Origin of the sequence: Phreatobacter sp. (assembly GCF_016793595.1) — a bacterium.
In the GTDB taxonomy this organism is placed as follows: Bacteria; Pseudomonadota; Alphaproteobacteria; order Rhizobiales; family Phreatobacteraceae; genus Phreatobacter.
The window spans coordinates 276,098-387,369 of sequence record NZ_JAEULY010000004.1; the positions used below are offsets into that span (position 1 = coordinate 276,098).

General features: G+C 68.0%; 111 protein-coding genes, 1 tRNA gene and 1 other RNA gene (2 of these 113 running past the window's edge). 62 read left to right on the forward strand and 51 right to left on the reverse strand.

Features of this window, described 5'->3' with window-relative positions; all coding sequences use genetic code 11:
• From JNK84_RS05385 to JNK84_RS05400, 4 genes are all read right to left on the reverse strand, one after another.
• Positions 1–48 carry the 5' portion of a DUF6163 family protein gene (locus JNK84_RS05385; RefSeq protein ID WP_293421334.1) on the reverse strand. It extends 423 nt beyond the left edge of the window, so the window shows 48 of its 471 coding nt (coding positions 1–48); its start codon is at positions 46–48; its stop codon lies off the left edge, out of view.
• The gene (locus JNK84_RS05390) at positions 45–1,118 is read right to left on the reverse strand and encodes an enoyl-CoA hydratase/isomerase family protein (RefSeq protein ID WP_293421336.1); all 1,074 of its coding nucleotides are present in this window, start codon (positions 1,116–1,118) and stop codon (positions 45–47) included. The genes JNK84_RS05385 and JNK84_RS05390 overlap by 4 nt, the downstream gene beginning before the upstream one ends.
• Before the next feature lie 12 nt (positions 1,119–1,130).
• Positions 1,131–2,270 carry an acyl-CoA dehydrogenase family protein gene (locus JNK84_RS05395; RefSeq protein WP_293421338.1) on the reverse strand — a complete coding sequence of 380 codons (1,140 nt, stop codon included), beginning with the start codon at positions 2,268–2,270 and terminating at the stop codon, positions 1,131–1,133.
• A gap of 110 nt (positions 2,271–2,380) precedes the next feature.
• The gene (locus tag JNK84_RS05400; protein WP_293421340.1) at positions 2,381–2,671 is read right to left on the reverse strand and encodes a hypothetical protein; all 291 of its coding nucleotides are present in this window, start codon (positions 2,669–2,671) and stop codon (positions 2,381–2,383) included.
• 197 nt (positions 2,672–2,868) lie between these two features.
• Here JNK84_RS05400 and hemB point away from each other — a divergent pair, with 197 nt between their 5' ends.
• Genes hemB through JNK84_RS05415 form a run of 3 tightly spaced genes read left to right on the forward strand, consistent with a single transcriptional unit; the run spans position 2,869 to position 6,496 of the window.
• Complete coding sequence (gene hemB / locus JNK84_RS05405; RefSeq protein WP_293421342.1) at positions 2,869–3,918, forward strand: porphobilinogen synthase; 1,050 nt, start codon at positions 2,869–2,871, stop codon at positions 3,916–3,918.
• Positions 3,915–5,273 (forward strand): branched-chain amino acid ABC transporter permease, encoded by a 1,359-nt coding sequence (locus tag JNK84_RS05410; protein WP_293421344.1) that lies wholly within the window; start codon positions 3,915–3,917, stop codon positions 5,271–5,273. The genes hemB and JNK84_RS05410 overlap by 4 nt, the downstream gene beginning before the upstream one ends.
• 8 nt (positions 5,274–5,281) lie before the next feature.
• A complete protein-coding gene (locus JNK84_RS05415) occupies positions 5,282–6,496 on the forward strand; it encodes a threonine ammonia-lyase (RefSeq protein WP_293423482.1) in 1,215 nt (404 codons plus the stop codon).
• Here the strand turns inward: JNK84_RS05415 and JNK84_RS05420 are convergent, their stop codons facing one another.
• Positions 6,497–6,733: a hypothetical protein gene (locus JNK84_RS05420; RefSeq protein WP_293421346.1), complete on the reverse strand. Its 237-nt coding sequence runs from the start codon at positions 6,731–6,733 to the stop codon at positions 6,497–6,499.
• Between the two features lie 201 nt (positions 6,734–6,934).
• Between JNK84_RS05420 and JNK84_RS05425 the strand changes: the two genes are divergently transcribed.
• Entirely contained in the window at positions 6,935–7,684 is a 750-nt protein-coding gene (locus tag JNK84_RS05425; protein WP_293421348.1) for an arginyltransferase, read from the forward strand.
• Between the two features lie 9 nt (positions 7,685–7,693).
• Here JNK84_RS05425 and JNK84_RS05430 read toward each other — a convergent pair whose 3' ends face one another.
• The 3 genes from JNK84_RS05430 to JNK84_RS05440 all read right to left on the reverse strand — a co-directional run bounded on the left by JNK84_RS05430 (position 7,694) and on the right by JNK84_RS05440 (position 11,600).
• Positions 7,694–8,707: an amino acid ABC transporter substrate-binding protein gene (locus JNK84_RS05430; RefSeq protein WP_293423484.1), complete on the reverse strand. Its 1,014-nt coding sequence runs from the start codon at positions 8,705–8,707 to the stop codon at positions 7,694–7,696.
• A 68-nt stretch (positions 8,708–8,775) separates the two neighbouring features.
• On the reverse strand, positions 8,776–11,028 hold the full coding sequence (parC, locus tag JNK84_RS05435; protein WP_293421350.1) for a DNA topoisomerase IV subunit A: 2,253 nt from the start codon (positions 11,026–11,028) through the stop codon (positions 8,776–8,778).
• 143 nt (positions 11,029–11,171) lie between these two features.
• Positions 11,172–11,600, reverse strand: a complete 429-nt coding sequence (locus JNK84_RS05440) for a VOC family protein (protein WP_293421352.1) — start codon at positions 11,598–11,600, stop codon at positions 11,172–11,174.
• Positions 11,601–11,735: 135 nt separating this feature from the next.
• Between JNK84_RS05440 and JNK84_RS05445 the strand changes: the two genes are divergently transcribed.
• The 5 genes from JNK84_RS05445 (at position 11,736) to cimA (ending at position 16,487) form a co-directional block, all read left to right on the forward strand.
• Positions 11,736–12,245 (forward strand): CreA family protein, encoded by a 510-nt coding sequence (locus JNK84_RS05445; RefSeq protein WP_293421354.1) that lies wholly within the window; start codon positions 11,736–11,738, stop codon positions 12,243–12,245.
• Positions 12,246–12,352: 107 nt separating this feature from the next.
• The gene (locus JNK84_RS05450) at positions 12,353–12,805 is read left to right on the forward strand and encodes a hypothetical protein (protein ID WP_293421356.1); all 453 of its coding nucleotides are present in this window, start codon (positions 12,353–12,355) and stop codon (positions 12,803–12,805) included.
• Between the two features lie 177 nt (positions 12,806–12,982).
• A complete protein-coding gene (gene cysS / locus JNK84_RS05455) occupies positions 12,983–14,410 on the forward strand; it encodes a cysteine--tRNA ligase (RefSeq protein WP_293421358.1) in 1,428 nt (475 codons plus the stop codon).
• Entirely contained in the window at positions 14,407–14,877 is a 471-nt protein-coding gene (locus JNK84_RS05460) for a GFA family protein (RefSeq protein ID WP_293421360.1), read from the forward strand. Before cysS ends, JNK84_RS05460 begins: the two co-directional genes overlap by 4 nt.
• Positions 14,874–16,487, forward strand: coding sequence for a citramalate synthase (gene cimA / locus JNK84_RS05465; RefSeq protein WP_293421362.1), 1,614 nt, complete (start codon positions 14,874–14,876; stop codon positions 16,485–16,487). The genes JNK84_RS05460 and cimA overlap by 4 nt, the downstream gene beginning before the upstream one ends.
• 6 nt (positions 16,488–16,493) lie before the next feature.
• Here cimA and JNK84_RS05470 read toward each other — a convergent pair whose 3' ends face one another.
• From JNK84_RS05470 to JNK84_RS05480, 3 genes are read right to left on the reverse strand one after another with little or no spacing between them, the layout of a single operon-like run.
• Complete coding sequence (locus tag JNK84_RS05470) at positions 16,494–16,781, reverse strand: type II toxin-antitoxin system RelE/ParE family toxin (RefSeq protein ID WP_293421364.1); 288 nt, start codon at positions 16,779–16,781, stop codon at positions 16,494–16,496.
• Positions 16,781–17,029, reverse strand: coding sequence for a type II toxin-antitoxin system ParD family antitoxin (locus tag JNK84_RS05475; protein WP_293421366.1), 249 nt, complete (start codon positions 17,027–17,029; stop codon positions 16,781–16,783). The genes JNK84_RS05470 and JNK84_RS05475 overlap by 1 nt, the downstream gene beginning before the upstream one ends.
• A 39-nt stretch (positions 17,030–17,068) precedes the next feature.
• Positions 17,069–17,680 (reverse strand): TIGR00730 family Rossman fold protein, encoded by a 612-nt coding sequence (locus JNK84_RS05480; protein WP_293423486.1) that lies wholly within the window; start codon positions 17,678–17,680, stop codon positions 17,069–17,071.
• 188 nt (positions 17,681–17,868) lie between these two features.
• Here JNK84_RS05480 and JNK84_RS05485 point away from each other — a divergent pair, with 188 nt between their 5' ends.
• Together JNK84_RS05485 and JNK84_RS05490 are read left to right on the forward strand one after the other, a co-directional pair.
• Positions 17,869–19,830 carry an ABCB family ABC transporter ATP-binding protein/permease gene (locus JNK84_RS05485; RefSeq protein ID WP_293421368.1) on the forward strand — a complete coding sequence of 654 codons (1,962 nt, stop codon included), beginning with the start codon at positions 17,869–17,871 and terminating at the stop codon, positions 19,828–19,830.
• Between the two features lie 35 nt (positions 19,831–19,865).
• Entirely contained in the window at positions 19,866–20,600 is a 735-nt protein-coding gene (locus JNK84_RS05490; RefSeq protein WP_293421370.1) for a hypothetical protein, read from the forward strand.
• 103 nt (positions 20,601–20,703) lie between these two features.
• On the opposite strand, the gene JNK84_RS05495 is transcribed toward JNK84_RS05490, so the two are convergent.
• The 4 genes from JNK84_RS05495 to JNK84_RS05510 all read right to left on the reverse strand — a co-directional run bounded on the left by JNK84_RS05495 (position 20,704) and on the right by JNK84_RS05510 (position 24,366).
• Positions 20,704–20,925, reverse strand: a complete 222-nt coding sequence (locus tag JNK84_RS05495; protein WP_293421372.1) for a DUF2783 domain-containing protein — start codon at positions 20,923–20,925, stop codon at positions 20,704–20,706.
• An 87-nt stretch (positions 20,926–21,012) separates the two neighbouring features.
• Positions 21,013–22,599 carry an FAD-dependent oxidoreductase gene (locus tag JNK84_RS05500; RefSeq protein ID WP_293421373.1) on the reverse strand — a complete coding sequence of 529 codons (1,587 nt, stop codon included), beginning with the start codon at positions 22,597–22,599 and terminating at the stop codon, positions 21,013–21,015.
• A gap of 81 nt (positions 22,600–22,680) precedes the next feature.
• Entirely contained in the window at positions 22,681–22,995 is a 315-nt protein-coding gene (locus JNK84_RS05505) for a hypothetical protein (protein WP_293421375.1), read from the reverse strand.
• A 33-nt stretch (positions 22,996–23,028) separates the two neighbouring features.
• On the reverse strand, positions 23,029–24,366 hold the full coding sequence (locus tag JNK84_RS05510; protein ID WP_293421377.1) for a DUF2865 domain-containing protein: 1,338 nt from the start codon (positions 24,364–24,366) through the stop codon (positions 23,029–23,031).
• A 250-nt stretch (positions 24,367–24,616) separates the two neighbouring features.
• Here JNK84_RS05510 and JNK84_RS05515 point away from each other — a divergent pair, with 250 nt between their 5' ends.
• The 6 genes from JNK84_RS05515 to JNK84_RS05540 all read left to right on the forward strand — a co-directional run bounded on the left by JNK84_RS05515 (position 24,617) and on the right by JNK84_RS05540 (position 30,093).
• Entirely contained in the window at positions 24,617–25,567 is a 951-nt protein-coding gene (locus tag JNK84_RS05515) for a 4-hydroxy-tetrahydrodipicolinate synthase family protein (RefSeq protein ID WP_293421379.1), read from the forward strand.
• An 11-nt stretch (positions 25,568–25,578) separates the two neighbouring features.
• Positions 25,579–26,547 (forward strand): Bug family tripartite tricarboxylate transporter substrate binding protein, encoded by a 969-nt coding sequence (locus tag JNK84_RS05520; RefSeq protein WP_293421381.1) that lies wholly within the window; start codon positions 25,579–25,581, stop codon positions 26,545–26,547.
• Between the two features lie 90 nt (positions 26,548–26,637).
• Positions 26,638–27,537 (forward strand): MurR/RpiR family transcriptional regulator, encoded by a 900-nt coding sequence (locus JNK84_RS05525; RefSeq protein ID WP_293423488.1) that lies wholly within the window; start codon positions 26,638–26,640, stop codon positions 27,535–27,537.
• The gene (locus tag JNK84_RS05530) at positions 27,534–28,865 is read left to right on the forward strand and encodes an aspartate aminotransferase family protein (RefSeq protein ID WP_293421383.1); all 1,332 of its coding nucleotides are present in this window, start codon (positions 27,534–27,536) and stop codon (positions 28,863–28,865) included. The genes JNK84_RS05525 and JNK84_RS05530 overlap by 4 nt, the downstream gene beginning before the upstream one ends.
• 22 nt (positions 28,866–28,887) lie before the next feature.
• A complete protein-coding gene (locus JNK84_RS05535) occupies positions 28,888–29,913 on the forward strand; it encodes an amino acid ABC transporter substrate-binding protein (protein WP_293421385.1) in 1,026 nt (341 codons plus the stop codon).
• Between the two features lie 105 nt (positions 29,914–30,018).
• Positions 30,019–30,093, forward strand: a tRNA-Val gene (locus JNK84_RS05540).
• 121 nt (positions 30,094–30,214) lie between these two features.
• Here the strand turns inward: JNK84_RS05540 and JNK84_RS05545 are convergent.
• Positions 30,215–30,694 carry a hypothetical protein gene (locus JNK84_RS05545; protein ID WP_293421387.1) on the reverse strand — a complete coding sequence of 160 codons (480 nt, stop codon included), beginning with the start codon at positions 30,692–30,694 and terminating at the stop codon, positions 30,215–30,217.
• 244 nt (positions 30,695–30,938) lie between these two features.
• Here JNK84_RS05545 and JNK84_RS05550 point away from each other — a divergent pair, with 244 nt between their 5' ends.
• Positions 30,939–32,468 carry a helicase HerA domain-containing protein gene (locus JNK84_RS05550; RefSeq protein WP_293421389.1) on the forward strand — a complete coding sequence of 510 codons (1,530 nt, stop codon included), beginning with the start codon at positions 30,939–30,941 and terminating at the stop codon, positions 32,466–32,468.
• A 246-nt stretch (positions 32,469–32,714) separates the two neighbouring features.
• Here JNK84_RS05550 and JNK84_RS05555 read toward each other — a convergent pair whose 3' ends face one another.
• The 3 genes from JNK84_RS05555 to JNK84_RS05565 all read right to left on the reverse strand — a co-directional run bounded on the left by JNK84_RS05555 (position 32,715) and on the right by JNK84_RS05565 (position 35,660).
• A complete protein-coding gene (locus tag JNK84_RS05555) occupies positions 32,715–32,918 on the reverse strand; it encodes a ribbon-helix-helix domain-containing protein (RefSeq protein WP_293421391.1) in 204 nt (67 codons plus the stop codon).
• Positions 32,919–33,103: 185 nt separating this feature from the next.
• On the reverse strand, positions 33,104–34,864 hold the full coding sequence (locus tag JNK84_RS05560) for a methyl-accepting chemotaxis protein (protein ID WP_293421393.1): 1,761 nt from the start codon (positions 34,862–34,864) through the stop codon (positions 33,104–33,106).
• 112 nt (positions 34,865–34,976) lie between these two features.
• Positions 34,977–35,660, reverse strand: a complete 684-nt coding sequence (locus JNK84_RS05565) for an HAD-IA family hydrolase (RefSeq protein ID WP_293421395.1) — start codon at positions 35,658–35,660, stop codon at positions 34,977–34,979.
• Positions 35,661–35,821: 161 nt separating this feature from the next.
• On the opposite strand from JNK84_RS05565, the gene JNK84_RS05570 reads away from it, so the two are divergent.
• A complete protein-coding gene (locus JNK84_RS05570; protein ID WP_293421397.1) occupies positions 35,822–37,294 on the forward strand; it encodes an NAD-dependent succinate-semialdehyde dehydrogenase in 1,473 nt (490 codons plus the stop codon).
• A gap of 65 nt (positions 37,295–37,359) precedes the next feature.
• Here the strand turns inward: JNK84_RS05570 and JNK84_RS05575 are convergent, their stop codons facing one another.
• Together JNK84_RS05575 and JNK84_RS05580 are read right to left on the reverse strand one after the other, a co-directional pair.
• Entirely contained in the window at positions 37,360–38,898 is a 1,539-nt protein-coding gene (locus tag JNK84_RS05575) for an ArnT family glycosyltransferase (RefSeq protein WP_293421399.1), read from the reverse strand.
• 18 nt (positions 38,899–38,916) lie between these two features.
• Positions 38,917–39,549, reverse strand: coding sequence for a LysE family translocator (locus tag JNK84_RS05580; protein WP_293421401.1), 633 nt, complete (start codon positions 39,547–39,549; stop codon positions 38,917–38,919).
• 153 nt (positions 39,550–39,702) lie between these two features.
• Here JNK84_RS05580 and JNK84_RS05585 point away from each other — a divergent pair, with 153 nt between their 5' ends.
• Entirely contained in the window at positions 39,703–40,053 is a 351-nt protein-coding gene (locus JNK84_RS05585) for an antibiotic biosynthesis monooxygenase family protein (protein WP_293421403.1), read from the forward strand.
• Between the two features lie 6 nt (positions 40,054–40,059).
• Here the strand turns inward: JNK84_RS05585 and JNK84_RS05590 are convergent, their stop codons facing one another.
• From JNK84_RS05590 to JNK84_RS05600, 3 genes are all read right to left on the reverse strand, one after another.
• A complete protein-coding gene (locus JNK84_RS05590; RefSeq protein WP_293421405.1) occupies positions 40,060–41,052 on the reverse strand; it encodes a Bug family tripartite tricarboxylate transporter substrate binding protein in 993 nt (330 codons plus the stop codon).
• Between the two features lie 127 nt (positions 41,053–41,179).
• Positions 41,180–42,172 (reverse strand): hypothetical protein, encoded by a 993-nt coding sequence (locus JNK84_RS05595; RefSeq protein ID WP_293421407.1) that lies wholly within the window; start codon positions 42,170–42,172, stop codon positions 41,180–41,182.
• Positions 42,093–42,497, reverse strand: coding sequence for a DUF971 domain-containing protein (locus JNK84_RS05600; RefSeq protein WP_293421409.1), 405 nt, complete (start codon positions 42,495–42,497; stop codon positions 42,093–42,095). Before JNK84_RS05600 ends, JNK84_RS05595 begins: the two co-directional genes overlap by 80 nt.
• Positions 42,498–42,661: 164 nt before the next feature.
• Here JNK84_RS05600 and moaA point away from each other — a divergent pair, with 164 nt between their 5' ends.
• The 5 genes from moaA to JNK84_RS05625 all read left to right on the forward strand — a co-directional run bounded on the left by moaA (position 42,662) and on the right by JNK84_RS05625 (position 48,228).
• The gene (gene moaA, locus JNK84_RS05605) at positions 42,662–43,687 is read left to right on the forward strand and encodes a GTP 3',8-cyclase MoaA (protein WP_293421411.1); all 1,026 of its coding nucleotides are present in this window, start codon (positions 42,662–42,664) and stop codon (positions 43,685–43,687) included.
• 275 nt (positions 43,688–43,962) lie between these two features.
• A complete protein-coding gene (locus JNK84_RS05610) occupies positions 43,963–44,646 on the forward strand; it encodes a hypothetical protein (protein ID WP_293421413.1) in 684 nt (227 codons plus the stop codon).
• A 112-nt stretch (positions 44,647–44,758) separates the two neighbouring features.
• Entirely contained in the window at positions 44,759–45,892 is a 1,134-nt protein-coding gene (solA, locus tag JNK84_RS05615) for an N-methyl-L-tryptophan oxidase (protein WP_293421415.1), read from the forward strand.
• Between the two features lie 18 nt (positions 45,893–45,910).
• Complete coding sequence (locus tag JNK84_RS05620; protein WP_293421417.1) at positions 45,911–46,846, forward strand: DMT family transporter; 936 nt, start codon at positions 45,911–45,913, stop codon at positions 46,844–46,846.
• Positions 46,847–47,013: 167 nt separating this feature from the next.
• Positions 47,014–48,228 (forward strand): patatin-like phospholipase family protein, encoded by a 1,215-nt coding sequence (locus JNK84_RS05625; protein WP_293421419.1) that lies wholly within the window; start codon positions 47,014–47,016, stop codon positions 48,226–48,228.
• 12 nt (positions 48,229–48,240) lie between these two features.
• Here the strand turns inward: JNK84_RS05625 and JNK84_RS05630 are convergent, their stop codons facing one another.
• The 3 genes from JNK84_RS05630 to JNK84_RS05640 form a co-directional block, all read right to left on the reverse strand.
• Positions 48,241–49,083: a dienelactone hydrolase family protein gene (locus JNK84_RS05630; RefSeq protein ID WP_293421421.1), complete on the reverse strand. Its 843-nt coding sequence runs from the start codon at positions 49,081–49,083 to the stop codon at positions 48,241–48,243.
• Between the two features lie 79 nt (positions 49,084–49,162).
• The gene (locus JNK84_RS05635) at positions 49,163–50,254 is read right to left on the reverse strand and encodes a TRAP transporter substrate-binding protein (protein ID WP_293421423.1); all 1,092 of its coding nucleotides are present in this window, start codon (positions 50,252–50,254) and stop codon (positions 49,163–49,165) included.
• Between the two features lie 229 nt (positions 50,255–50,483).
• Positions 50,484–51,572 carry a TRAP transporter substrate-binding protein gene (locus JNK84_RS05640; protein ID WP_293421424.1) on the reverse strand — a complete coding sequence of 363 codons (1,089 nt, stop codon included), beginning with the start codon at positions 51,570–51,572 and terminating at the stop codon, positions 50,484–50,486.
• A gap of 251 nt (positions 51,573–51,823) precedes the next feature.
• Between JNK84_RS05640 and JNK84_RS05645 the strand changes: the two genes are divergently transcribed.
• On the forward strand, positions 51,824–52,696 hold the full coding sequence (locus tag JNK84_RS05645; RefSeq protein WP_293421426.1) for an NAD(P)-dependent oxidoreductase: 873 nt from the start codon (positions 51,824–51,826) through the stop codon (positions 52,694–52,696).
• A gap of 127 nt (positions 52,697–52,823) precedes the next feature.
• Here the strand turns inward: JNK84_RS05645 and JNK84_RS05650 are convergent, their stop codons facing one another.
• The 4 genes from JNK84_RS05650 to JNK84_RS05665 all read right to left on the reverse strand — a co-directional run bounded on the left by JNK84_RS05650 (position 52,824) and on the right by JNK84_RS05665 (position 56,872).
• Positions 52,824–54,836 (reverse strand): caspase family protein, encoded by a 2,013-nt coding sequence (locus tag JNK84_RS05650; protein WP_293421428.1) that lies wholly within the window; start codon positions 54,834–54,836, stop codon positions 52,824–52,826.
• A gap of 119 nt (positions 54,837–54,955) precedes the next feature.
• Positions 54,956–55,582 carry a uracil-DNA glycosylase family protein gene (locus tag JNK84_RS05655; protein ID WP_293421430.1) on the reverse strand — a complete coding sequence of 209 codons (627 nt, stop codon included), beginning with the start codon at positions 55,580–55,582 and terminating at the stop codon, positions 54,956–54,958.
• Positions 55,583–55,613: 31 nt separating this feature from the next.
• Positions 55,614–56,225 carry a glutathione S-transferase family protein gene (locus tag JNK84_RS05660; RefSeq protein ID WP_293421432.1) on the reverse strand — a complete coding sequence of 204 codons (612 nt, stop codon included), beginning with the start codon at positions 56,223–56,225 and terminating at the stop codon, positions 55,614–55,616.
• 125 nt (positions 56,226–56,350) lie between these two features.
• Positions 56,351–56,872, reverse strand: a complete 522-nt coding sequence (locus JNK84_RS05665) for a DUF6622 family protein (RefSeq protein ID WP_293421434.1) — start codon at positions 56,870–56,872, stop codon at positions 56,351–56,353.
• A gap of 111 nt (positions 56,873–56,983) precedes the next feature.
• On the opposite strand from JNK84_RS05665, the gene JNK84_RS05670 reads away from it, so the two are divergent.
• Entirely contained in the window at positions 56,984–57,790 is an 807-nt protein-coding gene (locus tag JNK84_RS05670) for a LytTR family DNA-binding domain-containing protein (RefSeq protein ID WP_293421436.1), read from the forward strand.
• Positions 57,791–57,822: 32 nt separating this feature from the next.
• Here JNK84_RS05670 and JNK84_RS05675 read toward each other — a convergent pair whose 3' ends face one another.
• Positions 57,823–59,436, reverse strand: coding sequence for a sensor histidine kinase (locus JNK84_RS05675; RefSeq protein ID WP_293421438.1), 1,614 nt, complete (start codon positions 59,434–59,436; stop codon positions 57,823–57,825).
• A 143-nt stretch (positions 59,437–59,579) separates the two neighbouring features.
• Here JNK84_RS05675 and JNK84_RS05680 point away from each other — a divergent pair, with 143 nt between their 5' ends.
• Both JNK84_RS05680 and JNK84_RS05685 read left to right on the forward strand, forming a co-directional pair.
• Complete coding sequence (locus tag JNK84_RS05680) at positions 59,580–60,113, forward strand: thermonuclease family protein (protein ID WP_293421440.1); 534 nt, start codon at positions 59,580–59,582, stop codon at positions 60,111–60,113.
• A gap of 114 nt (positions 60,114–60,227) precedes the next feature.
• Entirely contained in the window at positions 60,228–62,420 is a 2,193-nt protein-coding gene (locus tag JNK84_RS05685) for an ATP-binding protein (protein WP_293421442.1), read from the forward strand.
• A gap of 74 nt (positions 62,421–62,494) precedes the next feature.
• On the opposite strand, the gene JNK84_RS05690 is transcribed toward JNK84_RS05685, so the two are convergent.
• Both JNK84_RS05690 and JNK84_RS05695 read right to left on the reverse strand, forming a co-directional pair.
• Positions 62,495–63,727: an HlyD family secretion protein gene (locus JNK84_RS05690; protein WP_293421444.1), complete on the reverse strand. Its 1,233-nt coding sequence runs from the start codon at positions 63,725–63,727 to the stop codon at positions 62,495–62,497.
• 3 nt (positions 63,728–63,730) lie between these two features.
• Entirely contained in the window at positions 63,731–64,243 is a 513-nt protein-coding gene (locus JNK84_RS05695) for a hypothetical protein (RefSeq protein WP_293421446.1), read from the reverse strand.
• A 230-nt stretch (positions 64,244–64,473) separates the two neighbouring features.
• Between JNK84_RS05695 and JNK84_RS05700 the strand changes: the two genes are divergently transcribed.
• Together JNK84_RS05700 and JNK84_RS05705 are read left to right on the forward strand one after the other, a co-directional pair.
• Positions 64,474–65,991, forward strand: coding sequence for a malonate--CoA ligase (locus JNK84_RS05700; RefSeq protein WP_293421448.1), 1,518 nt, complete (start codon positions 64,474–64,476; stop codon positions 65,989–65,991).
• Positions 65,992–66,198: 207 nt separating this feature from the next.
• Entirely contained in the window at positions 66,199–67,008 is an 810-nt protein-coding gene (locus JNK84_RS05705; protein ID WP_293421450.1) for an isocitrate lyase/PEP mutase family protein, read from the forward strand.
• A 126-nt stretch (positions 67,009–67,134) separates the two neighbouring features.
• Here the strand turns inward: JNK84_RS05705 and JNK84_RS05710 are convergent, their stop codons facing one another.
• Positions 67,135–68,484, reverse strand: a complete 1,350-nt coding sequence (locus JNK84_RS05710) for a 3-carboxy-cis,cis-muconate cycloisomerase (RefSeq protein ID WP_293421452.1) — start codon at positions 68,482–68,484, stop codon at positions 67,135–67,137.
• A gap of 118 nt (positions 68,485–68,602) precedes the next feature.
• Here JNK84_RS05710 and JNK84_RS05715 point away from each other — a divergent pair, with 118 nt between their 5' ends.
• The 6 genes from JNK84_RS05715 to JNK84_RS05740 all read left to right on the forward strand — a co-directional run bounded on the left by JNK84_RS05715 (position 68,603) and on the right by JNK84_RS05740 (position 72,372).
• Positions 68,603–68,830, forward strand: coding sequence for a hypothetical protein (locus JNK84_RS05715; RefSeq protein WP_293421454.1), 228 nt, complete (start codon positions 68,603–68,605; stop codon positions 68,828–68,830).
• 49 nt (positions 68,831–68,879) lie between these two features.
• An RNA gene (gene rnpB / locus JNK84_RS05720) (RNase P RNA component class A) lies at positions 68,880–69,264 on the forward strand.
• Positions 69,265–69,448: 184 nt separating this feature from the next.
• On the forward strand, positions 69,449–69,868 hold the full coding sequence (locus JNK84_RS05725; protein ID WP_293421456.1) for a thioredoxin family protein: 420 nt from the start codon (positions 69,449–69,451) through the stop codon (positions 69,866–69,868).
• A gap of 29 nt (positions 69,869–69,897) precedes the next feature.
• Positions 69,898–70,617: a cytochrome c biogenesis CcdA family protein gene (locus tag JNK84_RS05730; protein ID WP_293421458.1), complete on the forward strand. Its 720-nt coding sequence runs from the start codon at positions 69,898–69,900 to the stop codon at positions 70,615–70,617.
• A 125-nt stretch (positions 70,618–70,742) separates the two neighbouring features.
• Positions 70,743–71,300, forward strand: coding sequence for a LemA family protein (locus JNK84_RS05735; protein WP_293421460.1), 558 nt, complete (start codon positions 70,743–70,745; stop codon positions 71,298–71,300).
• Positions 71,301–71,316: 16 nt separating this feature from the next.
• Positions 71,317–72,372: a M48 family metallopeptidase gene (locus tag JNK84_RS05740; protein WP_293421462.1), complete on the forward strand. Its 1,056-nt coding sequence runs from the start codon at positions 71,317–71,319 to the stop codon at positions 72,370–72,372.
• On the opposite strand, the gene JNK84_RS05745 is transcribed toward JNK84_RS05740, so the two are convergent.
• Complete coding sequence (locus tag JNK84_RS05745; RefSeq protein WP_293421464.1) at positions 72,373–72,612, reverse strand: hypothetical protein; 240 nt, start codon at positions 72,610–72,612, stop codon at positions 72,373–72,375.
• Between the two features lie 381 nt (positions 72,613–72,993).
• On the opposite strand from JNK84_RS05745, the gene JNK84_RS05750 reads away from it, so the two are divergent.
• The 5 genes from JNK84_RS05750 to JNK84_RS05770 all read left to right on the forward strand — a co-directional run bounded on the left by JNK84_RS05750 (position 72,994) and on the right by JNK84_RS05770 (position 78,029).
• The gene (locus JNK84_RS05750; RefSeq protein ID WP_293421466.1) at positions 72,994–74,142 is read left to right on the forward strand and encodes an Acg family FMN-binding oxidoreductase; all 1,149 of its coding nucleotides are present in this window, start codon (positions 72,994–72,996) and stop codon (positions 74,140–74,142) included.
• Positions 74,139–74,609, forward strand: a complete 471-nt coding sequence (locus tag JNK84_RS05755; protein WP_293421468.1) for a MarR family winged helix-turn-helix transcriptional regulator — start codon at positions 74,139–74,141, stop codon at positions 74,607–74,609. Before JNK84_RS05750 ends, JNK84_RS05755 begins: the two co-directional genes overlap by 4 nt.
• 81 nt (positions 74,610–74,690) lie before the next feature.
• Positions 74,691–75,602, forward strand: coding sequence for a DMT family transporter (locus JNK84_RS05760; protein WP_293421470.1), 912 nt, complete (start codon positions 74,691–74,693; stop codon positions 75,600–75,602).
• Between the two features lie 59 nt (positions 75,603–75,661).
• On the forward strand, positions 75,662–76,828 hold the full coding sequence (locus JNK84_RS05765; RefSeq protein ID WP_293421472.1) for a lytic transglycosylase domain-containing protein: 1,167 nt from the start codon (positions 75,662–75,664) through the stop codon (positions 76,826–76,828).
• A gap of 70 nt (positions 76,829–76,898) precedes the next feature.
• Complete coding sequence (locus JNK84_RS05770; protein ID WP_293421474.1) at positions 76,899–78,029, forward strand: M20/M25/M40 family metallo-hydrolase; 1,131 nt, start codon at positions 76,899–76,901, stop codon at positions 78,027–78,029.
• 6 nt (positions 78,030–78,035) lie between these two features.
• Here the strand turns inward: JNK84_RS05770 and JNK84_RS05775 are convergent, their stop codons facing one another.
• The gene (locus tag JNK84_RS05775) at positions 78,036–78,473 is read right to left on the reverse strand and encodes a hypothetical protein (protein ID WP_293421476.1); all 438 of its coding nucleotides are present in this window, start codon (positions 78,471–78,473) and stop codon (positions 78,036–78,038) included.
• A 116-nt stretch (positions 78,474–78,589) separates the two neighbouring features.
• Between JNK84_RS05775 and JNK84_RS05780 the strand changes: the two genes are divergently transcribed.
• Both JNK84_RS05780 and JNK84_RS05785 read left to right on the forward strand, forming a co-directional pair.
• Positions 78,590–79,012 carry a carboxymuconolactone decarboxylase family protein gene (locus JNK84_RS05780; protein ID WP_293421478.1) on the forward strand — a complete coding sequence of 141 codons (423 nt, stop codon included), beginning with the start codon at positions 78,590–78,592 and terminating at the stop codon, positions 79,010–79,012.
• A gap of 134 nt (positions 79,013–79,146) precedes the next feature.
• Entirely contained in the window at positions 79,147–80,736 is a 1,590-nt protein-coding gene (locus JNK84_RS05785; RefSeq protein WP_293421480.1) for a Do family serine endopeptidase, read from the forward strand.
• A gap of 109 nt (positions 80,737–80,845) precedes the next feature.
• Here JNK84_RS05785 and serB read toward each other — a convergent pair whose 3' ends face one another.
• Complete coding sequence (gene serB, locus JNK84_RS05790) at positions 80,846–81,748, reverse strand: phosphoserine phosphatase SerB (protein ID WP_293421482.1); 903 nt, start codon at positions 81,746–81,748, stop codon at positions 80,846–80,848.
• On the opposite strand from serB, the gene miaA reads away from it, so the two are divergent.
• Positions 81,713–82,681, forward strand: coding sequence for a tRNA (adenosine(37)-N6)-dimethylallyltransferase MiaA (gene miaA / locus JNK84_RS05795; protein ID WP_441343204.1), 969 nt, complete (start codon positions 81,713–81,715; stop codon positions 82,679–82,681). The genes serB and miaA overlap by 36 nt on opposite strands.
• Here the strand turns inward: miaA and JNK84_RS05800 are convergent.
• The 5 genes from JNK84_RS05800 to JNK84_RS05820 form a co-directional block, all read right to left on the reverse strand.
• The gene (locus JNK84_RS05800; protein WP_293421486.1) at positions 82,672–84,219 is read right to left on the reverse strand and encodes a sensor domain-containing diguanylate cyclase; all 1,548 of its coding nucleotides are present in this window, start codon (positions 84,217–84,219) and stop codon (positions 82,672–82,674) included. The genes miaA and JNK84_RS05800 overlap by 10 nt on opposite strands.
• A gap of 99 nt (positions 84,220–84,318) precedes the next feature.
• Positions 84,319–84,846, reverse strand: coding sequence for a hypothetical protein (locus JNK84_RS05805; RefSeq protein ID WP_293421488.1), 528 nt, complete (start codon positions 84,844–84,846; stop codon positions 84,319–84,321).
• Between the two features lies 1 nt (position 84,847).
• On the reverse strand, positions 84,848–85,645 hold the full coding sequence (locus JNK84_RS05810) for an inositol monophosphatase family protein (RefSeq protein WP_293421489.1): 798 nt from the start codon (positions 85,643–85,645) through the stop codon (positions 84,848–84,850).
• 82 nt (positions 85,646–85,727) lie between these two features.
• Positions 85,728–86,693 (reverse strand): tetratricopeptide repeat protein, encoded by a 966-nt coding sequence (locus JNK84_RS05815; RefSeq protein WP_293421491.1) that lies wholly within the window; start codon positions 86,691–86,693, stop codon positions 85,728–85,730.
• Positions 86,690–87,358, reverse strand: a complete 669-nt coding sequence (locus tag JNK84_RS05820; protein WP_293421493.1) for a thiamine phosphate synthase — start codon at positions 87,356–87,358, stop codon at positions 86,690–86,692. The genes JNK84_RS05815 and JNK84_RS05820 overlap by 4 nt, the downstream gene beginning before the upstream one ends.
• A gap of 189 nt (positions 87,359–87,547) precedes the next feature.
• Between JNK84_RS05820 and JNK84_RS05825 the strand changes: the two genes are divergently transcribed.
• Positions 87,548–89,461 carry a hypothetical protein gene (locus tag JNK84_RS05825; protein WP_293421495.1) on the forward strand — a complete coding sequence of 638 codons (1,914 nt, stop codon included), beginning with the start codon at positions 87,548–87,550 and terminating at the stop codon, positions 89,459–89,461.
• A 79-nt stretch (positions 89,462–89,540) separates the two neighbouring features.
• Here JNK84_RS05825 and fba read toward each other — a convergent pair whose 3' ends face one another.
• From fba to JNK84_RS05860, 7 genes are all read right to left on the reverse strand, one after another.
• Entirely contained in the window at positions 89,541–90,608 is a 1,068-nt protein-coding gene (gene fba / locus JNK84_RS05830; RefSeq protein ID WP_293421497.1) for a class II fructose-bisphosphate aldolase, read from the reverse strand.
• Between the two features lie 92 nt (positions 90,609–90,700).
• A complete protein-coding gene (locus JNK84_RS05835) occupies positions 90,701–91,285 on the reverse strand; it encodes a hypothetical protein (RefSeq protein WP_293421499.1) in 585 nt (194 codons plus the stop codon).
• Positions 91,286–91,331: 46 nt separating this feature from the next.
• Entirely contained in the window at positions 91,332–92,522 is a 1,191-nt protein-coding gene (locus JNK84_RS05840; RefSeq protein WP_293421501.1) for a phosphoglycerate kinase, read from the reverse strand.
• A gap of 59 nt (positions 92,523–92,581) precedes the next feature.
• Positions 92,582–93,592, reverse strand: coding sequence for a type I glyceraldehyde-3-phosphate dehydrogenase (gap, locus tag JNK84_RS05845; RefSeq protein ID WP_293421503.1), 1,011 nt, complete (start codon positions 93,590–93,592; stop codon positions 92,582–92,584).
• Positions 93,593–93,731: 139 nt separating this feature from the next.
• The gene (tkt, locus tag JNK84_RS05850; RefSeq protein ID WP_441343205.1) at positions 93,732–95,729 is read right to left on the reverse strand and encodes a transketolase; all 1,998 of its coding nucleotides are present in this window, start codon (positions 95,727–95,729) and stop codon (positions 93,732–93,734) included.
• A gap of 171 nt (positions 95,730–95,900) precedes the next feature.
• Positions 95,901–96,902, reverse strand: coding sequence for a tripartite tricarboxylate transporter substrate binding protein (locus JNK84_RS05855; RefSeq protein ID WP_441343206.1), 1,002 nt, complete (start codon positions 96,900–96,902; stop codon positions 95,901–95,903).
• A gap of 46 nt (positions 96,903–96,948) precedes the next feature.
• Positions 96,949–97,827 carry a fumarylacetoacetate hydrolase family protein gene (locus tag JNK84_RS05860; protein ID WP_293421505.1) on the reverse strand — a complete coding sequence of 293 codons (879 nt, stop codon included), beginning with the start codon at positions 97,825–97,827 and terminating at the stop codon, positions 96,949–96,951.
• 213 nt (positions 97,828–98,040) lie between these two features.
• Between JNK84_RS05860 and JNK84_RS05865 the strand changes: the two genes are divergently transcribed.
• The 4 genes from JNK84_RS05865 (at position 98,041) to rpsA (ending at position 101,173) form a co-directional block, all read left to right on the forward strand.
• Positions 98,041–98,331: a DUF4164 family protein gene (locus tag JNK84_RS05865; protein ID WP_293421507.1), complete on the forward strand. Its 291-nt coding sequence runs from the start codon at positions 98,041–98,043 to the stop codon at positions 98,329–98,331.
• 5 nt (positions 98,332–98,336) lie between these two features.
• Entirely contained in the window at positions 98,337–98,711 is a 375-nt protein-coding gene (locus JNK84_RS05870) for a cell division protein ZapA (protein WP_293421509.1), read from the forward strand.
• Positions 98,712–98,787: 76 nt separating this feature from the next.
• On the forward strand, positions 98,788–99,105 hold the full coding sequence (locus JNK84_RS05875) for a hypothetical protein (RefSeq protein ID WP_293421511.1): 318 nt from the start codon (positions 98,788–98,790) through the stop codon (positions 99,103–99,105).
• Positions 99,106–99,313: 208 nt separating this feature from the next.
• Entirely contained in the window at positions 99,314–101,173 is a 1,860-nt protein-coding gene (gene rpsA, locus JNK84_RS05880; protein ID WP_293423494.1) for a 30S ribosomal protein S1, read from the forward strand.
• Between the two features lie 200 nt (positions 101,174–101,373).
• On the opposite strand, the gene JNK84_RS05885 is transcribed toward rpsA, so the two are convergent.
• Entirely contained in the window at positions 101,374–101,859 is a 486-nt protein-coding gene (locus JNK84_RS05885; RefSeq protein ID WP_293421513.1) for a transglycosylase SLT domain-containing protein, read from the reverse strand.
• 341 nt (positions 101,860–102,200) lie between these two features.
• Here JNK84_RS05885 and JNK84_RS05890 point away from each other — a divergent pair, with 341 nt between their 5' ends.
• The 12 genes from JNK84_RS05890 to trpA all read left to right on the forward strand — a co-directional run.
• Positions 102,201–102,839, forward strand: coding sequence for an MBL fold metallo-hydrolase (locus JNK84_RS05890; protein WP_293421515.1), 639 nt, complete (start codon positions 102,201–102,203; stop codon positions 102,837–102,839).
• Between the two features lie 211 nt (positions 102,840–103,050).
• On the forward strand, positions 103,051–104,136 hold the full coding sequence (locus tag JNK84_RS05895; protein WP_293421517.1) for a lysylphosphatidylglycerol synthase transmembrane domain-containing protein: 1,086 nt from the start codon (positions 103,051–103,053) through the stop codon (positions 104,134–104,136).
• Positions 104,137–104,258: 122 nt separating this feature from the next.
• The gene (locus JNK84_RS05900; protein ID WP_293421519.1) at positions 104,259–104,834 is read left to right on the forward strand and encodes an NADPH-dependent FMN reductase; all 576 of its coding nucleotides are present in this window, start codon (positions 104,259–104,261) and stop codon (positions 104,832–104,834) included.
• On the forward strand, positions 104,834–105,550 hold the full coding sequence (gene pyrF, locus JNK84_RS05905; protein ID WP_293421521.1) for an orotidine-5'-phosphate decarboxylase: 717 nt from the start codon (positions 104,834–104,836) through the stop codon (positions 105,548–105,550). Before JNK84_RS05900 ends, pyrF begins: the two co-directional genes overlap by 1 nt.
• An 80-nt stretch (positions 105,551–105,630) precedes the next feature.
• Complete coding sequence (locus JNK84_RS05910; protein WP_293421523.1) at positions 105,631–105,969, forward strand: hypothetical protein; 339 nt, start codon at positions 105,631–105,633, stop codon at positions 105,967–105,969.
• 122 nt (positions 105,970–106,091) lie between these two features.
• A complete protein-coding gene (gene sppA / locus JNK84_RS05915) occupies positions 106,092–107,063 on the forward strand; it encodes a signal peptide peptidase SppA (RefSeq protein WP_293421525.1) in 972 nt (323 codons plus the stop codon).
• Positions 107,064–107,112: 49 nt separating this feature from the next.
• Positions 107,113–107,397 carry an integration host factor subunit beta gene (ihfB, locus tag JNK84_RS05920; RefSeq protein ID WP_293421527.1) on the forward strand — a complete coding sequence of 95 codons (285 nt, stop codon included), beginning with the start codon at positions 107,113–107,115 and terminating at the stop codon, positions 107,395–107,397.
• A 2-nt stretch (positions 107,398–107,399) separates the two neighbouring features.
• Positions 107,400–107,762, forward strand: a complete 363-nt coding sequence (locus JNK84_RS05925; protein WP_293423496.1) for a LapA family protein — start codon at positions 107,400–107,402, stop codon at positions 107,760–107,762.
• A 7-nt stretch (positions 107,763–107,769) separates the two neighbouring features.
• Positions 107,770–108,729, forward strand: coding sequence for an ornithine cyclodeaminase family protein (locus tag JNK84_RS05930; protein WP_293421529.1), 960 nt, complete (start codon positions 107,770–107,772; stop codon positions 108,727–108,729).
• Between the two features lie 9 nt (positions 108,730–108,738).
• On the forward strand, positions 108,739–109,401 hold the full coding sequence (locus JNK84_RS05935) for a phosphoribosylanthranilate isomerase (RefSeq protein WP_293421531.1): 663 nt from the start codon (positions 108,739–108,741) through the stop codon (positions 109,399–109,401).
• Positions 109,401–110,618, forward strand: a complete 1,218-nt coding sequence (trpB, locus tag JNK84_RS05940) for a tryptophan synthase subunit beta (protein ID WP_293421533.1) — start codon at positions 109,401–109,403, stop codon at positions 110,616–110,618. Before JNK84_RS05935 ends, trpB begins: the two co-directional genes overlap by 1 nt.
• Positions 110,615–111,272, forward strand: the 5' portion of a protein-coding gene (gene trpA / locus JNK84_RS05945; protein ID WP_293421535.1) for a tryptophan synthase subunit alpha. It continues 179 nt past the right edge of the window; only the first 658 of its 837 coding nucleotides appear in the window; the start codon lies at positions 110,615–110,617; its stop codon lies off the right edge, out of view. Before trpB ends, trpA begins: the two co-directional genes overlap by 4 nt.

Below are 111,272 nucleotides of genomic sequence, written 5' to 3' on the forward strand. Positions count from 1 at the left end.
CTCGGCAAGGATGGCGTCGCCCGTGACCCGCTGACGAGTGGTGCTCATGCGCGCACGGGCGCGGGCGCGACCAGTTCCCCGTCCGGCAAGGGCGCGAAATGGGCCGCGACGGCGTCCGGCGTCACCGCGGCGAGGGTTGCCGGGCTCCAGCGCGGGGCATTGTCCTTGTCGATGATCACGGCACGGACGCCCTCGTAGAAATCGTGGCCACGGCAGATGCGCGAGACGATGCGGAACTCGGTGCGCATGGCGTCCTCGAAATCGAGGCTCCTGCCCGCGCGCACCTGCGCGAGCGCGATCTTCAGCGATGTCGGCGATTTCGTGCGGATGGTCTTCGCGGCATCCGCGCACCAGGGATCGGCGCTGGCGTCGAGGGCCGCGAGGATGTCCTCGACCGAGCCGAAGCGGAAGCAGGCATCGACCTTCGCCCGGTGGCCGGTGACGGTCGCCGGCACCATCGACACGTCGGCGAAGGCTTCCAGCGTGTGGTCGACGCTCTCGCGTCCGGTCAGGGCCTCCAGCACCTCGGCGAAGCGCCCCGAAGCCATGGCATGGGTCGCAAGACCGGTGGAGAGGGCGTCGCCCTGTTTCATCCGGTCGCCGGTCAGGGCGAAATAGGCGCCGATCTCGCCGGGAATGCGCGGCAGGAAATAGGTGCCACCGACATCGGGGAAGAAGCCGATGCCGACCTCCGGCATGGCGAAGGTGAAGCGCTCGCCGGCCACCACGTGGCTGCCGTTGATCGAGACGCCGACGCCGCCGCCCATGACGATGCCGTCGACCAGCGCGACATAGGGCTTCGGGTAGCGCTTGATCAGGACGTTGAGTTCGTATTCCTCGCGCCAGAACCGCAGCGCCTCGTCCTGGCAGCCGGCCTTGCCGAGATCATGCAGCACACGGATATCGCCGCCGGCGCAGAAGGCCTTGCCGCCGGCGCCGGTCACGACCACGCGGGTCACGCCGGAATCGGTCGCCCAGGCGTCGAGCGCGGCGCGCATGCCGCGCACCATGGTCAGCGTCAGGGCGTTCAGCGCCTGCGGCCGGTTGAGGATGATCAGCCCGGCCGAGCCGCGCCGTTCGATCAGGACTTCGCTATCCGGGATGGTCTGGTCGCTCATGTCGGCCTGATATCACGCGCCGAGCACGTCGCGCGAGACGATCACGCGCATGATTTCGTTGGTGCCCTCGAGAATCTGGTGGACGCGCACGTCGCGCAGCACGCGCTCGATGGGGTGGTCGTTGAGATAGCCATAGCCGCCGTGAAGCTGGAGGCAGCCATTGACCACCTCGAAGCCGACATCGGTGGCGAAGCGCTTGGCCATGGCGGCGAGCGTGGTCGCCTTCGGCTCCCTGGCGCCGACGGCAACCGCGGCGCGGCGCACCATGAGGCGCGCGGCCTCCAGTTCGGTCGCATAGTCGGCGATGCGGAAGCGCAGCGCCTGGAAATCCTTCAGCGGCGAGCCGAACTGCCTGCGGTCCTTCATGTAGTCGATGGTGCGGTCGAGGCAGAACTGCGCGCCGCCGAGCGAGCAGGCCGCGATGTTGAGCCGGCCGCCGTCGAGACCGGCCATGGCGATCCTGAAGCCCTGGCCCTCCTCGCCGACGAGGTTCTCGGCGGGCACGCGGACATTGTCGAAATCGACCACCGAGGTCGGCTGGCTCTTCCAGCCGAGCTTCTTCTCCTGCGCGCCGAAGGAGAGGCCCGGCGTATCCTTCTCGACCACGAAACAGGAGACGCCCCTGGCGCCCTCCCCGCCCGTGCGGGCCATGACGACGTAGATGTCGGAGCGGCCGCCGCCGGAAATGAAAGCCTTGGCGCCGTTGATCACGTAGGAATTGCCGTCCTTCACCGCGCGGGTGCGCAGCGAGGCGGCGTCCGACCCCGCGCCGGCCTCGGTGAGGCAGTAGCTGGCGAAGGTCTTCATGGCGCAGAGGTCAGGCACGTAGCGCCTGCGCAGATCGTCGTGCCCGTAGGCGTCGATCATCCAGGCGGCCATGTTGTGGATGGAGATATAGGCCGTGGTCGAGACGCAGCCCTGCGCCAGTTCCTCGAAGATCACCGCCGCATCGAGGCGGGTGAGGCCCGAGCCGCCGACGTCGTCGCGCACATAGATGCCGCCGAAGCCAAGCGCGGCGGCGGCGCGCAGCGTCTCCTCGGGAAAGACAGAGCCCGCATCCCAGTCGCGCGCATGGGGCGCCATCTCCGCCGCGGCAAAGTCGCGAGCGACCTGACGGAAGGCGTCCTGTTCCTCGGTGAGCGCGAAATCCATCTGGGAAAAGCCTTGGGGGAACGGTGGGGAATCCCGGTCCCCCAAGGCTTAGGTGGCCAGCGCCGGGGCGGTCAATTCCGCCGGGCGGCGGAGGCCGAACGTGGCAAGTCCTATCGGCTCGCCATCATGTTCCGGACGATGCCGAGAATGGCAAGCAGCACGCCGCCGCCCGCGCCGCCGGAGACGAGGCTGGTGAGGATGCCGCCGACCGACAGGCCGCCACCGGCCATGAGTTGCGGGAGGATCGAGGCGACGATCTGACCGCCGATGCCGCCGCCGAGCAGGCCGGCAATGGAATTGATCAGCGTGCCCTGATCGAGGCTGGGCGAAGCCTTGCCGGCAGCATTACCGCCGATCGCGCCGCCGAGCAGCTGGATCAGGATCGGAAGGAGGGTCTCCATGGTCATGCTCCCGTTGGCCGCCGGCTGTTCGCCGCCCGCTTTCGGCCATGCGGGGCATAAGACACAAAATCATACAATCGAGCATCCCTCGCCGAATACGTATCGCCCACAAGCGCGGCCGGGACTGTTCCGAACGGCGCCAGAGTGATAGGGCATGGGGTCGACAAGCGGCGATACGCGCCGCCGGGACGACGACCATGACCATCCGAGCGCTGCGCGAAACGTCATCCTCCGCCAAGAATGCGGCGACGCCGAAGCTCGACCTCGCAACGCGCCTGCGCCGCAACCGCAAGGCCGACTGGTCGCGCCGGCTGGTGCGCGAGAACGTCCTGACCACCAACGACCTGATCTGGCCGCTCTTCCTGATCGACGGCGCCGAGCCGCGCCGGCCGGTCGCGACCATGCCGGGTGTCGACCGCCTTTCGGTCGAAGAGGCCGTGCGCGAGGCCGAAAGGGCCGCGCGCCTCGGCATTCCCGCGCTCGCGCCCTTCCCCTATGTCGATCCGGCGCTGCGCGATCCCGTCGGCTCGGAGGCGGAGAACCACCGCAATCTGATGTGCCGCGCGGTGAGCGCCATCAAGAAGGCGGTGCCCGAGATCGGCGTGATCACCGATGCCGCACTCGATCCCTATACGTCGCACGGCCATGACGGCGTGCTGACCGAGGACGGCCGCATCCTCAACGACGAGACGGTGGCGATCCTCTGCCGGCAGGCGCTGGCGCTGGCGGAAGCCGGCGCGGACTGCATCGCGCCCTCCGACATGATGGACGGCAGGATCGGCGCGATCCGCACGGCGCTCGACGGCGCAGGCTTCGGCGACGTGCAGATCATGAGCTATGCCGCGAAATACGCCTCGGCCTTCTACGGCCCGTTCCGCGACGCCATCGGCACCAAGCAGACGCTGATCGGCGACAAGCGCACCTATCAGATGGACCCGGCCAATTCCGACGAGGCGCTGCGCGAGGTCGAGATCGACATCGCCGAGGGCGCCGACATGGTGATGGTGAAGCCGGGCCTGCCCTATCTCGACATCTGCCAGCGCGTGAAGGACACGTTCGGCGTGCCCACCTTCGCCTATCAGGTGTCCGGTGAATACGCGATGATCGAGATGGCCGCCCGTGCCGGCGCCATCGACGGCGAGCGGGCGATGATCGAGAGCCTGACCGCCTTCAAGCGCGCCGGCTGCGACGGCATCCTCACCTATTTCGCGCCGCGCGTCGCCGGGATGCTCGCCGCCGCGGCATGAAGACGGTCGCGGCGTTGCGCCGTATCCGTCCCGCCCTCCTTCTGTGTCTAGCGCTGCTCGGCCTCGCCGGCTGCGCCAGCTTCGTCGACCCCGACCATCTGCGCCTGTGTCGCGCGCTGCTGCCGGCTCTCCATGCCGAGCACGCGGCCATCCGCGAAACGCGCCATGCGCTCGTCGCGGGCCGGGCGAATGCCCTGCGGATCGACTATCTGGCGGACGAGCCGGGCCGTCCGCGCGGCACCCATTACGCGATCTGCGGGTTTGCCGGCGGCGGCGCGGATGCCGGGCGGCTCGACCTCGCGACGCTGGAGACCGATCGCGGCCCGGTCTCCGACCTGAAGCTCCAGATCATCCGCCGCTGGTGGCTCGGCGACGCCGCCGTGCTCGCCGAGGCATTGCGCAGCGTCAGCGCCGGCCGACCCGCGCGGGACGTGCCCTTCGCGCTCGCCTATGCGCTCCAGCAGGCGACCAACGCGCTGGTGCCCGCGACGCTCTATGGCCTGCTCGCCGCAGCCTATGCGCTGATCTATGGACTGGTCGGCCGCATCAACCTCGCGTTCGGCGAGATCGCGGTCGCGGGCGCCTATGCGACGCTGGGCCTTGCCGCGGGGCTTGCCACGACGCTCGGACCCCTGCCGGCGCTGGCCACGGGCCTTGGAGCCGGAATGATCGCGGCCGCCGCGCTGAACCGGATGATCGCGGGGGCGATTGGCGCTCCGACAGGGCGCGGCGCGATGGCCGGACAGTCGGCGCTGATCGCGACCGTCGGCCTCGCGGTGGCGCTGTCCGAAGCGCTGCGGCTGATCCACGGCTCCGCCCCGCGCTGGTCGCCGCCGCTCGCCTCCACCCCCATTCCGCTCGCGCGTTCCGGCGACTTCGTCGCGACGGTGACACTCAACCAGATCGGCACCGCCATGGTGCTCGCCCTCGCGGCGGGAACGCTGCTCGCGGCCATGCGCCTCAGCGGGTTCGGCCGACGCTGGCGGGCCTTCGCCGACGATCCCGGCGCGGCGCGGCTGTTCGGCGTCGATCCCGGCCGGATGATCGCGACCACCGCCGCGCTGTCCGGCGCGCTGGCGGGCCTCGCGGGCGCGGCCCATGCCGTCCATTTCGGCTCGACCCATTTCGCCCTTGGCACCGTCTTCGCGCTGAAGGCGCTGATCGGGGCGCTGGCGGGCGGTATCGGCTCGGTCGGCGGCGCGCTCGCCGGCGGACTCGCGCTGGGTTTTGTGGAAACGCTCTGGTCGGGCTATGGCCCGATCGGATGGCGGGATACCGTTGTCTTCGCCGTGCTCGTGGTGCTGATCGTCATGCGCCCCGCCGGCCTGTTCGCAAGAGAAGGAAGAAGCACGTGAACGTGACCATGGCGGCCATCGAGGCCGCGCGTAAGACCATTGCCGGACAGGTTATGCGGACGCCGATGCTGCCGGCCCCGCCGCTCTCCGCCATCACCGGGGCCGAGGTCTTCGTCAAATACGAGAACATGCAGGTCACCAACTCGTTCAAGGAGCGTGGCGCGCTGGTGAAGCTGGTCTCGCTCAGCGAGCCCGAGAAGGCGCGCGGCGTCATCGCCATGTCGGCCGGCAACCACGCGCAGGCCGTCGCGCTCCACGCGAGCCGGCTCGGCGTGCCCGCGACCATCGTGATGCCGGAGACGACACCCTTCGTGAAGGTCGCCGCCACCCGCTCGCACGGCGCGCGCGTCGTGCTCGATGGCGAGACGCTGTCGGACGCGCAGGCGCGGGCCGAAGCGATCCAGTCGGCCGAGGGCCTGACCTGGGTCCACCCCTACGACGACCCGCACGTGATGGCGGGACAGGGCACCATCGCCTGCGAGATGCTGGAGGACGTGCCGGACCTCGACATGATCGTGATCCCGATCGGCGGCGGCGGCCTGATTGGCGGCAATGCGGTGGCCGCGAAGACGCTGCGCCCGGATGTCGAGATCGTCGGCGTCGAGGCCGCGCTCTATCCCTCGATGTGGAACGCCATCCATGGCGGCACGCGCCCGGTCGGAGGACCGACTCTTGCCGAGGGCATCGCGGTGAAGATCGTCGGCCGGAGCACGCTGCCGGTGGTGCGGGAGCATGTCCGCGACATCGTTCTGGTCGGCGAAAGCGAGCTCGAACGCGCCGTGAACCTCTATCTCACCCGCCAGAAGACCATCGCCGAAGGCGCCGGCGCGGCGGGCCTCGCAGCGCTCATCGCCGAGCCGGAACGGTTCCGCGGCCGGAAGGTCGGGCTGATCCTGTGCGGCGGCAATATCGATCCGCGCATCCTCGCCTCAATCATGATGCGCGAACTGGAGCGGGACGATCGCATCGTGTCGTTCCGGCTGACGATCCCGGACCGGCCGGGCGTGCTCGGCCTCGTCGCGACGCTGCTCGGGCGGATGGGCGCCAACATTCTGGAAGTGGAGCACCGGCGCATGTTCCTCGACACGCCGGCCAAGGGCACGAAACTCGACATCACCATCGAGACGCGCGACCGCGAACACCTGCGCGAGATCTTCGCGGCGCTGGAAGCGGAGGGATTGCCGGCGACGCGGATCGAGGCCGGCGACGCCGACGTGATGTGATCAGCGGCGCATCTTCTGCGCGATGCAGGATTCGACCTGCGGCAGCAGGCGCGACGGATATTGGTTGCGTGGCGTGTTGGGCGCAAAGCCCAGGCTCTGCCAGCACTCCCGCCGCGCGCGCTGGGGCGTCATCGCCCCGCCCTGCTGGCGAGCCTGCATCTCGACGGGGGCGGACGGCGGCGGCGCGGCGGCGATCCCGGACAGCGTTGTCATCAGGGCGACTGCGATCTCGATCATGACGCGCTCCTTTCGCTGGAAAGGCGAATATCGGGGACGTGCGAACCGCTCATCATCCGTTCGACTCCCCGGCCGGCGGGATTCACATGCCGTTGACCCGGCGCTGCCGGCTCTTGCTGCGGCGCAATCCATGACTATCGTTGAAGGAATGCGGGACTGCTTCGGCCGGCCCGCCCGACGTTCCCAGCACCTCAAGGCGCCTTGACCCAGCAACCGCGCGACACGCCCCAGTTCTACCTGACCGCGCCGACGCCGTGCCCCTATCTGGCCGGCCAGTTCGAGCGGAAGGTGTTCACGCATCTGGTCGGCCAGCGCGCGCCGCAACTGAACGACATCCTGACGCAGGGCGGCTTCCGCCGGTCGCAGTCGATCGCTTATCGGCCGGCCTGCGAGACCTGCCGCGCCTGCATCTCCGTCCGCGTGCCGGTGGCCGATTTCCGCCCCAACCGCTCGTTCCGGCGGGTGATGCTGAAGAATGCCGATCTCGTTGGCGAGATGCGCCCGGCCGTGCCCACGTCCGAGCAATATTCCACCTTCCGCGCCTATCTCGATTCGCGGCATCGCGCCGGCGGCATGGCCGACATGACCGTGCTCGACTACGCCATGATGGTCGAGGACAGCCACGTGAAGACGCGCGTCGTGGAATATCGCAAGCGCGACATCGACACGGCGATCACCGGCCGCAGCAAGGGCGACCTCGTTGCCGCCGTGCTGACCGACATTCTCGGCGACGGCCTGTCGCTGGTCTATTCGTTCTTCGAGCCGGACCAGGCCGCCCGGTCGCTCGGCACGCTGGTCATTCTCGACCATATCGCGCGCGCCAAGACCATGGGGCTGCCCTACGTCTATCTCGGCTACTGGGTCGAGGGGTCGCCGAAGATGGACTACAAGGCGCGGTTCCTGCCGCAGGAGCGCTTGATGCCGGAAGGGTGGTTCAGGGTGGAGAGCTGAGCCGCCGCCTCACCTGAACGGCGGCGAATATTGCAGCCCGCCGCGCGTCCAGAGCTGGTTCGCGCCGCGCGGCAGGCCGATACGGCTGCCCGCGCCGAGATTGCGGTCGAAGCTCTCGCCGTAATTGCCGACGTGGCGGACGATCCGCACCACCCAGTCCCTGGTCAGGCCGAGCTGTTCGCCGAAGGCGGCATCGACACCGAGCAGGCGCTTGATCTCGGGGTTCTGGCTGCGCGTCATCTCCATGACATTGGCCTGCGTGACGCCCAGTTCCTCCGCCGCGATCAGCGCGAACAGGGTCCATCGAACGATGTCGAACCATTGCGCGTCGCCCTTGCGCACCCACGGCCCCAGCGGCTCCTTGGAGATGATCTCCGGCAGCACCATGTGCTCGTCCGGGTTCTTCAGCAGCAACCGGTTGGTGGCGAGCTGCGACATGTCGGTCGTGTAGGCATCGCACCGGCCGTTGTCATAGGCCTTGGCCACCTCGTCGAGGCTGCCGAAGGTGACGACCTGATAGGTCAGGCCATGGGTGCGGAAATAGTCGGCGAGATTCAGCTCGTTTGTCGTGCCCTGCGACACGCAGATGGTGGCGCCGCTCAGGTCGCGCACCGACTTCAGATTGGCCGCCTTGCGGACGAGGAAGCCCTGGCCGTCGTAGTAATTGATCGCCGTGAAGGCTAGGCCCTGGTTCAGCTCGCGGCTGATCGACCAGGTGGTCGTGCGCGACAGCACGTCAATATTGCCGCCCTGAAGCGCGATCAGCCGGTCCTTGGAGGCGAGCGGCGAATAGCGGGCCTTGTCCGGGTCGTCGAAGATGGCGGCGGCCAGCGCCCGGCAGAAATCGGTGTCGAAGCCGCGCCAGACGCCGGCATTGTCCGGCTGCGAGAAGCCGGGGACGCCCTGGCTCGCGCCGCACATGATGTGGCCGCGCTCCTTGACGCGCTGGAGCGTCGGGCCGGCGGCGCTCTGCGCCAGCGCGGGCACGCAGCCGAGCGCAATCGTGGCCGTGGCGGCCATCATCGTCCTGAGAAATGTCATCCGGTCGTCCCCGCTGGTCGTGCGGCGCTTGCGGCCGCATCGACCTGCATTCAACCGAACTTGTTGTTCTTCGGGAAGCCCTTCGGCGGCAGACGGCCGGCATCGGCGCGGTTGCCCAGCCATTCCGCGAGGTCGGCCTGCGCCACTGTCCAGGTGCGGTCGGATGAATCCTTCCAGGTGAGGCCGTCCGCCAGATTGAAGGTCTTGGCGTCGGACAGCCCGCCGCCCTTGTATTTCTGCAGCCTCACGCCCTTGCCGCGCGCCATTTCCGGCACCTGGCTCAGCGGGAAGACCACCAGCTTGCGGTTCTCGCCGACGACGGCGGCATGATCGCCCTCGACGAAGCGGACGACGGCCAGTTCGTCCGGCGCATCGACGCCCATCACGCCCTTGCCCTTGCGGGTATTGGCGACGAGGTCGTCTTCCGCCACGACGAAGCCGCGCCCGTCCTTGGAGGCGACCAGCGCCTTGCGCCCGCCCCTGAACGGGGTGACGTCGACGATGTCGTGCTCCTGTTCGAGATCGATCATCAGGCGAACGGGCTCGCCCGCGCCGCGACCACCGGGCAATTTGGAGCCCTCCAGCGTGAAGACCTTGCCGTTGGTGGCGAAGACCAGAAGCTTCGAGGTGGTCTCGGCGAAGAAGGCGATCTTCAGCCGGTCATCGGTTTTGAAGGTCAGGCTGGAAAGATCCTGCACATGGCCCTTGAGGGCGCGGATCCAGCCCTTCTCGGAGACGACTACCGTAATCGGCTCGCGCTCCACCAGCGCCTCGGCGAAGGCCTCGACATCCACCTCGGTCGCTTCCGCGAAGGTGGTGCGGCGCTTGCCGAGCGGCGTCTCCTTGGAGAACTGCTTCTTCACATTGCCGATCTCCCAGGAGACCGTCTTCCACTGCAGCGCCTCGGAGCCGAGCAGCTTCTCGATGCCGGCCTTCTCCCTGGTCAGTTCGTCATGCTCCTTCCGAAGCTCGATCTCCTCGAGCTTGGCGAGGGAGCGCAGGCGCATGTTGAGGATGGCCTCGACCTGCACCTCGGTCAGGTCGAACCGCGCGACGAGCGCCTTCTTCGGCTCATCGGCGGTACGGATGATGTGAATGACCTCGTCGATGTTGAGATAGGCGATGATCAGGCCGGCCAGCACTTCGAGGCGCTTGTCGATGGCGGCGAGACGGTGCTGCGAGCGACGGATCAGCACCTCGCGGCGATGGTCGAGCCATTCGCGCAGCACCTCCTTCAGGCCGACGACCTTCGGCACCTTCCCCTTCATGAGCACGTTCATGTTGAGGGGAATGCGGCTTTCCAGTTCGGTCAGCTTGAACAGGCTTTCCATGAGGATGCCGGCATCGACGTTGCGCGACTTCGGCTCGAAGATGAGGCGGATGTCCTCGGCGCTCTCGTCGCGCATGTCGTTGACGAGCGGCAGCTTCTTGTCGGTGATCAGCTCGGCGATCTTCTCGATCAGCCGGCCCTTGCTGACGCCGTAGGGGATCTCGGTGACGACGACGAGATAGGTGCCGCGGCCGGTATCCTCGGAATGCCAGCGCGCGCGGGTGCGGAAGGCGCCGCGGCCGGTCTCGTAGGCCTCCTCGATGGAGGCCCGGCCCTCGATGATGATGCCGCCGGTCGGAAAATCCGGGCCCGGCACGTGGGCGACGAGGTCGCGCGTGGTGCAGTCGGGATGGGCGATGATGTGGAGCGCCGCGTCGCAGATCTCGGCGGCGTTGTGCGGGGGTATCGAGGTCGCCATGCCGACCGCGATGCCCTGGGAGCCGTTGGCGAGCAGATTCGGGAAGGCACCGGGCAGGACGACCGGCTCCTCGTCCTCCTCGTTGTAGGTCTTGCGGAAATCGACGGAGTCCTCGTCGATGCCGTCGAGCAGCAGGCGCGCGACCTCGGTCATGCGCGCTTCGGTGTAGCGGTAGGCGGCGGCGTTATCGCCGTCGATATTGCCGAAATTGCCCTGTCCGTCGACCAGCGGGTAGCGCTGGGAGAAGTCCTGCGCGAGGCGCACCAGCGCGTCGTAGACGGACTGGTCGCCGTGCGGGTGGAACTTGCCGATGACGTCGCCGACGATGCGGGCGCACTTCTTGAAGGCGGTGCCCGGATCGAGCTTCAAAAGCCGCATGGCGTGCAGGATGCGCCGGTGGACGGGCTTCAGGCCGTCGCGGGCGTCGGGCAGCGCCCGCCCCATGATGGTGGACAGGGCATAGGCGAGATAGCGCTCTTCCAGCGCCTCCCGCAGGTTGATGCTCTCGATGCCATCCGTGCCGTCGCCGCCGGGCGGTGTCACGCGCTCGCCCATGGGTCAGGCCTCGCGAATCGGGAAAAGGGTCATCCCGCCTGAATAGGCGGGCGGGCGCGAGGGAACAAGCGGGGAACGGGGCGGCCTCACCGCCTATCCACCGCAAGACCGTCCCGTTGGCGCGGCCGCCCATACCCTTCGAGCTAGAACGTAACCTTCACCGACGGCGCGCTGCGCCGGTGCTCGCCGTGATAGACCGCCTCGATATTGTTGCCGTCCGGGTCGATCAGGAAGGCCGCGTAGTAACCGGGATGATACGGACGGAGCCCCGGCGCGCCATTGTCCCCGGCGCCCGCCGCAAGGCCCGCCTTGTGGAAGGCATCGACCATGGCGCGGTCCTTCGCCTGGAAGGCCAGATGATGCCGGCCGGTCAGGCGCCCGTGCGCCGCCTTGCTGTCGGCGGTCGAGATGAACAGCTCGTCAACCCAGAAATAGTCCTCCGCCTCGCCGCCAAGCGGCACGTCCAGCGCCTTGAAGATCGCGTCGTAGAAGCGGCGGCTGGCGGCAAGATCCCTGACCACCAGCTGGATATGGTCGATCAGGCGGCCTCGATGCAGTTCGGTCGTTTCCATGGCGATCTCCTTATGGCTTCACACGGAGGACAACCGGCGCATGCGACCGTTCCCCGACGCCTCCCCAAAGAACGACACCCCATTGCCAAGCGATGGCGGTAGGATTGCAGCCGACGCCCAATCCGGAGCCGCCCCATGCGCCGCATTCTTGCCCTTGCCCTCGCCGCAGCCGTTGCCCTGCCCGCCCTGCCCTCGTTCGCGCAGTCGCCGGACCTGATCTTCCGGCGCTCCACCGTGTTCCGGCTTCTTTCGCCCAACGACAAGCTGGCCACCTATGGCATCGACGACCCGGACGTGGAGGGCGTCGCCTGCCACTTCACAGTGCCGGAAAAGGGCGGCTGGGCCGGGACCTTCGGCTTCGCCGAGCAATTGTCGGATGTCTCGCTGGCCTGCCGGCAGATCGGCCCGATCCGCTTCCGCAACCGCGCGAGCCAGGGCGATGTCGTGTTCCGCGAGGGCCGCTCGTTCTTCTTCAAGCGCGTGCAGATCGTCCGTGGCTGCGACGCCCGCCGCAACGTGCTGGTCTATATGATCTATTCGGACAAGCTGATCGACGGATCGCCACAGAACTCGACCTCCACCGTGCCGATCATGCCCTGGGGCCAGCAGGGCGACATCCAGCGGTGCGGCGAATTCATCTCCTAACGAGCAGCCCCGTGCATTTCCTGCGTTTCCATGGATGACATCGGGGCGGCGACGCGCTGAAAGACGCCCGTAGCATATCTCTGGTCAACGCCCCGCCGGAGACGCCCATGTCACGCAGCATCCTTGCCCTCGCCGCCATGGCCTGTCTGTTGGCGGTCCCCGCCCAGGCGACGGGCGGCATCTCCTGCGACGCGGACGACCGCTCGGCGAAGTTCACCATCGGCAGTCCCATCGGCCGCTCGACGGGCGGCTCCTTCTACCAGTTCGCGGGAGAGCTGGAGTTGCGTGGCGCCAATGTCGCCGCCGACTTCCGGAAGGTGACGCTCATCAAGGACCACCTGACCCAGAGCTGGTTCGACGCACGCGATCTGAAGATGCACGTCCATTTCGAACGCGAGGGTGAGCCGCATGGCACCATCGACCTGACCGTCGAGGCGCGTGGCAACGCCGAGGCAGAAACCTGGCGCGGTCGCTATGTGTTGAGCATCGGCGAGACGGTGAACGGCGAGTTCCGCACCCGCCGCGTGACCGGTCGCGTCTCCTGTTCGATCGAAGGGTGATGCTTGACGCGCGGGCCGGCTTCTGCGCTATCTCTCGCCCATGAACGGTTTTTCGATCCTCATCGGGATTATTTGCGGCTAAGCGTTTCGCTGGCCGGTCGCCGTTCTTTGCCAAACTGACAAGCGCAAAAGATCACGCACCCGGCCAGCGGCGCGCGATGCTTTGCGGAGACGGTTATGGCGATCAGGCTCTACAACACGCTGACGCGGTCGAAGGACGAGTTCCGTCCGATCGATCCTGACAACGTCCGCATGTATGTCTGCGGCCCCACCGTCTATGACGACGCCCATATCGGCAATGCGCGGCCGGTCATCGTCTTCGACCTGCTCTACCGGCTGCTGCGGCACGAATACGGCGCCGATCACGTCACCTATGCCCGCAACATCACGGACCTCGACGACAAGATCAACAAGCGCGCCCACGAGCGCGGCGTCACGATCCGCGAGCTGACGGAAGGCACGACGGCGCGCTTCCACGCGGCCATCGACGCCCTCGGCGCGCTCAGGCCGACCGTCGAGCCGCGCGCCACCGACCATATCGAGGAGATGAAAGCGCTCTGCGAGAAACTGGTCGCTAGCGGCCACGCCTATGTCGCCGAGGACCACGTGCTGTTCTCGGTGCCGGACATGCCGGCTTACGGCCGCCTGTCGCAGCGGCCGCTGGACGACATGATCGCCGGCGCGCGCGTCGACGTCGCGCCCTACAAGCGCTCGGAAATGGACTTCGTGCTCTGGAAGCCGAGCACCGAGGCGCATGAGCCCGGCTGGCCGAGCCCGTGCGGCATAGCCCAGCCGGGGCGACCGGGCTGGCATATCGAGTGCTCGGCCATGAGCTGGAAGCATCTCGGCGAGGTCTTCGACATCCATGGCGGCGGCATCGATCTCGTCTTTCCCCACCACGAAAACGAGGTGGCGCAGACGACCTGCGCCTTCGGTCATCAGGTCATGGCCAATGTCTGGATGCATAACGGCTTCCTGCAGGTCGAGGGCGAGAAGATGTCCAAGAGCCTCGGGAATTTCGTGACGATCGATGATCTCCTGAGCACGACGAAATTCGGCGGGCAGTTTTGGGATGGCGCTGTTCTGCGCCTCGCAATGCTGCAAACGCACTATCGTCAGCCCATCGACTGGACAGTCCGACGCCTCGAAGACAGCGAAGCTACGTTGATCGACTGGACGAACCGGCGGCACGACATTCTCAATGCATTCGGATCAGAAATTGAGATCGGCCTAGAGAACGACGTCGATGACAAAATAATCCGGTCACTCCAGGATGATCTAAACACGCATCTTGCAATCGCTAGATTACATGAACTCTCAAACGCCTTCGCTTTGAGAGGAGAACGTGCAGTCGGGCGATCCTTCTTGGCGTCAACCGCTCTTTTAGGACTGCGGTTTCTTCCATTCGAAACACCGTCACTAAGTGATGAACGAAGAGATGCCATCGCAATTCTCGTCGCCGCCCGCCTCGCCGCCCGCAAGGCCAGGAACTTCGCGGAATCCGACCGCATCCGCGACGAACTGGTGGCCATGGGCATCCAGCTGATGGACGGCAAGGACCCGGCGACCGGCGAGATCGTGACCACGTGGGAGGTGATGCGGTGACCCGCATCACCGGCGGCTGCCAGTGCGGCGCGGTACGCTATGCCTGCGATACGCTGGACAAGGCCTCGATCTGTCATTGCCGCATGTGCCAGAAGGCGAGCGGCGGCTATTTCGCCCCTTTCAGCGTCGCGCAGGGACTCGTCTGGACCCGCGGCGAGCCGAAGCGTTTCGCAAGTTCGAACATGGCGCGGCGCGGCTTCTGCGCCGATTGCGGCACGCCGCTGACCTACGAATATGACGACGTCATCGACGTGTCTCTCGGTTCGCTGGACGATCCGGCTGCCTTCCCGCCGATCGTGCAGATCGGGCTTGAAAGCCGTCTGGCCTTCGTTGCCGACCTGCCGGCGCTGCCCGTCCGCGACCTGGCCACGAGCGCCGAGTCTGCCGCCTTCCTCGCACAAGTCATCTCCCGCCAGCATCCCGATCACGACACGGAGGTCTGGCCGCCGGCCGACCGCACGCCATGACCCTTGAGACCACAACCGAACCCGAGCGCCTCTACCTGTTCGACACGACGCTGCGCGACGGCGCGCAGACGACCGGTGTCGACTTCTCGCTCGACGACAAGCGCAAGATCGCCGCGCTGCTGGACGATCTCGGCCTCGACTATGTCGAGGGCGGCTATCCCGGCGCGAACCCCACCGACACCGCCCTTTTCGCGGAAAAGCGCGAGCTGAACGCCCGTTTCACGGCCTTCGGCATGACCAAGCGCGCCGGGCGCTCGGCGGCCAACGACCCCGGCGTCGCGGCGCTCCTGGAGGCCAAGGCCGATGCGATCTGCTTCGTCGCCAAGGCCTGGGACTATCACGTCCATGTCGCGCTCGGCGCGACGCTGGAGGAGAACCTCGACAGCATCCGCGACTCGGTTTCGACCGCAAAAGCGCGCGGGTTCGAGGTGCTGCTCGATTGCGAGCACTTCTTCGACGGCTTCAAGGCCAATCCCGACTATGCGCTGACCTGCGCGAAGGCGGCCTACGAGGCGGGCGCGCGCTGGGTCGTGCTCTGCGACACCAATGGCGGCACGTTGCCGGAGGAGGTCGAGGCCATCGTCCGGCAGGTCACCGCCGTTGTCCCCGGCGCCCATCTCGGCATCCACGCCCATAACGACACCGAACAGGCGGTGGCGAACTCCCTCGCCGCCGTGCGCGCGGGTGCGCGCCAGATCCAGGGCACGCTCAACGGCCTCGGCGAGCGCTGCGGCAACGCCAACCTGACCTCGCTGATCCCGACGCTGCTGCTGAAGCCCGGCTATGCCGACAGGTTCAGGATCGGCGTGAGCGCGGACAAGCTTACCCACCTGACGAAAGCCTCGCGCAAGCTCGACGAACTGCTCAACCGCTCGCCGAACCGCCATGCTCCCTACGTCGGCGCATCCGCCTTCGCCACCAAGGCGGGCATCCATGCCTCGGCCGTGCTGAAGGAGCCCGAAACCTACGAGCACGTGCCGCCGGAGACGGTAGGCAACCGCCGCCACGTCCTGGTCTCCGAACAGGCCGGCAAGTCCAACGTGCTCGCCGAACTGGAGCGCGTCGGCCTCACCGTCGCCAAGGACGACCCGCGCGTCATCCGCATCCTCGACGAGGTCAAGGAGCGCGAGAGCCTCGGCTACGCCTATGAGGGCGCGGACGCCTCGTTCTTCCTGCTCGCCAAGCGCGTCATGGGCGAGGTGCCCGCCTTCTTCGCGGTCGAGCGGTTCAAGGTCAGCGTCGAGCGCCGCTACAATGCGATGGGCGATCTTGTCACCTTCTCGGAAGCAACGGTGAAGGTGAAGGTCGGCGACGAGGAACTGATCTCGGTGGCCGAGGGCAACGGCCCGGTCAATGCGCTGGACGCGGCCCTGCGCAAGGATCTCGGTCGGTACCAGCGCTTCATCGACGACCTGGAACTGGTCGATTTCCGCGTCCGCATCCTCAATGGCGGCACGGGCGCGGTGACGCGCGTGCTGATCGAGAGCAAGGACGGCCAGGGCGACACATGGACCACGGTCGGCGTGTCGGCGAACGTGGTCGATGCAAGCTTCCAGGCGCTGACGGACTCGATCACCTACAAGCTGGTGAAGGACGGCGCCGGGGTGTGAGGCCTGTCAGAGATGCTGGTCGATGTCCATGCGCTTGTGCAGGATGCGGATGACATCGACCTGTTCCTCGCCAATGCGGTAGAGGATCAGGTGTGATCCTGCGGAAGAAATCCGTATTCCCGCTCTGATCTCGTCGGCCGGTCGGCCCATCCGCGGAAACCGGCAGATTCGCTGCATCACGGCATGCAGTCCGCGAATATAGGCGACGGCCTGATCGAAACCCCAAGCCTCTTCCGAATAGCTGAAGATGTCGTCGAGGTCGCGCTCGGCTCGTGGCTTCAGCGCCAGCCGCATCAGGGTTCCGCGCGCCGGTCCGCCTTGCGGGCGATGAACGCTTCCACGTCAAAGGGCGTCGCGGGTCCGCTGCGGTCGCCCTCATCGACGGCCGTGCGCAAGGCCTCAAGCCGCGCCTCCCGCTCCTGAAGCAGGCGAAGTCCGGCGCGGACGACATCGCTGGCCGAGCCATAGCGGCCATCGGCCACCTGTTCGTCGATGAAGCGCGTGAAATTCTCGCCGAGGCTGACGGACGTATTCCTTGACATGGTCAAGCTATACCAAAATTTGGTACAACACTCAACGCCTCACATTTTCTCCGTCACGATCGGGTCGTGCTCGGCCGACAGCGCCCGCTGCGGCAGGCTGGCGACCTGCGCCTGCAGCGTCGGGATGATGTCGCGAACCTCGTCGATGACCGAATATTTCACCTGAAGGCCGGGGCGGATGAAGCCCTCGTCCTTCATGTGGTCGAGCAGGACGCGCAGCGGGTCCCAGAAGCCGCCGACATTGGCGATGGCGACGGGCTTGGCGTGGCGGCCGAGCTGCGCCCAGGTGAGCTGTTCGACCAGTTCCTCCAGCGTGCCGATGCCGCCCGGCAGCGCCACGAATGCGTCGGCCTCGGTGAACATGCGCATCTTTCGGGTGTGCATGTCGGGCACGATGACGAGGTCCATGACGCCGTCGAGCGACATTTCCTTACGCTTGAGGAAATCCGGGATGATGCCGGTGACCTTGCCGCCGCCGTCGATGACCGCCGAGGCGAGCGCGCCCATCAGGCCGATGCCGCCGCCGCCATAGACGAGCCGGATGCCAGCCTTGGCCATCGCCGCGCCGAATTCCCTGGCGGCGTTCACGTGGATGTCCGCGTGACCGTTGCCCGAGCCGCAATAGACACAGATGGATGTGATCGTCGCCATGGCGGCCTCTTCCGGCATCGGGCCCGCATCCGGGCCGCTTGAATCGTCCTTGAACAGACCATAGCGCCCATGCGCGGCGAGGTCAGCCATGCATTGCCGGCCGCCGGCAGTCTCTTCCCCTGCCCGCCCTTGTGATTATATCGGTTCCAGAGAAGAACGGCCTCCGGCCGACCAGGGAAGCAGACAACTTGTCCTCCAGCGCCGATCCGACCGCGGCCCCCGCCGCCGCCCGCGTTTCCGCGGAGGGCGGCGCGCTGACTCGCACCATCGTCCATCTCTGGCCGTTCATCTGGCCCGGCGAGCGTCCGGACCTCAAGGCGCGCGTCGTCTGGGCCATGGTGCTGCTGGTTGTCGCCAAGCTCGTCACCATGGTCGTGCCGTTCACCTTCAAATGGGCGACGGACGCCCTCGCAGCACCGAAGGTCGAGATGACCTCGTGGTGGGCCTGGCTCATCGCGGCGCCCGTGGCGCTGACAGCCTCCTACGGAATCACCCGCATCCTGATGGCGCTGGTGACGCAGGGGCGCGACGCCCTGTTCGCCAAGGTTTCCATGCACGCCGTCAGGCGGCTGGCGCTGATCACCTTCGAGCACATGCACGCCCTGTCGCTGCGCTTCCACCTGGAGCGCAAGACCGGTGGCCTTACGCGCGTGCTCGAGCGCGGGCGCAACGCCATCGAGACCATCGTCAGGATGATCATCCTGCAGCTCGCGCCGACGATCCTGGAGCTCGCACTGATCGTCGGCGTCCTGTTATGGATGTTCGACTGGCGCTATGTCGTGGTGATCCTCGCCACCGTCGCGGCCTATCTCGCCTTCACCTATGCCGCCACCGAATGGCGCATCGCCATCCGCCGCGACATGAACGACAGCGACACCAACGCCAACGTCAAGGCGATCGACTCGCTGCTCAATTACGAGACCGTGAAATATTTCTCGGCGGAGGAGCGTGAGAAGGCTCGCTACGACGTCTCGATGGCGCGCTATGAGAAGGCCTCGACCAAGGCGCTGACCTCGCTCGCCGTGCTGAACGCGGGGCAGGCCGCGATCTTCACGGTCGGCATGACCATCTGCATGGCCATGTGCGCGGTGGACATCGCAGCCGGACGGAACACGGTCGGCGACTTCGTCATGATCAACGCGATGATGATCCAGCTCTACCAGCCGCTGAATTTCATGGGCATGGTCTATCGCGAGATCAAGCAGGCGGTGACCGACATCGAGGCGATGTTCGCGATCCTCGGCCGCAACCCCGAGATCAAGGACAGGACCGGGGCGCAGCCGCTGGCTGTCGGCGGCGGCACGATCCGCTTCGAGAATGTGCATTTCGCCTACGACCCGGCGCGGCCGATCCTGAAGGGCGTCTCGTTCGAGGTTCCGGCGGGCAAGACCATCGCCATTGTCGGGCCGTCGGGCGCGGGCAAATCGACCATCTCACGCCTGCTGTTCCGCTTCTACGACATCGCCGAAGGGCGCATTTCCATCGACGGACAGGATATCCGCGACATCACCCAGTCGTCGCTGCGCCAGGCCATCGGCATGGTTCCGCAGGACACCGTACTGTTCAACGACACGATCCGCTACAACATCCGCTACGGCCGCTGGGATGCCAGCGACGCGGAGGTGGAGGAGGCCGCCCGCCTCGCGCAGATCGACGCCTTCATCCGCCGCAGCCCCATGGGCTACGAGACCGAAGTCGGCGAGCGCGGCCTCAAGCTCTCGGGCGGCGAGAAGCAGCGCGTGGCCATCGCGCGCACCATGCTGAAATCGCCGCCGATCCTGGTGCTGGACGAGGCGACATCGGCGCTCGACAGCCATACCGAGCAGGAGATCCAGGGCGCGCTCGACCGGATCGCCGAGAACCGCACCGCCATCGTCATCGCGCACCGCCTGTCGACGGTGGTCGATGCCGACGAGATCATCGTCCTCGACGGCGGCAGGGTGGCCGAGCGCGGCACGCATGCGGACCTGCTTGCCAAGGGCGGCCTCTATGCCGGATTGTGGAACCGCCAGCGCGAGGCTGCCGAGGCAGAGGAGAAGATCGCCGGGCTCGATCGCGGCATACCCGCGCGGTCGCAGGAGGCTGCCCCGGATTCGCCCGACCACAATGGTGCCATGAGCACACTGCCGCCGCGCGCCGCGGCGGAATGAACGAAGGCAAGAACGGATCGCCGGACCGGCAGAGCATGGTCGAGACACGAGAACGCCCGCTGTCGCTGTCCTACCGCCGTCCCGCGGACAGGTCGGAGCATGCCGTGCTCGAACAGGCGCTGGATGGCCTGCGGCATGACGCGCAGTCCGACCTTGCCGAGGTCGGCTCCGGACTCGGCCTCGGGGCGATCACCCTCCTCTTCATCGGCCCCGTGGCGCTGCTCGTCGCCTGGATGCTGCAATTCGCGACCGGCATCGCCTTGGGCACCGACCGCACATGGCTCGCGGCGGCGCTGCTCTGGCTCGGCGGCTGGGCCGCGATGAGCGCCTGGCGCGTCATGACCCGCCGCGGCCGGATGAGCGCGCTCCGCCGGGCGCTGATGGCCGATATCGCGGAAGGCGAGGTGCAGGAGGAAAGCTGGCGCTTCGTCGAGGCAATCGGCTTCCAGGAGGCGGAGAAGCTGCCGCTGCTCTATCTGGTCCATGCCGACAACGGCGCGACCGTCGCCTTCGAGGAGACGAGGCTCGTCGGGCGCGAGCGCTCGCCGAACGAGGCCATGTTCTCGTCCGCGCCCTCGGATGCGGTGCTGGTGCGCGGGCCCAAATCCGGCCTGCTGGTCAGCGAGAACTATTCGGGGCCGAGCCTGCCGCTGCTCGACATCCATCCGATGAAGCTCGCGCGCGAAGACCGGCCCGTCCACGGCACGGTGCTGGACCGGCCGTGGATGGCGGTGACGCCCTGGCTGACGGGCCGCTCGACGATCGGCTGACAGCGATCAGCGCCTGACGTTCCGGGGTCTGGGGACCGCGAGCAGCAGGCCGGCGCCGCCGGTTCGCCCCGTCGCCGTTTCACGCCGACGACCCCTGCCGCCGTCACATGTTTCCGCCGGGCTGTTTCGCTCCCCCGGCGCCGCGCGCGAGAGCAATCGCCTCGGCCAGCACACCGGCATCGCCGATATGGTTGGCGAGGATCAGCACGAGGCGCGCGTTGAGCTCGGCGCTCTGATCGGCCGAAAGCCCGCGTTGCGCCTCGACCAGCAGGCGGAAGGCAGCATCCGGGTCGGCGAAACGCGAGGTCGTGTCGAGGCCGGTCATTGCTGTTCCTCACAATTCGATTCAGGTCCGCTGGGGCCGACCTGATGATCTGATTCAACTTGGGCATACCGGCCCAAGTCCCTGACGTCAGAATCCTTTTGCCCGACGAAGCGCCGCGGCGATCCCGCTGCCGTCGAAGGCGCGCCAGCGCGCCGCGAGATGACCATCGGGCCTGAGCAGGAAGACCGCGCCGGGCGTCGCGTCGAAACGGGCCGCGAACAGCCCCTCGGCATCGTGGAAATCACGACACGCCATCAGCATGGCGCAGCCCGCGACCGGCTCCGGCGCTTCGCCGGTGACGATCAGCGTGAACCGGGCGTCCACCAGCTCGCTGAGATAGCCCCTGCCGCCGTCAGGCCGCTCCACCGGCACGTCCGGCACCGGCGCGCCGAGGCGGGCCGTGCCGGCCCATTCCGCCCCGTCCGGCGTCGATAGCGGCGTGTCGTAGGTCGACGGCACGGACAGGCGGCCGGAATTGACCATGCGCTTGGCGAAGCCGGTCCCGGCGGCAAGCGCGAGCACGGCATCGCGCAGCCGCACCTCGCCCGGCGAGGGCGGCGCGATGAAGTCGGTGGCGCGGGTCGAGTTCATGATGTTCTCGTCGGCCGCCGCGCCGCGCTCCAGATCATAGGTCGCGATGAGGCCCGGCCCGGCCTCGCCCTTCAGGACCAGAGCCAGCTTCCAGGCGAGGTTCTCCGCGTCCTGCACGCCGGAATTGGCGCCGCGTGCGCCGAAGGGCGAGACCTGATGGGCGGCGTCGCCCGCGAAGATGACGCGGCCATGGGTGAAGCGTTCGAGCCGGCGGCATTGGAATGTGTAGACCGACACCCATTCGAGCGCGAAATTGTCGTGGCCCAGCATGCGCCGGATGCGCGGCACGACATTCTCGGGCCGCTTCTCGACCTCGGCATCGGCGTCGCGGCCAAGCTGGAGGTCGATGCGCCAGACATCGTCAGGCTGCTTGTGCAAAAGCGCCGACTGTCCCGCATGGAACGGCGGCTGGAACCAGAACCAGCGCTCGGTCGGGAAGTCGGCGGTCATTTTCACGTCGGCGATGAGGAAGCGGTCGTCGAAGACCTCGCCCGCGAAGTCGAGGCCCATCAGCGCGCGGATGGGCGAGCGCGAGCCGTCGCAGGCGATCACCCAGTCGGCGGCCAGCGCATAGGGACCGTCCGGTGTCTCGATGGTCAGGCGCGCGCCATCAGCGTCCCGCGCGATGCCCGTGACCTTGTTCCGCCAGCGCATGTCGATGAGGTCGGACAACTCGCCCGCGCGCGCCGCCAGCGCCGCCTCGACATAATATTGCTGGATGTTGATGAAGGCCGGCATCTTGTGGCCGGTCTCGGGCAAGAGGTCGAAATCGTAGAGTTCGCGGTCGCCGAGGAACACCCGCCCCCGCTTCCACGTCACGCCCCTGGCGACCAGTTCGTCACCCGGGCCGAGGCGGTCGAAAATCTCCAGCGTCCGTTTGGCGAAGCAGATGGCGCGGCTGCCCTCGCCAATCCGGTCGGCATCGTCGAGCAGGACGACGCGAACACCCGCCAGCGCAAGGTCGATGGCGACCGACAGGCCGACCGGCCCGGCGCCGACCACGACGACGGCATGGCGCGCGGCCTCCGCCCGATCCTGGTCAGGCGACCGGCGGTAGGCGAACTGGAACCTCGGCGCGTCCAAGGGCGGCTCCCGGAATATCGATTGGTTGCATTTGCAACCAATTCCTTCTGCCCTATTGGCCGGGCAGCGTCCAGACGGCCGTCAGGACTGGCTGCGGACAACGGCGGCGGCGGTCTTGAAGAAGGCGCTGGCCGCCCGCGACATCATATAGAAGACGATCAGCGCGATGACGAACTCCAGCCCGCGTCCCCGCTTCCAGAGATAGCCGTAGAAGCCCCAGGAGATCAGCGGCCAGCGCTCGGCATAGGGCGCAAGGCCGCGCGACCAGGGTCTGAGCAGGAAGGCGCGTTCGGGAAGATTGAGGTCGGCGGCGACCCAGCGCGGCCAGAACGAGACGAGCCAGAGGCCGGACGCGATCAGCGCCAGCCAGACGAGAAGGTGGGTCAGGAAGTCCATTGGGGGGCCGGCAGGTCAGGGATCGAGGAATTGTCAGCCGCCGCTCGGCGCGACCGGCGCATCGGCGCGCGGCGCGAGCAGCGGCCCGATGATCCGCACCGGACGCCGCTCCAATTCGAGCGGCGCTTCGTCGGCCGGCGGTTCTGTTGCCGGCTCGGCGGCGGGCGCGGCTCCACGGATTTCCGCCGCCTCCGCCGCCGGGGCCGGGCGAATGCGGCCGTCGAGCCCGATCGTGCCGCGCGGGCGGCCGTCGGAGGCGCGCGAGCGATCGGCCCTGCCCTGCCGCTCGGCCTCGCGGCGCGCGCGCTCCGCTGCGGCGAACTCCTCGCGGGCGGCCTGCCGCTGCCCCGCGGGCATGGAAAGCAGCCGCGCCTGCTCGGCGGAGATCACCTGATCGCCTGTCCTCAGCGTCGGATCCTGCCGGTGCGAGAAGGCTTCGGCCCATGAACCGTTGCGCGGCCGGCAGGTGCAGGCCGCGTCGAAACGCTGGCGAAAGCGCAGGGCATTGGGCAGCGCCGTGTAGGGGCTGCCGCTCATCGACACTGCATTCTCGATCTGGTCGTCGCGCATCCGGTAGAGCGCGACCTCGGCGCCCGGGCACTGCATCTGGCACATCTCCTCCTGACCGAGCGTCGCGCCGGGGCGGGCGGAGGAGGTCATGGGGAAGAAAGCACCGTCGCAGAGGCGCACGCAGACCGCGCGGTGGCCGACATTGCGCGGCCGCTGTTCGCCATCCGGATCCTCCGGGCGGAGCGTTTCCTCCGGCACCGGCTCGACATAGTTCGGTTCGCCGCGCGCGGGCTCGCGGCGCGCGCCGAAGAGATGCTCGATAAAGCCGCCGAAGCCCGCCGACGGCTCGGCGCGATAGGCCGCCTGCGGCCGACCGTAATCCGGCGTCCGGTATTCGCGCCCCGGCTGCGCCTGGCGCGTATCGGAGCCGCCGCCGCGACAGCCATTGGCGTCGAAGGCGGCGAGCAGGCGCGCGCGCTGCTGGGCCCGTCCGGCCGTCTCCATGCCGCCACCGCCCGCCTGAGCCTCCAGCTGCGCGAGGTTGGCGCGCATCTGCCGGATGCGCCCGTCGAGAGCCGAGCACTGGCCGCTCTGGAAGAAACCGCCGCAGCCGGCGGCCTGATAGCGACCCTGGGCCGTCGCGATCTCGGCGCGCTGGCGCTGCGCGGCCACCGCAAAGCGCCGATTGGTTCCACCGCCGGACGGCGCGGAATCGAGCCTGGCGATCTGGGCGCGGATCTGGCCGCAGATGCCGCCGGCCTGCGCCCATGCGGAATCGGGCGCGATGGAAGCTGCCGCGCCGCCGAGCGTCGCGAGCAGAACCGCCGCCAATTGCCGCCCGAGCGCCGGAAAAGCCACCATTCCTCCCGCCAATACCATCAGGCGCGACACTATCCGTGCGCGCCTGACCGCCAGTTGATCAAGCCCCGTCATGGTGAACAAGGGGTAAAGACCGCGGCTCTTTTCGGGCCGCGACGATGCGCCGGAGGGGATGCGGCCGAACGCCACGCCCGCCGGACACGCCGCCCATGCATGCGTGCTGCCGTGCAGCATCCGCTTGACTCGTGCAAGCCTGCGGCGAACCATCGCCCATCACTTCTTCGAGGTTGCCATGTCGTCCGCCCCAGCCAAACTCCTCACCGGCTCCTTTGTCGCGCTGGTCACGCCTTTCGACCGCACCGGCGCGGTCGATTTCGGCGCCTTCCGCGAACTGCTCGCCTTCCACCGCGAAAACGGCACCGGCGCCATCCTGATCATGGGCTCGACCGGCGAGACCTCGCTGCTTTCCCCCGAGGAGAAGAAGGCGATCATCGTCGAGACCGCGAAGATGAAGACGGCTGATATGCCGATCTTCTACGGCCTGACCGGCAACAACACCGACACGACCATCGCCAATGTGAAATTCGCCAAGGATGCGGGCGCGGATGGCGGCATCCTCGCGGCACCGGCCTATATCTGCGGCTCGGAGAGCGACATCGAGCGGTTTTTCCTCGACGTGGCAGATGCCACCGACCTGCCCCTCGGCATCTACAACAACCCGCCGCGGGTGAAGACGGACCTCCACTGGGACAACCTGATCCGCATCTTCAAGCATCCGAACTACGTGGTTCACAAGGAATCGACGACGCGGGTCGGCCAGGTGGCGCAGATCCTCGCGGCGCGCACCGACGTCTCGGTCATGTGCTGCGACAGCCCCAATCTCGGCCTCGTCGTGCCGACCATGAGCCTTGGCGGACATGGCACCGCCAACATGACCGGCAATCTCGCCCCGGCGGAGCTTGCGACCATTTCCAAGCCCTGGACGAGCTACGCCGAGGCCGAAGGCTTCAAAAACGCCTATCTCGGGCTGCTGCCGTTGCTCCACTACACCTACTCGGCCATCAACCCGGTGGCGGTGAAGAGCCTGATGAAGGCGGTCGGCCTGCCGGTCGGCGACCTGCGCCGGCCGCTGACGAACCTTGAGGGCGAGGCGCTGGCCAAGGGCGTGCGCGTCATCCAGGAGCTCGGCCTCGACAAGCGCTACGGCTATCGCATCAAGCCCGTCTCGGCGATCGCCGCCTGAAGGAGCATTCCATGGACCGCCGTCTTTTCCTCGCGGGCGCGGGCGCGCTCGCAGCCTCCACGCGCGCGGGCGCGCAGGGCGCCTTCCCTTCCCGCGGCATCACCATGACGGTGCCGCATGCGCCGGGCGGGCCGGTCGACTCGGTCGCGCGGCTGGTGGCGCAAGGGCTGGAGCGCGAGCTGCGCCAGAGCGTCGTGGTCGAAAACCGCGCCGGCGCGTCGGGCGTGGTCGGGGCGGGCTACATCGCCAAGCAGCCGCCGGACGGCTATTCGCTCTATTTCAACGCCTCGATCCACATCGTGAACCCGCTGACGCGCAAGGAGCCGGCCGGCTTCGACGCGATCAAGGACTTCACGCCGATCTTCAAGGTGGCGCGCGGGCCGGTGGTGTTTTCGGTGCCTGCCTCGCTCGGCGTCAACACGCTGGCCGAGTTCATCGCCAAGGCGAAGGCCGAGCCGGACAAGATGAACTTCGCCGTCTCCGGCTTCGGTTCGGCCGGCCACATGTCAACGGAGCTGTTCCGCCTGCGTTCCGGCGTGAAGCTGCCGCTGGTGCTCTACCGCGGTGGCGGACCGGCCGTGAACGACCTCGTCGCCGGCCACGTCTCGGCCTTCCTCGACCCGATCCTCTCGGCGCTGCCGCAGATCCGTGGCGGCCGGGTCAAGGCGCTGGCGATCGGCGCGAAGACACGCAGCCCCCACCTGCCGGATGTCCCGACTTTCGCCGAGCTCGGCTTTCCCGGCATCGACCTCGACACCTGGTACGGCGTCTGGGGCCCGGCCGGCATGCCGGCGCCGGTGATCGCCACGCTGGAGGACGGCATCCGCAAGGTCGCGATGTCCGATGCGTTCAAGGGCCGCCTCGGCGATCTCGGCTTCGAGCCGGAGGCGCTGAACTCGGCCGAGTTCTCCCGCTTCATCGACACCGAATATGCCCGTTACGTGGCGCTGGTGAAGGAAGCCGGCATCGAGCCGCAATAGGGACGCCCCTTCGCTACGAAACATTCGTATCGTTCCTGATAATGTGAAACAGGTGTTTCATTCTGCCGCGAGCCTGCTAGCTTGCTGCGCATGGATCAGGCGACGCTCAGCGACAGACTGGCGGCAAGCTTCGACGACCTGCCGGAACAGCTTCGGCAGGCGGCGCGGTGGGTGCTGGATCATCCGGCCGATGTCGCGCTCCTGACGACACGCGAGCAGGCGCGTCGCGCCGGGCTCATGCCGGCGACCCTGACCCGCCTCGCCCAGCGGCTGGGCCTGTCCGGCTACGAGGAACTGCGGCGGCTGTTCGCCGTGTCGATCCGGCACCGGCCCGAGAGCTTCCATGGCCGGGCCGCCGAACTCATCGCGCGACGCGACGAAGAGGGTGACGCGGCGCTCGCCCAGGACATGTTCGCGGCGTTGCGCGACCATCTCGGCGCCTTGTCGAGCCCGGATTCCATCGCGAGGCTCGAGCGGGCGGCGGAGCTCATCGCGGGTGCCGACAGGGTCATCTGCTTCGGCCTGCGCTCGGCCTTTCCCGCCGCCTTCATGCTCGACTATGTGCGCCAGCTCATCGGCGAGGCCTCGGTGCTCGCCGACGCCGCCGGCGGGCGCGGCATCGATGCCCTGCGGGAGACGGGTCCGGGCGACGTGCTGTTCTGCGTCTCGGTGAACCCCTATACGCGGCTGACCGTGCAGGCCGCGAAGTTCGCCAAAGCCCGCGGAGCGCGGGTGGCCGCCGTCACCGACAGCGCCCTGTCGCCGCTGGCCAAGCTCGCCGACGCCGTCGTTCTGGCTCGGACCGAGACGCCGTCCTTCTTCCACACGATGACGCCGGCTTTCGCGGCGGTCGAATGTCTCGGCGCGCTGGTCGCGGCGCGGCGCGGCCAGCCCGCTCTCGACGCGCTGGCGGCCAGCGAGACCCAGCTCGCCGCCTTCGACACCTATCTGCTTCCCCCCTCCCGCTCATCCGGACGACGCAAGCCATGACGCGCATCCTTCACCGCTCCATCGCCCAGGACTATCCGACCGCCGTCAGCGGCAAGGGCGTCACCATCAGGGATGCCGAGGGTCGCGACTACATCGACGCATCGGGCGGCGCGGCCGTCTCCTGCCTCGGACATTCCCATCCGGACGTGCTGGCGGCGATGCACGCCCAGCTCGACCAGCTCGCCTATGCCCATACGAGCTTCTTCACGACCAAGGTGGCCGAACAGCTCGGCGAGACGCTGATCGCCGACGCACCGGCCGGAATGGGCCATGTCTACTACGTCTCCGGCGGCTCGGAGGCGGTGGAGGCCGCGCTGAAGATGGCGCGCCAGTACTGCGTGGAAATCGGCCAGCCGCAGCGGACGAAATTCATCGCGCGGCGGCAGAGCTATCACGGCAACACGCTGGGGGCGCTCGCGGTCGGCGGCAACGAGTGGCGACGCAAGCAGTTCGCGCCGCTGCTGATCGAGACGCACCACGTCTCCGCGCCCTTCGACTATCGGGGCCGGCGGGCCGACGAGAGCCCGGAGCAGTATGGCGAGCGGCTGGCGCAGGAGCTGGAGGCCGAGATCATCAGGCTCGGCCCGGACACGGTCATCGGCTTCATCGCCGAGACGGTGGGCGGCGCGACCGCCGGCTGCATCACCGCGCCGCCGGGTTATTTCAGGCGGGTGCGCGAGATCTGCGACCGGCACGGCGTCCTGCTGATCCTCGACGAGGTCATGTGCGGCATGGGCCGCACCGGCACCCTGCACGCCTGCACGCAGGAAGGCGTCGCGCCCGACCTGATGACTATTGCCAAGGGCCTCGGCGGCGGCTTTGCTCCCATCGGCGCGGTTCTGGTGGCAGACCGGGTATTCGATGCGTTCAGAAGCGGCTCCGGCATGTTCCAGCACGGCCATACCTATCTCGGCCATCCGCTGGCCTGCGCCGCGGCGCTCGCGGTGCAGACAGTGATCAAGCGCGACAGCCTGCTGGACAATGTGAAGGCTCAGGGCGCGCATCTCGCCCGCCGCCTCAACGAGCGCTTCGGCAATCACCACCATGTCGGCGACATACGCGGACGCGGCCTGTTCCAGGCCATCGAACTGGTGGCCGATCGCGGCACGAAAGAAACCTTCGACCCGAAGCACAAGCTCAACGCCCGCATCAAGCGCGAGGCCATGGCGCGCGGCCTGATGGTCTATCCGATGGGCGGCACGGTCGACGGCGTCCACGGCGACCACGTGCTCATCGCGCCCCCCTTCATCGTCGATCATTCAACGATCGACGTGATCGTCGACCGGCTGGCGGAGGCCGTCGATGCAAGCCTTCAGGACATCGCCTGAACAGTTCCAGAGGAGAACAATCATGAAGAAAACAATCGCTGCGGCCCTGATCGGGCTTGCAGGTCTTGTGGCGGGAGCTGCCCAGGCGCAGACCGTCAACGTGCTGGACCGCATCAAGCAGCGCGGGTTCCTGACCTGCGGCGTCCATACCGGCCTTCCCGGCTTCGGTTATCAGAACGACCAGGGCCAGTGGCTCGGCCTCGACGTCGACCTCTGCCGCGCGGTGGCGGCGGCGATCTTCGACGACCCCACCAAGATCCGCTTCGTCCAGACCACCACGCCGACCCGGTTCATCGTGGTGCAGACCGGCGACGTCGACATGCTCTCCCGCAACGCCACCTATACGATGGCGCGCGACACCGGCATGGGCATGGCCTGGCCGGTGATCAACTTCTTCGACGGGCAGGGCTTCATCGTCCGCAAGTCGCTGGGCGTCACCTCGGTCAAGGGGCTCAACGGCGCGACCATCTGCGTCACGCAGGGCACGACGACCGAGCTGAATCTCGCGGACTATTTCCGCGCCAACAACCTCAAATACGAGGTGGTCAGCTTCAAGACTAACGAGGAGGGCGTGAAGGCGTTCGAGGCAGGCCGCTGTGATTCGTTCACGACCGATTCCTCGGGCCTCGCGGCGGAGCGCCTGAAATTCGCCAATCCCAATGACTTCGTGATCCTGCCCGAGCTGATCTCGCGCGAGCCGCTCGGACCGGCGGTCCGGCGCGGCGACGAGAACTTCACGGCCGTCGTCCGCTGGGCCCACTACGCCATGCTCAATGCCGAGGACATGGGCGTCACCCGCGCCAATGTCGATCAGTTGAAGGCATCCTCGACCAGCCCGGAAATCCGCCGGCTCCTGGGGCTCGACGGCAAGTTCGGCGAGGCGCTTGGCCTGCCCAACGACTGGGCCTACCGGATCATCAAGCATGTCGGCAATTACGGCGAGGTCTTCGACCGCAATGTCGGCGCCGGTTCGCGCCTTGGCCTGCCGCGCGGCCTCAACGCGCTGTGGAGCCAGGGCGGCCAGCAATATCCCTACCCGATCCGGTAAGGGGCAAGCCGCAGCTATCAGGCACGGACCGGAAGCGGTCCGTTCTTGACACCGACGACGGGGAGCCGCTAGGAACGCGGCTCCCAATTCGCCTCGCGGCGATACGGGCGCGTAGCTCAGCGGGAGAGCACTCCCTTCACACGGGAGGGGTCGCAGGTTCAATCCCTGCCGCGCCCACCATTCCATTTGAAATCAAGAGCCTAGGTACTGCTTTCGGCTGGTGGAACATCCAGGTGGGCAACGGCGCGGCTCGAGACCAAGCGGCGAGCCTGGCACCGCCGGCCCAAGGAAGCCGCGTGGCCTAGCGCCGCCCCGACGAATGACCACCGCCACCGCCCATGGCCGGCCCGACCCGGGCGCCGGAATGCTGGCCGGAGCTATTGACGGTCGGTCCACGCGGCGGAGTTGCCGTCGAACCCGGCAGGTAGGGGTTCTGATAGCCGGGACTGCGCGGTCCGGGGGGCCGGTCGCCACGATGATCCTGATAGTGGCTGCCCTGGCCCGACGGCCGCGCGGGAATCCAGCGCGGGCGATTCGGGCTGCTGTTGCCGCGATGGTCCTGATAATGCCCGTCGCGCGAATAGAAGACGCCGTTTCGCCAATACCCGCCACTCTGCGCCTGCGCCGTCTCGGCGAGGAGCATTCCGGCGGAAAGGCTGAGTCCGAAGATGATTGCACCGCACCTGAGAACCCCGGCTGCCGGCATCTGCTCCTCCTCGTGTTCGACCGGGTCACAGGTTCCGGCCAGTCCTATGTCGCAGCATGCGTGGTGTTGGTTCATCAGCCCGTTCCGGAAAGCAGTCCGAATTTACGCTTCCTCCTGATTTGAGCCCGCACGCGCCGGAGCGAGCGGGGGCACCCCATTCAACGCCCGGCCTGGCGCACGGGCAACTCACCGCCCGATACCGCCCTGCCGGCAGGCTGCCCACCATTTCCTGTGGGTTGCCGACAAGCCCCGCGCCCGCCGCCGGCCGCCGGATGCTAGGAAGGCGCCGCCCCTTCGGGCGGAGGACGGAAGAATCGGCATGAAGGTCCAAATCGACATGGGGTCGCAGCCCTCCGGGCCGGCGGCCATGCTCGATCTCGAGGAGCTTCTGGCGACCCGCCTGCTGGTTCAGGGCAATTCCGGGTCCGGCAAGTCGCACCTGCTGCGCCGCCTCATCGAGCAGAGCGCGCCGTGGGTGCAGCAATGCATCATCGATCCGGAAGGCGATTTCGTCACATTGGCCGACCGTTTCGGCCATGTCGTCGTCGATGCCGAGCGTCCGGAAGTCGAGCTGACCCGCATCGCCGGTCGCATCCGCCAGCACCGCGTCTCGGTCGTGCTCAATCTCGAGGGCCTCGACGTCGAGCAGCAGATGCGCGCGGCGGCAGCCTTCCTCGGCGGGCTGTTCGATGCCGAGCGCGACCACTGGTATCCGGTTCTCGTGGTGGTGGACGAGGCGCAACTCTTCGCGCCTGCGGCTGCGGGCGAGGTCTCGGACGATGCGCGCAAACTCTCGCTCGGCGCGATGACCAATCTGATGTGCCGGGGCCGCAAGCGCGGCCTTGCCGGCGTCATCGCCACGCAGCGCCTCGCCAAGCTTGCGAAGAACGTCGCGGCCGAGGCGTCCAACTTCCTGATGGGCCGCACCTTTCTCGATATCGACATGGCGCGTGCGGCCGACCTCCTCGGCATGGACCGGCGGCAGTCCGAGATGTTCCGTGACCTCGTGCGCGGTGATTTCGTCGCGCTGGGGCCCGCTCTCTCGCGCCGACCGCTGCCGGTGACCATCGGCGCCGTGGAGACCGCGGCGCGGTCGACCAGTCCCAAGCTGACGCCGTTGCCCGACCACCCCGAGCCGGCCGACGCACGCGACCTGATCTTCACGCCGGGCGCCGAGGAAAAGCAGCCGATCCTGCTGCGGCGGCCGCCGCCTCCGGCACCGCCGCCAACCGCCGACATCCTCGCCCAGCTTGCCCAGCACCGGGCCTCGGCGGCCGCGAGCCCGCCGGAACCGGCCGCACCGGCCATGCCGGAGGCCGAACGCGTGGCGCTGATCGACGCGGTGCTGCGCGACATTCTCGCCGACCCCGATGCCGGTTTCCGCAGCGTGGCCGTGCTCTATCAGGACTTTCTCGTCCGCTGCCGCATCCGCCGCGTCCCCGGCGAGCCGCCGACGCTCGCGACGTTCCGCCGACGCCTCGCCGTGGCGCGGGCCGGCGTCGATACGGCGGCCGAAGGCGACGAGGTCTGGGCGCGGGCGCTGGACCTCTCGGCCAGCCTGCCGGACGAACTGCAGGGCGTGTTTCTGGTCATCGCGCGCGCAGCCCTGGCGGGCGAGCCCTGCCCGTCGGATGCGACCATCGCCCGCATCTACGGCAGCCATTCGCCGAGCCGGGCGCGCCGTCTCATCGACTATTTCGAGGAGCGCGGGCTGTTCGTCGTTCGGCCGGACATCCGCGGACAGCGTATCATCGCCCTGCCCGACCTCGGCTGCGAGACGGGGCCGGGCAATCCCAAGGGGCCTGAGGCCGTCGCGGCGGCTCCCATGCTGACGGCGGACGAACCCTGACCCGGATCGCGCTGGAACAGTCGGCCTGCGACGCGGGTCGCCTCGCATGTCCGGCCGCGACGACAAGAAGCCCGCCGATCCCGCGAGCAAGCCTCCCGAAGGCCCGCACGCGAAGTCGCCGCTGACCGCTCCCTAGAAGGCGACGGCCTCGGGAATGGGGCCGAAGCGGACCCAAGACAAGTGAAACCCCGACCGGGTGATCCCGACCGGGGCGCTTCGGTTGCCGGTAAAATGCCGCGAGGCCGCTCAGCCGTCGTTGGCGGCCTGCGGCCAGGTCGCGGGCGGTTCCGCCGGGCCGCGCCAGCTCAACATCAGTCCGTTGCCGACCGCCCAGGCGCGAAGCGCCGCGAGCATCGCGTCGTTGCGCGAGACAGCCGGGCTGTCTTCCTCGATGAAGCGGTCGACGGCCGCGAGGAGATCCGGCGGCAGTTGAAGGCTGATCATGGTCATGCGTCGCCCCTGCAATAGGCCCCGTTCACGGGAACTATCCACCAGCGCTGATGGACGCATGGTAAACGGCGGGAGGGTTTTGCGCGGATGCGGTTGACCACGCCCTAACGCTATTCCGCGCATTTGATCCGTCAGCGGCGACGCCTGCCGTCGAATGGCGCCGGCATCGGCCATCCGGCGGCGGATCACAGCTTGTAGGCCATCCTCAGACCACCCCAGTGCTTGCCGGCTATGCGGATCGGCGCGTCGATCTCCTTCATCATCACCATCGTGCCGTTGCCCATGTCGCGGGCATAGGACTGGATCAGGAAGGGGCGGATCGAACGGGCCGCCGAAAGACCCGCACGGTCGTCGAAGATGCGCCTGTTGCGGGAGTTCGCCATGTTCCAGGCGGGATCGTTCGGCTTCTGCGGGTGCGAGTAGATGCGGTTATGCACCGGCAGATAGGCATTGCGGTCGACCGCCGCGCAGAAGGCCATGCGCTTGTCGGTCGCGAGCCATCGCTCCTGGATTGCGGGAAGGATGTCCTCCAGCACCTTCAGATAGCGCGTGGTGTACTGGACCGGATTGGTGCCGGAGATGGGCGCGTAATCGTTGTCGAAGAAGTCGTCGACCGCGATCCGGCCCGCGGCAATCGCGCCTTCGCAGGCCGCGGCAATTTCGGCTGCCACCTGCTGGGCGGTCTCCACCTTGCCGGAATCGGCGGCGCGCAAGCCTGCAAGCCGGTCGTCCACCGCCGCGCGGACCTTGTCGCCAAGGCGCTCGAACTGGCAGTGCAGGCCAAGGCCGGACGTGCCGACCAGCTTCACGCGGATCTGGCCGATGCCGTCGACCGTGCAGTCGTAGCTCTCGCCGACCGAAAATGGCTTGGCATCGGCGACGGCGAGCAGCATGCCGCCGGCCGACAGATCGACGGTGCGCGCCTGCGCCGCGCCCTTGCGGCCGGCAATCCGCACGGGGATATCGACCGGCAGGCGGTCGTCGCCGCGCCGGTCGCCGATTTCTGACTGGCGCAGGAAGATGGTGAAGCGCGAACGCAGCTTTCCGGCCAGCGCCTGCGCCTCGCGGCCCGCAGCATCCGCCTCGGCGGAGGTGCCGGTGGCGTCGTTGGCGGCGCGATCGATGGCCGCAGCCTCCGCCGAAACCGTCTCGATGAAGCGGGAGGTATCGGAAGCGGAGCGGGAGATCTCGCTGATCGTGGCGACCTGCTGGTCGACGGCGCTGGCGACCGAGGCGAAGACCGGCCGGATCGCCTCGACCGCCTCGGCGATCTGGTGAACGGCGCCGATGGAAGCCTGGCTGTCGGACTGAAGCTGGGCGATACGGCGCGCGATCTCGTCGGTCGCCCGCTGCGTCTCCTGGCTGAGGTTCTTCACCTCGTTGGCAACCACCGCGAAGCCCTTGCCAGCCTCCCCGGCGCGGGCGGCCTCGATGGTGGCGTTGAGGGCGAGCAGGTTTGTCTGCCGGGCGATCTTGGCGATCAGCCCGACCACCTGGTCGATCTCGGTGGAGGAGGCGCGCAGGCTGTCGACGCTCCTTGACGCCGCGCCGGCCGCGGCGATGGCGCCCTGCGTCAGTTGCGTCGCCTGATGGACCTGGCTGCCGATCTCGCCGGCGCTCTGAGCGAATTCCTCAGTCGCGGCCGCGAGTTGCCGCGAATTTTCGGTGGCGCTGGCGGTCATCTGGTCGAGGGCGCGGGAGCGATCCCGGATGCCGGTCAGCGCGTGCATGGCAGCCGCAGTGCCGTCGTGGACGCGGTCGGCGGAGGCCGAGACGTCGCGGATCACCTTCATCAGATCGGACTCGACGAGGTCGAGCGTGTGGCGGACCTGCGCGATCCGGTGGCGCAGCAGTCCGGCCTCCGCGTCGGCCGCCGGCGCCTCGAACTCATGCACGACATCGCCGGGCGGCGCGGGCCGCCCCTTCAGCAACTGGCCAAAACCCATCGGTCGTCCCCCGGCCGCCCTTCGTGGGGCAGGCACATTGCCGGCAGGCTAGTCGAACATGGTAAATAGCCACTTAAATGCAGATTTCTCCAAGATTTATCAGGCGAAAGTATTACGCCATAGAAACGGGGGTCAGAAGGCGCGCCACGGCGGCCGGAAGCTCGTCGTAGTGGCCGATGATCGCATCGGGCCCGAGCTGTTCCAACGGGATCGCGGTATAGCCGCCGGCAAAACCGACGACCGGCACGCCCGCTGCCTGCCCGGCCCGGATATCGGGCTCGGCATCGCCGACCATCACCGCGCGAGTGGAATCGCCGCCCGCGTCGCGGATGGTCATCAGCAGATGGCCGGGATCGGGCTTGCGCACCGGATAGGTGTCCGAACCCGAGATGAAGGCGAAGCGGCGGGTCATGTCGAGTTCGTCCAGCAGCAACTTTGCCAGACGCTGGATCTTGTTGGTGCAGACGGCAAGCACCATGCCCTCGGCCGCCAGCCTGTCGAGCGCCGCGAGGATGCCGGGGAAGGGCCGGCTGTCGCGCGCGATGCGCTTCTCGTAGGCTTCGACATAACGGTCGTAGACGCGCTCGACCTCGGCCGCTTCCCTGCCGCGCCCCTGGAGCCGCAGCGCCTTCTCGATCATCGGCCTCATGCCATGACCGATCAGCTTCTTCGCCTCGTTCAGGTCGACCGGGTGCAATCCTTCTTCCTCGAGCAGCCACGACAGCGTGCCGATCAGGTCGGGATGGGTATCGACGAGCGTGCCGTCGAGGTCGAAAACGATGGTGGGGGCGGTCATTGGTTCGGTCGGACCTTCCTGTCTCGCCCCCTCATGCCGGAACCCGCCGCCCCTGTCACCCGGCGTCGCGCCTGCGGCCCCCTGCCCTGCGCGAAACGGGATGCGGCGGATCGGGGCGGATGATAGAAAGCGCGCCTCTCATTCCAGCCGCGGAGGCCATGATGAACGCGCCCCTGAAGACCACGCCCCTGCCGCTCAAGGATCCGAGCCTCCTCAAGTCGCAGTGCTATGTGAACGGCGAATGGGTCGGCTCTCCCGTCGATCCGGTCATCAACCCCGCCACCGGCCAGACCATCGGCCATGTACCGCGTCTCGGCGCGAAGGAAGCGGCCGAGGCCGTCGACCATGCCGACAAGGCGTTCAAGCTCTGGTCGAAGAAGACCGCCAAGGAGCGCTCGAACATCCTGCGCAAGTGGTTCGACCTGATGATCGCCAACACCGACGATCTCGGCCTGATCATGACCTCCGAGCAAGGCAAGCCGCTGGCCGAGGCCAAGGGCGAGGTCGCCTATGCCGCGTCCTTCGTCGAGTTCTTCGCCGAAGAGGCCCGCCGGGTCTATGGCGACATCGTGCCGACGCACCGCAACGACCACCGCGTGCTGGTCGCCAAACAGCCGATCGGCGTCTGCGCGGCCATCACGCCGTGGAATTTCCCGGCGGCGATGATCACCCGCAAATGCTCGCCGGCGATCTCGGTCGGCTGCACCATGGTCGTGAAGCCCGCGCCGGAGACGCCGCTGACCGCGCTGGCGTTGGCCGAGCTCGCCCACCGCGCCGGCCTGCCCGCCGGTGTCCTCAACATCATCACGGGCGACGCCGCCCCCATCGGCAAGACCTGGTGCGAGCACCCGACCGTCCGCTTCATCGGCTTCACCGGCTCGACGCCGGTCGGCAAGCTGCTGATGGCGCAGGCCGCCGCCACCGTGAAGCGCGTCGGCCTCGAACTCGGCGGTAACGCGCCCTTCATCGTCTTCGACGACGCCGACATCGACGCGGCGGTCGAGGGCGCGATGATCTCCAAGTACCGCAACATGGGCCAGACCTGCGTCTGCGCCAACCGCATCTACGTGCAGGACAAGGTCCACGACGAATTCGTCGCCAAGTTCACCGCCAAGGTGCGCGAGCTGAAGGTCGGCAACGGCGTCGAGGCCGGCGTCATGCAGGGCCCGCTGATCAAGGCCGCCGCCATCGAGAAGGTCGAGGCGCATGTGAAGGATGCCGTCGCCAAGGGCGGCAAGATCGAAACCGGCGGCAAGCGCTCCGACCTCGGCTTCACCTTCTTCGAGCCGACCGTCATCTCCGGCGTGACCTCCGACATGCAGGTGACCCGCGAGGAGACCTTCGGCCCGGTCGCGCCGATCTACCGGTTCAAGACCGAGGACGAGGCCGTCGCGCTCGCCAACGCCACGCAGTTCGGCCTTGCCAGCTACTTCTATGGCCGCGATGTCGGCCGCATCTTCCGGGTCGCCGAGGCGCTCGAATACGGCATGGTCGGCATCAATACCGGCCTCGTCGGCGTCGATATCGCGCCCTTCGGCGGCGTGAAGGAATCCGGCATCGGCCGCGAGGGGTCGCATTACGGTCTCGACGAGTTCATCGAGATCAAGCTGATGATGCTCGGCGGCATCCAGTAACGCGGCACGGGTCGCGGATTTCGGGGCGGCGTCGCGAGGCGCCGCCCTTTTTTCGCTGCACCGCGTCAGCGCGCCACGGCGACGCTCACCGGCGCGCGCGATCTCAGCCCCTTCGCCGGCACGATGACGAGGTCGAGTTCAGGCCGGCCTCCCCGGCCGATGGAGACGCGCTCCGGCTCGCCGATCACCACGAACTGGCTTTGCAGCGCCTGCTGCTGGCGCGCCCATGTGCCGGCAAGGGCCACGATGAGGATGTCCGCGCCGAGATAGGCCCGCTGGACCTGCCGGAAGGCGAAGCCGCGCGGGTCGGGGCCGATGACCATGACGTCGGCGCGGTCGCCCACGGCGAGGTCGATCTTGCCACCCTCGTTCCAGGTCAGCGCGACGACGACCGGACCCGATCTCGGGCCGACGCCGCGCGCGACGAGCAGCGGGCGCAATTCCGTCCAGTTGAAGGCGTCGATGGTCGGGTCGGCCCGCACCGGCACGCCGAAGCGGGTGAGGATGCCGGTCGCACCGATCCCGCCGATGACCAGCGGCAGGGCCACGGCAAGGCCGAGGCACCATTTCGCCCAGGCGCCCGGCGACGGACTGGCGTCGGGGTTGGCGACCATCCATGCGCCGAGCAGGGGAAAGACGAAGAACCAGCCGGGCATGGGCCAGTGCGGCAGCGCCCAGCCCGACCAGAGCGACTGCACCGTGAAATAGAGGATCGTCGGCGCGGCCAGCGACAGGCAGAACAACACGCGCGGCTCGCGCAGGCGGGCAAAGCTGGCACCGAAAATGGTGGCGAGCGGCACGGCGATCCAGGGCGCCAGCCAGACGAACTGGCCGGCCAGCATCTGCGCGAAGGCGGCGAGCGTCAGCCCCCTGCCCCCGCCGCGCCCGGCCTGGAACTTCAGCGAGGCCCAGTCGTTGGCAAGGTTCCAGATGACGATGGGCGAGACGCAGAGAGCGGCCACCAGCGCACCGATGTAGGGAGCCGGATGGACGAGCCAGCGCCGATGCTCGGTGGCGATCAGGAAGACCGCCAGCCCGGCAATGACGAAGACCGCCGAGTATTTGGAGAGACCCGCAAGGCCGAAGCAGAGCCCCGCGAGCAGCCATGAGCGCCACGGCGACGGAGCCTCGTCCTCCGCGGGGAAGAACAGCCGCGCCAGCGCCAGCATGCCGCCCGCGAGGAAAAACAGCAGCGGCCCGTCCGGCACGATCCATGTGCCCGGCGACGCCAGAAAGAACAGCGAACAGTTCAGCGCCAGAACGGACCAGACGGCCGGCCAGCCGCCGAACAGCCGCTCGGTCAGGCGGAACATCAGCCATGACGTGCCGGCGAACATGACGATGAACGGCAGCCGCACGGCCCAGGTCGTGCCGAAGATCAGCATCGAGGCATGGGCCAGCCACAGATGCAGCGGCGGATGGTCGAAATAGGAGAGAGCGACGTGACGCGCCTGCCCCAGCGTGTAGCTCTCATCAACGCCGAAACCGAGCATGGCGGCGAAGGCGATGCGCAGCGCCGTGAATCCGGCGATCAGCGCCAGCGTGGCGCGCGCGGGATCTGCCGGCAGGCGGGCGAAGGGCGTGGCGGTCGCGGCGGCGCTCATGCCGCGCGGCTTAGCGGATCATGCGCGCCCGCGATAGCTCTGCACCGCATCCGTCACCGACTTGGCGCCGAACAGGACGAAGGTGAGACCGACGAGCCGCGTGACGATCAGCCCGCGCGTCATGAAGAAGCGCCTGACCGCCGGCAGGCCGGCGACGGCGACCAGGATCACGTCGGCGAGGATGAAGCCGAGGAAGGCGACCATCATGACCAGCGGCGCCATGTCCCAGGTCAGCAGGCCCGAATAGTGGCCGACCAGCACCGTGAACATGGCGACCGACACCGGATAGGCCTTCGGATTGGTGATGCCGAACACGAGGCCGGCCAGCAGCGGATGTCGGCCGCCGATGACCGTCGTGCCGGAGGCCTCCTTCGCCAGCATGGCCTTGACGCCAAGGAAGATCAGATAGGCGCCGCAGACGATGCCCAGCGTCTCGAACAGCAGGGGTCCGAGCTGGTTGACGCCGACGATGGCGGCGAGAGCCAGCGTGCCCCAGAGCACGTCGCCGACGAGATGACCGGTGACGAACCAGGTGCCGGACATGCGCCCCTCCTTCGCAGCCAGCGCGAAGAGCGCGAGGAAGGCCGGCCCCGGCGTCAGGACGTAGATCATCGCCGCGGCGAGGGTCGCGAAGAAAAGGCCGAAGGTCATGGGACGGCGCGGCTCCGAAAGGTTCGGCCGCCACCGGAACATGCATGGCCGTGCCCTGTCAAAAGCCGCTTGCAGGGTCACTCCGGTGAGCGGACTTTGCTATAAGGATCAGACAAGCAGGAGCGCGGAATTGCCGTGCTGGAGGACACGCCCATGATCGCGATCATCTTCGAGGTGCGGCCGGCCGACGGGCGCAAGGAGGCCTATCTCGACATCGCCGCCAAGCTGCGCGTGGAGCTGGAGAAGATCGACGGCTTCATCGCGGTCGAGCGATTCCAGAGCATCACCGATCCCGGCAAGATGCTGTCGCTCTCGACCTTCCGCGACGAAGCGGCGGTGACGGCCTGGCGCAACCACCCGATGCACCGCTCGGCGCAGGCAGCCGGCCGATCCGGCGTCTTCGCGGGATACCGGCTGCGCGTCGCCTCGATCATCCGCGACTACGGCATGGAGGAGAACCGCGATGAAGCGCCGGGCGACAGCCGGGCGCTCCATCACGCGTGAGTCGCATCAGTTCTGCAGCTTGATCTGCGCGGTATCGATGATCTGCTTGAACTTGGCCATCTCGCTCACCGACTTCTGCCGCATCTGATCGGGCGTCGAGGGGGTCGATTCCGCGCCCATCTCCTCGAAGCGCTTCACCACGGCGGGCTCGGCGAGAACCTCCTGCAGCGCCTTCGACAGCCGCTCGCAGATTTCCTTCGGGGTGCCCTTGGGCGCGACGAAGCCGTTCCACGAGGTGATGTCGAAGCCCGGCAGCGTGTCCGCGAGAGCCGGAATTTCCGGCGCGATGGCGGCGCGCTTCAGCGAGGTGACCGCGAAGCCACGGAGCGCGCCCGACTTGTAGTGCGGATAGGGCGAGGTGAAATTGTCGAAGGAGAGCTTGACCTCGCCGGTGATCAGGCCCTGCACGAGGCCTGCCGAGGAGCGGAACGGCACGTGCGTCATGCGCGTGCCGGTCAGCTGCATGAACAACTCACCTGACAGGTGGATCGACGTGCCGATCCCGGACGAGCCGAAATTCTCCTTGCCGGGATTGGCCTTCAGATAGGCGATGAACTCGGGCAGCGTCTGGGCGGGCACCGAGGGATGCACGCACATGAAATTCGGCTGCGACGAGGACAGCGACAGGAACTCGAAATCGTCGAGCGGCTTGAAGGGCAGCCGATCCCCGTACAGATTCGGGTTGATGCCATGGTTGGCGATCGTGGTCATGCCGATCGTATAGCCGTCATTGGACGCGCGGGCGGTCGCCGCGACGCCGACATTGCCGCCGGCGCCGGCCTTGTTCTCGATCACGAAGCTCTGGCCGAGCTTGACCGACAGGCGCTCGCAGACGATGCGGCCGATCACGTCGGTCGATCCGCCCGCGCCGAACGGCACGATGCAGGTCACCGGACGCGCCGGGTAGCTCTGGGCAAATCCTTCCGACGCCACGAAGGGCGCGGCACCGGCGCCCGCCGCGATTTTGAGCGCGGTACGCCTGGAGATCGAAGTCGTCATGTTTCCCCCTATGGAACTGATCCGGTCGCGGCCTTGGTGCCGTCGTTGGGGGGAAACTAGCACGCAAGTTCGCGACTTCAACCGCCCGGCCGCCCCGACCACGGCGCCCGGGGGCACCCGAACCGCGTCAGTCGAGCGGGCGCAGCTGCCGTGGCAGGGCAGCAAGATCGGCTTCCAACTCGCCGATCCGGGCGCGCAGGGCCGATTCGGCCTCGGTGCGGTTGGTGAACTCGGCGGTGTCGACGACGAATTTCTCGCCGCGCAGGAAGCCGGACTTCTTCACCGTCACGCCATTGGCGCGCAGGTCGTCGAGGACCTTCTGCGCCGCCGTGATCTTGGCGTTGATGCCCTTGTTGTGCTCCAGCGAGGTCTCGCGGTCGCGGGCGCGCTGCTCGCCGGCCAGCTTGTCGTTGCGCACCTTGATGCGCGCCTTGTAATCGGCCTGGTCGAGCCATTCCGTGCGCTGGCATACGAGCAGGAGCGAGGCCGTCGTGCCGGCCGCCCAGCCGAGGCCGAAAGCGCCGAGCACGGCTTCCGCCTCGCGGCGGTTGCCCTGGCGGACGACCTTCTGGTGCTCGTGATAGGTCAGGCTCTTGTCGAGCGGGACGACCATCTTGATCTCCCACTGGTCCTGATTGAGCTCGGCGATGACCTGGTCGAAGCGACGGGAAATGTCGCCGACATCAACTGTCACGGCGCCGAGGCTCCATTCCTTGTCGCCCTCGGTCTTGGCCCAGGAGGGGAACAGGTCGACGGTGAACTGCTTGGTCTCGATCCACGGGATCATCGGGGCGTTCTCGGCATTCGCGGAAACTGGGGCGTATTGGGCGGCGGGCATAGGCGACGGCGGCACGGGATCCGTCTCGGCCGGGTGCTGGAGCGTGAAACCGTCGACGATGGCCTCGGTCTCGTCATCGGCCGCGGCGCGCTGCTGGGAAAAGCCGTCGAGCGCGGCGGCCAGTTCGTCGAGCTTGGCGCGATCCTCGGGCGGCAGGTCCGCGGCGGCGCGATCCGCCGGCGAACCGTCGGCGGGCTTCGGATCACCGGCCCTGGCGGGCTCTTGAGCCTCCGGCGGCCGCGAGCCCGTCGAGGTAGCGCTTCCAGATGGCGTCGCGGTCACGTCCGAGCTCATAGAGATAATCCCATGAATAGATGCCGGTGGAGTGCATGTCGTCGAAGCTGAGGCGCACCGCGTAGTGACCCACGCGGTCGATGCCGATCAGTTGGACGTCCTGCTTGCCACCGATATATTTGCGTTCCGCCGGCGAATGGCCCTGAACCTCCGCCGACGGGCTCTCGACGCGCAGATATTCGGCATCGAGGGCGAAAATATGCCCGTCATCAAAGCTGACAGTCAGGCGACGGCGGTCTGCAGAGAGGCGCAGTTCGACCGGCCATGCGTGATGGCTGCCCGTCGCGCTCTCGACCGCGCTGATCTCCGCCATGGGGGCCTCTCCGTGCCGGATCGATGCAACCGATCAGGACTGGTAGCTGGTTCTCCCGGCATCTTCAACGCTGGCGGACGTGACGAACGCGGCAAGGTCACCTAAATAGAACAATGACAGGGCGCGCCCGGCCCGCTGGTCCGGCCGCCCCTTGGAAGCCTGCCATGTTCGACGATGTGTTCACGACGAAACCCGCGCTGATGATCGACCCGTTCGGCCGGTCGATCGATTATCTGCGCGTGTCGGTCACCGACCGCTGCGATTTCCGCTGCGTCTATTGCATGGCCGAGAATATGGCCTTCCTGCCTAAGAAGGACCTCCTGTCGCTGGAGGAGCTGGACCGGCTCTGCTCGGCCTTCGTCGACAAGGGCGTCAGGAAGCTACGGCTCACCGGCGGCGAGCCGCTGGTCCGCAAGGACGTCATGACGCTGTTCCGGTCGCTGTCGCGGCACCTGTCCTCGGGCGCGCTCGAGGAACTGACCGTGACCACCAACGGCTCGCAGCTCGCGCGTTACGCCGCCGACCTCGCGGCGCTCGGCGTGAAGCGGATCAACGTGTCGATGGACACGCTGGACGCCGCCAAATTCCGCGCCATCACGCGTTGGGGCGACCTTGCCGACGTCCTGCGCGGCATCGATGCGGCGCTGGCCGCCGGCATCCACGTCAAGATCAATGCCGTGGCGCTCAAGGGCGTCAACGAGGGCGAGATCGAGGACCTCATCGCCTGGGCGCATGGCAAGGGCATGGACATCTCGTTCATCGAGGTCATGCCGCTCGGCGATATCGAGCCGTCGCGCCTCGACCAGTATCTGCCGCTGTCGGTCGTGCGTGCCCGGCTGATGGACCGCTGGACGCTCACCGAGAGCGACCACCGCACCGGCGGCCCGGCCCGTTACGTCACCGTGAAGGAGACCGGCGGCCTCGTCGGCTTCATCACGCCGATGACCCATAATTTCTGCGAAAGCTGCAACCGCGTGCGGGTCACCTGCACCGGCACCCTCTATATGTGCCTCGGTCAGGAGGACGCCGCCGACCTGCGCGCGCCATTGCGCGCCTCGGAGAGCAACGACCCGCTCTTCGCCGCCATCGACCGCGCCATCGCCCGCAAGCCAAAAGGGCACGACTTCATCATCGATCGCCGCACGCGCCGCCCCTCGGTCGGCCGGCACATGAGCATGACCGGCGGATAACCGAAAACGCGCGGTTTTCGCAATTTTGTTTCATCCGCGCGCCTGCGGTTGGAACTTTGCCCGAAGCGCGAAAAAAGGCCCGTTTTGGAGCTAGACTTCCGTCGAATAGGCCAATTTTCCGCCACAGTTATTCACCAAATGCGCGGTCAGCAAATGGGCCGGACCCAATAGCACAACAAGTCAGACCGCTGCGCCACTTCTCAGGCCAACGCATTCCAGTGACATCCGATCCGGGCAGCGTGGCCCGGCGTTCATAGGTTTCCGAGGCGACTGCGATGACCTGCTCATCCCTGCCGCAGCCTAGTCCCGTTGCTGTCAGGGACGAACTGCGGCGTGTGCTCGATTCGAGCTTCATTCCCGACGATTCGCTTCTGGCGAAGATGCTGACCTACGTCGTCGACCGGACGCTCGCCGGCGATGGCCGGTCGATCAAGGCCTATACGGTCGCGGTCGAGGCACTGGGCCGGCCCACCGATTTCGACCCGGATCGCGATTCCACCGTCCGCGTGGCGGCCATGCGGCTGCGCTCGGCGCTCGACCATTACTATTCGGGGCCGGGGGCTCAGAGTGCGCTGCGCATTCGCATGCAGCCGGGCTCCTACCGACCGACTTTCGAACTCGTCGCGGATGTCGCATCCGAGCCCCCGCTTGTGGTGGACCAGATCGACGTGCCCGCCATGCCGCCAGCGCTTCTGTCGCGATTCCGGCTGGCCATGCCCTCGACGAGGGTCTGGCTGGCGACGATCAGCGCCATCCTCGCCTTCGACCTCCTGGCAACCGTGTCGCTGATGGCGGTCCAGCTGCGCGCCCCCCAGGCCCAGGCGGCGCAAAGATGGGCGTCGGCGGCCAGTGAAGTGCAGACGCTCGGCGCGGAAAAGCCGAACAAGGCCATTGGCGTTCTGGTCTACGACTATATCCAGAACCACGTGCAGACTTCCTACGGCCAGCCCATAAACTGACGGGCGGCGCCCGGCGCCGATAGCGGGGCTGTTCCCTCGCCTTCGCGCTCGACGCGCCGGTACCCCCGCGCTACCTCACCATGCGGGGAAGAAACGACCGGAGCGTCGGCGCGTGCCGAGCCATGACGTCATCGTCGCCGGAATCGGCGCCATGGGTTCCGCTGCGGCGTGGCATCTCGCCCGCCGCGGCCAGCGGGTCCTTGGGCTCGAGCGGTTCGACATTCCGCATGCGATGGGCTCGTCCCATGGCATCAACCGCATCATCCGCCTCGCCTATTTCGAGCATCCGCTCTACGTGCCGTTGCTGCGCCGCGCCTACGCGCTCTGGCGCGAGACCGAGCAGGCCTTCGGCGAGCAACTCCTGCACATTACCGGCGGCATCGATGCCGGCCCCGAGGACGGACGCGTCGTTGCCGGCTCGCTGCGGGCCTGCCGCGAGCACGACCTCCCCCACGAACTGATCGACGCGAAGGAACTTGCCCGCCGGCACCCCGCCTATCGCCTGCCCGCCGGCCATGTCGCCAACTGGCAGGCGGATGCCGGGTTCGTCATGAGCGAACGGGCCATCGTCGCCCATGTAGCGATGGCCATGGCGGCGGGCGCCGAAATCCGCGGCCGCGAGGCGATCACGGGCTGGCAGCCGACGCCGGGCGGCGGCGTGCGGGTCACGACCACGCGCGGCACCTACGAGGCCGGCCGGCTGATCCTGTCGACCGGCGCGTGGATCGGCGACCATGTGCCCGCCCTCGCCCGCCTCGCGGTCCCCGAGCGACAGGTGCTCGGCTGGTTCCAGCCGAAAAACCCGGCTCATTTCGCGCCGGACCTGTTTCCCGTCTCCATCGCCGAAACGGCGCGAGGCACCTGCTACCAGTTCCCCATCTTCGGGGTGCCGGGCTTCAAGATCGGCCTCTACAACCACCTGAAGCAGTCTGGCCATGCCGACACGCTGTCGCGCGAGCCGACGCCCGAGGACGAGGCTGCGCTGCGCGCGGTGATGCGCGAGGTGTTCCCAGATGCCGGCGGCCCGACGCTGGCGCTCAGGACCTGCATGTTCACCAATACGCCGGACGAGCATTTCGTCGTGGACACGCTGCCCGGTCACCCGCAAGTCATCGTCGCGTCGCCCTGTTCCGGCCATGGCTTCAAATTCGCCTCGGTCATGGGCGAGATCCTGGCGGACCTCGCCGCCAATGGATCGACGCGCCACGATCTCTCGCTTTTCCGCCTCGCCCGCTTCGCCTCCTGATCCGATCCGAGACCGTCCGTGACCCCGCTGACCCTCCCCGCCGTCGATGCCTCCGCCAACCGGCGCGGCATTATCGCCATGTGCACGGCGATGGCCTGCTTCATGACGAACGATACGCTGGTGAAGATCGTCTCGACTCAGCTGCCGGCTGGCGAGATCATCGCCATTCGGGGCCTGTTCGCCACCGTTCTGGTGCTCGGCTGGGTGTTCGCCATGGGGCATGCCCGCGACCTGCCCCGCATCATCTCGCCGCTGGTGATGACGCGCGCCGGGATGGAAGCGCTGGTCGCATTCCTGTTCATCTCGGCGCTGGCCTCGATCCCCATCGCCGACATCACTGCGATCTTCCTGATCACGCCGTTGCTGATCACCGCCCTGTCGGGCCCGCTGCTCAAGGAGCAGGTCGGCTGGCGGCGCTGGTCTGCCGTCGCCGCCGGCTTTGTCGGCATGCTGCTGGTGGTGAAGCCCGGCGGCGCGGGCTTCGTCGCGGGCTCGGCGACGGCCATGGCGCTGGTCAGCGTGGTGTTCTGCGCGCTGCGCGACATCGTCACGCGCTTCATCGACCACCGCATACCGACCATCGTCGTGACGCTGTCGACCTGCGCGACCGTCGGGCTGTTCGGGCTGGCGATGATCCCGTTCCAGACCTGGGTGCCGCCGGAGCCGAAGCACATCCTGATCCTGCTCGCCGCCTCGGTGGTGCTGGTCATCGGCAATCACGCGATGATCCTCGCGTTCCGCGGCGTCGAGGTCTCGCTGGTCTCGCCGTTCCGCTATTCGGTCATGGTCTGGGCCATCGTCTCGGGCATCACCGTGTTCGGCGAATGGCCGGACTGGATGAGCTGGACCGGCATAGGACTAATCGTCGCGGCCGGGCTCTACACGCTCCATCGCGAGCGCGTGCGCCTGCGCGTACGCGATGCCAAGACGGAGGCGGCGGCCACCATTCCCTGACGCCGCCCTGCCGGTTCCGGGTCATCCGGCCGCCAACGCCTGGAAGCCATCACGCCGGCACCCGATACCGCAGCGAGTAACCTGTCGTAGAACATCCCCGCGTCCAGTGGCTTTTCGGTCCTAGACGCCCTTCCACCCGCCACCTAAAGAAGCAGGCGGAGCTGCTCATGGGTTTGTCCGTCGTCGCATTCGCCCGGTCCATCGCGGCCGTCAGGCCCGGGTCCACGGCCCGGTCTCTGGCGGTTGTTCTGACCATTGCGCTTGCCGGCTGCGCCACGCAGCCGCGCCTGCCGGCCGTTCCCACGCGCGAAACGGCCGAAGCAACCTTCCTCGGCATTCCCGATGCGCGTTTCTCCCTGACCGGCAACCCGAGCGAACTCACCCGGATTTTCGTCGCCGCGGAGCGCCGCGCGCAGATGTCGGGGATGCGCGGCACCGAGCACATGCTGGCGATCTCGGGGGGCGGCGAGGACGGCGCCTTCGGCGCGGGCCTGCTTTTTGGCTGGACCGAGCGCGGCGACCGGCCGCAATTCCGCCTCGTCACCGGCGTGTCGACGGGCTCGCTGAGCGCGCCATTCGCCTTTTTGGGCAGCCGCTACGACGCCCAGCTCAAGGCGGTCTACACCACCGTCCAGCGGACCGACATCGTCGAGATCCTGCCGGTGCTGACCATCCTGCGCAGCGATTCCGTCGGCGACAGCGGTCCCCTCGCCCGCCTGATCGCGACCCATGTGACGGACGAAATGGTCGCCGAGATCGGGCGGGAATACCAGAAGGGCCGGATGCTGCTGATCGGCACCACCAATCTGGACCTCGGCCAGCCCATCGCGTGGAACATCGGGGCCATCGCGGTGAGCAACCACCCCCGCAAGGTGCAGGCGATCCGCGACATCCTGCTTGCGTCCGCCTCCATTCCCGGCGCGTTCCCGCCCGTCATGATGGAAGTGATGGCCGGCGGGACCAGGCGCCAGGAGATGCATGTCGACGGCGGCGCGACCACCCAGGTTTTCCTCTATCCCGGCAGTATCCCGCTGCGTCACGCGCCCGCCGCCGTCAGGCGCGTGCCGCGCGTCGCCTGGATCATCCGCAACGGCCGCACCCAGCCGCTGCCGGAGGACGTCAAGCGTGGCCTGTTGCAGATCGCGGCGCGGTCGATCTCGACCATGATCACGTCGAACGCGATCGGCGACATCTACCGCATGTACCTGATCACCCGGCGCGACGGCGTGGATTTCAACCTCGCCTATATTTCCAGCCGCTTCACCGTGCCGTACGAGAAGCCGTTCGACCCACCCTACATGAACGCGCTGTTCGAGTTCGGCCGCAGCGAGAGCCAGGCGGGTTCGCCCTGGCTGAAGCGGCCACCCGGCTACGTGCCCTGAGCCGCAACCCCGTCAGCGCGCCGCGATCAGGCTGTCGATCCTGCGGATCGCATCCGCCCGCGCCGCCGGGTCGGTGCCGACCCGCGCCCGCCCCGATCCATCCGGCGTGAAGGCGAGCCCGGTCCGCTCCCGCAGCCGCGAGGCGGGATCGTCGAAACCGTGAAAGGCTCCGGGATAAACGACGATCTCGGCGGGCGCGCCCATGGAACGGGCCCGGGATACCAGCGCCTCGCAGGGTGCAGCCGGCGTCCAGTCATCGGCGCCGCCGATGAGAATGGTCAGCGGCAGGCGATTGACGAGGCCGCGTTCGAGCGGCGTGCGGCAGCCCGGATAGAAGGCGATGGCCTGAACAAAGTCCGGCCGCCCGTCAGCCGGACGCGCGGTGCGACTGGCCGCATAGAGGGCCGTGGAGCCGCCGTTCGACCATCCCACCAGGCTGATGCGATCCTGCCGGATATCTGATCGCGCCTGCAGATAGACGCGCGCCCCCGCGACATCGGCGAGACGTTCACGCGCCGGGCGCACGGTCCGCTCCCGGACGCCGCATTGCGAGCCGAGCCCGCGCGAGGCGAAACTGTCGGGCATCAGGACCGCGAGCCCCTGCCCCGTCCAGCGGCTGGCCCAGTCGGCCTGCCGGCGCGCCAGTTCGCCGCGCGCGTTGTCGCGCCCGCCGCAACCGTGGAGCGCCACCACCGCGGGAAAGGGCCCGGTTCCCGAGGGGCGCATGAGAACGGCCTGGACGGATGTGCCGTCAGCGCCCGTAAAGCGGACCATTTCCGATGTCTGCGCCGGCGCACCGGAAGCGCTCGCTGCCGCAAGGCCCATCGCCAGCAACACCGCCCATCCTGTCCGCATGCGCCCGTGGTCCTGCCGTGCACCGCATCGCCGAGCGGCCCCGGTGGCCGCCCGCCGACACGCCATCGCCGCGCGCCCGTCAGTTCGAGCGGGCTCTCATGCGGATCATGAAGCTGTCGAAGGAATATTCCGCCACCTGGAACCAGAGATATTCCTCGTTGCGGAAGGCAACCGTGTGGTCCAGCACCCGCTTGAACCAGGCGTTCTGGGCGCTGACCTCGGTATAGACCTCGTTGGCCGCCTTGAAGCAGGCTTCGAGGATCTCCACCGAGAACGGCCGAAGCTGCGTGCCGGCGGCAACGAGACGGCGGAGCGCGGCGGGGTTCGCCGCGTCGTATTTCGCCTGCATCCAGGTGCCGGCCTGATAGGCGGCGGCGTCGAAGGCGGCCTTGTAGTGCTTCGGCAGCGCGTCCCACTTGGCGATATTGGCCATGGTCTGGAGCTGGGCGCCGCCCTCCCACCAGCCGGGATAATAGTAGAACGGCGCGACCTTGGCGAAGCCGAGCTTTTCGTCGTCGTAGGGACCGACCCATTCCGCCGCGTCGATCGTCCCCTTCTCAAGCGCCGGATAGATGTCACCGCCGGCGATCTGCTGCGGCACGACGCCAAGCTTGGTAAGGATGCGCCCTGCGAAGCCGCCGACGCGGAACTTCAGCCCGTTCAGATCGCCGACCGTGCGGATTTCCTTGCGGAACCAGCCGCCCATCTGGGTGCCGGTATTGCCGCAGGCGACCGCGCGGACGTTGTGGCCCTTGTAGAATTCGTTGAGCAGATCCGTGCCGCCACCCTCGATGAACCAGGCGTTCTGCATGCGCGGATTGAGGCCGAAGGGCAGTGCCGTTCCGAAGGTGAAGGTCGGATCCTTGCCGACATAGTAGTAGGAGGCCGTATGGCAGGCCTCGACCGTGCCGTTGGAGACGGCATCAAGCGCCTGCAGGCCCGGAACGATCTCGCCGGCCGCGAAGGGCTGGATGATGAAGCGGTTGTCGGTGATCTCGGCAACGCGCTTCGCGAAGACTTCGGAGACGCCATAGAGCGTGTCGAGTGATTTCGGGAAGCTCGACGTCAGGCGCCAGCGCACTTCCGGCATAGACTGCGCGACGGCCGGCGATGCGACGGCCGTGGCGGCGAGACCGAGCCCCGCTCCCTCGACGAACTGGCGGCGTTTCATGGATTCTCCCTTTCTTGTCGTTCCCCGCGCCGCGACAGGTCGTTCGAATGCCTGTCGTCCGATGGTGTCGGCGCACCGGTCAGACTGCCGCCTGAGGCGAACCGCGCATCGGGGGAAACACGCATCGACCGCGCGAAATTTCCCGAACTGCCAGCTTAATACTTTATCAAAAACAAAAACCCCGGCGAAACAGGTCGCCGGGGCATGTATTCCATCTGGAAACTTCAGATCATCCGCGGGCGCGCGAGCGGATCATAAAGGTGTCGAAGGTGTATTCCGCCACCTGCCACCACAGATACTCCTCGCCACGGAACGCCACCGTGTGATCGAGCACCTTCTTGAAGTCGGCATTCTGGGCCGCAGTCTCGGCATTCACCTCGTTGGCTGCCTTGAGGCAGGCTTCCAGCACTTCCAGCGTGAAGGGACGGAGCTGCGTGCCGGCCGCGACGAGCTGGCGCAGAGCCGCCGGGTTCTGCGCGTCGTAGCGCGCCTGCATCCAGGTGTTGGCGTGATGCGAGGCGTTGAGCGCGATGGCCTTGTAGCTGGCCGGCAAGGCTTCCCACTTGGCCTTGTTGAAGAAGTTGTGGAGCATGGCTCCGCCCTCCCACCAGCCGGGGTAGTAGTAGAACGGCGCGACCTTGTTGAAGCCGAGCTTCTGGTCGTCATAGGGGCCGACCCACTCCGCCGCGTCGATCGTGCCCTTTTCCAGAGCCGGGTAGATGTCGCCGCCGGCAACCTGCTGCGGCACGACGCCGAGCTTCTGCATGGCGCGACCGGCAAAGCCGCCGATGCGCATCTTCAGCCCGTTCATGTCGGCGACGGTCTTGATCTCCTTGCGGAACCAGCCGCCCATCTGGCAGCCGGTATTGCCGGCCGGGATCGCGTGGAGATTATGCTTGGCGTAGAACTCGTTCATGAGTTCCATGCCGCCGTTCTGGAACTGCCACGCATTCTGCATGCGCGAATTGAGGCCGAAGGGCAGCGCCGTGCCGAAGGCGAAGGTCGGGTCGATGCCGACATAGTAGTAGGACGCGGTGTGGCAGGCCTCGACCGTGCCGTCGCGCACCGCCTGCATCGCCTGCAGGCCGGGCACGATCTCGCCGGCGGCGAAAACCTGCACCTGGAACTTGTTGTCGGTCATTTCCGCGACCGCTTTCGAGAAGACCTCGGCGGCGCCGTAGATCGTGTCGAGCGATTTCGGGAAGGAGGAGGTCAGCCGCCACCTCACTTCCGGAGCAGTCTGCGCGATCGCCGGGGCGGCGACCGCGGTAGCGGCGGCGGCGACCGACGCCGTCGTGATGAATGTGCGGCGCTCCATGAGCATCCTCTCCCTTGTTCCCAAAACTTGTTGGTTCCCGGTCCGGTTCGGACTCGTTGGCGGGAGACAATCACAATTTGTCGCTGCATGCCAGCATTGCGGAATGGCTCCATCGCGTTTTCCGCATATATCAGGCGCTTCCCGCAAATCAATCAGGGCGGGCTTGCCCCGCACCGCAAAGGCTTGACCTCGGTGGCTCCTCGGGGATGGTAGGCATCCATCACGAACCAACCATCCCAGCGGAGCTCCCCATGGCGAAAGTCGCGTTCCTCGGTCTCGGCGTCATGGGCTACCCCATGGCCGGACATCTCAAGGCCAAGGGCGGCCACGACGTGACGGTGTACAACCGCACCTTCGCCAAGGCCGAAGCCTGGGCGAAGCAGCACGGCGGCACCGCCGCGAAAACGCCGAAGGAGGCCGCCGCCGGCCAGGAGTTCGTCTTCTGCTGCGTCGGCAACGACGATGACCTGCGTTCCGTCACGATCGGCCCGGATGGCGCCTTCCAGTCCATGACGAGGGGCTCGGTCTTCGTCGACAACACGACGGCATCGGCGGATGTCGCCCGCGAATTGCAGGCCAAGGCCAAGGCACTCGGCATCGGCTTCGTCGATGCGCCGGTTTCCGGCGGTCAGGCCGGCGCCGAGAACGGCGTGCTGACCGTCATGTGCGGCGGCGAAGAGGCCGACTACGCTCGCGCGGAGCCGGTCATCGCGGCCTATGCGCGCGCCTGCCGCCGCCTCGGCGGGCCGGGCGCCGGCCAGCTCGCCAAGATGGTCAACCAGATCTGCATTGCAGGGCTCGTGCAGGGCCTGTCGGAGGGCCTTCACTTCGCCCGGAAGGCCGGGCTCGACATCGAGCAGCTCGTCGACGTGATCTCCAAGGGCGCGGCCGGCTCCTGGCAGATGGAGAACCGCCACAAGACCATGAACGTGGACAAGTTCGATTTCGGCTTCGCGGTCGACTGGATGCGCAAGGACCTCGGCATCTGCCTCGCGGAAGCGCGCCGCAACGGTGCAACGCTGCCGGTCACGGCGGTCGTGGATCAGTTCTACGGCGAGGTTCAGTCGATGGGCGGCGGCCGCTGGGACACGTCCAGCCTGTTCGCCCGGCTGGAGCGCAAGTAACCGCTCGCGGGCGCCCCGCGCGCCGATTGCCGTTGCAGGAAACTGCCGCCGCTGGAAATTGTCGCCGCAAGAAAAGGGCCCCGGGAGCTGATCCCGGGGCCCTTTGTCTTTGGTCCGGCGCTGTGCCTCAGGGGCGGCGGCGGATGTTCGGCGCGGCGGGCCGCGAGACGCGCGGTGCCTGGAACGAGGGGCGCGGGGCCTGCATGCGCGGGGCCTGGAAGCTCGGCCGCGCCTGCATCCGGGGCTGGACGCTGGGACGCGACTGGAACTGCGGCCGCTGCTGGATGCGCGGCTGGAAGTTCGGGCGCGGCTGCATCTGCGGCCGGATATTGCCCTGAACCGGACCACGGAAGGCTCCGCCGCGCCGCGGACCGGCATTGGGACCACCGATCGGTTGGTTGCCGATGCCGGCGTCCCGCACCCGGCGGCCAGTGTTCGGATCGATGCCGCGCCCACCGAGGACCGGAGCACCGGGACGACCGATCTGCGGCCCGCCCGGGCGGCCGATCTGCGGCGCGCCGACATTCGGCCCACGGGGCGCCGGATTGATCATGCTCGGCTGGTTGCCGGGAGCGAGGCGCGCGCCGGGCGGCTGGATGACCCCGGGGCCCGGCCGGACGCCACCGCCCGGCAGCGCGGCACCGCCAGCGCCGCCCGGAAGGGGCCGGAAGCCGGGACCGCCCGGGCCTCCGGCGCCGGGAAAGCCTCCGGGCCTTCCCCCTGGCGGCAGGCCGATGCGCGGACCGGCGCGCGGCGTCAGCACCACGGGCTGCACGCGCGGGCGCACGAAGCGCTGGATAACGATCGGCGAGGCGATGATCGCCGCGGCTGCCACGACCGGAAGCACGCCCCAGATCGGCGGCGGCGGCGGCGGCAGCAAGTAGACCGGAGCGATTGGCGGGCCGAGATAGATCGATGGCGCAATCACCACCTCGTCGTAGAAGGCCGGCGGAGCGGGCTCCCAATAGATCGGATCATAGACCACCTCGACCACCGGCAGCGGCGGCGGGATGTCGTCGTAGACGACCTCGACGAAATCGGCCGGCGGAGCGACCGCTACCTGCAGGCGCTCCAGCCGCCAGCGCGCCTCGGCCGCATGCGGCCCGCGCGGATAGCGCCGGAGATAGGTCCAGTAGGCCTGCGCCGAACCGACCCGGATCGTGCGCCGCCAGACCAGCGCCTCGCGCTTGGCGGCGAGCAGGCGCTTGACGCGCGCGGCGAGCGGATCGTCGGGATAGATGCGCAGGAAGGCCTGATAGCCCTCGATCGAATCCCGTTCGATGGCAAGCGCGTAGGCCTCTTGCGAGGACAGGCCCTCCATCGGGCGGTCCGCCAGCGGCGGCGCGGGCGGCGGCGTCGAGCCGGTCGTCTCTCCGGCATTCAGGACCGGGGCCGGCGGCTGCAGCGCCGAGACCTCCCACGGCGTGTCGCGACCATTGGTGAGCTGGTGCACGCGCAGGCGCGCCCGCGCAACGGCCTCGTCCAGCGGAACGCCCGGCGCGGCGAGCTGTTCGGCGAGCGCGGTGGCGAAGCGGCCATAGGCCTGGTCGGCGGTCACCGAGACCTGCCCCGGCGCGGCGGCGGAGGCGATCAAGAGGCCCGGCGCGCCGTCGATAACGCCGAGGCCCGGTCCCACCGGACGGCCGACGGCGGCGTAGGGATGGTCGCGCGACAGGTCGAGCAGGACGACCCGCGCCTTGGACGGAACGGCGGCGATGGCGCGGGCGATGTCGGCGATGCGCACCCCGCCGATCGGCACGTCGGCCTCGCCCGAGACCGCGACATCGGAGGGAATGAAGTAGCTGTCGCTCTCGTGCTGCAGGCCAAGGCCGGCCAGATAGACGATGGCGACCGAATCGGGACCTGCCTCGCGCAGCTTGCCGATGAACTCGGCAACCGCCTGCCGCACCTCGGCAGATGTCAGGTCCGCGCCCTCGACGGTCGAAAAACCGAGGTCGCGCAGCGTGCGCGCGACGAGGCCGGCATCGTTCAGCGCGTTCGGCATGGGGTTGGTGGCATAGCCGCCCGCACCGAGCACAAGCGCAACGCGCGTCTCGGCGAGCGTCGGCGATGCTGCGAGGGCCGTGAGCAGCGCGCCGGCCAGAAGGCCGATCCCGCGCCTGATCATGGTTCGGAACATGGATGTCTCCCGGATTCCTGACACGGCCGTCGTCGCCCCGCATGCCGCAACGTGAGATTGCGCGGGATTTCGTGGCGAAGGCAAGGCGGGACCGCCATGGACATGGCTGATCGCCACTTTCAGAGTCGTGCGGCGATCCGGCGCCTCAGGACCGGGAGCAATTCCGCCTCGAACCAGGGATGGCGCTTCAGCCAGCCGGAATTGCGCCAGGAGGGATGCGGCATGGCGAAGACCGCCGGCTGCGCCGAAGCCTGAAGAACGGCCGCCCAGTTCCCGACCGTCGCCGTGAGCGTCGGCGCGATCAGGTGGCCAAGTCCGAGGCGAGCGAGGTGGTAATGCTGCGCCGTCGCCCCCACCGCGAGGATCAGCTCGATCTGCGGCATGGCCGCCATCAACCGGTCGTGCCACGTGGCGCGGCATTCAGGGCGCGGCGGGAGGTCGGAGCCCTTGGCGTCGAGGCCCGGGAAACAGAAGCCCATCGGCACGATGGCAATGCGGTCGCGGTCGTAGAAGACCGTCTCGTCGACGCCCATCCAGCTGCGGAGCCGGTCACCCGACGGGTCGGTGAAGGGACGGCCGGAGGCATGAACGCGCGTGCCCGGCGCCTGCCCCGCGATCAGGATGCGCGCCGTGGCCGAGGGCCACGCGACCGGGCGCGGCTCGTGCGGCAATGGCCGCCGGATCGGCTGTTCCACACAGATCCGGCAGGCGGCAATGGCCTGGCTGAGGGAGGCGAGGTCTTCCACGCCGCCTCCATAGCACGGGCCGGCAGCCCGATCAGGGCACGGAGCCGGGACGCGCCGCCATGGCGGCGTGCCAGCGCTTCAGGTCGACAAGTTCATCGGGTACCGTGACGCGGGTCGGCCGGAGGAAATCGATGGCGACGAGGCCCGTCAGGTCGGCATTGGTGTAGCGGTCGCAGCAGATGAACTCGCGGCCCTTCAGCTGCCGGTCGAGGAAGGCCAGTTCGCCGACGATGCGCCCCTTGTTGACCTCGCCCCATTCCTTCACCTGCGGCACTTCCATCTGCACCATCGCGGGATGCAGGTGGCGGAAAGCCGACGCGATGGTCGCCAGCAGGTGCATTTCGAGCCGCCGCGACCACATCTCGATCTCGCCGATCTCCTTCGCCGTCCTGCCGAACAGATTCGGCTCGGGATGCAGCACCTCGATATAGCGGCAGATGGCGACCGACTCCGAGATCACCGAACCGTCGTCGAGTTCCAGCGCGGGCGTGCGCATGCGCGGATTGACCGCCGAGTAGCTCTCCGACTTCTGCTCCATCTTGCCGAGATCGATCTGGACTTTCGGGATGTCGATGCCCTTCTCGGCGAGAAAAATCCGCACGCGGCGCGGATTGGGAGCAAGCTGCGTGTCGTAGAGCTTCATGGGGTTTCCTCCGGCCGGCAATGCTTGTTGTCGTGTAACCGCACCATGGCGGCTTTGACCGGTCAAGCCGGCAGTCCGGGGGAGCATGACCTCTTCCCGGACGCCGCATGAATGCCACGCAGACGTCAGGGGGTGACGACGCCGCGCCCCCTGAACCCGAGCGAAGCCATCGCGATGCCACGGCCGAGGAACAGGCCACCCAGCCCGCCGGTCAGGAGGCTCCTGACGACCGCGAAACCGGTGTCGGCGGCGTAGTTCGGCGCAATCGCCAGGATGACCGCGAACACATAGCGGCTCGCGAACATGACGATGATCAGGGTCAGCGACAGCCATTCGCCCGGCAGCCGCACGGTCATCGGCTGCTCGCCGGGCTCCGCGCCCGAGGCAAGTCCGAGGCGCGCGCCGCCGGCTGCGCCCAGCGCGAGCGCCGCCAGCCAGGCGGTCGCGGCCTCGACCGAAATGTGGCCGGCAATCAGCGACGACAGGCTCACTCCGACCATCGCCAGCGGCATGATCAGCAGGCGCCGGGCGTCGATTGTCCGGTCTTTCGTGCTCGTGTATCCGAGATAGAGCACGAGGGCGAGCAGGGCCCAGACCCAGCGCGGCGTGCCGCGGATGATTTCGATGATGAAGGCCGTGGTGGTCATTGCGGGAAGTCTCCGGTGCGAAAGGCCGAGGGATGTCGGCCGCCGGAGTGCTGATTGGCTGACGCCGGTCCGGCGCGGAACCGCTGTTTCGCCAGTCGACGGGGATCATTCGTGAACGAAAGTCCCCTGTCGTTGGCGCTTCGCCAGTTGCGCGAGTTCGCTGCGGGGCCGCGCGGCCAGGTGACCGTCGCGGTCGTCGCGCTCACCGCGACGGTGATCGGGCCGTTCGGCACGGCCGAGCGCATGAGCTTCGGCCCGCGCCTCCTCTACTGGGCGGCCATGACCGCCTCGCACGCCATGATCGCCGTCCTGATCATCGTGACCGTCTTCCACATGCTCGCCCGGTGGACGGAGCGGCGCTGGCCGCGCCTCGCTGCGGGCGGACTGGCGGCGTCGCTGCCGCTGGCGGCGATCCAGATCGCGGTCGCGCACGTGTTGGCGGGCATGCCGTTGACCCTCGCCAATGCCGCATCGACCCTGGCGACCACCGTCACGATCACCCTCGCGGTCACCGTTCTGGTCGGCCTCTTCCGAAATCAGGACGAGACCGGGAATGCCGCCGAGCCGATGCAGCCGGAATCCGCGCCGCCCGTCCCACGGCCGGGCAGTGCCTTCCTCGCGCGGCTGCCGGTCGAGACCGGCCGCGACCTCGTCAGCCTGACGATGCAGGACCATTATATCGAGGTGCGGACCCGCACCGGCAGCACCCTGCTGCTGATGCGCCTCTCCGACGCGATCAGGGAACTGGACGGCGTTGCGGGGATGCAGATCCACCGCTCGCACTGGGTGGCCAGGGGCGCGGTCGCGCGGCTGATCCGGGACGATGGCCGCATGCAGGTCGAGCTCGTCGATGGCAGGCGGCTGCCGGTCAGCCGCTCCTTCGCGCCCGACATTCGGCTGGCGGGCCTGCCCGAATAGGCGCCGGGCCGCGACGACGGAGGGCTGACGGGCTACTTGCCGCCGAACAAGGTCCGCCGCAGCGCGCTGATCTTCTGCGGAGTGACCTGCGAGGGCGACGGCGCGTCCTCCTCCATCGGCACGTCGATGGGCGCGGATGACGGGCTCGAAATGGCCGGCAGCGCTTCCATGATGCGCTCGGCGGGGAATGTCACGGTCACTTCCGTGCCGACGCGGACCGTCGATTTCAGCGTGAACGTGCCGCCGTGCATGGTGACGAGGCCCTGCACGATGGGCAGACCGAGGCCGGTGCCCTGTTCGGCGTTCTTGATGGCGTTCGAGCCCTGCCCGAAATTCGACAGGACCACCGGAATCTCGTCCTCGGGAATGCCGGGACCGGTATCCTTCACGGAGACATACTGACCGCCGGACGCCGTCCAGCCGACCTTCAGCGTGATCTCACCGCCGGCCGGCGTGAACTTGATCGCGTTGGACATCAGGTTGAGCACGATCTGGCGAATGGAGCGCTCGTCAGCCCAGAGCTTCGGCATGTCCGGCTCGAACAGCTCGACGATGTCGACGCCCTTGTTCTTGGCGCGCACCTTGAGAAGGTGGTGGCAGTCCTCGACCACGTAGGCAAGCGTCAGCGCCTCCTCGTTGAGGTCGTAGCGGCCGGCCTCGATGCGGGAGAGGTCGAGGATCTCGTTGATCAGCGACAGGAGGTGCTGGCCGGACGAATGGATGTCGCCGGCATATTCGGCATATTGCGGCGAGGAATGGGGGCCGAACATCTCGCCCTTCATGACCTCGGAGAAGCCGAGAATGGCGTTGAGCGGCGTGCGCAGCTCGTGGCTCATCTGGGCGAGGAACTGGGATTTGGCGACATTGGCCATCTCGGCATTGCGCCGGGCCTCGTCGGAATTGGTCTTGGCGGTCTCCAGCTCGCCGATCAGCGCGTCCTTCTCGGCGCGCGCCTCGATGGTGGCGAGATTGCTCTGGTAGAGCCGCGTCGAGATGATCGCGAAGAAGACCAGCGCGCCCATGGCCATGGTGGCGAGCAGCGCGCCGTTCAGCCCCTGCACCATCAGGAAATAGGCGATGACGACGCCGGTGATCGGCAGCGAGGAGGCAAGGACCGCGCCGGGCAGCGTCGACCCGATCATCGCCGAGATCGCGACCACGATCAGCATGCCGACGATCAGGAAGGTGTTGGCCTCCGGCACGTCGGTCTTCATCACCACGGCCAGCGCGAAAACCCAGGCGAGGCCGAGCACCATCTCGGCGAGCACGAAGCGCATCCGCCACGAGCGCAGGTCCGCCTTGTCGGGCTGCACCTTCAGGAAGGCGCGGCAGAGCAGGATGACGAAACCATGGGTGACCAGCACCGCGCCCGCGCCGACGGCACCCATCACCGGATTGGTGATCCAGCCGGCGACGCCGCCGGTCGCGATCGCGAGCAGCACCACCGCGAGGGCGGCGGACATCTTGTTCTGGGCGTAGTGGCGGATCAGCTCGTATTCAAACGAGCGCTTGGTGCCGGTCGAGGAGGTCAGCTTGTCGCGCGCGTCGCGAACCTGACGGACGACGCGCTTGCGGCTCTGCGCGTGCTCGCGCGCGCGTTCCGCCTGCCGGTCCCCCGGCTCCGCGCCGACCACCTCCACGCCCATTCGAGCGCACCTCTCCCAACGCAACGCAACCCGCGTCCGAAATGTGGCAGGAGGTGATTAACGGCAGGTCGATATCCATGGTAAACGAACCATGAACAGACTGTCCCGCCCGCCGCGATTCGCGGCAATGCCAGACGCCCTCCATGGCCCGCTTCTCCGCCCGCCGGCACCGCGTGAACCGCGGCTTCGCGCTGCTATCGATGACGGCTTTCCTCGTCGCCGGCGGCGTCCTCGCCTATGCGCTCAGCATGCGCGCGCCGCGACCCCAGATCACCGGCCATGCGAGGATCATCGACGGCGACAGCCTGATGGTCGCGGGAACCGAGGTCCGGCTGTGGGGCATTGACGCGCCGGAACTGTTCCAGCGCTGCATGCGCGACGGCCGCGAGGTTCAATGCGGGCGCGAGGCCGCCCGGGCGCTGATCGCGATGGTGGCCGGCCAGCAGGTGACCTGCGACCGCCGCGACATGGATCGTTTCGGCCGGACCGTCGCGACCTGCCGCGTCGAGGCCGTCGATCTCGCGCAGGCCATGGTCAGCGCGGGCCATGCGGTCTCGTTCGGCGGCTATTATGCCGAGGAGGCGCAGGCCCGCGCCGGACGCCGCGGCCTGTGGGCCGGAGAGTTCATGCGCCCGCGCGAGTGGCGCGATCGCGGGCGCCCGCCCCCGGGCGCGTGAGGGCGGCGACTAACCGCCTCTGAACATGGCGGTTTCCGTGTACCGGTAACGTGACGTTAACCATACCGGGCGAGATTGGCCCGGCAGGCGGCCCGCCTGCGGCTGGACCCCTGCATGGCATCCCCTTCTCCGCATGATGTCTGGCCGGTGGCGGCTGCCCTTTCGATCCTCCTCGTTCTCGCCGGGCAGGTGACGCTGGAAAGCGGGCTGGTGCGCGCCAAGCACTCGGTCAACGTCGCGGCCAAGGCGCTGGTCCAGCTGGGCCTCGCCGTCCTGATCGCCTGGGCCTTCGGACACGGCATCATGAATGCCGGAGGCCCGCTGGCCGGCAACGGCCCCTTCCTGCCGGACGCGGCCTCGCCCGCAATCCTGTTCCACATGGTCCTGACGGCGGGTGCCGTGGCGATCCTGTCGGGCTCTACCGCGGAACGGACGACGCTGCGCGGCTACGCCGCCGTGGTCGCCATCCACGCACTGCTGATCGTGCCGCTGATCGCCCACTGGGCCTGGACCGGAACCGGCTGGCTGAAATCGATCGGGTTCGTCGATCTCGCCGGCAGCGGGGTCATCCATGTCGCTGGCGGCATGGCTGCCCTTGTCGCATCGGCCCTGATCGGCCCACGCACCGGACGGTTCGGTGGCGCGCGGCGGGTCGCGGTCGTCCAGAGCCAGGCCTTCCCCTTCGCCGCGCTCGGCGCCCTGCTGCTGTGGCTCGGCTGGTTCGGCTTCGCGCTCGGCCAGGCGCAGGCGGCAGGGGCTTCGCCCGCTGCCGTCGTGCTCAACCTGATGCTGGCCGGCGCCGCGGCGGTAGTCGCGGCCTTTGTCGCCAACCAGACCCGGCCCGCAACCGTCAGCGTCATCGACATGGTCCACGCGACCCTCGCGGGCGTCGTCGCGGCCTCGGCCGGCGCGCACCTGTTCGCGCCGCTCGGCGCGATTGCCGTCGGCGCGGCTGGAGCCGCGGCCGCGATCGCGGGGGCGCGGCTGATCCGCGCCATGGAGATCGACGACCCGCTCGGCACCGCCCCGGTTCACCTGTTCGCCGGCGCGCTCGGCCTCATGGCCGTCGCGCTGTGCGATCCGTCAAACCTTGCCGGCGGGCTTGCCGCGCAGGCGGTCGGTCTGCTCGCCATAACGACATGGTCGGCGGCGATCATGGCGGCGGGGCTGATCGCCGCGCGCTTCGCCGTCAAGCTGCGGGTCGATCAGGACCAGGAGCGGATCGGGCTCAACGTGTCAGAACACGCGATGACCACCGACGTCGCGATCCTCGTCAGCCAGCTCGGCTCGCTCGACCGCAATGCCGGCAGCTTCGCCTATCTCGAAGCCGACGCGGATGGCGAGCTCGGTCAGGTCGCGCGCGAATACAACCGCGCCATCGACATCTTCCAGGCCCAGATCCGTGGCGTGAAGGAAAAGCTCAACCTCGCCGAGGCCGCCGTCGACCAGGCGGACCGCACGACGGTCCGGCTCACGGAAGACCTTGCCGAGCGTGATCGCCAGCTGGAGGAAGCAACCCGGGAGGTCGCCTTCCTGACCGATCAGGTCGCCCGCTCGCTGGTCGCCGTCGAAAGCGTGCAGGGCATGCGGTCGGGCCTCGTCAAGCTGATCGGCCGGACGTTCCGCCAGCCGATCGAGCGCCTGCACCTGATGGCGAAGCGTGCCGGTTCCAGCCGCCATCAGGCCGACATCGACGCGCTGATCGAGGCGGCGCGCGAGGAATCGGCCCGTCTCGCCCGCCGGCTCGCCGACGTCATCGACTACGCGCAGGCGTCGAGCCTCGAGACGCCGCCGGTCGCCGACCGCGCGCCGATGGAGAAGCTGATCGGCGAGGTCAACCTGCTCTATCGCCCGCGCGCGGAGAGCAAGGGCGTCAAGCTGCGGGTGGTCTGGACGCCCGACGTGTCGTCCATGGCCGCCAGCGCCACCGCGCTCCGCAAGATCATGGGCGAACTCGTCTCCACCGCCATCGGCTCAACCCCGGAGGGGGGCCTCGTCAATTTCTCCGCGCGACGCGGGCCGGACGGCGAACTCGTCCTCGACGTGGTCGATTCCGGCTCGGGCCTGTCCCCGGGCCAGCTCGCGCAGGCGCTCGACCCGACCGCCGAGGCAGCCGGCGGCCAGGACGAGGGCGCGGGGATCGGGCTGGCTCTGGTCAAGCGGCTGGTCGAGATGCACGGCGGCGCATTGTCCATCCGCTCGCGGCTGGGCATCGGCACGCAGATGCGCGCGACACTGAAGGTGGACAGCCTCGGTGCGACCACCACGGGCCCCGGGCATGGCGGAACGGCGGCCTTCGGGACCTGAGCCCGAGAGGATTTCGGCGCCCCGGGCCGCCAGCAAAGGCGGCCCGCCCCACGCCCGCGCGATACGGCGGCGTCTCAATGCCCCCCGAGCACCAGCGTTCGGACCGGCAATACCAGCGCCTGTATGCGCAGGATCATGGCGTGCACCAGGGCCGTTGCGTCGACGACGTGAAGGAACAGCTTCCGGCCGGTCGAGATGCCAGGCCGATGCAGTTCCTCCTCGTGATTGCTGTACCCGTTGACGATGCAGGAACTGCCCGGCGGAACACCGTCGAGCACGCCGGGATAGAGCGGTTCGAGCACGGTCGTCAGTGTACCGGGACGGGCGAACTGCTGCGCATCGACCAGCTGGTCGCTCGCCCGCACCTGCCCGGCCGCGATCACCTCCTGCACGTCCGTCACCACCAGCGGGATGATCGTATAGGGTTTGCCGATACAGGTGGCCTCGGCGATCATCCCGCGCTTGATCACTTGCGCCTCGATCTGGCTGAAGCCGGCTATGAGCGTGGCGCGGCCGGCTTCCGTCGGCACCAGGATGCCCGCCGGCCGCAGTAGCGGATTGACCACCTCCCCGACGCGCAGCGTGAACTGCTGGACCGTCCCGGCGACCCCTGCCCGCACCACCGTCTTGTCGATGTCGATGCGCGCCTGCCGGGCCGCGGCCTCCGCGCTCGCCTTCTGCGCCGGTAGCAGCGTCGAGATTCTCGTCCGGAGCGACTCCTTGCTCGCAATGGCGGCCACGACAGCGCCCTTGCGCACATCAACGAGCGATTGCTGTCGATCGACGTCGCGCTGCGCGACGGCCCCGGCATTGCGGCGCTGCAACTCAAGCTGGCGGTTGAGGTCATCCTCCGCCTGCCGATGGGCCGCCTCCGCCTGCTGAATCTGACCGTCCGCGGCTGCCAGATCGGCAGTGGACACCGCGATCTGCGCGTCGATCTCCGCGATACGGCTGATCGCCGTATCGAGCGCGGCCTGATGCGCCGTGCTGTCCAGCCGGAACAGCGGCGCGCCGGCTTCGACCTTCTGGAAGCGGTTGACATAGACCTCCGCGACGCGGCCGCCCGTCTCTGGGAGGATGGTCACGGAGCGGAACGCGGTCGCGGCGTTCGTTGTCGACGGGTGGAAATAGAAGATCACCGTGATGAGGGCGACGGTCAGCAGGATGCAGGCGGTGATGCCGCGCCGCAATTCGAACCACATGGAGAACAGCGTGATCTCGCTTCCGATCCGTTTGCCCTGCCAGTAACGGCGATAGAGATAGTCGGGCAGGATGGTGACCATGGAGCACAGGATGAATTCAAACATGGCTCAGGCCTTTCCATCGGTCCGCGTGGCCGGTCCGGCGCCCGGCGCAGGTGGCGGAGGCGCCGCGGGCGGTGTCGGGGGAGCCGCCGCCACGACCGGCTGTGCGGGCTCCGGAATCGGCTTCGCCTCGGGCGGCGGGACGGTGACAGGCGGTGCATCGAGTGCAATGACGGCGCGCTGCGCGATCGTGTCGAGCGAGCGCGACATCGAGTTCAAGGGCGTGACGAAATCAGGAATCTCGGCCATCGCGAGCAGGAGCGCGGCGATCCAGAAGAGATTGTTGTGGGTGAACAGCGCGATCAGCGACAGGACGGCGACAATCTGAAGCTGCGCCTTCTCCGTCTGGTGGGCGATGTGCTCGGGAAGCGCGTGCAGCCGCAGATAAACATTGCCGATGGCGAAGGCCATCAGGACCAGAACGACCGCGACGACATTGAAAAGGACGTCCGTTTGCCCCGGCGCGGTGATGAAGGCCGGCAAGTGCTTGATCGCAACCGGATGCAGAACTGGGTCCATTTTCGCGCTCTCCCTATGCGGTCCATGAGCTCAGGCGGGGGTCAGAACGAGCGCCTGCGCGAGCGGTCGGTTCGTCAGGCCGTCCGATGAAAGCCCAGCGATCCGGTCCGGGCAAGCCGGTCGAATAGCCCGCCGGGCCCTTAGGGAATGGCCACCACCGCCCGCCCCCTCGACCTCGCCGGGCAGATGCGGCATGGTCCGGCCCTCCCGTTCCTGCGCATCGCTGAGCCATGGCCAATCATCTGTTCGACCTGATCCGCCTCTACGGCACCGATACCGCCAAGACCTTCATCGAGACCGAGGACGGCACGCGGTTCACCTATGAGGATCTGTTCGCCGCCACCGGGCGCTTCGCGAATGCGCTGGTCGCCGCCGGCGTCAAACCGGGCGACCGGGTGGCTGTGCAGGTGGAAAAATCGCCGGGGGCGATCTTCCTTTACCTCGCCTGCGTCAGGGCCGGCGCCATCTTCCTGCCGCTCAACACCGGCTACACCTTCGCCGAGCTCGAATATTTCCTCTCCGACGCCGAACCGGCGCTCGTCGTCTGCGATCCGACCCGGCGCGAGGGCATTGCCGGGATCGCCGCCAAGACCGGCGTGCCGGCGGTCGAGACCCTCGGGCGGGCGAAGGACGGTTCGCTCTGGCACAAGGCGAGCGCCGAGAAGCCGGCCTTCGACACGGTCTCGCGCGGGCCGGACGACCTCGCCGCCATCCTCTACACGTCGGGAACCACCGGGCGCTCCAAGGGCGCCATGCTGACCCACGACAATCTCGCCTCCAACGCCCTGACGCTGAAGGACTACTGGAAGTTCACCAGCGACGACGTGCTGCTGCACGCCTTGCCGATCTTCCACACGCACGGCCTGTTCGTCGCCACCAACACGATCCTGATGGCCGGCGCCTCCATGCTGTTCCTGCCGAAGTTCGACGCCGACAAGGTGTTCGAACTGATGCCGCGCGCCACCACGATGATGGGCGTGCCGACCTTCTACGTGCGCCTCGTGCAGGACGAGCGGCTGACCCAGCACGCCACGCGCCACATGCGCCTGTTCGTCTCGGGCTCGGCGCCGCTGCTGGCCGAGACGCACCGCGCGTTCAAGGAGAAAACCGGCCAGGCGATCCTCGAACGCTACGGCATGACCGAGACCAACATGAACACCTCCAACCCCTATGACGGCGAGCGCATCGCCGGCACGGTGGGCTTTCCGCTACCCGGCGTGTCGCTGCGCGTCGCCGATCCCGAGACCGGTGCGAAACTGGCGCAGGGCGAGATCGGCATGATCGAGGTGAAGGGGCCGAACGTCTTCAAGGGCTACTGGCGGATGCCGGAGAAGACCGCCGCCGAGTTCCGCGAGGACGGGTTCTTCATCACCGGCGACCTCGGCATGATCGACGACAGCGGTTATGTCCACATCGTCGGCCGCGGCAAGGATCTCGTGATTACCGGCGGCTACAACGTCTATCCGAAGGAGATCGAGACCGAGATCGACGGCATGGCCGGCGTGGTCGAGAGCGCTGTCATCGGCGTGCCGCATCCCGATTTCGGTGAAGGCGTCACCGCCGTCGTGGTGGCGGAAAAGGGCGCGAAGCTGGACGAGCGCGTCATCCTCGGCGCTCTCGAAGGCCGGCTCGCCAAGTTCAAGCTGCCGAAGCGGGTGATCGTGGTCGACGACCTGCCGCGCAACACCATGGGCAAGGTGCAGAAGAACCTGCTGCGCGATGCCTACAAGGGCATTTACGGCGGCTAGCAGGCGGCCGACCGACCAGCCTCGCATTCTGATGCGACCCCGGCGGGCGATGGCGCCGGATCTGGCCAAACCAAGCTGATCCCGTGACGCGGCCTCCGCCAGCCTCAAACTCCGCCAATCATTTTGTTCTTGTTTTGTTCTTAGCGATGTGATCAGATCGGGCCTGAAAGCCGGTGTCGAAATTGAACGTCTGACTGCGAGGAACGGATGCCCACGATTTCGGAGAAGGCTCGGGCGTTCAGGGCGCTGCACGAAGGCACGGAGGCCTTCGCGATCCCCAATCCCTGGGATCGGGGCTCTGCACTGCTGTTGCAGGGGCTGGGCTTCGAGGCGCTCGCCACGACCAGCCTCGGCCTCGCGAACATGATGGGGAAGAAACGGGCCACGCTGCAGGAGGTGCTCGACAATTGCAGGGTTATCGCAGAGGCGACGGACCTGCCGGTGAACGTCGATCTTGAAAACTGCTTCGCCGACGATCCGGCGGAGGCAGCGAAAGCCATCGCGCTGGCGCAGGAATATGGCGCTGTCGGCGGCTCCATCGAGGACAGCTCCGGGGACCCCTCATCTCCGATCTACGCGCTCTCGCTGGCGGTCGAGCGGGTTCAGGCGGCTGTGGAAACCGCTCGGTCCCTGCCGGTTCCGTTCATGCTGACGGCGAGAGCGGAGAATTTCCTGCACGGCCGGCGCGATCTGGACGACACGATCAGGCGCCTGCAGGCTTTCGAGCAGGCCGGAGCGGATGTGCTGTATGCGCCGGGCCTGCATACGCTCGAGGAGATCAGGACGGTCGTCGGAGCGGTGAAGCGGCCGTTCAATGTGGTCATGGGGTTCGCCGACCCGTCCATCACCATGAAGCAGCTCAGCGAGGCGGGCGTTCGCAGGGTCAGCATCGGCGGCGGCCTGTCGCGGATCGCGTTGCAGTCATTCCTGACGGCGGCCACGGAGATGCGTGAGGGCAGGTTCGACTTCGTCGCGGGTCTGAAGCCTTTGGGTGAGTTGCAGCGTCATTTCGACTGACCGCCGGGGACAGACGCTCTCTGGAGGGCAATAACGTTGAAGGGGCCGATGTCAGCCGCCTTGCAAGCCCCCGTTCCGCGGATTTTCCGAGTCGCCGGGATCAACGTCTCGATTGGCCCGGCGAAGCTATCGCTGCCCTTCGTAATGCGCCAACACGCGATCAACAAAGGTGGCGGAAGCGCCGAGATAGCTGGCGGGGTCAAGCAGTTCGGCGAGCTTCTCGCGCGGTGCGTGGCGGGTGATCTCGCCATCCTCGGCGAGGACGTCGAGCAGCGCCCTGCCCTCGACCACGGCCTTGCGGCAGGCGGCTTCGATCCGGTCATGGGCGACGAGGCGGCCGAGGGTGGGCGCCAGCGCCATCTGCACGGCCTCGGCCATGAGGAGGCCGCCGGTGGCGGCGAGATTGGCGCGCATGCGCTCGGGCTTCACCTCGAGGCCTTCCAGCAGCTCGACAAGGCGGGCGACCACTCCGCCCGTCAGGCGCGCCAGCTCGGGCAGCGCCAGCCACTCGGACTGCCAGCCGCCGGCGAAGCGCTCGTGCTCGCCGGAGCCTCCTGCGGCAACCGCCGCCAGAAGCTGGGGGGCAAGGCCCGCCGCGCCGAGGATGATCGCGGACAAAGCGGGGTTGCGCTTGTGCGGCATGGTGGAGGAGCCGCCCCGGCCGGGCGCTGCCGGCTCCAGAACCTCGCCGATCTCGGTCTGCATCATCAGCGCGATGTCACGCGCCGCCTTGGCCGAGGTCGCGACGATCCCGGCGAACAGGCTGGCTGCCTCCAGCACCCGGTCGCGCTGGCCGTGCCATGGCGCATCGGGCAACGTCAGGCCGAGCCGGTCGGCCAGCAGGCGGGCCACATCCGGCCCCTTGCCGCCGAGCGAGGCGAGCGTACCCGCCGCGCCGCCGAATTGCAGCGCCAGCACGCGCGGGCGCGCCTCGCCGATCCGCTCGGCGTGGCGCATGAGCGCGTCGAGCGTGCCGGCGACCTTCAGGCCGAAAGTGATGGGCAGGGCCTGCTGCAGCCAGGTGCGGCCGGCCATGGGCGTTTCGCGGTGCGCCTTCGCGAGCTTCGCCGCCGCCGCCATGGCGCGGGCGAGATCGGCCTCGATGAGATCGAAGGCGTCGCGCAGCTGGAGGACGAGGCCGGTGTCCATCGCGTCCTGGCTGGTCGCGCCGTAATGGACCCATTTGGCGGCTTCCGCGTCGGATTTCGCGACCAGGGCGGTCAGCATCTTGACCAGCGGGATGGCGGTATTGCCGGCGACCCCGGCTGCGTCGGCCAGTACCACGCCATCGAGAAGCCGCGCGTCGCAAGCCGCCGCGATGGGAGCGGCAGCGGCAGGGGGGATGACGCCCGCATCGGCCTCCGCCGCCGCCAGCGCCGCCTCGAAGGCCAGCATCGCCCCGATGGTTGCGTCGGCCGACCAGACCGCGTCCATGGCCGGCGAACCGAACAGGGGGCTGAGCAATTGGACGGGCATGGGCGTTCCTGCTGATATGGCCGCCCGCGAGGCTTAGCAGAGGCCCGCCTTGCCCCCAAGCGCCGGAACCCCGCTGACGCCCGCAGGTTGTTATGCCCGAGACAAAGAGGAGAGACGGATGACTGCCACCCGAAAGGCCGACGAGCTCCAGAAACAGGGCACCCGTGAGTTCGACGAGGCCGTCGCGGGCAAGGGTCCCAAAATGCCGCCGCGCGAGGCCGATTGCGAAACCAATGCGGAACTCGACGAGGAGCTGGAAGAGAGCTTCCCCGCGAGCGACCCGCCGAAGGTTTCATCGAAATCCGCCGGTCTCGGCGCGCCGAAGGGCCGCCAGTCCGCCGACTGAACCGGCATTCGCCTTGACAGGCCCGGCCGATTGCCGCAGGTCACGTGCATCAGCCGGCCGGACGGCCGCCGCCGCATCACCCGAAAGGGCGCGGGGGAGGAAAGTCCGGGCTCCACGGAACCACGGTGCCGGATAACGTCCGGCGGGGGCGACCCCAGGGACAGTGCCACAGAGAAGAGACCGCCGGGGCATGCCCCGGCAAGGGTGAAACGGTGGGGTAAGAGCCCACCGCGCGACCGGCAACGGAAGCGGCATGGCAAACCCCACCGGGAGCAAAACCGAATAGGGACGGCAGGGGGCGACCCCGGGCGTGGATCCGCGCCGCCGTCCGGGTAGGTTGCCAGAGCGTCCGAGCAATCGGGCGCCTAGAGGAATGGCCGTCGCGCGGGAGAAATCCCGCCCCACAGAACCCGGCTTACAGGCCGACTGATATGTTGAGAGGCCCCGGCGGGACACCGTTCGGGGCCTCGCCATGTCAGGCCGCCGCGCGCCCGCGTTCGCCGCATCGTCGCAACGCCCGCGCGTAACATCTTGCGCCCCACGCCCGTAGGAACCTCGACGCCGATGCCCATGCGCCGGCGCTTCAAGGTTCAAGGGAAAGCCATGATGGGAAACGCCATGACCGGGAATGCCAGGATCCACCGCCGCTCGCTGCTGATCGCCTGCGTCACCGCCGGCATCGCCGCCGCGCTCCCGGCATCCGCCATGCCGCAGCGCTTCACGCAGGCGGCCTTCGACGCGGCCCGGACGGCCGGCAAACCCATCCTCGTCGAGGTGACGGCTCCATGGTGTCCGGTCTGCCGCGCGCAGAAACCGATCCTCTCGCGCCTGACCGCCGAGGATCGATTCCGCGACCTCGTCGTGCTGGAGGTCGATTTCGACAGCCAGAAGGATGTCGTGCGCGCCTTCAACGTGCAGAAGCAATCGACCCTCATCGTGTTCAGGGGGATGCAGGAACGCGGCCGCTCCACCGGCGACACCAATGCCGGCTCGATCGCCGCGCTGGTGGCGAAGAGCATCGACATGGCTCGCATGTGACCCTCTGAGACCGGCAGGGAGGCACGGCCATGCTCGCCACACTCGGTTTCGCGTTCCTGGCGGGGGTCGTGTCGATCCTGTCGCCATGCGTCCTGCCGATCCTGCCCATCGTGCTCGGGGGCGCGGCCTCCGAGCACCGGCAAGGCCCGCTAGCGCTTGCCGCGGGCCTCGCCCTGTCCTTCACGATGATTGGCCTGTTCGTCGCGACAATCGGCTTCTCCATCGGGCTGGACCTCGACGTGTTCCGCGTCTTCGCGGCGCTCGTCATGCTGGCGCTCGGCCTTGCCATGCTGGTGCCGGCCGCCGGCGCGCGTCTTGCGACGGCGGCGGGGCCGCTGTCCGACTGGACGCAGTCGCGGTTCGGCGGTTTCGACCGTTCCGGCCTTTCCGGGCAGTTCGGCGCGGGCCTGCTGCTCGGCGCGGTCTGGAGCCCCTGCGTCGGGCCGACGCTGGGCGCGGCATCGCTGATGGCGGCGCGCGGGGAGAATATCGGGCAGGTCGGCCTGACGATGCTGGCCTTCGGGCTCGGAGCGGGACTGCCGCTCGCGGCGCTCGGGGCGCTTTCGCGTGAACGCCTGCTCAGCCTCCGGGCGCGCATGATGGCGGCCGGCCAGGGCGCGAAGACGGCTCTGGGCCTCGCGGTCGTCGTCGTCGCCCTGCTGGTCCTGACGGGCTACGACAAGGCGATCGAGGCGGCGCTGGTCGCGGCCTCGCCCGACTGGCTGACGACGCTCACCACGCGCTTCTGACCGCCGCGTGACAGAACCGTGTCCATCCCGCCATCCGCCTGAAACACCGTGCGACGAAGCTACCTTTGCGCGTGCAGTGCGCTCATGACACTCTGCCGCAGCGACATTGGAAGCAGGAGCACCTTATGGGCTGGGCCATCCTCGGCATTCTCGCCGCGCTCGTCGTCTACGCCATCTACACCTACAATGGCCTGGTGGGCCTGAGGCAGCGGGTCAACCAGGCCTTCGCCGACATCGACGTTCAGCTCAAGCAGCGCCACGACCTGATCCCGAACCTCGTCGAAACCGTGAAGGGCTATGCCTCGCACGAGAAATCGACGCTCGATGCCGTCATTGCCGCTCGCAACGCGGCGCAGGGCGCGCACGGACCTTCAGCGCAGGCCGCCGCCGAGCAGCAGCTCTCGGGCGCGGTCGGCCGGCTCATGGCGCTCGGCGAGGCCTATCCGGACCTGAAAGCCAGCGCCAATTTCCAGCAGCTTCAGGTCGATCTCGGCAATGTCGAGGACAAGCTTGCCGCCGCCCGCCGCTTCTTCAACAACGCGGTCAGCGAGTTCAACGCGTCGATCCAGGCTTTTCCGGCCGTGCTGTTCGCCGCCGGCATGGGCTTCACCCAGCGCGAGTTCTTCGATGTCGGACCGGAGACGCGCGGCCAGATCGAGCAAGCGCCGACCGTGAAATTCTGAGCGCGGCGCCAAGGCCATGCTCGGCGAGGCCTACGGGCTCTACGGCCATATCCGCAACAACCGCATCCGCTCGGCGTTCCTGCTCGCCGGGCTGTTCCTGCTCGCCTATGTGCTGACCTTCGGCGTGATCCTGATCGGCTACGGCATGTCGGGCTATCACATCGGCGCCTATGTGATGTGGGAGACATGGCGGGTCTTCCTCACCGCCCTGCCCTTCGTAACGGCGGCGACGCTCCTTTGGGTGTTCATCGGCTTCCGGTTCAATGTCGCGCTGATCGACAAGATGACCGGTGCGCAGCCGCTGACAGCGGCGGAGAATCCCAAGCTCCACCGGATGCTGGAAAATCTCTGCATATCGCGCGGCCTGAAGACGCCGAAGCTCGCAATCCTGCAAAGCGACGCGCTCAACGCCTTCGCGTCCGGCGTCAACGACAAGCAGTTCACGGTGACGGTGACGACCGGTCTGCTCAACGCCCTCGACGACAAGGAAGTCGAGGCGGTTCTCGCCCATGAACTCACGCACATCCGCAACGGCGACGTCCGGCTGATGATCATCGCGGTGGTGATCTCCGGCGTCATCTCGCTGGTCGGCGAACTGGTATTCCGTACGTTCCTGCGCGGCGGCATCCGCTCGTCGTCGTCCGACAGCGACCGCAAGGGCGGCGCGCTGATCGCGGTGCTGATCGGCGTGGCGCTGGTGGTGGTCGCCTGGGTGCTGGCGATCGTGGTGCGGCTGTCGCTGTCGCGCTCGCGGGAATATCTTGCCGATGCCGGCGCGGTGGAGCTGACCAAGAACCCGGACGCGATGATCTCGGCGCTTCTGAAGATCTCGGGGCGGGCCGATATCGACGGCGTGCCCTCGGGCGTCATGGACATGTGTTTCGAGAACGATCCGGACGATTTCGCCGACCTGTTCTCGACCCACCCCTCGATCACCAAGCGCGTTCAGGCGCTGGTGGAGAAGGCGGGCGGACGCATGCCGGACATGCCGCCCCATCCGCCGGAGATGCAGCAGCGGCCGGACCTGCCGAGCATCGTCAGATCCAGCAGCTGGGGCAAAAGCCAGAACTGATCAGCACGCCATCCGGATGCGCGTGGTCGTGCAGCCGATGCTCGGCACACCCCGATTGGACGAGCAATAGCCGTCTCCGGGCGTCAGGCCGAAGATGCGCCGCTGGCCGCCGGCCGGCACCGTGACGACCGCTGTCTGGCCGTTGCGGTAGAACAGGCGGAACCAGCATGTCGGGCTGACACCGGGGCTGCAGGTAAAGCGCGCCGTGCAGGCCTCGGCGACGCCACTTGCAGCGATCATGACCCCAAGGCCAAGCATCGCGGCAGCCGCTGTTCGGGATATCCAGTAGCCAGGCATGCTCATTCCTCTGCAATAACAATAATGGTAACCAAATACGGCGCACCAAACAGTCTATTCGACAGCCTCGCCTTGGGTAAAGCGACCTTGCACTCACAACTACCGAGACCGGTTCACGGCTCCCGGACATGATGAACTTGGCAGCCGATCAAGCGATGATCTGTATGCCTTCCGCGCCAGCGCCCGGCCGCGTGTCCGCGAGACCTCGCGCCGACAGGCGTACGCATCCCCGCCAATGATGCTGGTTAGATATCGAACATTCTTGACATCTCATGTGATTAGATATCAAATTATCTAGTTCGATCCCTAACCATATGAGCTGTCATGAACCGCCGCCTGTTCCTCGTCTCCGCCGGCACGACCGGACTTGTCGCCGTCGCCGGCATGTCCGCCTTCAGCCTGACCCGCACGCCGACCGCCGCCCTTGCGCCCTGGACGGAGGCCGGAGCCGACCGCGGCGACCCGCGCCGCTTCGTCGTCGCGCACGCCGTGCTCGCGCCGAATCCGCACAACCGTCAGCCTTGGATCGTCGAGCTCACCAGACCACTGACGATGACGCTCTGGTGCGATCTCGACCGCCGGCTGCCGCACACCGATCCGTTCGACCGCCAGATCGTGATCGGCCTCGGCTGTTTCACCGAGATCGCCAGCCTTGCCGCCGGGGCCATCGGGTATCGGCTCGACGTGGCCGCATTCCCGGAAGGCGAGCCGCAGCCGCGCCTCGATCGGCGGCCGGTCGCCCATCTGACGCTGGTCCGCGACGAAGCCGCCCGTCCGGACCCGCTGTTCGGTCAGATCAAGGCGCGCCGGTCCACCAAGCGGCCGTTCGACATGGCGAAACCAGTTCCGGTATCGGCGCTGGCGCAGTTGCAGGCCCTGTCCGGACCGCTCGCGGCCGTCGCGGCGCTGACGGCCCCCGATGCGGTCGCGCGCGTACGCGCGCTCGCGTGGGAGGCTTGGGAGATCGAGGCGAAGACGGCCCGCACCCATCAGGAGAGCGTCGATCTCATGCGCATCGGCCGGCGCGAGATCGAGGCCAATCCGGACGGCATCTCGCTCGGCGGCCCGTTCCTCGAAGGGCTGTCGCTGATCGGCCAGCTGTCGCGGGCGCAGCTCGCCGATCCCGCGTCCTCGGCCTACCGGATGGGCGCGGACATGTATCGCGCGATGCTGGCGGCGACGCCGGCCTATTGCATGGTGGTCGCGCCAGACGAGAGCCGCGCCGGCCAGTTCGCTGCCGGCCGCGCCTATCTGCGCGCCAATCTGGCAGCGGCGGCGGCCGGCCTGTCGCTCCACCCGGTCAGCCAGGCGCTGCAGGAATTTCCGGAAATGGCTGGTGTGAAGGCGCGTCTTGAAGCCGCGCTTGGCATCGCGGCTCCGAATCGACTGCACATGCTGGCGCGGCTCGGCTACGGTCCTGCCGTTCCGCAGACGCCGCGCTGGGCGGCCTCGACCCGCATCAGGACCGCATGAGCCGCACAGACGACACGATCGACGTCGCATTTCGCGTCTTCAACGAGATCGGCATCGTCAGCCAGCTCGCCGCGACGGCGTTCGAGCGGATCATGCCGGCCGGGATGACGCTGGCCCAGTTCACCGTGCTCAACCATTTCGCGCGGCTGGGCGGAGAGAGGCGGCCAACCGATCTTGCCCGGGCTTTCCAGGTCACCAAGGCGACCATGACCTCGACCTTGCAGAAGCTTGACGCGAAGGCGCTCGTCGCGGTGACATCCGATGCCCGCGACGGCCGGGGCCGGCTGGTTTCCCTGACCGACGCCGGGCGCGCCATGCATGCCGACTGCATCGCGCGCCTGCACCCCATGCTGCGGGAACTCGTCGGCGCCATCGGGCCGGAACCATTCAAGGCGGCGCTTGATCCCCTCACGCGCCTTCGCGAGACGCTCGACGCCATGCGCGAGGGCGGCAATCCCGGGCGCTGATCGTTGCCATCACGGAAATGCGCTTGCGGCGACGGCATGGCGTGAGGGATCGTCGCGCGCATCTCGTTCCGCGGCGCGCCAATGACCTCGACGACACCTTCGGCCGGCTCCGGCACTGCTCCTGCGCCGCATACCCTGCTCGGGCTGGCGCTCGGCTTCGTCGGGGTCGTCATTTTCGGCGCAACCCTGCCGGCGACGCGGGTCGCGGTCGGCCACATGGACCCGTGGTTCGTCGCGCTGGGACGCGCGGCGGCGGCCGGTCTGATCGCGGTCGCGGTTCTGGCGGTGCTGAGGCGCCCCCTGCCCCCGAGGCGCGATCTCAGCCGCTACGCGGTCGTGGCGCTGTGCCTGATCGCCGGGTTTCCCGGGTTCTCCTCGCTCGCAATGGTCACAGTGCCGGCGAGCCATGGCGGCGTGGTGATCGGCATCCTGCCGCTCGGCACCGCGATTGCCGCGGCGCTCGTCGCGCGCGAGCGCCCGTCGATAGGCTTCTGGCTGACGGGGCTCGCGGGAGCCGCGCTCGTGCTCGTCTTCACGTTCCGGCAAGCTGGCGGATTTCACGTCTCGCCGGGCGATCTGTTCCTCGTCGTGGCGGTCGCCGCGGCGGCGATCGGCTATACGGTCAGCGGCATGCTCACGCGCACCCGCCCGGGATGGGAAGTGGTCTCGTGGATGCTGGTGCTCGCCCTGCCCGTGACGCTGCCCCTCGCGTGGTGGCTTGCGCCGGCCGAGCCGGCCTCGGTGCCGGCGGCGGCATGGTGGAGCTTCGCCTACGTCGCCCTGTTCAGCCAGTATCTCGGCTTCTTCTTCTGGAATGCCGGCCTCGCCTTGGGCGGGATCGCGCGCGTCGGCCAGATTCAGCTCCTTCAACCTTTCGTGACACTCGGCATCGCCGCGACACTGAACCGAGAACCGGTGGGCGCGGATACGCTTTTGTTCGCCGTGGCGGTCGCCGCATGCGTTCTCGCGGGCAGCCGGATGAAGGCGCGCTGACGCCGGAGGCCAACCGTTGCGGGTGGCCTTTGGCAGGCCGTTTGCGTTAGGATCGCGGCATGCGGACCCGCCTGTTGCCTGCGTTCCTGTCCTGCGTTTCCGTGCTGCTGGCCGCCCCGCCAGCCGAGGCACAGCTCGACCTGCGGCCACCCGGCGCAAGCCAGCCCACCGCCAGCCGCCCGGCGGCGCGCCCGGCCCGCACCGCGACGCGCGCGCCGCGCACCGCTCCGATTCCCGAGCCGCGCCCGGCGGAGGCCGGCGAGGGCGCGGAAGCGCCCGGTCCCGAGCTCGCCACCGCGCCACCCGCAGCGGAGCCCGCCCGACCCGGCCCCGCACCCGCGCCTTCGGCTCCTGCTCCGGCGCCTGCCGCCGCAGCGCCCCCCGCACCGGCGGCTCCCCCCGCCGCATCCGCTGCTCCGAGCCGGATCGACGAGGCGTTCCGCTCGGCGGAGGCAGCGGCAGGACGGGCGCCCGCCATGCCGGAATCGCATCCGGCCATCATCAATGCGCCGATTCCGGCGGGACGACCGGGTGTGCCCGTTCCGCCGCCAGCCGCAGCGGCCCCGCCCCCGGTCCAGGCCGAAGCGGCACTCGCGACCGCCGATCCGCCGCAGATCGAGGCGCCCTTCGCGGAGGCGCCGCCACGCCGGTTCGAGGGGCGCGCCTTCTCCGACAAGCGCTTTCCCGTCGGCCGCGCCGCCCATCTGCCGACCATCCGCGCGCAGGCGGCGGCAGCCCGCGTCCCCGTCGATCTCGCGGATGCCGTGGCGACCGTCGAGAGCGCCTACGATCCGCATGCGGTCGGCCTCGTCGACGAGATCGGCCTGATGCAGGTGCGCCCCGCCATCGCCCGCCAGCTCGGCTTCGAGGGCACGATCCAGGACCTGTTCGAGCCGGAGACCAATATCCGCCTCGGGATGATCTATCTCGCCGGGGCATGGGAGCGCTCCGGCGGCAATCTCTGTCAGGCGCTGATGAAATACCGCGCCGGCTGGGACGAGACGCAGATGAGCGCGCTGTCGCTGGAATATTGCCGGCGTGCGGTCGTGCATCTCACCGCCATCGGCTCGCCGCTGGCGCGCGGCGTCACGGTACCGACCGGGGCTGCCACACCGCCGCCCGGTCAGCGCTCGACCAGCCAGTTCAACTGGCAGGACCATGAAAGCCGCATGCGCCAGATCGACAACCGTTTCGGCGGCCAGAACTTCGGCATCATAGCTCGGTAGCAGCAGCGTCCATAGACGCGGCGGCGGCGACCGCCCTAGGCTCCCCGCACATCTTGCAAGGAGCCTTCGCATGCCCGTCACCACCGATGTCGATCAGGTCATCGCCGACATCACCCGCTGGGCCTCGATCGAGAGCCCGACCTACGATGCCGCGGCGGTCAACCGCATGATGGACGAGGGCGCCAAGGACCTCGACGCCATGGGCTTTCGCATCGACCGGATCGCCGGCACGCAGGGTTTTGGCGATATCGTCATCGGCCGGCTGGACGGCGCGGAACAGGGCCCCGGCCTGCTGATCCTCGCCCATGTCGACACCGTCCACGCCGTCGGCACGCTGGCCGGCCCGCTGCCGATCCGGCGCGAGGGCGACAGGCTGTACGGGCCGGGTGTCACCGACATGAAGGGCGGCACGGTGCTGGCGCTGCACGTGCTCGCCAAGATCATCAAGGCCAAGGGCGGCAAGCTGCGCCGCGACGTCACCGTCATCCTGATCCCCGACGAGGAGGTCGGCTCGCCCTCCTCGCGCGCCACCATCGAGGCAGAGGCCGCCAAGGCCGCCCATGTGCTGGTGCCCGAGCCGGGCCGCGAGCATTTCGTCACCTCCGGCCGCCATGCGGTGGTGCGCTATCACATCCACGTCCACGGCCGGCCCTCGCATGCCGGCGCGGCGATCAGCCGTGGCGTCAGCGCGATCCGCGCCATGGCCCGGCTGATCGAGACCATCGAGGACTGGTCGGACTACGAGCGCGGCCAGACCTTCGCTGTCGGGCGGGTCAATGCCGGCACCTGGGTCAATGTCGTGCCGGTCATCTGCTCGGCCGAGGTGCTCTGCGTCGCCGCGACGCCGGAGGATCTCGCCGACATCGACGTCAGGCTGAAGACGCTGCGCGCGCCCTTCCCCAATACGCGCATCACCATCGAGCCCGGACCGGTGCGGCCCCTGTTCGTTGCCGGAGCCGGCACGATGGAACTCTACGCCAAGGCCAAGGCGATCGCCGACAAGCATGGCTTCCCCATCGACCATTTCCAGTCTGGCGGCGGCTCGGATGGCAATTTCACCGGCGCCATGGGCGTCGCGACGCTCGACGGCCTCGGGGTCTGGGGCGGCGGCATCCACACCAAGGAAGAGTATTGCGACATCCGCTCGATCACGCCGCGCGGCACGATCCTCGCGGGGCTGATCGAGGATATCGCCGCCTGAGAAGGCTCAGTCGCCGTCGATCAGGCGGATGCGGCTCACCGTCAGGCAGCCGCCCTGCCTGACGATGCCGATCTCCTTCAGGTAGAGGTTGTTGTGCAGGATGCCGGAGGGGCCGAACCGACAGACCGCACCCGAACAGGCTATCCCGTCCAGCACCTGACGGCCGCGTGGCTCCTGCCGGCCTGCTACCCGGTCGAGGCGGGCGTCGAGGCCGCCGAGCCGGACGGTCAGGCGATCCGTCCGGTCGTTCAGGGAATGCTGGATGATGAGGCTTACCGGCCGATCCGGCAGGCGGGCAGCAAGGCCCGCCATGGACCGGGCGGTGAAAGCGGCCGCAACGTCGCGCCCCAACTGCTCCAGGCTGCCGGCGTGACATCGCGGCTGGGCGACAGCGGGAGCGGACAGGAGGAGCAGAACCGGCGCGGCGGCGCGGATGGACAGCATGGCGATCCGGCAAGTGTCAGAAGGCGTCGACCCCGTCGTGACCCTAGACAGACGGGACGCTTCCGCCAAGATCGGGCCGATACCAAAGCCGCAGGACATCCAGACCGGAGCAACCCATGTCGACCATGCCCGTCCTTTCCGACGAGGAGCTTTCGCCGGAGGCCGCCGCGGTCTTCGCCGACATCCGCGCGACCCGGAAGACCGATTTCGTCAACAATTTCTGGCGTGTTCTGGCGCACGATCCCGTCGCGCTGAAGCGGACCTGGGAGAGCGTCCGGCAGGTGATGGCGCCCGGCGCGCTCGACCCGCTGACCAAGGAGCTCCTCTATGTCGCCGCCTCGGTGGCGAACAATTGCGAATATTGCATCCGCTCGCACACGGCCGCGGCGCGCGCCAAGGGCATGACCGACGCGCAGTTCATGGAGCTCGTCGCGGTTGTCGGCATGGCGTCGGAAACCAACCGGATCGCCACCGCGCTGCAAGTGCCGGTGGACGCCGCATTCCGGCCGGCAACCGACACGCCGTTCAATCAGGTGTGAACTGCAAGGGCGGCGGAAGATCGGCCCGGCCGCAGGCGGCGGTCGCCAATCCGCCCCATTTCGTGGTTGACTAGAGGCCGACGAAATCCTGCGGAAACACGGCAGGACCACCTTCCCGCCGAACGGGGTATGCGATGAAACGAACAGGCTCGACGACTTCAACCGGCACCGCCTTGCTGGGCTCGCGCATTGGCGGCGGACTGGCCGCGACGGCGCTGGTCTTCGCTCTCGGCGCGGGGCTCGGCACCATGCCGCCGGTCGTGAAACCGGCGCAGGCGCGGCAGGCCATCGACCTCTCGGACCTCGCCGAGCGAGTCATCGACGCCGTCGTCAACATCTCGACCTCGACGCGCGTCGACACCGCAGCCGGCCCGCGCCCCGGAGCGCCCGGCGGACGCGGCGTGCCTCCCGGCGGCCAGGGGCAGCGCCCCGGCCCCGGCGCGCCCTTCGACGAGCTGTTCGAGGAGTTCTTCCGCCGTCGCGGTGAAAACCCGCCCGGCGGTCCGGGCGGACCGCCCGGCCAGCAGCAGCCGCAGCGCCGCCAGTCCTCGCTCGGCTCCGGCTTCGTGATCGACGCCACCGGCATCATCATCACCAACAATCACGTGATCGACGGCGCCGACGAGATCACCGCGATCTTCAACGACGGAACGCGCCTGCGCGCGGAGGTCGTCGGCCGCGACCGCGACATCGACATCGCCGTGCTGCGCGTGCAGCCGACGCGGCCGCTGCGGGCGGTGAATCTCGCCGATTCCGACAAGATCCGCATTGGCGAGCCGGTCATGGCCATCGGCAACCCGCTCGGTCTCGGCGGCACGGTGACCGCCGGCATCGTCTCGGCGAAGAACCGCGACATCCAGTCCGGCCCCTTCGACAACTACATCCAGACGGACGCCGCCATCAATCGCGGCAATTCCGGCGGCCCGCTGTTCAACATGGCCGGCGACGTGATCGGCATCAACACGGCGATCTTCTCGCAGTCCGGCGGCAATATCGGCATCGCCTTCGCGGTGCCGGCCAACACCGCGCGACCGGTCATCGCGCAGCTGCGCGAATTCGGCGAGACGCGGCGCGGCTGGCTGGGCGTGCGCATTCAGGAGGTGACCGACGAGATCGCCGAAAGCCTGCGCCTCGGTTCGCGCCGTGGCGCGCTCATCGCCGGCGTCGAGCAGAACGGCCCGGCCGGGCCGGCCGGCATGCGCACGGGCGACGTCATCGTCTCGTTTGACGGCCGCGACGTGCGCAATTCCCGCGAACTGCCCCGCATCGTGTCGGAGACCGCGGTCGGCAAGGCCGTGCCGGTCATCGTCATGCGCGAGGGCCGCGAGGAGACCCTGACTGTCACGCTCGGCCGCCGCGAGGGCAACATCCAGCAGGCCTCCACCGGCCAGCAGCCGCAGCAGCGCGCGCCGCAGCGGGCCCCGACCGTCTCGGCGCTGGGTCTCCAGCTCTCGGGCCTGACCGCCGAGACGCGCCAGCGCTTCCGCCTGCGCGACGACGTGCGCGGCGTGGTCGTCACCGAGGTCGATCCGAACTCGCGGGCGGCGGAGCGGCGCATCCAGGCCGGCGACGTCATCCTCGAAGTGCAGAACGAGGCGGTGAACGCACCCGCCGACGTGACGCGCCGGATCGAGGCGCTGCGCGCGGAGGGCCGCAATTCAGCGCTGTTCCTCGTCGCCAATGCCGAAGGCGACCGCCGCTTCGTGGCGCTGAACCTGAGGTAACGTCGAGCATGATCCCGAGAAGCGGGAACCGGCTTTCGGGATCATGCGTCATCGAGGCTCAAGGGCGGGCGCTCCGATTGGATCGGAACCGCCGCCTGGGCAGCCCCGGTTATTCCGCGAAGTCGGCGCGCGCATACCCCTGAGCGAAGAGCAGCGCCGAGAGATCGGCGTGCTCGATGCGGGCGGCTGCGGCTTCCGCGACCTTCGGCTTGGCTTGGAAGGCGACGCCGAGGCCGGCCTCGCCCAGCATGGCGAGATCGTTAGCCCCATCGCCCACCGCGAGCGTCTCGACGATCTGGAGCGAGAACTTCTCGCGCAGCTCGACCAGCGTGTCGCGCTTGGCCTCGCGCCCGAGGATCGGCTCGCGGACCAGGCCGGAGAACTGGCCGCCTTCCGTCTCCAGCAGGTTGGCGCGGTCCTCGTGAAAGCCGATCATCGCGCCGATACGGGCGGTGAACAGCGTGAAGCCCCCGGAGACCAGCGCGGTATAGGCACCATTGGCGCGCATGGTGCGCACGAGTTCGCGGCCGCCCCCGGTCAGCGTGATGCGCCGCTCGATGACATCGTCGACGACGCTGGCGGGCAGGCCCTTCAGCAGGGCGACCCGCTCGCGCAGCGCCGGTTCGAAAGCGATCTCGCCGCGCATGGCTCGCTCGGTGATCGCCGAGACATGCTCCTTGAGGCCGACGAGATCGGCCAGTTCGTCGATGCATTCCTGGCCGATCATGGTGGAATCCATGTCGGCGAGGAACAGTCGCTTCCGGCGCGTCGCCGCCTCCTGGACAATGACATCGACGGGCGCGCCGCCGAGCCCGGCGCGGACAGCATCGGCGATGGCGCGGTTGTCCGCTGGACCGGAGGGTGCGAAAGGGATGTCGGCGGCAATGCCGGGATCGAGCGTCACAGCCTCGCCCGGCAGGGGCAGCCGGGCCGCTGCCGCCGCGAGAACGTCGGCTGAGACCGCGCCGCGGTCCGGATGGGAGACAAGGGTCGCGACGTGGCTGAAGGACATGGTGCGCTGGATCGCTCGGGGCCGAGGGCCGTCCTCATCGCAGGTCCGACCGCCAGCGGCAAGTCGGCGCTCGCGCTGGAACTCGCCGAGCGCTTTCGCGGCGTGGTGATCAACGCCGATTCCATGCAGGTCTATCGCGACCTCGCGATCATCACCGCGCGCCCCGCGCCCGACGAGGCGGCGCGCGCAGACCACCGTCTCTACGGGACCGTGGATGCGGCGGAGAACTTCTCGGTCGGCCGCTGGCTGGCAGCGGCCACGGGGGAACTGGCCTCGGCCCGCGAGACCGGCCACCTGCCGATCGTGATCGGCGGCACGGGGCTCTATTTCAAGGCATTGACGCAGGGCCTGTCGGACATTCCGTCGGTACCGCCCGACGTCAGGGCGAGAATTCGCGCGCTCGGCGAGACGCTCACCCCGGCCGAGCTGCATGCGCGGCTCGCGGCCGTCGATCCCGAGACGGCGGCGGGCCTCCGGCCCAGCGACCCGCAGCGGCTGCTGCGCGCGCTGGAGGTGCTGGAGGCAACGGGCCATCCTCTCGCTTACTGGCAGCGGGCGGGCCGCTCGACGCCAATCCTCGATCCGGCGGATTGCGCGGCGGTGTTCCTGTCCGTGGACCGGCCATGGCTGCGCCAGCGCATCGATGCGCGGTTCGACGCGATGATGGCTTCGGGCGCGATGGAGGAAGTGGCCCGGCTCGCGGCACGCAATCTCGACCCAGCCCTTCCAGCGATGCGGGCGCACGGCGTTCCCGGTCTCATTGCGCACCTGCGCGGCGAGATATCGCGGGATGACGCGGTCGCGCGGGGCAAGAAGGACACGAAGGCCTATGCCAAGCGGCAGGAAACCTTTTTCCGCCACCAGCTGCCGGGTTTCGTTTCGCTCACGCCGGACGAGGCGCGCGGCCGGCTGACAGCGCTGCTTCAGCCCTGACCCAACGAGGATTTGCGGCGCGGCGCCGAATTCTGCCGGGTTCTCGGCCGGAAGGCCGGCACCTCGGCGGGCGCAATGGAGGTATCGCCCGGCAGGCGCACAACCAGCAGTTCGCCATCGCCTTCATCGACGCAGACGACATTTCGGCCCGAGGCCTTGGCGCGATAGAGCGCCGTATCCGCGCGCGACAACAAGCGGTCGAGCGACTCGCGTCCGTCCCAGGCGGCCACGCCGAAGGAGGCGCTGAACCGGATCGCGCCGTCCTCGAACGGTACCTCCTGATCAGCCGCCAGCGCGCGCATCCGCTCGGCGACCGCCGCAGCGGCCGTCAGCCCCGTATGCGGCAGGACGGCGACGAATTCCTCACCGCCGAGCCGACCGAACAGATCCACTTCCTCGCGCAGACCGTGGGTCATCAGATCGACCGCGGCCTTCAGCACCGCGTCGCCGCCGGCATGGCCGTACCGATCGTTGATACGCTTGAAATGGTCGAGATCGACGGCGAAAAGCGAAACCGGATGGCCATAGCGCTCGGCAAGCGCGATGCCGCGCTGGAGCCCGTCGGTGATCGCCCGGCGGTTGAGCGCGCCGGTCAGGGGGTCGCGGGTCGCAAGGCGGCTCAGCTCTTCCTCCAGCTCCTGCCGGCGTGCGATCTCCGCCTTCAGCGCCTCGTTGGCGGCGGCATGTTCGAGCTGGATGAGCCGCGCGGCATCCTCGGCGAGCTTGCGCGTGGTGATGTCGGCATAGGTCGCCAGCACGCCGTCGCCGAGAGGCGCGACCGCGATCTCGTACCAGCGTTCGCTGCCGTCGTCCGCCGGATAGTCCGCCACGAACTCGACGGGCTCACGCGTCTCGACGACCCTGACATAGCGATCCCAGGCGCTCTCATCCCTGAGCCTCGGGAAGACCGTGCGCATGGAGCCCGACAGCATGTCCTCGACCGGACGACCGACGAGCCGGCCCGCGCGGCGGTTCGCGGCGATGATCTGGCCATCAATGGCCGCGCCATCCGTGCCGCGAACGAGGCGCATCGCGACGATGCCGTCCAGCGACGCATCGAGAATGGTGGTCAACAGGTCGTCGCGCAGCTCGCGCGGCTTGCAATAGACGACGACGATGGTCGATCCGTCGGCATCGCGGCAGGGCAGGATCAACCGCTCCCAGATATGGACGTTCACCGCATAGGCGCCGCGATGAAGCGTCAGGATCGGAATGCCCTCCCCCACGGCCCGCGCGTTGATGTCACGGAAGAAATCGCCAACCTCGCCCTTGAACTCGCTGGTCTGGTGGCCGGTCATGTCCATGCCGACATTGGCCACGATGGCGCTGCCGTAATGGGCATAGACGTAGTCTTCGCCGTCCAGCGGCACCATGACGATGAGATCGTCGGCATCGGGCCCGAGGCTGATCGGATCGAACGGGGCAAAGGGAGCGAAACCGTGCTCGTCGACGAGCAAACGCCACTGCGCGAGCAAACGCCGGATGGCCGGCGCGTGGCAGCGCTCCTCGATCCCCGATTCGTAAATCTCACGGTACATGCCAGACCTGTCCTAACGTCAATCTGGCATCGGCCACTTAAGACCGCGTAAAGCCGGCTTCCGGAAAGCGGGCAAAATCGACGCGGCCAGGAGCGGTGGTCAGGCGGTCGCGAAACTGGGAATATCGAGCGGTCGGCGGTCGCGGTCGGCCATGGCGGCGAGGTCATTGGCGAGCAGCAGATCGAAGGTCTGGTTGTCGCGGACCACCAACTGCCGGCCCCGGTCCGTCACGAACAGGGCAAAACCCGCGCCGAGCTGCATTTGGAGGAAACCGACCAGCGCCGAGGCCTTCCAGAGCAGCGGCCGCCGGGGGTCAACGAACAGGAAGATGACCTTCTCGACGGGGTCGCGGTGGAAATAGGCGCCGCAGTCGAGCGGATGGGGGATGCGGTTGCGCTCGGGCGCGTCCGCCAGACGCGCGGCGAGATAGGCGCAGACATAGGCCGTGCAGGCGGATGGCCGTTCCGGCCTGCCGAAAATGGCGCAGCCGCCGTTCTCGATGTGCCGGCAGGCGTGATAGGCGGGCTTGTCGAGGGCCTGGATCTCGGGAAGCGAGCAGCAATAGGTGCAGGTGCGGCAATGGGAGATGCGTTCGCCAGCCTCCCGTCGCCGCTTGGCCTGCCCCATCTCAGCCCCGCTGGCCTTCCTTGACCGACTGCAGCAGCGCCTTCTGGATCGGCTCGTTGCCGGCGCAGATGTCGCCGTTCAGCAACATGTTGTCGTGGCCGTCGCAATCGGTCACGAAACCACCGGCCTCGCGGATGAGCACGATCCCCGCCGCCACGTCCCAGGGCTTCACGCCGCGCTCCCAGAAGCCGTCGAACCGGCCGGCGGCGACATAGGCGAGATCGAGCGCACAGGCGCCCATGCGCCGGATGCCGCCAAAGCGCGACTGCACGACCTTCAATTCGTTGCGGTACTGGACGTGGTCGCCACGGCCGATATGCGGGGTGCCGCAACCGACGACGCTATCCTCGGGCTTGCGCCGGGCCGAGACGCGCAGGCGGCGGTCGTTGAGGAAGGCGCCGGTGCCGCGCTCGGCGACATAGAGCTCGTCAATGGCGGGATTGTAGACGACGCCGGCGACCAGTACGCCGTTGCGCTCCAGCGCGATCGACACGGCGAATTGCGGGATGCCGTGGAGGAAATTCGTCGTGCCGTCGAGCGGATCGACGATCCAGGTATGGGTTTCGTCGGTACCCTCGACCTTGCCGCCCTCTTCGCCGATGAAGCTGTAGCCTGGGCGCGCCTTGAGCAGTTCGGTCTTGACGATCTGCTCGGCCTTGCGGTCGGCGGCCGAGACGAAATCGCCCGGCCCCTTCACGGACACCTGCAGGTTCTCGACCTCGCCGAAGTCGCGCTTGAGGCTGCGCCCGGCCTTGAGGGCGGCGCCGACCATGACGTTGAGCAGTGCGGAGCGGAGCATTGCGATCCTTCGCGGGTCGTTAAGGGGCGGTCATGCCCGCCGGGGCCTCTGTGGTCAAGCCGCCCCGCTGGGGGCAGGCCAACTATCTCACCCAGTTGCGTGCGCCCTGCTCGGCCGCCTCGCGCTGCACCGGGTCCATGGTCTTCACGTAATCTTCCAGCCAGGCGTCCCGCGCGCCGAGATATTCGGCCGTCAGGTACCATTGGGCGGCCATGACGGCGTTCGGCGCGATACCGCGTCCGGCGGCGAGCAGCCGGGCGAGGCGGTTCATGGCGAGCGGGTTGCCGCGCAAGGCGGCCTTGCGAAACAGCCGGGCGGCGGCGGCTTCATCCTTCGCCACACCCTGCCCGTTGAACAGCATGACCGCGTAATCGATCTGCGCCTCCATCAGGTCCTGCGCGGCGGCCCGGCCCAGATAGGTCGCCGCCTGGGGCAGGTCTGCCGGAATGCCATTGCCGTCCTTCAGCATGGTGCCATAGGCGTACTGGGCGTCGGCGCTGCCGAGATCGGCCGCCATCCTGAACCAGCGGGCCGCGCCCTGCGGGTCGCGCTCGCCGCCATGGCCGCCAAGCGCGAGCAGGCCGAGATTGTAGGCCGCCGCGACATGGCCGAGGCCGGCGGCGCGCTCGAAATAGGGCCTGGCCTGCGCGGGATCGCGGGCAAGCCCCGCGCGTCCCTCGATATGCATCATGCCGATGGCGAAAATGGCGTTGCGATCGCCCTTGTCGGCTGCGAGCCGATACCAGCCGAGCGCACGCTGCTCGTTCTGCGGCACGCCGATCCCGGCGGAGTGAAGCTCGCCGAGCAGCGTCATCGATATCGGATCGGCCGCCGTCTCGACCCGCTCCGTCGCCTCGCGGAAAGCGGTCAGGTAATGGCCGCGCTGATAGGCCGCATAGGCGGATTCCACGCTCGGCGGCTCGCCGCGCGCCGCCGGGGCAGGCTGTGCCGGCGCGGGCCGGGGCGCCGGGCGGTTCTGCGCCGAAGCGGCGGAACTGGCCAGCGCCAACAGGCAGGCGGCAACGAGAACGCGCGGCGCGGTGTTCATGGCCGGCGGGCTCCGGCAATCGCCGCGAGCGCCTCCGCGACGCCCGCCTGCGGCCCGACGGCATGGTTCCAGACCGGATCGGCCAGCGCGACGAAATCGGCCGAAACGGCCGCCAGCGCCGCCGCGCCCGCGATGTCGGGAGCGAAACCGATCACGGGCACCTCGAACAGTTCGGCCCACCAGCCGACCCGCTCGACGACGGCATGGATCGGCGGCAGCAGGCCGTTCTTCTCGGCATGGCGCGATACCATCGGCTCACCGAACATCACGTAATCCGCGCCCTTCTCACCGGCGGCCATGGCGTCGTCGCGCGATTTCAACCCGGAGACGCCGACCATCCGCTGTGGCGCGAGGCTTGCGACCGCATCGGCGAGGCGCTGCATGTCGAAGGCGAGATGGCATCCGTCGGCGCCACCCCGCGCCACGACCGCGGGGGACGCCTCGACGATCAGCGCCGTGCCATGCTTCTGCACCACGGGCGCCAGCGTCTTGACGGCATTGACCAGCGTCCGTTCGTCGGCCGCGGCGAAGCGGGCGATGACGGCGGCGACGGGCCCGCCGGACAGGGCGGCGTCCAGAGCGCCGGCAAAGGCGTCGGCCGCCTCGATCGGCGGCGTGACGAGGACAAGCTGGGTTTGCGGCTGCGAGGGCTCGGCGTTACGCATGGCTGCGCACATGGGGCTCGAAAGCGGCAAAAAAGCGGAGGGACGGAACGTTCATCCTCGGTATCGACATCGTTTGGAAACATCTCGGCTGGAGTTTCGCATCCATGCGGGCACCGGGTCGGGAAATCAACCGACGCCGTCGCGCCTGCCTGCCGCTATCCTTGCCCGACCAACGTCAGGATCACCACGATGCGACCTTCCGCGAGCCTGTTTCTTTCGGCTGCCTTCGTTCTCGTCACCGGCTCGGTGGCGCTTGCCGGCCCAGCCGACGACCTGTCGCGCGCCGCCGTATCCGGCCTCGGGGGCCTGCAGATCGCCGGCGCCGCAGTGGGCGAGGCCCGCGACGAGGGATCGAACGTCGTCCTGTCGAACGTCACCTTCTCGTCGGCCGGCGCGCGTGCCGTCGGCGTCAAGATCACCCGCGCGACCGTGACTGGCGGCGTCGGCTCGACCGACGCGCTGTCCAACTCCCGGATCGTGCTGGAAGGCGTCGAGGGCACCGGCTCGGACGGCCAGTCCTATCGCATCGACCGCGCCGAGATTGCCGGCGCGCAGGGCTCCTTCGCCGCGATTCTCGGCAGCCTCGCGACCCGTGAACCGTTCTTCCAGGGCGCGAGCGAGGCCTCCGTCACCGGTTTCTCGGCCCAGTCCATCGACATTCCCGCCATGACCCTGCAACGCCGGCGCGACGCGCGCATGGAGCAGGCCGCCTATCGCAACGTCCGGCTGAACAGCTACCGGCAGGGCAAGATCGCGGAAATGACGATTGCCGGCGTGACCACGACACCGGCGGAGGGCCAGGGCTCGCGCGTCGAGATCGGGGCCAGCCGCTTTGTCGGCTTCGACGCCTCGGCCGGCACGCGCGCCGGCAATACGACGACGGTCGCGCTTGAAAGCGGCACGATCGACCAGATCCGCGGCACCAGCGCCCAGAACGCGCCGTTCAGCATCGACCGCGTCTCCTTCGGCAAGGTGTCGATGCGGCCCGGCGAGCGCTCGCTGGTCGCGTTGACCCAGACCATGCAGGAGATCGACCCGGCGGGTGCAACGGAAGAATCGCGCCGTCGCAGCATGGGCGTCGTCGCCGAACTGTTCTCGCGGCTCGACATCGACAATGTCGAGATGACCGGCTTCAAGGGCCAGTCGAACCAGAACCAGCCGGTCGTGCTCTCCCGCTTCGCCATTCGCGGCGTCTCGCAGGGGCGCATCGCCTCCATCGATTTCGCCGGACTGTCGGCGGCCGACCGCAGCGGCCAGACGACCACCATCGGCAAGTTCACCATCGAGACGATCGACGCCACCGGCCTGATCGCCCTCGCCAAGGACTTCTCGGAGGGCGCCTACTCGGCCGGCAAGCCGGTGCCGCCCAGCGCCTATCCCGACATCCGCCGCCTGCTGATGGAGGACATCGCCATCAAGACCAGCGCCGGGCAGGCGCTCGGCAGCGTCCAGCGCTTCCTGGTCGAGGCCGGGCCGCGCATCGGCCTCGTGCCCACGCGCCTGCGGGCGCAGCTCGAAGGCTTCACCGCGCCGATCAACGATGCCCGCCAGCGTGCCCAGCTCGCGCCGCTCGGCCTGACCGACAAGATCAATCTCGGGGCCGAGCTCGACATCGAATACGACGACGCGTCCCGCGAACTGCGCGTCCGCAACGTCAAGGTCGATGTCGACGATGTCGGCTCGCTAAACCTCGTCATGACCATTGGCGGGCTCGATCGCGCCCAGATCGAGGCTCTGCCGGGCAGCGCCGCCGTTCTCGGCCTCTCCGCCAAGGCCGGCCGCCTGACGCTGACCTTCAGCGAGGACGGCGGCGTCGCGTCATTCGTCAGCCATGTCGCCGGCCAGACCGGCCTCAGCGAGGACGACTTCAAGGAACAGATCAAGCAGCAGGCCGGCATGATGGTCGGCCAGTTCATCCAGGATCGCGCGCTCGCCGAGCGCATCACCGAGGCCTTCGGCGAGTTCCTCGACGATCCCTCCTCGCTCGCGATCACCCTGACGCCGAAGGGCGACATCCCGCTGGCGGCGCTGGCGATCGCGATGCGGGGCTCGCCCTTCGCGGTGATCCCGATGTTCAACATCGAGGTGAAGGCCAACGAGTGAGCGGCCGGCATCGTCCGCCCAATGCAAAACGGGGAGGCTCGCGCCTCCCCGTTTCCTTTCGTGCGGACCCGTGCGCCGATCAGGCGATCTTCGGGTCGAGTTCGCCCTTGGCGTAGCGCTTGGCCATGTCGGCGAGCGTCACGACGCGCTTGATCTTCGAGGCCTGCCCAGCGGTGTTGAACTCCTGAAGGCGCTGCTTGCAGAGGGCGGTCATCGCCTCCATGGCCGGCTTCAGGTACTTGCGCGGGTCGAACTCGCCGGGGCTCTCCGACAGGATCTTGCGGATCTGGCCGGTCATGGCCATGCGGTTGTCGGTGTCGATGTTGATCTTGCGGACGCCGTGCTTGATGCCGCGCTGGATTTCCTCGACCGGCACGCCCCAGGTCGGCTTCATCTGGCCGCCGAACTTGTTGATGATGTCCTGCAGCTCCTGCGGCACCGACGACGAACCGTGCATGACCAGGTGGGTGTTCGGCAGCTTCTGGTGAATTTCCTCGATGACGTTCATCGCGAGGACCTTGCCGTCAGGCTTGCGCGTGAACTTGTAGGCGCCGTGCGAGGTGCCCATGGCGATGGCGAGCGCGTCGACCTTGGTCTCCTTGACGAACTTCACGGCCTCGTCCGGGTTGGTCAGCAGCTGGTCGTGCGAGAGCTGGCCCTCGGCGCCGTGGCCGTCCTCGGCCTCGCCCATGCCGCTCTCGAGGCTGCCCAGCACGCCGAGCTCGCCCTCGACCGAGATGCCGCCGAGATGGGACATCTCGGTGACCTTCTTCGTCACGCCGACATTGTAGTCCCAGTCGCCGGGGGTCTTGCCGTCGGCCTTGAGCGAACCGTCCATCATGACCGAGGTGAAGCCGGCCTGGATGGCGGTCATGCAGGTGGCCGGCTCGTTGCCATGGTCGAGGTGCACGCAGACCGGGATGTGCGGATAGATCTCGGTGACGGCGTCCATCATGTGCTTGAGCATGATGTCGTTGGCGTAGGAGCGCGCGCCGCGCGAGGCCTGAATGATCACCGGCGCGTCGACCGCATCGGCTGCGGTCATGATCGCCAGCGCCTGCTCCATATTGTTGATGTTGAAGGCCGGCACGCCGTAGTCGTTCTCGGCGGCATGGTCGAGGAGCTGGCGGAGGGTGATGCGGGCCATTGGCGGTTATCCGTCCTGTCGTTGGTGGTATTGCGACCCTCTAGCGCAAGGTCGCGGCCAAAAAAAGCCGTCCATTCGCCGCGCAGGACCGCTCAGCGCGGGCGCGGGACAGGTACGGGCGCCGTCAGCGGCGGCGTGGGCGCCTGGCGCGCGGCGAGGAGTTCGGCGAGCCGGTCCATCACCATGCGCTGGACGGTCTCGTTGGTCGCCAGCATGGCGTGGTTCACCATGAAGGCGCCGGACTGCCAGGCGTCGATGTTCTCGGCGCCGATGATCTGCGGAAAGCCGGGCGTGTGGATGTTGATGCAGCGCGTCGCCGGACAGGCTCCCGAGCCGAAGGCGGCGTCGATGGTGATGACCAGCGGCGCGGGCTTGCCCGCCGCGATCCGCTCGGCCGCATAGCGCAGCGCCGTCGAGCCGCCCATGGAATGGCCGATGATGACGTCGGGCTCGACGCCGGCCGTGCGGCTCATCAGATGGTTGTCGACAACGACCCGATAGCCCAGACGCTCGACATTGGCGGCAAGTACGGAGACGCCGATGTAGTTCTGCTGGACGTAGATGAAGAGGCCGTCGAGCAGCAGGGCGGTCGGCTTCGGCCCCTGCGCGCCGGCCGCCCCCGCCCCGGCGCAGAAGGCGAGAACGGCAGCGGCGATGCGGATGAGGCGCTGTCCCATATGTCCGCTCAGGCGCGTTTCCCTCAGCTTCAGGCGAGCATGCGGTTCAGGCCTTGAGGACCTCGACGCCCGGCAGCGGCTTGCCTTCGAGCCATTCGAGGAAGGCGCCGCCGGCGGTCGAGACATAGGTGAAGTCGTCCGCAACCTTGGCAGCATTCAGCGCCGCCACGGTGTCGCCGCCGCCGGCGACGGAGAGCAGCTTGCCGTCTCTTGTGCGCTTGGCGGCATGGCGGGCGGCCTCGACCGTGCCCTTGTCGAAGGGATGGAGTTCGAAAGCACCGAGCGGGCCGTTCCAGACGAGGGTCGCGGCATCGTCAATGGCGCCGTGGATGCGCTCGATCGACTGCGGGCCGACATCGAGGATCATCGCGTCGGAGGGAATGGCGTCGAGCCCGTAGGCGAAGGCCGGCGCATTGTTCTCGAAGTGATAGGCGACGGTGGCGTCCACCGGCAGGATGATGGCGCATTTGGCCTTGTCGGCCTTGGCCATGATGCGGCGGGCGGTCTCGGCGAGGTCCTTCTCGGCCAGCGACTTGCCGATCTTCACGCCCTGCGCGTGCAGAAAGGTGTTGGCCATGCCGCCACCGATAACGAGGGCGTCGACCTTGGAGACGAGGTTTTCGAGAAGGTCGATCTTGGTCGAGACCTTGGCGCCGCCGACCACGGCGACGACCGGACGTTTCGGCTTGCCCAGCGCCTTTTCCAGCGCCTCCAGCTCGGCCTGCATGGTGCGGCCGGCATAGCCGGGCAGGACGCGGCCGAGGCCCTCGGTGGAGGCATGGGCACGGTGGGAGGCGGAAAAGGCGTCCGCCACCCAGATGTCGCCGTTTTCGGCCAGCGCCCTGACGAAATCGGGATCGTTCTTTTCCTCGCCCTTGTGGAAGCGGGTGTTTTCCAGAACGAGGATTTCGCCCGGCTTGATGGCGTCCACGGCGCGCTTGGCGACCTCACCGATGCAGTCCTCGGCAAAGGCGACATGGCGCTTCAGCACATGGGCGAGCGAGGGCACAACCTGCTTCAGCGACTGCGCAGGGTCGACACCCTTCGGACGGCCGAAATGGGCGAGGATGATGACCTTGCCGCCGCGGCCGGCAATGTCGGTCAATGTCGGCACGATGCGCTCGAGGCGCGTCACGTCGGTGACCTTGCCGTTCTCCATGGGCACGTTGAGGTCGACGCGCACCAGTACGCGTTTGCCCTTCACGTCGGCGTCGTCGAGGGTGCGGAAGGTGGTCATGGCATCATCCGGAAAGGAAAAGGGCCGTCCGCGATGCGGACGGCCCGGACTGCGTCGGGTCAGATCAGCTTCGCCATGGCGACGGCCGTGTCGCTCATGCGGTTCGAGAAGCCCCACTCGTTGTCGTACCAGGTGAGGATACGCACCAGCTTCTCGTCCATGACCTTGGTCTGGTCGAGCGCGAAGATCGACGAATGCGGGTCGTGGTTCATGTCGATCGAGACGTTGGGCTGGTCGGTGTAACCGAGGATGCCCTTCAGCGGGCCGCGCTTGGCGGCCTTCATGATCGCCTCGTTGATCTTCTCGACCGAGGTCCGGCGCTTGGCCATGAACTTGAAGTCCACGACCGAGACGTTCGGCGTCGGCACGCGGATCGAGGTGCCGTCGAGGCGGCCTTTGAGCTCCGGGATGACGAGGCCGATGGCCTTGGCCGCGCCGGTCGAGGTCGGGATCATCGACAGGGCCGCAGCGCGGCCGCGGTAGAGATCCTTGTGCATCGTGTCCAGCGTCGGCTGGTCGCCGGTATAGGCGTGGATCGTGGTCATGAAGCCCTTGTCGATGCCGCAGGCCTTGTGCAGGACCGAGACGACCGGGGCGAGGCAGTTGGTGGTGCAGGAGGCGTTCGAGACGACCGTGTGGTCCTTGGTCAGGGCCTGGTCGTTGACACCATAGACGACGGTGAGGTCCGCGCCGTCGCAGGGGGCCGAGACGAGCACGCGCTTGGCGCCGGCCTTCAGGTGCGCGGCGGCCTTGTCGCGAGTCGTGAAGATGCCCGTGCATTCCATGGCGATGTCGACGTTCAGCGCCTTGTGCGGCAGCTCGGCCGGATCCTTGATCGCCGTCACCTTGATGCGCTTGCCGGCCACCACGATGTGGTCGCCGTCGACCGTCACCGTCGCCGGGAAGCGGCCGTGGACCGAGTCGAAGCGCAGGAGATGCGCGTTCGTCTCCACCGGGCCGAGGTCGTTGATGCCGACCACCTCGATGTCCTTGCGCTTGCCCTCGACGATGGCGCGCAGGACGTTGCGGCCGATACGGCCGAAACCATTGATGAAGACGCGAACGGTCATCGAATTCCTCTCCTTCATGCCGGCCGCATCACCCGTGGCGGCCCTGTTTGGCGGTCGGACGCGATCTGGCGTCCAATCACGTCATTCGCAAGGCGCGGATCGGGTGATCCGCGCCAGAAACGCTTGCCCAAGGCGCGGCTCAGCCGATCCGCGCGAGAACGGCCTCGGCGGTGGCTTCCGCCGTAATGCCGAAATGCTTGTAGAGCTCCTTGTAGGGCGCGGACGCGCCGAAGCCGGTCATGCCGACGAAAATGCCGTCATTGCCGATCACCGCATCCCAGCCCATGCGCACGCCGGCCTCGATGGCGACCTTCACCGGCGCGTCACCGATGACGGTCTCGCGGATCTCGGCGGACTGCTCCAGGAACAGATCGAGCGAAGGCACGGAGACGACGCGGGCGATGATGCCCTTCTCTGCAAGAAGCTTGCGCGCGCCGACGGCGATCTCGACCTCCGAGCCGGTGGCGAACAGCGTCACCTGAGCCTTGCCGCCTTCCGCCTTGAACAGCTCGTAGGCGCCGCCGGCAGAACGGTTCGCCTTCACGTCGGTCCGCAGTTGCGGCAGATTCTGGCGGGTCAGCGCCAGCGTGGTCGGGCCGCCGGTGCGGTTCAGCGCCAGTTCCCAGCACTCAGCGACTTCAACGGCGTCGCACGGACGGAACACCCGCATGTTCGGCATGGCGCGGAGCGCCGCCACATGCTCGACCGGCTGGTGGGTCGGGCCGTCCTCGCCGAGGCCGATGGAATCGTGGGTCATCACATAGACAACGCCGGTGCCCATCAGCGCCGAGAGGCGCATGGCCGGGCGGCAATAGTCGGTGAAGACGAGGAAGGTCGCCCCGTTCGGCGCGAAGCCGCCATGCAGCGCGATGCCGTTCATGGCGGCGGCCATGCCGTGCTCGCGGATGCCGTAGTGGATGTAGCGGCCCTTCGGGTTCTTCGCCGAGAAGGCGACGGCCGACTTCGCCTTGGTGTTGTTGGAGCCGGTGAGATCGGCCGAGCCCGCGAGGAACTCGGGCATGGCCGGCACGATGGCCTCGATGGCGAGCTCGGAGGACTTGCGGGTCGCGATGTTCTGCGGCGTTGCGATCAGCGCCTTCTTGTGGGCGGCGAGGGCTTTCGTGAGCTTCGCCGGCCGCTCATGGGCGAGACGGCGGTTGAACTCGGCCTGCTTCTTCGGCGGCAGGGTGCCGAACAGCGATTCCCAGGTCTTGCGGGCGGCAGCGCCCCGCGCGCCGATCTTGCGCCAGGCGTCGAGCACGTCCGGGGCGACAGCGAAGGGCTCCGGGGCAATGCCGAGCTTCTCCTTGGCGGCCTTCAGCTCGTCCGCGCCGAGCGGCTCGCCATGGGCCTTGGAGGTGCCGGCCTTTTTCGGCGCGCCGTAGCCGATGACGGTCTTGCAGGCGATGAGCGAGGGCTTCGAGGACTTCCGCGCGCGCTCGATGGCGGCGGCGATGGCCTCAGGATCGTGGCCGTCCACCCGCTCGGCGCGCCAGCCGGCAGCCTGGAAGCGCTTCACCTGATCGACCGAGTCTGCGATCGACAGCGGCCCGTCGATGGAGATGTCATTGTCGTCGAACAGCACGATCAGCTTGTTCAGCTTCCAGTGCCCCGCCATGGCGATGGCTTCCTGGCTGACGCCCTCCATGAGGTCGCCATCCGAGGCGATGACATAGGTGTGGTGGTCGACGGCCTTCTTGCCGAACTCGGCGGCGAGCATTTTTTCCGCCAGAGCCATACCAACCGCGGTCGCGATGCCCTGCCCCAGCGGACCAGTGGTCGTCTCGACGCCCTTGGTGATGAAATTCTCGGGGTGGCCGGGGGTTTTCGAGCCGAGCTGGCGGAAGTTCCTGATCTCGTCCAGCGTCATTTCCGGCGCGCCGGTGAGATAGAGCAGCGCATAGACCAGCATGGAGCCGTGACCGGCCGAGAGCACGAAACGGTCGCGGTCCGGCCAGGTCGGGTTGGCCGCGTCGAACTTCATGAAGCGGGAGAACAGCACGGTCGCGATATCGGCGGTGCCCATGGGCATGCCGGGGTGGCCGGACTTCGCCTTTTCCACCGCGTCCATCGCGAGCGAACGGATCGCATTGGCCAGTTTGTCATGCTGGGCGCGGGTCATGGCCTCGGTCGGCATCGGGCACTGCTCCTCAAGGCGCCCGGATATCAGCCGGAACTGGCGCCAATTCGATGGAAAAGACCCCGGTCAGGGTGAAAACAGGGCCGCTCGGCGCGTGTCCTAACAGCGGGCGCTTCCAAGTCAATGGTCCGATGGGCAGGGCGGCGGTGCAGCCGCCCTGCGGCGGGCTCATCCGCCGTCGACACGGCCGATCTTGCGCACGGCCTGAATCAGCCGGCCGGAATCAGCCTGGACGAACTGCATGAACTCCGGCTGGTCGAGATAGGCCGGCGGCGATCCCGCGCGTTCGTAGACGTTGCGCACCTCCGGATCGGCCATCGTCGTCTTCATGGCCTCGCGCAGGCGGGCGATCACGGAAGCCGGCGTGCGCGCGGGCACGAACAGTCCCGCCCAGATGTAGAACTCGACATCGGAGAAGCCGAGCTCCTTGAAGGTCGGCGTATCCGGGAAGCTCGGAACCCGCTCAGCGCCGAAATTGGCGAGGACGCGGATCGATCCGGCATCGACCTGGGGCTTGAGCACGCCGGGCGCGGAGGCCAGCGCCTGGATGTTGCCCGAGATCAGGTCGGTCATGGCCGGGCCGGCGCCGCGATAGGGGATGTGATTCATCCTGAGGCTGGCATTGGTGTTGAACATCTCCATCGAGACGTGGAGCGTGCCGTAGGGACCCGAGGAACCGTAGGGAATCTGCCCCGGCCGCGCCTTGGCGTCGGTGGCAAGCTCGGCGACGGTCTTCCACGGCGCGCGGGCGTTGACCGCGAGCAGGGTCGGATCGGCCAGAACGCGGGCGATCGGGACGAGCTGATCGACCTCGTACTGCGCCTGCCGCCCCATGATCCGATCCGCCTCCGGCAGGACCGCGAGCGACGACAGCGTCATCAGCAGGGTATGGCCGTCGGGATCGGACTTGGCGACGGCGGCATTGCCGAGCGCGCCGCCGGCGCCGCCGCGATTGTCGACGACGACAGGCTTGCCGAGCAGCTTCTCCAGCGACTGGGCGACCGGCCGGGCAGCGAGATCCCCCTGCCCTCCCGGCGGAAACGGCACGACCATCCGGATGTTCTGCGAGGGCCATGCGGGCTGGCCGATGGCGGGCGCGGCAAGGCCCGTCGCGCCGAGACCGGCCGCGCCGGCCATGAACAACCGCCGGTCGAGTTGAACCTTCACCATCGTTTTCCTCCGTTCGATTTTGTCGTTGAGAACGATTCGCGGCGGCTCAGCCCACGGGGTTCTCCAGCCGCCCGATACCGGAAATCTCGATGGCCACGCGGTCGCCGGCCTTCAGGAATTTCGGCGGCGTGAAGCCGATGCCGACGCCGACCGGCGTGCCCGTGGCGATGACATCGCCGGGTTCCAGCGCGATGACCGATGAAATCGTCTCGATGAGGGTCGGGATGTCGAAGATGAGATCGGCGACGACCGCGTCCTGCCGCAATTCGCCGTTGACCCAGGTCCGCAGGTTGAGCTTGCGCACGTCCGGCACCTCGTCGGCGGTCAGGATCGCCGGCCCCATCGGGCAGAACGTGTCGATGCCCTTGCCGAGCAGCCATTGCCGGTGCTTCTGCTGCAGCGTCCGGGCGGTCACGTCATTGACGATGGTGTAGCCGAAGACGTGCGCCGCGGCCTGTGCTCTGGAGATGCCGCGCCCTCCCTTGCCGATGATCACGGCAAGCTCGCCCTCGTAATCGACCGAGGCGGTGGGATCGAGGCTGCCGAGGATGGTTTCGCCCGTCGCGATGACGCTGGACGGCGGCTTGGAGAAGACCACCGGCGCTTCGGGGATGATTTCCTTGGCGGTCGAATCGAATCCCGACGAGGCGAATTCCTTGGCGTGCTCGTGATAGTTCTTGCCGACGCAGAAGACATTGCGCGCGGGTCGCGGGATGGGCGCGAGCAGCTTCACGCCAGCCAGAGGCACGGGCTCGCCGAGATGGGGCTCCATGGCGCCCGCGAGGCCCTGCCATGCGGCGATCAGCGCCAGCATCGAGCCCGCGGCCTCGCCCGCCGAGGCAGCGACCGGCCTGACCGTCATGCCGTCGCGCGAGAGCGCCGCCACCTGCCGGCGTCCGCCCGTCTCGATCGTCACCAAACGCACTTCGCATCTCCTCAATCGATTGCAGGCTGGGTTATAGCACCGCGCCCGCATTCGGCGAGGGGCGCGGGCGCGACGCAGCCACGACCGCAACGTCATCTGCCTCGCCGGCTTCGGGCGTTGACGCTGTTCAAGCCGCTCGCGTAGGTTCCGATCCTGGTTCGGCGGCGTCGTGGCGGCTCCGGCACGGCCACCTTCTAGAACGCGGGATCGATATTGGCATCGTCGGCCGACCCTTCGCGCCTCGAGGCAGCAGCAGCCCGCCTGAAGGCGGCGCTGTCGGCGCTCGAAACGGCGGTCGCCCGCAAGCTGGAGGCCGATCGCGGCAGCGCGGTGACCCAGAAGCAGATCGAAGCCCTGCAGCAGGACCGGGCCCATCTCGCCGAGGAGCTGGACCGGGCGAGTGAACAGGCCCACCAGCTCGAAGCCGTGAATCGCGAGGTCGCGCGCCGCCTCGACCTCACGATGGACGCCATTCGCGGCGTCCTCGCCAATTACGAGACCTGAACCGCATGGCCCATGTATCGGTGACCATCAACGGCCGTCAGTTCCGGATGGCCTGCGACGACGGGCAGGAAGACCACCTCCTGCGCCTCGCAGCCGAGGTCAACGAAAAGGTCGACCAGCTCAAGGGCGCGTTCGGCGAGATCGGCGACACGCGCCTGACCGTCATGGCGGCGATCATGGTGGCGGACGAACTGGCCGACGTGCGCCGCCGCCTCAAGGCCGCCGAGGCCGAGCTCGGCGCGCTGCGCGATGCCCGCGCCCTGCTGGCGGAGCGTGCCACCGAGCGCGAAACCGCGATGGCGGGCGCGCTCGACGATGCCGCGGCCTCGGTCGAGCGCCTGACCGCGCAACTCACCGGCCTGTCGCGAAGCGGCTCCTGATCGACACCGGCTGTTGCGCCGGCCGGTCGTCCTGTCTAAACCGGACTCACCCCCTCGGCCCGGCCTCTCCTCGACCATGACCAGCGACACCAAGAACGGCGAGAACCTGGCAGCCCTTCCCGGATCGGTGCGCCTGCCTGACTCGCTGGACCTCGTCAGCGCGCCACCGGACCAGCGCAAGGAATTGTGGGGCGACATCATCGCCCATCCCGAACCGGGCACCGGCGCGGAGCCGCGCCTCGAGGCGCGCGTGATGATGTATCCGGACAAGTCGCGCTTCTTCGTCTCCTACCCTTCGGGCAAGGAGGAGGTCTGCTCGCCGGCGCAGTTCGTGGCGCTGGTCCTCGAGCTGAAGCGGTCGCGCCGGTTCTCCTTCGTGCGTCATCGCGCCTGAGCGGCTTGTCGCAGCGGCGCTTTTCCTGTATTGGCCCGGCCATCCGACGGATCGACATCTGATCGACCGGTCGGCAGCGTCGGGACGGACATGATCGTCTGTCCGGGACGGGCTCTGGCCCCTCCCGCCTTCGCGTCCACGCCGTGGCCCCCGACGGGCCGCCGCCCTGGACGGGGTCCGCTGCCCGCCCCGACCACGATCCGCCTGAATTCAGAACTCCACGCCGCCTTCCGCCTGGGTTGCGCCCGCGAGCCGTCATCGGCCGCGTCCGGACGCTTCTCCAAGCCCATCGTCCGGCCCATCGGCTGGCGGCGACCATCGAACCCCGGCGCTACAACGGGCAACCAAGGACGAACCACGTATGGCAACCGCCAACAGCATGAACCCCTCGCGCGACGATTTCGCCGCGCTCCTCGCCGAAAGCTTCGGCAAGACCGAGATGAACGAAGGTTCCGTCGTGAAGGGAACCGTGGTCGGGATCGAGAAGGATCTCGCCATCATCGACGTCGGTCTCAAGACCGAGGGCCGCGTCGCCCTGAAGGAATTCACCGGCCCCGGCCGTGAAGGCGAGATCAAGATCGGCGACGTCGTCGAAGTCTACCTCGAGCGCGTCGAGAACGCTCTCGGCGAAGCCGTCATCTCGCGCGACAAGGCCCGCCGCGAAGAAAGCTGGGTCAAGCTCGAGAAGGCGTTCAACGCCAACGAGAAGGTCTCCGGCACGATCTTCAACACCGTCAAGGGCGGCTATACCGTCGATCTCGACGGCGCCGTGGCCTTCCTGCCGCGTTCGCAGGTGGACATTCGTCCGATCCGCGACGTCGGCCCGCTGATGAACTCGCCGCAGCCGTTCCAGATCCTCAAGATGGACCGCCGCCGTGGCAACATCGTCGTCTCGCGCCGCACGGTCCTTGAAGAGACCCGCGCCGAGCAGCGTCACGAGCTGGTCCAGAACCTCGAAGAGGGTCAGATCATCGACGGCGTGGTGAAGAACATCACCGATTACGGCGCCTTCGTGGACCTCGGCGGCATCGACGGCCTGCTGCACGTCACCGACATCGCCTGGCGTCGCGTCAACCACCCGTCCGAGGTGCTGACGATCGGCCAGACCGTGAAGGTCAAGATCGTCAAGATCAACCACGAGACGCACCGCATCTCGCTGGGCATGAAGCAGCTGCTCGACGATCCGTGGCAGGGCATCGAGGCCAAGTACCCGATCAACGCCCGCTTCAAGGGCCGCGTCACCAACATCACCGACTACGGCGCCTTCGTGGAGCTGGAGCCGGGGATCGAGGGCCTCATCCACGTCTCCGAAATGTCGTGGACCAAGAAGAACGTCCACCCCGGCAAGATCGTCTCGACCTCCCAGGAAGTCGAAGTCGCCGTGCTCGAGGTCGACTCCTCCAAGCGCCGCATCTCGCTCGGCCTCAAGCAGACCCTGCAGAATCCGTGGGAAGCGTTCATCGAGCGCCACCCGGTCGGCACGGTCGTCGAGGGCGAGGTCAAGAACAAGACCGAGTTCGGTCTGTTCCTCGGCCTCGAGGGCGACGTGGACGGCATGGTCCACCTCTCCGACCTCGACTGGAACCGTCCGGGCGAGCAGGTCATCGAGGAGTTCAAGAAGGGCGACATCATCCGCGCCCAGGTCCTCGACGTCGACGTGGAGAAAGAGCGCATCTCGCTCGGTCTCAAGCAGGTCGGCTCCGACCCGTTCGCCGATGCCGGTGAGATCCGCAAGGGTCAGATCGTCACCTGCGAAGTGATCGACGCCAAGGAAGGCGGCATCGACGTGAAGCTCGTCGGCACCGACCTGACCGCGTTCATCAAGCGCTCGGAACTCGCCCGCGACCGTGCGGACCAGCGTCCGGAGCGTTTCGCCGCCGGCGAGAAGCTCGACGCCCGCGTCACCATGTTCGACCGCAAGGCGCGCAAGGTGCAGGTCTCGATCAAGGCGCTGGAAATGGCCGAGGAGAAGGAAGCCATGGCCCAGTTCGGCTCGGCCGACTCGGGTGCTTCGCTCGGCGACATCCTCGGCGCGGCCCTCAAGGCCCGCACGACCGACAAGAAGTAAGGCGCGGGGGCCGCGAGGCCCCTCCCGTCCTCACCGAAAACGAACCCCGCGCGGAGCGATCCGCGCGGGGTTTGTCATTTCCGGGGGGCATTTCGGGCGGGTTGCCAGTCCCCATGCTGTGCAGGACCGGACGCCCAAACGAAACGGCCGCCCCGATGGGCGGCCGCTCTGGTCTGACGTTCCGACTGATTGGCCGGGGATTAGAGGCTCGCCATCGCGAGCACGACGCGGGTCGAATAGGCCGTGCGGGTGCAGGACGAGGCAAGGCCCCGATTGTGGAGCGCCGCCGCACCGGCATCGTTGCCGCAGCGGCGATAGGCGGCGGCGAGATGGCGCATGCCCCATTCGAGACCTGCACCGCAGGAATTCAGCTCCGAGGTCGGGCCGCTATAGCCGAGACCGCGCGCCGTTGCCGGCTTGATCTGTAGCGGGCCGAGTTCGCCCGCGCGGCCGCGCGCCTGGCAGCGCAGGCCGCTCTCGATCCGCGCGACCGCGATGGCAAAGCGGGCCGGCACGCCGTGACGGGCCGCGACGGCCGCAACCTGCTGCGCGACCGGCGAGCCCCCGGAAATCCCCGGGGCGGCGGCGATGCGGCGCACCATCTGGGCCGGCTGGGCGGCGGGCGCCGCCGCCGCATTCATCGCGGCCCACGACAGGTTGGAAGGATCTTCGGAAGCGAGGGCCAAAGTGGGCGCCGATGCAGCCAAAGTAAGGCCGGCCGCAACCGCCCAGCGAAATGCAATGCGGCGCGTTTCCGCGGTCATTGAAGCCATATTGTGATGTATCCCTAGTCAATATTGCCGAGACCACCAGGGCCATCGGGCGATGAGATCACCACGGCATCAGCGCCGTTACGTCGAGGATAGGACAGGTGATCGATCAATGATCTTCAAACGAAGATCGGCGCCGCCCCTATATTCATAAAATTTTTGCAGTGCAACATCTTTGTTCCGGAGCGCGTCACCCTGCCGCGAGTTGCGCTGCGAACGAGGGGCGGCTAATCGCTGTCGCGAGCGAGGAATCCGATATGGCCAGCCTGAAAGTCGCGATCGTCCCGGTGACGCCCTTCGAGCAGAACTGCTCGATCGTCTGGGATCAGGACACGATGAAGGCGGCGATCGTCGATCCCGGCGGCGACCTGCCGCGCATTCAGGGCGCCATCGCCGACCTCAAGGTCATCCCCGAGAAGATCCTGATCACCCACGGCCACATCGACCATGCCGGCGGCGCGGCCGAACTCGCGGAACTGCTCGGCATCCCGATCGAGGGTTCGCACGAGGCCGACGCACCGCTGCTGGCCAACCTGCCGAGCCAGGCCGCACGCTTCGGCCTCGAGGGGGTGCGCGCCATGACACCCACGCGCTGGCTGAACGAGGGCGACACCGTCACGGTCGGCGGCCTGACATTCGACGTGCTCCATGTGCCCGGCCATGCGCCCGGCCATATCGTCTTCGTCCACCACCCGTCGGAATTCGCCCTCGTCGGCGACACCGTGTTTCAGGGCTCGGTCGGCCGCACGGACCTGCCGGGCGGCGACCACGACCTGCTGATCCGCGGCATCAAGGAGAAGATCCTGCCGCTCGGCGACGATTTCACCGTGCTGCCCGGCCATGGGCCCGCGACCACGCTGGAGCGCGAGCGAAAAACCAACCCGTTCCTGCAATAGGTTCCGCGCAAACTTGCGGGCCGGGCGGCTGGACATCCGTGGCCGCGCCCCTACATCAGTTCTGCGCCAGACAGCCGCAGCCGTGCCGCCGGAAGAACCCTTGCTTACGGGTTTTTCCATATGCAAGCTGACATACCGGAGAAACAGTTCCTCTGGTAGTTGGCGACAGATGCGCGGACGGTTTTCGCGCCGAATGCGTATCGGAATCACCTTGTTCAAGACAGCCGTCACATTCGTCCGCGAGCAGATCGGTCTGAAGCGGGTTCTGCTCGTGGTCGCCGCGGCCATGCTCGCCATCGCGGGCTACGTGCTCTTCACCAAGCTGCGCGTGATCGACTGGAGCAAGGTCTGGGAAGCGATCAGCCAGATCGGCCCGACCACGCTGATCATCGCCGGGCTGTTCACCGCCGCCGCCTACACGACGCTGACGGTCTACGACTATTTCGCCACGCGCACGATCGGCCGCGACGACATCCCCTATCCCGCCTGCGCGATCGGGTCGTTCACCAGCTATTCCATCGCGCACAATCTCGGCGCGACCGTGTTTACCGCCGCCGTCGTGCGCTACCTCGTCTATTCGCGCTACCAGATCACCGGGCCGCAGGTGGTGAAGATCTGCTTCATCGCCGGGCTGACCTTCTGGCTCGGCAATGCCACCGTTCTCGGCCTCGGCTTCGTGCTGGAGCCGGAGGTCGTGACCCCGGTGGTCCAGCGGATCGGCATCGACGGCAATATCGTCCGTGTCGTCGGCCTTGCCATCCTGGCCGCGCTTGTCGGCTGGCTGGTCTTTGTCTCGGTGCCCCGGCAGTTCGGCTCGGGCGCCTGGGTCATCAAGCTGCCCAGCGCCAAGCTCACCGGGCTCCAGATGGTCATCGGCGTGGTCGACCTCGCCTTCTGCTCGGCCATTCTCTACGTGCTGCTGATGGCCATGCCGCACGCGCCGCCAGCGCCCTTCGTCGCGGTCGCGGTGATCTTCTGCTCGGCCATGTTGCTCGGCTTCGCCACCCACGCGCCCGGCGCGGCCGGCGCCTTCGAGGCGACGCTGCTGGTCGCGCTGCCGCCGCTCGGCTTCACCGCCGAGGCCGTGGTCGCCGCCTTCATCCTGTTCCGCCTCTACTACTTCATCGGCCCGTTCGTCCTTGCCCTTCTGCTCGTGGCGATCCGGGAACTGGCCAGCGGCCACGGCTCGCTCGACCATCTGAAGGAGAGCATGGCCGTGATCCGTCAGGCGGAGGCGCAACAGGAAGCCGCGAAGGAAGCTGCCAAGCAGGGGGCCAAACCCGGACCCGCCGAGTAGCGGTTTACCCTCAAGCCGCCGGCCCGCTCCCTGTTCGGTCGCATTTTCTTGACGCGAACCGGTACCCACTTCGCCCGAAAATGCTCTAGAACCCGTCGATCCCCTTCACGGAGCGGCGGCGCATGACCAGGATTCTCGTCTTCTCCGGCTCGATCCGGACCGGCTCGTTCAACGCCAGGCTGGCCGCCGTGGCCGCTGCCGAACTGGCCCGGCTCGACGCCGACGTGACGCATATCTCCCTCGCCGACTATCCGATGCCGATCTACGACGGCGACCTGGAGGCCGCCGAGGGCCAGCCGGACAATGCGCTGAAGCTCAAGCGGCATTTCTGCGCGCATCAGGGCATCCTCATCGTCAGCCCGGAATACAATGCCGGCGTGACGCCGCTGCTGAAGAACACGATCGACTGGGTCAGCCGCGTGCGCGAACAGGGCGAGCCGCCGCTGGCCGCCTATCACGACCGCGTCTTCGCGGTCTGCTCGGCCTCGCCGGGCGGCTTCGGCGGCATCCGTTCGCAGATCGCCGTGCGCCAGTCGCTGTCGCTGGGCTGCGGCGCCCTGGTCATCCCCGAGACCTGCACGGTGTCGGCCGCACACCAGGCCTTTGACGAATCCGGCAATCTGAAAGATGAGCGGACCCGCGGCACGCTCACCACCTGCTGCAAATCCCTGATCGACAAGGCCCGGACGCTGACCTGATGACGCCGACCGCCAATTTCGACCCGCGCGAGAAGCTGTTCGTCGCGCTCGACCTTCCGAGCGTCAACGATGCCGAGAAACTGGTCGCCACCCTCGGCGACACGGTCAGCCACTACAAGATCGGCTACCGGCTGGGCTATGCGGGTGGCCTCGGCTTCGGCCGCGAACTGGCGGCTGCCGGCAAGACCGTCTTCTTCGACCTCAAGCTGCACGACATCGACAACACCGTGCGCGAGGGCGTCGCCTCCATCGCCGAGGCCGGCGCGCATTTCCTCACGGTCCACGCCTATCCGCAGACCATGCGGGCAGCCGTGGCCGGCCGCGAGGGATCCGGGCTGAAGCTCCTCGCCGTCACCATCCTCACCTCATGGAACGACATCGACTGCGCCGAGGCGGGCTATGCCGGCACGGTCGCGACGCTCGTTCCCGCCAAGGCGCAGCAAGCGGTTGCGCTCGGGATCGACGGCATCGTCTGTTCGGCGATGGAGACACAGGCGCTGCGTGCGGCCGGCATCCGCGAACATATCGACCTCGTGACACCGGGCATCCGCCCCGCCGGGGCCGATGCCGGCGATCAGAAGCGCGTGGTGACGCCGCGCGATGCCATCCGCGGCGGCGCGACGCGCCTCGTCGTCGGCCGGCCGATCACGGCCGCCGCCGACCCGGTCTTCGTCGCCAACGCAATTTTGAACGACATAGCCGCCGCGCAGGCGTAAATGGTTCTTAACATTTGCGATGCGATAACTATGTTTGCCCCGCATTCAACCCAGCCGCCATTTTCAAGCCGGCGGCCGTGATGAAAGGCGTGTCCATGAAGCGGCCTAACGCCCCTCGTCGACTGAGCACGATCGAAACGCTGCTGACCGCCATTATCGGCGTCGGCGGTGGGATCATCCTGTCGCTCTACAGCTTCGTCCAGCTGCGCACCGCGTGGATGGAGGGAACGGTCGCGTTCGGCGGACGCAACGCCATCGACCTGGATTACGAGTCCGAACCGCTGAGCTATATTGTCGCGATGTCGGCACTCTATCCGGCCGCGATCGTCTGCGGCATCGGCCTTGCCATCGCCAGCGCCGTCATCCTGATGCGCCAGCGCGAGCTCGCCCGCCAGAAATCCCTGCGCAAGAGCTCCTGAGCTCACCCAAGGAATCCAGACGCAGGGCGGCGCCGGCCGCCCATGCTTGCGTTCGCGGCTGACGGGGGCTACCTCAGGCGGCTCGCGGCCGGGTTCGCGCCGCCACGCCGGATGAGGAGCCCATGCCGCTCGAAGCCGATGCCGTCCTCGATCGTCGTCTGTTGCGCCGGAAGCTGACCTTCTGGCGCGTCGTCGCTGTGCTGGTCGCGGTCGCCGGGCTGTCGGTCGCCGGCTATTTCGGCGCACAGCGCTTCGGCGTGCTGCCCGGCGCGCAGCATGTCGCACGCATCGAAGTCCGCGGCGTGATCGGCTCCAGCGCGGACACGGTCCGGACCATCGAGGCCATCGGCCGCAACGCCAATGTCCGCGCGCTCGTCGTGACCATCGATTCCCCCGGCGGCACGGTCGCGGGCTCGGAGGCGCTCCATACGGCGATACGCCGCGTCGCCGCCGTGAAGCCGACGGTTGCGGTCGTCGAGGGCACGGCCGCCTCGGGCGGCTATATCGCGGCGCTTGCCACCGATCACATCGTGACCCGCGAGACCTCCATCACCGGTTCGATCGGCGTCATCGCCCAGTTCCCCAACGTGGCGCGGCTCCTCGAGACCTGGGGCGTGCGGGTCGAGGCGATCCGCTCCGCTCCGCTGAAGGCGGCGCCGAGCGGCGTCGAGCCGACCAGCCCCGAGGCGCTCGCCGCCGTGCGCGAGATCGTCACCGACAGCTACGGCTGGTTCCAGCGCCTCGTGAAGGACCGGCGCGGCCTGTCGGACGAGGAGGTCCGGGTTGTTTCGGACGGGCGCATCTTCATCGGCCGCCGCGCGCAGGAACTGAAATTGATCGACCGGATCGGCGGCGAGACCGAGGCACGCGCCTGGCTCGCGACCCGCGGCGTGCCGACCACCATGGCGATCCGCCTCTATCGCCCGACCCGGCAGGGCAATCTCTCGCTGCTGACCTCGATGACCGCCCATGCGATCGAGGCCGCAGGCCTTGCCGACTGGGCGGAGCGGCTGCGTGCTTCGAGCATCGCCACTCAGGTCGAACGTTCGGCGCTTGACGGTCTCCTGGCCGTCTGGCAGCCTCCAACCCCATGATCCATTTCAAGAAATCGATGTCGGCGCGGGCCGACGCTGGAACTGCGCGATGATCAAATCCGAACTCGTCCAGAAGATCGCCGAACAGAATCCGCAACTCTATCAGCGCGATGTCGAGAACATCGTGAATGCGATCCTCGACGAGATCGTCGCCGCCCTCGCGCGCGGCGACCGGGTCGAGCTGCGCGGCTTCGGCGCCTTCTCCGTCAAGGCGCGGAACGCGCGTGTCGGCCGCAACCCGCGCACGGGCGCGCATGTGGCCGTCGAGGACAAGGTCGTGCCCTTCTTCAAGACGGGCAAGGAAATGCGCGAGCGACTGAACAAGGGCGCGTGACCATGCTGAAGCGCATCGTCAACTGGCTGGTCCTGCTGCCGATCGCCATCATCAGCGTGGTGATCGCGGTCGCCAATCGCGCGTCGGTCACCGTCTCGCTCGACCCGTTCGGCCGCGAACTGTCGCCGCTCTCCTTCACCGCGCCGCTCTTCGCCGTCGTACTGCTCGCCATGATCCTCGGCGTCGTCATCGGCGGCTTCGCGGTGTGGTGGAAACAGGGCCGCTACCGCAAGCGCTGCCGGCAGGCCGAAAGCGAGCTCGCCACCGCCCGGGCGGACGCCGATCGCCTGCGGCAGGAACTCGGGCGCGGCGCGACCGAGACCTCTGGCGGCCCCCTCGCCTTCTTCAACCGCCCCGCGGCCTGATTCCCCCATGCGTATCGTCAATGCCGGCGAGGTTGCCGCCGCCCTCACCTATCCCGCGCTCGTGGACGCGCTGGCGGATGCCTTTCGCGGCGAGGTGACGGTGCCGCTGCGCCATCATCACCGCATCGCGCAGCCGGACGGCATCCCGGAAGCGATGCTGCTGCTGATGCCGGCCTGGACGGCGGCCGGCGACAACGCCTATGTCGGCACCAAGATCGTCTCGGTCTATCCCGGCAACGGCGCGAAGAACCTGCCGTCGATCTATGGCAGCTACATCCTCGCCAGCGGCGAGACGGGCGCACCGCTCGCCGTCCTCGACGGAACCGCCCTCACCGTGTGGCGCACGGCCTGCGCGAGCGCGCTCGCCTCGCGCTATCTGTCGCGCAAGGACGCCTCGCGCATGGTGATGGTCGGCGCGGGCGCGCTCGCGCCGCACCTGATCCGCGCGCACGCCGCCGTCCGGCCGATCCGCCACGTGACGATCTGGAACCGGTCGCGGGACAAGGCGGCCGCCCTCGTCGAGGGGCTCGAAGGCACCCTGCCGGGTGTCACCTTCACGGCCGCCAGCAATCTTCGGGGCGCGGTGGCCGAAGCCGACATCGTCACCTGCGCGACCATTTCAGCCGAGCCGATCATCGACGGCACCTGGCTGAAACCGGGCGCGCATGTCGATCTCGTCGGCGGCTACACACCGACCATGCGCGAAGCGGACGATGCGGCCGTCCGCCGCGCCAGCCTGTTCGTCGATACCCGCACCGGCGGGCTCAAGGAAGCCGGCGACCTCGTCGATCCGATCAGGCGCGGCATCATTTCGGAAGCCGATGTGAAGGCAGACCTGTTCGACCTGACCCGTGGCATCCATGGCGGCCGCGCATCGGCCGACGAGATCACCCTGTTCAAGTCCGTCGGCACGGCGCTCGAAGACCTCGCCGCCGCCATGCTGGTGTGGCGCTCGCTGCCAGTTTAAATCACGGCCATGCCCCTGCTGGTCAAAATCTGCGGCATCACCACGATGGCCGCCATGGATGCTGCGCTCGACGCGGGCGCGGACATGGTCGGCGTCGTGTTCTTCCCGAAGAGCCCGCGCAACGTGTCGCTGGCGACCGGCTGCACGCTGGCAGGGCGAACCTGCGGCCGGGCCGGCGTGGTGGCGCTGACCGTCGACCCTGACGACGATTTCCTCGCCGCCATCGCCGCGAACCTCAAGCCGGACCTCGTGCAGTTGCATGGCCACGAGACGCCCGAGCGGGTCGCCGATATCAGGGAGCGGTTCAAGCTGCGGGTGATGAAGGCCATCGGCGTCGCCGAGGCCGCCGATCTCGCCGCGATACCGGCCTATGCCGCCGTGTCCGACATGCTGCTGGTGGACGCCAAACCGCCGAAGACGGCCGAGGCCCTGCCCGGCGGCAACGGCCTGACCTTCGACTGGCGGCTGGTCGCCGGCCTTGACCCCGGGCGCCCCGTCATGCTTTCGGGAGGCCTTCATGCCGGCAATGTCGCGGAAGCGATCCGTCTGACCCGCCTTTCGGGCGTTGACGTGTCCTCCGGCGTCGAAAGCAGGCCGGGCGTCAAGGACCCCGACAAGATCAGGGCCTTCGTGGCCGCAGCCCGCGCGAGCGTCGCTGAGGGAGACAGGTGATGAACGCTCCGGCGAGACCCAATTCGCTCCGGTCCGGGCCCGACAAGGACGGCAAGTTCGGCATCTATGGCGGCCGTTTCGTCGCCGAGACGCTGATGCCCAATATCCTCGCGCTGGAGAAGGCCTATAACGAGGCCAAGGCCGACCCCGCCTATGCGGCGGAGATGGCCGGGCACCTGACGCACTATGTCGGCCGCCCCTCGCCGCTCTATTTCGCCGAGCGGCTGACCGAGCATCTCGGCGGCGCGAAAATCTACCTGAAGCGCGAGGAGCTGAACCACACCGGCTCGCACAAGGTGAACAACGTCCTCGGCCAGATCCTGCTCGCCCGCCGCATGGGCAAGAAGCGGATCATCGCCGAGACGGGCGCCGGCCAGCATGGCGTCGCGACCGCGACGCTCTGCGCCCGGTTCGGGCTCGAATGCATCGTCTATATGGGCGCGGTGGACGTCGCCCGGCAGGCGCCTAACGTGTTCCGCATGAAGATGCTGGGCGCGACCGTCATTCCCGTGCAGTCCGGCGCGAAGACGCTCAAGGACGCCATGAACGAGGCGCTCCGCGACTGGGTGACCAACGTCGAGACGACGTTCTACTGCATCGGCACCGTGGCCGGTCCGCACCCCTATCCGTCCATGGTGCGCGATTTCCAGTCGATCATCGGCGACGAGACGCGCGAGCAGATGCAGGCCGCCGAAGGCCGACTGCCCGACAGCCTGCTCGCCTGCGTCGGCGGCGGCTCCAACGCCATCGGCCTGTTCCACCCGTTCCTCGACGACCCCTCGGTGGAAATCTACGGCGTCGAGGCGGCTGGCCACGGCCTCGACAAGCTGCACGCCGCCTCGATTTCGGGTGGCCGCCCCGGCGTCCTGCACGGCAACCGCACCTATCTGCTGATGGACGAGGATGGCCAGATCCAGGAAGGCCATTCGATCTCGGCCGGCCTCGACTATCCCGGCATCGGGCCCGAGCATTCCTGGCTGAACGATGTCGGCCGGGTGAAATATCTCTCCGCCACCGACGACGAGGCGCTGGAGGCCTTCCAGCTCCTGTCAAAGATCGAGGGCATCATTCCGGCGCTGGAAAGCGCCCATGCGCTCGCCAAGGTCACCGAACTGGCTCCGAAGAAGCCGAAGGACCATCTGATGGTCGTCAATCTCTCCGGCCGGGGCGACAAGGACGTGCCGCAGGTCGCTGAAATGCTGGGAACCTCGCTGTGAGCACCCGTATCGACACCCGCTTCGCCGCGCTGGCCCGCGAAGGCCGCGCCGGCCTCGTCACCTATGTCATGGCCGGCGACCCCGACCGCGAGACGGCGCGCGCCATCATGAAGGCCCTGCCGGGCGCCGGCGCCGACGTAATCGAGTTCGGCATGCCCTTCACCGATCCGATGGCGGACGGCCCGTCCGTGCAGGCGGCGGGCCTGCGCTCGCTCCATGGCGGCCAGACGCTGAGGAAGACGCTGGAGGATGTTGCCGCGTTCCGCGAAGGCGACCGGGACACGCCCATCGTCCTGATGGGCTATTACAACCCGATCTACATCTACGGCGTCGAGAAATTCCTCGCCGATGCCAAGACCGCCGGGATCGACGGCCTGATCGTGGTCGACCTGCCCCCCGAGGAAGACGCCGAGCTCTGCCTGCCGGCGCTGAAGGCGGGCCTCAATTTCATCCGCCTCGCCACCCCGACCACGGACGAGAAGCGCCTGCCGACGGTGCTCGGCAACACATCGGGCTTCGTCTATTACGTCTCGATCACCGGCATCACGGGCGCTGCCACCCCGGACTTCGGCAAGACCTCCGAGGCTGTCGCTCGCATCAAGAAGCACACCGACCTGCCCGTGGCGGTCGGCTTCGGGGTGAAGAACGCCGATC

Bases quoted from the DNA above. Each gene is read 5' to 3' on its own strand.
- JNK84_RS05430 (WP_293423484.1), bottom strand. From the start codon at position 8,707: ATGATGGCCGCCACGGCCACGATTGCGCTCGGCTGCGTGCCCGCGCTG.
- JNK84_RS05890 (WP_293421515.1), top strand. From the start codon at position 102,201: ATGGCCAGCCTGAAAGTCGCGATCGTCCCGGTGACGCCCTTCGAGCAG.
- JNK84_RS05580 (WP_293421401.1), bottom strand. From the start codon at position 39,549: ATGACCTTCGGCCTTTTCTTCGCGACCCTCGCCGCGGCGATGATCTAC.
- JNK84_RS05840 (WP_293421501.1), bottom strand. From the start codon at position 92,522: ATGACCACCTTCCGCACCCTCGACGACGCCGACGTGAAGGGCAAACGC.
- ihfB (WP_293421527.1), top strand. From the start codon at position 107,113: ATGATCAAATCCGAACTCGTCCAGAAGATCGCCGAACAGAATCCGCAA.
- JNK84_RS05925 (WP_293423496.1), top strand. From the start codon at position 107,400: ATGCTGAAGCGCATCGTCAACTGGCTGGTCCTGCTGCCGATCGCCATC.
- JNK84_RS05690 (WP_293421444.1), bottom strand. From the start codon at position 63,727: ATGTTTGAATTCATCCTGTGCTCCATGGTCACCATCCTGCCCGACTAT.
- JNK84_RS05650 (WP_293421428.1), bottom strand. From the start codon at position 54,836: ATGTTCCGAACCATGATCAGGCGCGGGATCGGCCTTCTGGCCGGCGCG.
- JNK84_RS05680 (WP_293421440.1), top strand. From the start codon at position 59,580: ATGGCCCGCTTCTCCGCCCGCCGGCACCGCGTGAACCGCGGCTTCGCG.
- hemB (WP_293421342.1), top strand. From the start codon at position 2,869: ATGACCATCCGAGCGCTGCGCGAAACGTCATCCTCCGCCAAGAATGCG.
- JNK84_RS05555 (WP_293421391.1), bottom strand. From the start codon at position 32,918: ATGACCATGATCAGCCTTCAACTGCCGCCGGATCTCCTCGCGGCCGTC.
- JNK84_RS05695 (WP_293421446.1), bottom strand. From the start codon at position 64,243: ATGGACCCAGTTCTGCATCCGGTTGCGATCAAGCACTTGCCGGCCTTC.
- JNK84_RS05715 (WP_293421454.1), top strand. From the start codon at position 68,603: ATGACTGCCACCCGAAAGGCCGACGAGCTCCAGAAACAGGGCACCCGT.
- JNK84_RS05520 (WP_293421381.1), top strand. From the start codon at position 25,579: ATGGACCGCCGTCTTTTCCTCGCGGGCGCGGGCGCGCTCGCAGCCTCC.
- JNK84_RS05765 (WP_293421472.1), top strand. From the start codon at position 75,662: ATGCGGACCCGCCTGTTGCCTGCGTTCCTGTCCTGCGTTTCCGTGCTG.
- JNK84_RS05515 (WP_293421379.1), top strand. From the start codon at position 24,617: ATGTCGTCCGCCCCAGCCAAACTCCTCACCGGCTCCTTTGTCGCGCTG.
- JNK84_RS05630 (WP_293421421.1), bottom strand. From the start codon at position 49,083: ATGCGGACAGGATGGGCGGTGTTGCTGGCGATGGGCCTTGCGGCAGCG.
- JNK84_RS05505 (WP_293421375.1), bottom strand. From the start codon at position 22,995: ATGGACTTCCTGACCCACCTTCTCGTCTGGCTGGCGCTGATCGCGTCC.
- JNK84_RS05800 (WP_293421486.1), bottom strand. From the start codon at position 84,219: ATGTACCGTGAGATTTACGAATCGGGGATCGAGGAGCGCTGCCACGCG.
- JNK84_RS05570 (WP_293421397.1), top strand. From the start codon at position 35,822: ATGAACGCGCCCCTGAAGACCACGCCCCTGCCGCTCAAGGATCCGAGC.
- JNK84_RS05855 (WP_441343206.1), bottom strand. From the start codon at position 96,902: ATGGTGAAGGTTCAACTCGACCGGCGGTTGTTCATGGCCGGCGCGGCC.
- JNK84_RS05770 (WP_293421474.1), top strand. From the start codon at position 76,899: ATGCCCGTCACCACCGATGTCGATCAGGTCATCGCCGACATCACCCGC.
- JNK84_RS05825 (WP_293421495.1), top strand. From the start codon at position 87,548: ATGCGACCTTCCGCGAGCCTGTTTCTTTCGGCTGCCTTCGTTCTCGTC.
- JNK84_RS05525 (WP_293423488.1), top strand. From the start codon at position 26,638: ATGGATCAGGCGACGCTCAGCGACAGACTGGCGGCAAGCTTCGACGAC.
- JNK84_RS05575 (WP_293421399.1), bottom strand. From the start codon at position 38,898: ATGAGCGCCGCCGCGACCGCCACGCCCTTCGCCCGCCTGCCGGCAGAT.
- JNK84_RS05810 (WP_293421489.1), bottom strand. From the start codon at position 85,645: ATGCTCCGCTCCGCACTGCTCAACGTCATGGTCGGCGCCGCCCTCAAG.
- JNK84_RS05910 (WP_293421523.1), top strand. From the start codon at position 105,631: ATGAAAGGCGTGTCCATGAAGCGGCCTAACGCCCCTCGTCGACTGAGC.
- JNK84_RS05565 (WP_293421395.1), bottom strand. From the start codon at position 35,660: ATGACCGCCCCCACCATCGTTTTCGACCTCGACGGCACGCTCGTCGAT.
- JNK84_RS05420 (WP_293421346.1), bottom strand. From the start codon at position 6,733: ATGATCGAGATCGCAGTCGCCCTGATGACAACGCTGTCCGGGATCGCC.
- JNK84_RS05445 (WP_293421354.1), top strand. From the start codon at position 11,736: ATGCGCCGCATTCTTGCCCTTGCCCTCGCCGCAGCCGTTGCCCTGCCC.
- JNK84_RS05775 (WP_293421476.1), bottom strand. From the start codon at position 78,473: ATGCTGTCCATCCGCGCCGCCGCGCCGGTTCTGCTCCTCCTGTCCGCT.
- JNK84_RS05805 (WP_293421488.1), bottom strand. From the start codon at position 84,846: ATGGGGCAGGCCAAGCGGCGACGGGAGGCTGGCGAACGCATCTCCCAT.
- JNK84_RS05710 (WP_293421452.1), bottom strand. From the start codon at position 68,484: ATGCCCGTCCAATTGCTCAGCCCCCTGTTCGGTTCGCCGGCCATGGAC.
- JNK84_RS05645 (WP_293421426.1), top strand. From the start codon at position 51,824: ATGGCGAAAGTCGCGTTCCTCGGTCTCGGCGTCATGGGCTACCCCATG.
- JNK84_RS05530 (WP_293421383.1), top strand. From the start codon at position 27,534: ATGACGCGCATCCTTCACCGCTCCATCGCCCAGGACTATCCGACCGCC.
- JNK84_RS05550 (WP_293421389.1), top strand. From the start codon at position 30,939: ATGAAGGTCCAAATCGACATGGGGTCGCAGCCCTCCGGGCCGGCGGCC.
- JNK84_RS05625 (WP_293421419.1), top strand. From the start codon at position 47,014: ATGGGTTTGTCCGTCGTCGCATTCGCCCGGTCCATCGCGGCCGTCAGG.
- JNK84_RS05730 (WP_293421458.1), top strand. From the start codon at position 69,898: ATGCTCGCCACACTCGGTTTCGCGTTCCTGGCGGGGGTCGTGTCGATC.
- JNK84_RS05780 (WP_293421478.1), top strand. From the start codon at position 78,590: ATGTCGACCATGCCCGTCCTTTCCGACGAGGAGCTTTCGCCGGAGGCC.
- JNK84_RS05755 (WP_293421468.1), top strand. From the start codon at position 74,139: ATGAGCCGCACAGACGACACGATCGACGTCGCATTTCGCGTCTTCAAC.
- JNK84_RS05675 (WP_293421438.1), bottom strand. From the start codon at position 59,436: ATGGGCGTGGAGGTGGTCGGCGCGGAGCCGGGGGACCGGCAGGCGGAA.
- JNK84_RS05900 (WP_293421519.1), top strand. From the start codon at position 104,259: ATGACCAGGATTCTCGTCTTCTCCGGCTCGATCCGGACCGGCTCGTTC.
- JNK84_RS05635 (WP_293421423.1), bottom strand. From the start codon at position 50,254: ATGAAACGCCGCCAGTTCGTCGAGGGAGCGGGGCTCGGTCTCGCCGCC.
- JNK84_RS05590 (WP_293421405.1), bottom strand. From the start codon at position 41,052: ATGACGACTTCGATCTCCAGGCGTACCGCGCTCAAAATCGCGGCGGGC.
- JNK84_RS05440 (WP_293421352.1), bottom strand. From the start codon at position 11,600: ATGGAAACGACCGAACTGCATCGAGGCCGCCTGATCGACCATATCCAG.
- pyrF (WP_293421521.1), top strand. From the start codon at position 104,834: ATGACGCCGACCGCCAATTTCGACCCGCGCGAGAAGCTGTTCGTCGCG.
- JNK84_RS05495 (WP_293421372.1), bottom strand. From the start codon at position 20,925: ATGACCGGCCTCGACACGACCTCGCGTTTCGCCGACCCGGATGCTGCC.
- JNK84_RS05410 (WP_293421344.1), top strand. From the start codon at position 3,915: ATGAAGACGGTCGCGGCGTTGCGCCGTATCCGTCCCGCCCTCCTTCTG.
- JNK84_RS05660 (WP_293421432.1), bottom strand. From the start codon at position 56,225: ATGAAGCTCTACGACACGCAGCTTGCTCCCAATCCGCGCCGCGTGCGG.
- JNK84_RS05510 (WP_293421377.1), bottom strand. From the start codon at position 24,366: ATGGTGGCTTTTCCGGCGCTCGGGCGGCAATTGGCGGCGGTTCTGCTC.
- JNK84_RS05700 (WP_293421448.1), top strand. From the start codon at position 64,474: ATGGCCAATCATCTGTTCGACCTGATCCGCCTCTACGGCACCGATACC.
- fba (WP_293421497.1), bottom strand. From the start codon at position 90,608: ATGGCCCGCATCACCCTCCGCCAGCTCCTCGACCATGCCGCCGAGAAC.
- JNK84_RS05400 (WP_293421340.1), bottom strand. From the start codon at position 2,671: ATGGAGACCCTCCTTCCGATCCTGATCCAGCTGCTCGGCGGCGCGATC.
- serB (WP_293421482.1), bottom strand. From the start codon at position 81,748: ATGTCCTTCAGCCACGTCGCGACCCTTGTCTCCCATCCGGACCGCGGC.
- JNK84_RS05750 (WP_293421466.1), top strand. From the start codon at position 72,994: ATGAACCGCCGCCTGTTCCTCGTCTCCGCCGGCACGACCGGACTTGTC.
- miaA (WP_441343204.1), top strand. From the start codon at position 81,713: ATGGGAGACAAGGGTCGCGACGTGGCTGAAGGACATGGTGCGCTGGAT.
- JNK84_RS05835 (WP_293421499.1), bottom strand. From the start codon at position 91,285: ATGGGACAGCGCCTCATCCGCATCGCCGCTGCCGTTCTCGCCTTCTGC.
- JNK84_RS05610 (WP_293421413.1), top strand. From the start codon at position 43,963: ATGACCTGCTCATCCCTGCCGCAGCCTAGTCCCGTTGCTGTCAGGGAC.
- JNK84_RS05725 (WP_293421456.1), top strand. From the start codon at position 69,449: ATGACCGGGAATGCCAGGATCCACCGCCGCTCGCTGCTGATCGCCTGC.
- JNK84_RS05390 (WP_293421336.1), bottom strand. From the start codon at position 1,118: ATGAGCGACCAGACCATCCCGGATAGCGAAGTCCTGATCGAACGGCGC.
- JNK84_RS05935 (WP_293421531.1), top strand. From the start codon at position 108,739: ATGCCCCTGCTGGTCAAAATCTGCGGCATCACCACGATGGCCGCCATG.
- JNK84_RS05685 (WP_293421442.1), top strand. From the start codon at position 60,228: ATGGCATCCCCTTCTCCGCATGATGTCTGGCCGGTGGCGGCTGCCCTT.
- JNK84_RS05820 (WP_293421493.1), bottom strand. From the start codon at position 87,358: ATGCGTAACGCCGAGCCCTCGCAGCCGCAAACCCAGCTTGTCCTCGTC.
- JNK84_RS05415 (WP_293423482.1), top strand. From the start codon at position 5,282: ATGGCGGCCATCGAGGCCGCGCGTAAGACCATTGCCGGACAGGTTATG.
- JNK84_RS05665 (WP_293421434.1), bottom strand. From the start codon at position 56,872: ATGACCACCACGGCCTTCATCATCGAAATCATCCGCGGCACGCCGCGC.
- JNK84_RS05745 (WP_293421464.1), bottom strand. From the start codon at position 72,612: ATGATCGCTGCAAGTGGCGTCGCCGAGGCCTGCACGGCGCGCTTTACC.
- JNK84_RS05740 (WP_293421462.1), top strand. From the start codon at position 71,317: ATGCTCGGCGAGGCCTACGGGCTCTACGGCCATATCCGCAACAACCGC.
- moaA (WP_293421411.1), top strand. From the start codon at position 42,662: ATGTTCGACGATGTGTTCACGACGAAACCCGCGCTGATGATCGACCCG.
- JNK84_RS05560 (WP_293421393.1), bottom strand. From the start codon at position 34,864: ATGGGTTTTGGCCAGTTGCTGAAGGGGCGGCCCGCGCCGCCCGGCGAT.
- JNK84_RS05545 (WP_293421387.1), bottom strand. From the start codon at position 30,694: ATGAACCAACACCACGCATGCTGCGACATAGGACTGGCCGGAACCTGT.
- sppA (WP_293421525.1), top strand. From the start codon at position 106,092: ATGCCGCTCGAAGCCGATGCCGTCCTCGATCGTCGTCTGTTGCGCCGG.
- parC (WP_293421350.1), bottom strand. From the start codon at position 11,028: ATGGGCGAGCGCGTGACACCGCCCGGCGGCGACGGCACGGATGGCATC.
- JNK84_RS05760 (WP_293421470.1), top strand. From the start codon at position 74,691: ATGACCTCGACGACACCTTCGGCCGGCTCCGGCACTGCTCCTGCGCCG.
- JNK84_RS05870 (WP_293421509.1), top strand. From the start codon at position 98,337: ATGGCCCATGTATCGGTGACCATCAACGGCCGTCAGTTCCGGATGGCC.
- JNK84_RS05585 (WP_293421403.1), top strand. From the start codon at position 39,703: ATGATCGCGATCATCTTCGAGGTGCGGCCGGCCGACGGGCGCAAGGAG.
- JNK84_RS05490 (WP_293421370.1), top strand. From the start codon at position 19,866: ATGGTCGAGACACGAGAACGCCCGCTGTCGCTGTCCTACCGCCGTCCC.
- JNK84_RS05535 (WP_293421385.1), top strand. From the start codon at position 28,888: ATGAAGAAAACAATCGCTGCGGCCCTGATCGGGCTTGCAGGTCTTGTG.
- JNK84_RS05930 (WP_293421529.1), top strand. From the start codon at position 107,770: ATGCGTATCGTCAATGCCGGCGAGGTTGCCGCCGCCCTCACCTATCCC.
- cimA (WP_293421362.1), top strand. From the start codon at position 14,874: ATGACCCTTGAGACCACAACCGAACCCGAGCGCCTCTACCTGTTCGAC.
- JNK84_RS05450 (WP_293421356.1), top strand. From the start codon at position 12,353: ATGTCACGCAGCATCCTTGCCCTCGCCGCCATGGCCTGTCTGTTGGCG.
- JNK84_RS05735 (WP_293421460.1), top strand. From the start codon at position 70,743: ATGGGCTGGGCCATCCTCGGCATTCTCGCCGCGCTCGTCGTCTACGCC.
- JNK84_RS05815 (WP_293421491.1), bottom strand. From the start codon at position 86,693: ATGAACACCGCGCCGCGCGTTCTCGTTGCCGCCTGCCTGTTGGCGCTG.
- JNK84_RS05475 (WP_293421366.1), bottom strand. From the start codon at position 17,029: ATGTCAAGGAATACGTCCGTCAGCCTCGGCGAGAATTTCACGCGCTTC.
- JNK84_RS05705 (WP_293421450.1), top strand. From the start codon at position 66,199: ATGCCCACGATTTCGGAGAAGGCTCGGGCGTTCAGGGCGCTGCACGAA.
- JNK84_RS05600 (WP_293421409.1), bottom strand. From the start codon at position 42,497: ATGGCGGAGATCAGCGCGGTCGAGAGCGCGACGGGCAGCCATCACGCA.
- JNK84_RS05395 (WP_293421338.1), bottom strand. From the start codon at position 2,270: ATGGATTTCGCGCTCACCGAGGAACAGGACGCCTTCCGTCAGGTCGCT.
- cysS (WP_293421358.1), top strand. From the start codon at position 12,983: ATGGCGATCAGGCTCTACAACACGCTGACGCGGTCGAAGGACGAGTTC.
- JNK84_RS05785 (WP_293421480.1), top strand. From the start codon at position 79,147: ATGAAACGAACAGGCTCGACGACTTCAACCGGCACCGCCTTGCTGGGC.
- trpB (WP_293421533.1), top strand. From the start codon at position 109,401: ATGAACGCTCCGGCGAGACCCAATTCGCTCCGGTCCGGGCCCGACAAG.
- JNK84_RS05480 (WP_293423486.1), bottom strand. From the start codon at position 17,680: ATGGCGACGATCACATCCATCTGTGTCTATTGCGGCTCGGGCAACGGT.
- JNK84_RS05470 (WP_293421364.1), bottom strand. From the start codon at position 16,781: ATGCGGCTGGCGCTGAAGCCACGAGCCGAGCGCGACCTCGACGACATC.
- JNK84_RS05640 (WP_293421424.1), bottom strand. From the start codon at position 51,572: ATGGAGCGCCGCACATTCATCACGACGGCGTCGGTCGCCGCCGCCGCT.
- tkt (WP_441343205.1), bottom strand. From the start codon at position 95,729: ATGCCGACCGAGGCCATGACCCGCGCCCAGCATGACAAACTGGCCAAT.
- JNK84_RS05875 (WP_293421511.1), top strand. From the start codon at position 98,788: ATGACCAGCGACACCAAGAACGGCGAGAACCTGGCAGCCCTTCCCGGA.
- gap (WP_293421503.1), bottom strand. From the start codon at position 93,592: ATGACCGTTCGCGTCTTCATCAATGGTTTCGGCCGTATCGGCCGCAAC.